Annotated in this window: 98 protein-coding genes, 7 tRNA genes and 1 pseudogene (2 of these 106 cut by a window edge); 79 read left to right on the top strand and 27 right to left on the bottom strand. The window is 68.5% G+C overall.

Annotated elements, in window-relative coordinates; translation table 11 throughout:
* The 3 genes in view from hpnE to hpnC are tightly spaced (each overlapping or abutting the next) and all read right to left on the bottom strand, a layout consistent with a single transcriptional unit that may run on beyond the window.
* Positions 1–1,217, bottom strand: partial view of a hydroxysqualene dehydroxylase HpnE gene (hpnE, locus tag G8A07_RS19830; protein WP_195793701.1) — the 5' portion only. Its footprint begins 61 nt before the window's first position; only the first 1,217 of its 1,278 coding nucleotides appear in the window; its start codon is at positions 1,215–1,217; the stop codon falls past the left edge of the window.
* Complete coding sequence (hpnD, locus tag G8A07_RS19825) at positions 1,214–2,062, bottom strand: presqualene diphosphate synthase HpnD (protein WP_195793700.1); 849 nt, start codon at positions 2,060–2,062, stop codon at positions 1,214–1,216. Before hpnD ends, hpnE begins: the two co-directional genes overlap by 4 nt.
* Positions 2,059–2,916 carry a squalene synthase HpnC gene (gene hpnC / locus G8A07_RS19820; RefSeq protein ID WP_195793699.1) on the bottom strand — a complete coding sequence of 286 codons (858 nt, stop codon included), beginning with the start codon at positions 2,914–2,916 and terminating at the stop codon, positions 2,059–2,061. Before hpnC ends, hpnD begins: the two co-directional genes overlap by 4 nt.
* 177 nt (positions 2,917–3,093) lie before the next feature.
* Between hpnC and G8A07_RS19815 the strand changes: the two genes are divergently transcribed.
* From G8A07_RS19815 to G8A07_RS19755, 13 genes are all read left to right on the top strand, one after another.
* Complete coding sequence (locus G8A07_RS19815; protein WP_249937065.1) at positions 3,094–4,182, top strand: efflux RND transporter periplasmic adaptor subunit; 1,089 nt, start codon at positions 3,094–3,096, stop codon at positions 4,180–4,182.
* Positions 4,183–4,195: 13 nt separating this feature from the next.
* Positions 4,196–7,333 carry an efflux RND transporter permease subunit gene (locus G8A07_RS19810; RefSeq protein WP_195793697.1) on the top strand — a complete coding sequence of 1,046 codons (3,138 nt, stop codon included), beginning with the start codon at positions 4,196–4,198 and terminating at the stop codon, positions 7,331–7,333.
* A gap of 132 nt (positions 7,334–7,465) precedes the next feature.
* Positions 7,466–7,552 (top strand) — tRNA-Leu (locus G8A07_RS19805).
* 23 nt (positions 7,553–7,575) lie between these two features.
* Complete coding sequence (gene tig / locus G8A07_RS19800; protein WP_195793696.1) at positions 7,576–8,889, top strand: trigger factor; 1,314 nt, start codon at positions 7,576–7,578, stop codon at positions 8,887–8,889.
* A gap of 117 nt (positions 8,890–9,006) precedes the next feature.
* Complete coding sequence (gene clpP / locus G8A07_RS19795) at positions 9,007–9,615, top strand: ATP-dependent Clp endopeptidase proteolytic subunit ClpP (RefSeq protein WP_305798623.1); 609 nt, start codon at positions 9,007–9,009, stop codon at positions 9,613–9,615.
* A gap of 115 nt (positions 9,616–9,730) precedes the next feature.
* Complete coding sequence (clpX, locus tag G8A07_RS19790) at positions 9,731–10,999, top strand: ATP-dependent Clp protease ATP-binding subunit ClpX (protein ID WP_195793695.1); 1,269 nt, start codon at positions 9,731–9,733, stop codon at positions 10,997–10,999.
* Positions 11,000–11,085: 86 nt separating this feature from the next.
* Positions 11,086–13,497, top strand: coding sequence for an endopeptidase La (gene lon, locus G8A07_RS19785; protein WP_195793694.1), 2,412 nt, complete (start codon positions 11,086–11,088; stop codon positions 13,495–13,497).
* A gap of 120 nt (positions 13,498–13,617) precedes the next feature.
* A tRNA-Gly gene (locus tag G8A07_RS19780) sits at positions 13,618–13,693 on the top strand.
* A 77-nt stretch (positions 13,694–13,770) separates the two neighbouring features.
* Positions 13,771–13,844 (top strand) — tRNA-Cys (locus tag G8A07_RS19775).
* A 10-nt stretch (positions 13,845–13,854) separates the two neighbouring features.
* A tRNA-Gly gene (locus G8A07_RS19770) sits at positions 13,855–13,930 on the top strand.
* Positions 13,931–13,977: 47 nt separating this feature from the next.
* Positions 13,978–14,053 (top strand) — tRNA-Gly (locus G8A07_RS19765).
* 88 nt (positions 14,054–14,141) lie between these two features.
* Positions 14,142–14,230: transfer RNA gene (locus G8A07_RS19760), tRNA-Leu, on the top strand.
* 36 nt (positions 14,231–14,266) lie between these two features.
* Complete coding sequence (locus G8A07_RS19755; protein ID WP_371816382.1) at positions 14,267–15,574, top strand: MFS transporter; 1,308 nt, start codon at positions 14,267–14,269, stop codon at positions 15,572–15,574.
* Between the two features lie 3 nt (positions 15,575–15,577).
* On the opposite strand, the gene murI is transcribed toward G8A07_RS19755, so the two are convergent.
* Positions 15,578–16,402, bottom strand: coding sequence for a glutamate racemase (murI, locus tag G8A07_RS19750; protein ID WP_195793693.1), 825 nt, complete (start codon positions 16,400–16,402; stop codon positions 15,578–15,580).
* Positions 16,403–16,551: 149 nt separating this feature from the next.
* Here murI and G8A07_RS19745 point away from each other — a divergent pair, with 149 nt between their 5' ends.
* From G8A07_RS19745 to G8A07_RS28295, 5 genes and pseudogenes are all read left to right on the top strand, one after another.
* On the top strand, positions 16,552–17,301 hold the full coding sequence (locus tag G8A07_RS19745; RefSeq protein WP_195793692.1) for an electron transfer flavoprotein subunit beta/FixA family protein: 750 nt from the start codon (positions 16,552–16,554) through the stop codon (positions 17,299–17,301).
* 42 nt (positions 17,302–17,343) lie between these two features.
* Positions 17,344–18,276 carry an electron transfer flavoprotein subunit alpha/FixB family protein gene (locus G8A07_RS19740; protein ID WP_195793691.1) on the top strand — a complete coding sequence of 311 codons (933 nt, stop codon included), beginning with the start codon at positions 17,344–17,346 and terminating at the stop codon, positions 18,274–18,276.
* Positions 18,277–18,351: 75 nt separating this feature from the next.
* A complete protein-coding gene (locus tag G8A07_RS19735) occupies positions 18,352–20,145 on the top strand; it encodes an acyl-CoA dehydrogenase (protein ID WP_195793690.1) in 1,794 nt (597 codons plus the stop codon).
* Between the two features lie 43 nt (positions 20,146–20,188).
* Entirely contained in the window at positions 20,189–21,142 is a 954-nt protein-coding gene (locus tag G8A07_RS19730) for a nitronate monooxygenase family protein (protein WP_249937064.1), read from the top strand.
* A 98-nt stretch (positions 21,143–21,240) separates the two neighbouring features.
* A pseudogene (locus G8A07_RS28295) lies at positions 21,241–22,494 on the top strand (amidohydrolase family protein).
* Between the two features lie 160 nt (positions 22,495–22,654).
* Here the strand turns inward: G8A07_RS28295 and G8A07_RS19720 are convergent.
* A complete protein-coding gene (locus tag G8A07_RS19720; RefSeq protein ID WP_195793688.1) occupies positions 22,655–23,566 on the bottom strand; it encodes a LysR family transcriptional regulator in 912 nt (303 codons plus the stop codon).
* 112 nt (positions 23,567–23,678) lie between these two features.
* On the opposite strand from G8A07_RS19720, the gene G8A07_RS19715 reads away from it, so the two are divergent.
* Positions 23,679–24,896, top strand: a complete 1,218-nt coding sequence (locus G8A07_RS19715) for an MFS transporter (RefSeq protein ID WP_195793687.1) — start codon at positions 23,679–23,681, stop codon at positions 24,894–24,896.
* Positions 24,897–24,942: 46 nt separating this feature from the next.
* On the opposite strand, the gene G8A07_RS19710 is transcribed toward G8A07_RS19715, so the two are convergent.
* From G8A07_RS19710 to G8A07_RS19695, 4 genes are all read right to left on the bottom strand, one after another.
* A complete protein-coding gene (locus G8A07_RS19710; protein WP_195793686.1) occupies positions 24,943–26,529 on the bottom strand; it encodes an ABC transporter substrate-binding protein in 1,587 nt (528 codons plus the stop codon).
* Positions 26,530–26,635: 106 nt separating this feature from the next.
* On the bottom strand, positions 26,636–28,219 hold the full coding sequence (locus G8A07_RS19705) for an ABC transporter substrate-binding protein (RefSeq protein ID WP_195793685.1): 1,584 nt from the start codon (positions 28,217–28,219) through the stop codon (positions 26,636–26,638).
* 101 nt (positions 28,220–28,320) lie between these two features.
* On the bottom strand, positions 28,321–28,662 hold the full coding sequence (locus G8A07_RS19700; protein WP_195793684.1) for a hypothetical protein: 342 nt from the start codon (positions 28,660–28,662) through the stop codon (positions 28,321–28,323).
* A 92-nt stretch (positions 28,663–28,754) separates the two neighbouring features.
* Positions 28,755–29,597: an isopenicillin N synthase family oxygenase gene (locus tag G8A07_RS19695; RefSeq protein WP_195793683.1), complete on the bottom strand. Its 843-nt coding sequence runs from the start codon at positions 29,595–29,597 to the stop codon at positions 28,755–28,757.
* 454 nt (positions 29,598–30,051) lie between these two features.
* Between G8A07_RS19695 and G8A07_RS19690 the strand changes: the two genes are divergently transcribed.
* The 5 genes from G8A07_RS19690 to G8A07_RS19670 all read left to right on the top strand — a co-directional run bounded on the left by G8A07_RS19690 (position 30,052) and on the right by G8A07_RS19670 (position 37,654).
* On the top strand, positions 30,052–32,904 hold the full coding sequence (locus G8A07_RS19690) for a 2-oxoglutarate dehydrogenase E1 component (RefSeq protein WP_195793682.1): 2,853 nt from the start codon (positions 30,052–30,054) through the stop codon (positions 32,902–32,904).
* A gap of 72 nt (positions 32,905–32,976) precedes the next feature.
* Positions 32,977–34,230, top strand: a complete 1,254-nt coding sequence (gene odhB / locus G8A07_RS19685) for a 2-oxoglutarate dehydrogenase complex dihydrolipoyllysine-residue succinyltransferase (RefSeq protein WP_195793681.1) — start codon at positions 32,977–32,979, stop codon at positions 34,228–34,230.
* Positions 34,231–34,388: 158 nt separating this feature from the next.
* Entirely contained in the window at positions 34,389–35,813 is a 1,425-nt protein-coding gene (gene lpdA, locus G8A07_RS19680) for a dihydrolipoyl dehydrogenase (protein WP_195793680.1), read from the top strand.
* 71 nt (positions 35,814–35,884) lie between these two features.
* Positions 35,885–36,985, top strand: a complete 1,101-nt coding sequence (gene zapE / locus G8A07_RS19675) for a cell division protein ZapE (protein ID WP_195793679.1) — start codon at positions 35,885–35,887, stop codon at positions 36,983–36,985.
* 9 nt (positions 36,986–36,994) lie between these two features.
* The gene (locus G8A07_RS19670; protein WP_195793678.1) at positions 36,995–37,654 is read left to right on the top strand and encodes a hypothetical protein; all 660 of its coding nucleotides are present in this window, start codon (positions 36,995–36,997) and stop codon (positions 37,652–37,654) included.
* Here G8A07_RS19670 and G8A07_RS19665 read toward each other — a convergent pair.
* Entirely contained in the window at positions 37,651–38,418 is a 768-nt protein-coding gene (locus tag G8A07_RS19665; protein WP_195793677.1) for a PP2C family serine/threonine-protein phosphatase, read from the bottom strand. The two genes, G8A07_RS19670 and G8A07_RS19665, sit on opposite strands and share 4 nt — an antisense overlap.
* A gap of 79 nt (positions 38,419–38,497) precedes the next feature.
* Here G8A07_RS19665 and G8A07_RS19660 point away from each other — a divergent pair, with 79 nt between their 5' ends.
* A complete protein-coding gene (locus G8A07_RS19660) occupies positions 38,498–38,701 on the top strand; it encodes a YdcH family protein (RefSeq protein ID WP_195793676.1) in 204 nt (67 codons plus the stop codon).
* On the top strand, positions 38,701–40,716 hold the full coding sequence (locus G8A07_RS19655) for an ATP-dependent DNA helicase (RefSeq protein WP_195793675.1): 2,016 nt from the start codon (positions 38,701–38,703) through the stop codon (positions 40,714–40,716). The genes G8A07_RS19660 and G8A07_RS19655 overlap by 1 nt, the downstream gene beginning before the upstream one ends.
* 42 nt (positions 40,717–40,758) lie before the next feature.
* Here G8A07_RS19655 and G8A07_RS19650 read toward each other — a convergent pair whose 3' ends face one another.
* Positions 40,759–41,559, bottom strand: a complete 801-nt coding sequence (locus tag G8A07_RS19650) for an outer membrane protein assembly factor BamD (RefSeq protein WP_249937061.1) — start codon at positions 41,557–41,559, stop codon at positions 40,759–40,761.
* 53 nt (positions 41,560–41,612) lie between these two features.
* On the opposite strand from G8A07_RS19650, the gene G8A07_RS19645 reads away from it, so the two are divergent.
* The 20 genes from G8A07_RS19645 to G8A07_RS19550 all read left to right on the top strand — a co-directional run bounded on the left by G8A07_RS19645 (position 41,613) and on the right by G8A07_RS19550 (position 61,997).
* Positions 41,613–42,626 carry an RluA family pseudouridine synthase gene (locus tag G8A07_RS19645; RefSeq protein ID WP_195793674.1) on the top strand — a complete coding sequence of 338 codons (1,014 nt, stop codon included), beginning with the start codon at positions 41,613–41,615 and terminating at the stop codon, positions 42,624–42,626.
* 215 nt (positions 42,627–42,841) lie between these two features.
* Positions 42,842–43,582 carry an SMC-Scp complex subunit ScpB gene (gene scpB, locus G8A07_RS19640; RefSeq protein ID WP_195793673.1) on the top strand — a complete coding sequence of 247 codons (741 nt, stop codon included), beginning with the start codon at positions 42,842–42,844 and terminating at the stop codon, positions 43,580–43,582.
* Entirely contained in the window at positions 43,579–45,537 is a 1,959-nt protein-coding gene (rluB, locus tag G8A07_RS19635) for a 23S rRNA pseudouridine(2605) synthase RluB (protein ID WP_195793672.1), read from the top strand. Before scpB ends, rluB begins: the two co-directional genes overlap by 4 nt.
* 102 nt (positions 45,538–45,639) lie before the next feature.
* Positions 45,640–46,065 carry a nucleoside-diphosphate kinase gene (gene ndk / locus G8A07_RS19630; protein WP_195793671.1) on the top strand — a complete coding sequence of 142 codons (426 nt, stop codon included), beginning with the start codon at positions 45,640–45,642 and terminating at the stop codon, positions 46,063–46,065.
* Positions 46,066–46,132: 67 nt separating this feature from the next.
* The gene (gene rlmN, locus G8A07_RS19625) at positions 46,133–47,257 is read left to right on the top strand and encodes a 23S rRNA (adenine(2503)-C(2))-methyltransferase RlmN (RefSeq protein WP_195793670.1); all 1,125 of its coding nucleotides are present in this window, start codon (positions 46,133–46,135) and stop codon (positions 47,255–47,257) included.
* A gap of 21 nt (positions 47,258–47,278) precedes the next feature.
* On the top strand, positions 47,279–48,073 hold the full coding sequence (gene pilW, locus G8A07_RS19620; RefSeq protein ID WP_195793669.1) for a type IV pilus biogenesis/stability protein PilW: 795 nt from the start codon (positions 47,279–47,281) through the stop codon (positions 48,071–48,073).
* 10 nt (positions 48,074–48,083) lie between these two features.
* Positions 48,084–48,986, top strand: coding sequence for a RodZ domain-containing protein (locus G8A07_RS19615; RefSeq protein WP_249937060.1), 903 nt, complete (start codon positions 48,084–48,086; stop codon positions 48,984–48,986).
* Positions 48,987–49,021: 35 nt separating this feature from the next.
* Positions 49,022–50,296, top strand: coding sequence for a flavodoxin-dependent (E)-4-hydroxy-3-methylbut-2-enyl-diphosphate synthase (ispG, locus tag G8A07_RS19610; RefSeq protein ID WP_195793668.1), 1,275 nt, complete (start codon positions 49,022–49,024; stop codon positions 50,294–50,296).
* Positions 50,297–50,299: 3 nt separating this feature from the next.
* Positions 50,300–51,610 (top strand): histidine--tRNA ligase, encoded by a 1,311-nt coding sequence (hisS, locus tag G8A07_RS19605; RefSeq protein WP_195793667.1) that lies wholly within the window; start codon positions 50,300–50,302, stop codon positions 51,608–51,610.
* Between the two features lie 45 nt (positions 51,611–51,655).
* Positions 51,656–52,327 carry a tetratricopeptide repeat protein gene (locus G8A07_RS19600; RefSeq protein WP_195793666.1) on the top strand — a complete coding sequence of 224 codons (672 nt, stop codon included), beginning with the start codon at positions 51,656–51,658 and terminating at the stop codon, positions 52,325–52,327.
* Positions 52,324–53,463 (top strand): outer membrane protein assembly factor BamB, encoded by a 1,140-nt coding sequence (gene bamB, locus G8A07_RS19595; RefSeq protein WP_195793665.1) that lies wholly within the window; start codon positions 52,324–52,326, stop codon positions 53,461–53,463. Before G8A07_RS19600 ends, bamB begins: the two co-directional genes overlap by 4 nt.
* A 45-nt stretch (positions 53,464–53,508) precedes the next feature.
* Complete coding sequence (gene der / locus G8A07_RS19590; RefSeq protein ID WP_195793664.1) at positions 53,509–54,846, top strand: ribosome biogenesis GTPase Der; 1,338 nt, start codon at positions 53,509–53,511, stop codon at positions 54,844–54,846.
* An 87-nt stretch (positions 54,847–54,933) separates the two neighbouring features.
* Positions 54,934–55,179, top strand: a complete 246-nt coding sequence (gene hfq / locus G8A07_RS19585; protein ID WP_195793663.1) for an RNA chaperone Hfq — start codon at positions 54,934–54,936, stop codon at positions 55,177–55,179.
* Between the two features lie 103 nt (positions 55,180–55,282).
* Entirely contained in the window at positions 55,283–56,437 is a 1,155-nt protein-coding gene (gene hflX, locus G8A07_RS19580; RefSeq protein WP_195797859.1) for a GTPase HflX, read from the top strand.
* Positions 56,424–57,659 carry an FtsH protease activity modulator HflK gene (gene hflK, locus G8A07_RS19575; RefSeq protein ID WP_249937376.1) on the top strand — a complete coding sequence of 412 codons (1,236 nt, stop codon included), beginning with the start codon at positions 56,424–56,426 and terminating at the stop codon, positions 57,657–57,659. The genes hflX and hflK overlap by 14 nt, the downstream gene beginning before the upstream one ends.
* 23 nt (positions 57,660–57,682) lie before the next feature.
* A complete protein-coding gene (gene hflC, locus G8A07_RS19570) occupies positions 57,683–58,576 on the top strand; it encodes a protease modulator HflC (protein WP_195793661.1) in 894 nt (297 codons plus the stop codon).
* A 17-nt stretch (positions 58,577–58,593) separates the two neighbouring features.
* Entirely contained in the window at positions 58,594–58,782 is a 189-nt protein-coding gene (locus G8A07_RS19565; RefSeq protein ID WP_195793660.1) for a DUF2065 domain-containing protein, read from the top strand.
* A gap of 103 nt (positions 58,783–58,885) precedes the next feature.
* A complete protein-coding gene (locus G8A07_RS19560) occupies positions 58,886–60,061 on the top strand; it encodes an ATP phosphoribosyltransferase regulatory subunit (RefSeq protein WP_195793659.1) in 1,176 nt (391 codons plus the stop codon).
* Between the two features lie 48 nt (positions 60,062–60,109).
* Positions 60,110–61,444, top strand: coding sequence for an adenylosuccinate synthase (locus G8A07_RS19555; RefSeq protein ID WP_195793658.1), 1,335 nt, complete (start codon positions 60,110–60,112; stop codon positions 61,442–61,444).
* A gap of 31 nt (positions 61,445–61,475) precedes the next feature.
* Positions 61,476–61,997 (top strand): phosphoribosyltransferase, encoded by a 522-nt coding sequence (locus tag G8A07_RS19550; protein ID WP_195793657.1) that lies wholly within the window; start codon positions 61,476–61,478, stop codon positions 61,995–61,997.
* Between the two features lie 163 nt (positions 61,998–62,160).
* Here the strand turns inward: G8A07_RS19550 and G8A07_RS19545 are convergent.
* Positions 62,161–62,245: transfer RNA gene (locus G8A07_RS19545), tRNA-Leu, on the bottom strand.
* Positions 62,246–62,317: 72 nt separating this feature from the next.
* Between G8A07_RS19545 and rnr the strand changes: the two genes are divergently transcribed.
* Complete coding sequence (gene rnr / locus G8A07_RS19540; RefSeq protein ID WP_195797858.1) at positions 62,318–64,621, top strand: ribonuclease R; 2,304 nt, start codon at positions 62,318–62,320, stop codon at positions 64,619–64,621.
* Positions 64,622–64,636: 15 nt separating this feature from the next.
* Here the strand turns inward: rnr and G8A07_RS19535 are convergent, their stop codons facing one another.
* Genes G8A07_RS19535 through G8A07_RS19525 form a run of 3 tightly spaced genes read right to left on the bottom strand, consistent with a single transcriptional unit; the run spans position 64,637 to position 68,840 of the window.
* A complete protein-coding gene (locus G8A07_RS19535) occupies positions 64,637–66,157 on the bottom strand; it encodes an NAD(P)H-hydrate dehydratase (RefSeq protein WP_195793656.1) in 1,521 nt (506 codons plus the stop codon).
* Between the two features lie 13 nt (positions 66,158–66,170).
* A complete protein-coding gene (locus G8A07_RS19530; RefSeq protein WP_195793655.1) occupies positions 66,171–67,520 on the bottom strand; it encodes an FAD-dependent oxidoreductase in 1,350 nt (449 codons plus the stop codon).
* Positions 67,521–67,523: 3 nt separating this feature from the next.
* Positions 67,524–68,840, bottom strand: coding sequence for an amidase (locus G8A07_RS19525; protein WP_195793654.1), 1,317 nt, complete (start codon positions 68,838–68,840; stop codon positions 67,524–67,526).
* A 166-nt stretch (positions 68,841–69,006) separates the two neighbouring features.
* On the opposite strand from G8A07_RS19525, the gene rpsB reads away from it, so the two are divergent.
* The 19 genes from rpsB (at position 69,007) to G8A07_RS19430 (ending at position 85,851) form a co-directional block, all read left to right on the top strand.
* On the top strand, positions 69,007–69,753 hold the full coding sequence (gene rpsB, locus G8A07_RS19520) for a 30S ribosomal protein S2 (RefSeq protein WP_195793653.1): 747 nt from the start codon (positions 69,007–69,009) through the stop codon (positions 69,751–69,753).
* Between the two features lie 107 nt (positions 69,754–69,860).
* Positions 69,861–70,775 (top strand): translation elongation factor Ts, encoded by a 915-nt coding sequence (gene tsf, locus G8A07_RS19515; protein ID WP_195793652.1) that lies wholly within the window; start codon positions 69,861–69,863, stop codon positions 70,773–70,775.
* A gap of 114 nt (positions 70,776–70,889) precedes the next feature.
* Entirely contained in the window at positions 70,890–71,600 is a 711-nt protein-coding gene (gene pyrH / locus G8A07_RS19510) for a UMP kinase (protein ID WP_195793651.1), read from the top strand.
* Between the two features lie 45 nt (positions 71,601–71,645).
* Positions 71,646–72,206, top strand: coding sequence for a ribosome recycling factor (gene frr, locus G8A07_RS19505; protein ID WP_195793650.1), 561 nt, complete (start codon positions 71,646–71,648; stop codon positions 72,204–72,206).
* An 8-nt stretch (positions 72,207–72,214) separates the two neighbouring features.
* Positions 72,215–72,949: a polyprenyl diphosphate synthase gene (gene uppS, locus G8A07_RS19500; RefSeq protein ID WP_256441053.1), complete on the top strand. Its 735-nt coding sequence runs from the start codon at positions 72,215–72,217 to the stop codon at positions 72,947–72,949.
* Between the two features lie 22 nt (positions 72,950–72,971).
* A complete protein-coding gene (locus G8A07_RS19495) occupies positions 72,972–73,835 on the top strand; it encodes a phosphatidate cytidylyltransferase (RefSeq protein ID WP_195793649.1) in 864 nt (287 codons plus the stop codon).
* The gene (locus G8A07_RS19490; protein ID WP_195793648.1) at positions 73,832–75,034 is read left to right on the top strand and encodes a 1-deoxy-D-xylulose-5-phosphate reductoisomerase; all 1,203 of its coding nucleotides are present in this window, start codon (positions 73,832–73,834) and stop codon (positions 75,032–75,034) included. The genes G8A07_RS19495 and G8A07_RS19490 overlap by 4 nt, the downstream gene beginning before the upstream one ends.
* A complete protein-coding gene (gene rseP / locus G8A07_RS19485; RefSeq protein WP_195793647.1) occupies positions 75,034–76,410 on the top strand; it encodes an RIP metalloprotease RseP in 1,377 nt (458 codons plus the stop codon). The genes G8A07_RS19490 and rseP overlap by 1 nt, the downstream gene beginning before the upstream one ends.
* 28 nt (positions 76,411–76,438) lie before the next feature.
* Positions 76,439–78,736: an outer membrane protein assembly factor BamA gene (gene bamA / locus G8A07_RS19480; RefSeq protein ID WP_195793646.1), complete on the top strand. Its 2,298-nt coding sequence runs from the start codon at positions 76,439–76,441 to the stop codon at positions 78,734–78,736.
* Positions 78,736–79,245, top strand: coding sequence for an OmpH family outer membrane protein (locus G8A07_RS19475; protein WP_195793645.1), 510 nt, complete (start codon positions 78,736–78,738; stop codon positions 79,243–79,245). Before bamA ends, G8A07_RS19475 begins: the two co-directional genes overlap by 1 nt.
* Position 79,246: 1 nt before the next feature.
* Entirely contained in the window at positions 79,247–80,281 is a 1,035-nt protein-coding gene (lpxD, locus tag G8A07_RS19470) for a UDP-3-O-(3-hydroxymyristoyl)glucosamine N-acyltransferase (protein WP_195793644.1), read from the top strand.
* Positions 80,278–80,736, top strand: coding sequence for a 3-hydroxyacyl-ACP dehydratase FabZ (fabZ, locus tag G8A07_RS19465; RefSeq protein ID WP_195793643.1), 459 nt, complete (start codon positions 80,278–80,280; stop codon positions 80,734–80,736). Before lpxD ends, fabZ begins: the two co-directional genes overlap by 4 nt.
* Positions 80,737–80,762: 26 nt before the next feature.
* The gene (gene lpxA / locus G8A07_RS19460) at positions 80,763–81,548 is read left to right on the top strand and encodes an acyl-ACP--UDP-N-acetylglucosamine O-acyltransferase (RefSeq protein ID WP_195793642.1); all 786 of its coding nucleotides are present in this window, start codon (positions 80,763–80,765) and stop codon (positions 81,546–81,548) included.
* 7 nt (positions 81,549–81,555) lie between these two features.
* Positions 81,556–82,692, top strand: a complete 1,137-nt coding sequence (gene lpxB / locus G8A07_RS19455) for a lipid-A-disaccharide synthase (protein ID WP_195793641.1) — start codon at positions 81,556–81,558, stop codon at positions 82,690–82,692.
* Complete coding sequence (gene rnhB, locus G8A07_RS19450; RefSeq protein ID WP_195793640.1) at positions 82,664–83,290, top strand: ribonuclease HII; 627 nt, start codon at positions 82,664–82,666, stop codon at positions 83,288–83,290. The genes lpxB and rnhB overlap by 29 nt, the downstream gene beginning before the upstream one ends.
* Entirely contained in the window at positions 83,287–84,072 is a 786-nt protein-coding gene (locus G8A07_RS19445) for an RNA methyltransferase (protein WP_195793639.1), read from the top strand. The genes rnhB and G8A07_RS19445 overlap by 4 nt, the downstream gene beginning before the upstream one ends.
* Before the next feature lie 139 nt (positions 84,073–84,211).
* Positions 84,212–84,478, top strand: coding sequence for a hypothetical protein (locus tag G8A07_RS19440; protein ID WP_195793638.1), 267 nt, complete (start codon positions 84,212–84,214; stop codon positions 84,476–84,478).
* Positions 84,479–84,488: 10 nt separating this feature from the next.
* Entirely contained in the window at positions 84,489–85,418 is a 930-nt protein-coding gene (locus G8A07_RS19435) for a DUF692 family multinuclear iron-containing protein (protein WP_195793637.1), read from the top strand.
* On the top strand, positions 85,408–85,851 hold the full coding sequence (locus G8A07_RS19430) for a hypothetical protein (protein ID WP_195793636.1): 444 nt from the start codon (positions 85,408–85,410) through the stop codon (positions 85,849–85,851). Before G8A07_RS19435 ends, G8A07_RS19430 begins: the two co-directional genes overlap by 11 nt.
* Here the strand turns inward: G8A07_RS19430 and G8A07_RS19425 are convergent.
* The gene (locus tag G8A07_RS19425) at positions 85,845–86,666 is read right to left on the bottom strand and encodes a pyruvate, water dikinase regulatory protein (protein ID WP_195793635.1); all 822 of its coding nucleotides are present in this window, start codon (positions 86,664–86,666) and stop codon (positions 85,845–85,847) included. The two genes, G8A07_RS19430 and G8A07_RS19425, sit on opposite strands and share 7 nt — an antisense overlap.
* A 209-nt stretch (positions 86,667–86,875) precedes the next feature.
* Here G8A07_RS19425 and ppsA point away from each other — a divergent pair, with 209 nt between their 5' ends.
* Positions 86,876–89,284: a phosphoenolpyruvate synthase gene (gene ppsA / locus G8A07_RS19420; protein WP_195793634.1), complete on the top strand. Its 2,409-nt coding sequence runs from the start codon at positions 86,876–86,878 to the stop codon at positions 89,282–89,284.
* 83 nt (positions 89,285–89,367) lie between these two features.
* Here the strand turns inward: ppsA and fabR are convergent, their stop codons facing one another.
* Positions 89,368–90,045 carry an HTH-type transcriptional repressor FabR gene (gene fabR / locus G8A07_RS19415; protein ID WP_195793633.1) on the bottom strand — a complete coding sequence of 226 codons (678 nt, stop codon included), beginning with the start codon at positions 90,043–90,045 and terminating at the stop codon, positions 89,368–89,370.
* A gap of 132 nt (positions 90,046–90,177) precedes the next feature.
* Between fabR and G8A07_RS19410 the strand changes: the two genes are divergently transcribed.
* From G8A07_RS19410 to G8A07_RS19370, 9 genes are all read left to right on the top strand, one after another.
* Positions 90,178–91,269 carry a ferredoxin reductase gene (locus G8A07_RS19410; RefSeq protein WP_195793632.1) on the top strand — a complete coding sequence of 364 codons (1,092 nt, stop codon included), beginning with the start codon at positions 90,178–90,180 and terminating at the stop codon, positions 91,267–91,269.
* Positions 91,270–91,277: 8 nt separating this feature from the next.
* Positions 91,278–92,402, top strand: coding sequence for an acyl-CoA desaturase (locus G8A07_RS19405; protein WP_195793631.1), 1,125 nt, complete (start codon positions 91,278–91,280; stop codon positions 92,400–92,402).
* A gap of 91 nt (positions 92,403–92,493) precedes the next feature.
* Entirely contained in the window at positions 92,494–94,602 is a 2,109-nt protein-coding gene (locus G8A07_RS19400; RefSeq protein ID WP_195793630.1) for a sodium:solute symporter family protein, read from the top strand.
* A 146-nt stretch (positions 94,603–94,748) separates the two neighbouring features.
* A complete protein-coding gene (gene rpsF / locus G8A07_RS19395; protein WP_195793629.1) occupies positions 94,749–95,105 on the top strand; it encodes a 30S ribosomal protein S6 in 357 nt (118 codons plus the stop codon).
* Between the two features lie 45 nt (positions 95,106–95,150).
* The gene (gene priB, locus G8A07_RS19390) at positions 95,151–95,456 is read left to right on the top strand and encodes a primosomal replication protein N (protein ID WP_249937059.1); all 306 of its coding nucleotides are present in this window, start codon (positions 95,151–95,153) and stop codon (positions 95,454–95,456) included.
* Between the two features lie 15 nt (positions 95,457–95,471).
* Positions 95,472–95,762 carry a 30S ribosomal protein S18 gene (gene rpsR, locus G8A07_RS19385; RefSeq protein ID WP_195793627.1) on the top strand — a complete coding sequence of 97 codons (291 nt, stop codon included), beginning with the start codon at positions 95,472–95,474 and terminating at the stop codon, positions 95,760–95,762.
* A gap of 13 nt (positions 95,763–95,775) precedes the next feature.
* The gene (rplI, locus tag G8A07_RS19380) at positions 95,776–96,228 is read left to right on the top strand and encodes a 50S ribosomal protein L9 (protein ID WP_195793626.1); all 453 of its coding nucleotides are present in this window, start codon (positions 95,776–95,778) and stop codon (positions 96,226–96,228) included.
* A 172-nt stretch (positions 96,229–96,400) separates the two neighbouring features.
* Complete coding sequence (gene dnaB, locus G8A07_RS19375) at positions 96,401–97,825, top strand: replicative DNA helicase (RefSeq protein ID WP_195793625.1); 1,425 nt, start codon at positions 96,401–96,403, stop codon at positions 97,823–97,825.
* A 66-nt stretch (positions 97,826–97,891) separates the two neighbouring features.
* A complete protein-coding gene (locus G8A07_RS19370; protein WP_195793624.1) occupies positions 97,892–99,046 on the top strand; it encodes a PA0069 family radical SAM protein in 1,155 nt (384 codons plus the stop codon).
* Between the two features lie 141 nt (positions 99,047–99,187).
* On the opposite strand, the gene G8A07_RS19365 is transcribed toward G8A07_RS19370, so the two are convergent.
* The 7 genes from G8A07_RS19365 to G8A07_RS19335 all read right to left on the bottom strand — a co-directional run bounded on the left by G8A07_RS19365 (position 99,188) and on the right by G8A07_RS19335 (position 107,462).
* Positions 99,188–100,888: a phosphoethanolamine transferase gene (locus G8A07_RS19365; protein ID WP_195793623.1), complete on the bottom strand. Its 1,701-nt coding sequence runs from the start codon at positions 100,886–100,888 to the stop codon at positions 99,188–99,190.
* A gap of 122 nt (positions 100,889–101,010) precedes the next feature.
* Entirely contained in the window at positions 101,011–102,153 is a 1,143-nt protein-coding gene (gene dnaJ / locus G8A07_RS19360; RefSeq protein WP_195793622.1) for a molecular chaperone DnaJ, read from the bottom strand.
* 82 nt (positions 102,154–102,235) lie between these two features.
* A complete protein-coding gene (dnaK, locus tag G8A07_RS19355; RefSeq protein WP_195793621.1) occupies positions 102,236–104,203 on the bottom strand; it encodes a molecular chaperone DnaK in 1,968 nt (655 codons plus the stop codon).
* 84 nt (positions 104,204–104,287) lie between these two features.
* The gene (gene grpE / locus G8A07_RS19350) at positions 104,288–104,812 is read right to left on the bottom strand and encodes a nucleotide exchange factor GrpE (RefSeq protein ID WP_195793620.1); all 525 of its coding nucleotides are present in this window, start codon (positions 104,810–104,812) and stop codon (positions 104,288–104,290) included.
* 103 nt (positions 104,813–104,915) lie between these two features.
* Complete coding sequence (locus tag G8A07_RS19345; RefSeq protein ID WP_249937058.1) at positions 104,916–105,341, bottom strand: RNA-binding S4 domain-containing protein; 426 nt, start codon at positions 105,339–105,341, stop codon at positions 104,916–104,918.
* Between the two features lie 10 nt (positions 105,342–105,351).
* A complete protein-coding gene (locus G8A07_RS19340) occupies positions 105,352–106,767 on the bottom strand; it encodes a sensor histidine kinase (protein WP_195793619.1) in 1,416 nt (471 codons plus the stop codon).
* Positions 106,764–107,462: a response regulator transcription factor gene (locus G8A07_RS19335; RefSeq protein WP_195793618.1), complete on the bottom strand. Its 699-nt coding sequence runs from the start codon at positions 107,460–107,462 to the stop codon at positions 106,764–106,766. Before G8A07_RS19335 ends, G8A07_RS19340 begins: the two co-directional genes overlap by 4 nt.
* 148 nt (positions 107,463–107,610) lie before the next feature.
* Here G8A07_RS19335 and G8A07_RS19330 point away from each other — a divergent pair, with 148 nt between their 5' ends.
* From G8A07_RS19330 to G8A07_RS19320, 3 genes are all read left to right on the top strand, one after another.
* Complete coding sequence (locus tag G8A07_RS19330; protein WP_195793617.1) at positions 107,611–108,570, top strand: tripartite tricarboxylate transporter substrate binding protein; 960 nt, start codon at positions 107,611–107,613, stop codon at positions 108,568–108,570.
* 80 nt (positions 108,571–108,650) lie between these two features.
* Entirely contained in the window at positions 108,651–109,181 is a 531-nt protein-coding gene (locus tag G8A07_RS19325) for a tripartite tricarboxylate transporter TctB family protein (RefSeq protein WP_195793616.1), read from the top strand.
* Positions 109,182–109,201: 20 nt separating this feature from the next.
* Positions 109,202–110,686: a tripartite tricarboxylate transporter permease gene (locus G8A07_RS19320; RefSeq protein WP_195793615.1), complete on the top strand. Its 1,485-nt coding sequence runs from the start codon at positions 109,202–109,204 to the stop codon at positions 110,684–110,686.
* Between the two features lie 554 nt (positions 110,687–111,240).
* Here the strand turns inward: G8A07_RS19320 and G8A07_RS19315 are convergent.
* The 3 genes from G8A07_RS19315 to G8A07_RS19305 form a co-directional block, all read right to left on the bottom strand.
* Positions 111,241–111,801 carry a GNAT family N-acetyltransferase gene (locus tag G8A07_RS19315; RefSeq protein ID WP_195793614.1) on the bottom strand — a complete coding sequence of 187 codons (561 nt, stop codon included), beginning with the start codon at positions 111,799–111,801 and terminating at the stop codon, positions 111,241–111,243.
* A 129-nt stretch (positions 111,802–111,930) separates the two neighbouring features.
* Positions 111,931–112,320, bottom strand: a complete 390-nt coding sequence (locus G8A07_RS19310) for a VOC family protein (RefSeq protein WP_195793613.1) — start codon at positions 112,318–112,320, stop codon at positions 111,931–111,933.
* A gap of 101 nt (positions 112,321–112,421) precedes the next feature.
* Positions 112,422–114,188, bottom strand: the end of a protein-coding gene (locus G8A07_RS19305) for a filamentous hemagglutinin N-terminal domain-containing protein (protein ID WP_195793612.1). Its footprint extends 5,277 nt past the window's final position; only the last 1,767 of its 7,044 coding nucleotides appear in the window; the start codon falls outside the window, past its right edge; it ends in the stop codon at positions 112,422–112,424.

Here is a 114,188-nt window from a genome sequence, read left to right as displayed (position 1 = left end):
ACCGCGCCTTCCAGGGTCGCAGGATAGGGGCCGTCGACATAGTCGCCCGCGGCCCACAGGCCCGGCGCGATCACGGCCCCCGGGCGGCGCAGGCCCGGCGTGCAGGCGAAAGTGGCGCGCTTCTCGGCCAAGGTCCGCAGCAGGGTGGGCGGGCTGCGCCAATGCAAGGCCTGCTGCGCCTGGGCCAGCACCGCGGCGCCAGCGGCCTCCAGACCGCGCTCGATCCAGGGCGCGGCGCCGCTGATCACGAAGGCGAAGCGGCCCGGCGCATGGCCCAACTGGCCGAGGTCGAAGACGAACTGCGCCGGCGCCTCCGCGCTCTCGTGCAGCGCCAGCATCGGCGCGGGCAGGGCGCTGCCGGGGCTTTCCAGGTAGACGGTGACGATGGGCTCGAAGCGCAGCGCGCGCGCCTGCGCGGCCCAGTCGGGCGCCAGCGGCGCCGCCAGGCGCGCGGCCTCGGTGGCACTGCAGGCCAGGATCACCGCGTCGAAGTCCTCGCCGTCGACCCGGACCTGGGCATCGATCGCCTCGACGCGCCGGCCCGGCCGCAGCAGGGCGCCACGCGCGCGCAGCCAGGTCTCGGCCGGTTCGGCCAGCAGCTCGCTCAGGGGCTGGCGCGGTAGCAGCAGGTCGGCCGAGCCGGGGCCGCTGAACAGCGCATCGCGCAGCACGCGCAGGAAGACCTGCGCGCTGGCCTCGGCGGCCGGCGTGTTCAGCGCCGCGACGCACAGCGGGTCGATCAGCTCGCGGCGCACCGGCGCGGGCAGGGCGCCGCATAGCGCGTCGACGCTCAGTCGTTCGTCACAACGAAAGCCGGCCAGCGCCCAGCCGAGGCTGGCGCGCAGCAGGGCCAGCCGCGCGGACCAGGGCCAGGCGCGATAGCCCAGCACCGCGCGCGCGAAGGCCGGCAGCGGCGGTCCGGGCGGCAGGCGCAGGCCCTCATGCGCCGGATAGCGCAGGCGCAGCGGCAGGCGCAGCAGCGCGCGCGCGGGATCGACGCCGACCTTGCGCATCAGCGCCAGGCTCTCGGCATAGGCGCCGATCAGGATGTGCTGGCCGTTGTCCAGGCGCGGCCCGACGCCGTCGACGCTGCGCGCGCGGCCGCCGAGCTGCGGCGCCATCTCGAACAGGGCGACCCGATGCCCGGCCTCGGTCGCATGCACCGCGGCCGCCAGGCCGGCCCAACCGCCGCCGATGACGGCCAAGCGCCTGCTCACCGGCCTCGCCAGTTGGTCTTCATCGCGATCCAGAGCTTGCGCAGCGGCGTCAGCGAGATGCGCTGCTGCAGCACCTGGAAGTTCTCGGCCTCGATTTCGCGCAGCAGCGCGCGGTAGATATTGGCCATCATCAGCCCGGGCTTTTGCGCGCGGCGATCCGCCTCGGGCAGCAGCGCCAGGGCTTCGTCGTAGAGCCCATGGGCGCGCGCGGCCTGGAACTGCATCAGCGCCGTGAAGCGCTCGCTGTAGCCCCAAGGCTTCTCGCGTTTGAGGATCTCATGGGCCTTGACGTCGAACTGCTGCAGCTCGGAGACCGGCAGGTAGATGCGGCCGCGGCGCGCGTCGTCGCCGACGTCGCGGATGATGTTGGTCAGCTGCATCGCCTGGCCCAGCTTGTGGGCATAGGCGATGGTCTGCGCATCCGTGCGGCCGAAGATGCCCGAGGCCACCTCGCCGACGACGCCGGCCACCAGATGGCAGTAGCGCTGCAGGCCCGGATAGTCCAGGTAGCGGGTCTGCTCCAGGTCCATCTGGCAGCCGTCGATCACCGCGTTCAGATGCTCGAGCCGGATCTCGTAGGCAGCCGCATGCGGCAGCAGGGCCTTCATCACCGGATGCTGGGGCCGGCCGGCGAAGGCGCTCGCCACCTCCTTGCGCCACCAGGCCAGCTTGGTCGCGGCGACGCCGGGATCGTGGATCTCGTCGACCACATCGTCGACCTCGCGGCAGAAGGCGTAGAAGGCGGTGATCGCGGCGCGGCGTGGCGGCGGCAGGAACAGGAAGGCGTAGTAGAAGCTCGAGCCGCTCTGGACCGCCTTCTCCTGGACATATTGCTCCGGCGTCACGCGCGACCCTCCGCGGCGCGGTGGCGGCCCATGCCGACGGCGCGCGCCAGCAGCAGCGGCAGGTCCAGGGCGGTGATGCGGGGGCGGTGAAGCAGACTGGCGTATTCCATCTGTCTGATTTTCTCAAGAATGCGCAGGCCGCCTTGTACCACCAAGCGCAGCTCCCAGCCCGCGCGGCCCGGAATCCGGAACACCAGCGGCGCACCCTCATGTATCAGCGCCTCGGCCCAGTCGCACAGCTCGCGGATCAGCGCGCGCGCCGCCGGGCCGTCGCGGCCGGCCAGCAGGTCCTCCGGCGCCAGGCCATGGCGTGCCAGGTCTTGCGCGGGCGCATAGACGCGGCCCAGCGGCGCGTCGCGGGTGAAGTCCTGCCAGAAATTGATCAGCTGCAGGCTGGAGCAGATCGCGTCGGAGCGCCGCAGCGAGGCCGCGTCGTCGATGCCATACAGATGCAGCAGCAGGCGCCCGACCGGGTTGGCCGAGCGGCGGCAATAGTCCAGCAGCTCGGCGCGATCGGCGTAGCGGGTCTTGACCAGGTCCTGCTCGAAGGCGTCGAGCAAGGCCTCCAGCAGCGGCAGCGGCAGCGCGTGGCGCTCGATGATCCGCCCCAGCGGCTCGAACACGTGGGCCCAGCGCGGGTCCGCGGTTCGGCTGACCGCCGCCGCATGCAGCTCGGCCCGGTAGGCGCGCAGCGCGGCCAGGCGCTCGGGCGTACTGGCCTCGCCCTCGTCGGCCAGGTCGTCGGCATGGCGGGCGAAATGGTAGATCGCGCCGATCGCCGGCCGCAGCGCGGGCGGGCACAGCCAGGAAGCGACCGGAAAGTTTTCGTAGTGTTCTATGCTCACGGCCGGCATTGTCTTGGGTTTCCCTGTGCGCCCGCCGGATGGCTGTTTGACAGCGGGTAGATCGGCTCATACATTACTGACCAGTCAGTCAGTTGCGGATTCCAGGCGTGGCTTGGCGGTCCGGTCCTATCGAGGTTGTCGTCCATGCCCCATGTCCTATCGCCGGCGCGTTCCGGCCTTCCTCTGTTGGCGGCCGCTGTCGCGGTCCTGGCGCTGCTGTCGGCCTGCGGCAAGAAAGAGCCGGCGCCCGAGCCCGAGCGGGCGGTGCGCACCCTGGTGGTGGCCGGCGACAGCGCCGGCCTGACCCATGAATATGCGGCCGAGCTGCGCGCGCGCACCGAGTCGCGCCTGTCCTTCCGCGTCGGCGGCAAGCTGCTGGAGCGGCGCGCGGGGCTGGGCGATGTGGTCAAGCCGGGCCAACTGCTGGCGCGGCTGGACGGCCAGGACCTGCTGCTGGCGCAGGAAGCGGCCAAGGCCGCGATGAATGCGGCGCGGGTCAACCGCGACCAGTCCGGCGCCGACTACAAGCGCTTCATCGACCTGCACCAGCAGGGCTTCATCAGCTCCGCCGAGCTGGAACGCCGCGACGCCGCCTTCAAGGCCGCGCAGGCCCAGCTGGACCAGGCCAAGGCCCAGGCCAGCGCACAGGGCAACCAGTCCGACTATGCGCAGCTGAAGGCCGACGCGGCCGGCGTGATCACCGCGGTCTATGCCGAGCCCGGCATGGTGGTGGGCGCCGGCACCCAGGTGCTGCAGCTGGCCCATGACGGCCCGCGCGACGTGGTGTTCTCGGTGCCTGAGCACCTGATTGCCAGTCTGCGCGGCGCGGCGGCGCGGCCGGGTGCGCTGAAGGTCAAGCTCTGGGGCAGTGACCAGCCGGCCCAGGCCATCCAGCTGCGCGAGGTGGCGGCCGCGGCCGACCCGACCACGCGCACCTTCCTGGTCAAGGCCGATGCCGGCAAGATCGACGCACGCCTGGGCCAGACGGCGACGGTCAGCCTGGAGCTGCCCAAGCAGGACAAGGTGATCAAGCTGCCGCTGTCTGCGGTGCTGGAGCAGCAGGGCAAGACCTCGGTCTGGGTACTGGACGGCGCCAGCATGACCCTGAAGCTGCAGGCCATCCAGGTCGGCGGCGCCGAGGGCAACGAGGTGGTGGTGGCCGGCGGCCTGACGCCGGGCCAGGAGGTGGTGACCGCCGGCGTGCATGTGCTGACGCCGGGCCAGAAGGTCAAGCGCTATGTCCCGCCCGCGGCCTCGGCCGCCGCCTCGCGCTGAAGGGGGCGGCTCAATGAGCGCAAGCAACACGCCGCACCTGGGCTCCCGCTTCAATGTCTCGCGCTGGGCGCTGGAGCATCCGGCGCTGACCCGCTACCTGATGGTGGTGCTGATGGTGATGGGCTTCGCGGCCTATTTCCAGCTGGGCCAGGACGAGGACCCGCCGTTCACCTTTCGCATCATGGTCGTGCAGGCCTTCTGGCCGGGCGCGACCGCGCAGCAGGTGGCGGAGCAGGTGACCGACAAGATCGAGAAGACGCTGCAGGAGGTGCCGCATGCGGACAAGGTGCGCAGCTTCACCAAGCCGGGCGAGTCGCTGACCCTGTTCCAGCTCAAGGACAGCACGCCGCCGGCCGAGGTCGCGGGCACCTGGTACCTGGTGCGCAAGAAGATCGGCGACATGCGCGCGACCCTGCCGCAGGGCGTGATCGGGCCGTTGTTCAACGACGAGTTCGGCGATGTCTACGGCTCGATCCTGGCGCTGTCGGCCGAGGGCTTCAGCCGCGAGGAGCTGCGCGAGCATGCCGACAAGGTGCGCTCGCAGCTGCTGAAGGTGCCCGACGTGGCCAAGGTGGAGCTGTTCGGCGTGCAGGCCGAGAAGCTGTTCATCGAGGTCTCGCAGAAGCGCCTGGCCGAGCTGGGTCTGGACTTCAGCCAGATCATCAACCAGCTCGGCGCGCAGAACGCGGTCGAGGGCGCCGGCGTGCTGAACGCCGGCAGCGGCAATATCCAGGTGCGCGTCGGTGGCCAGTTCAACTCGGTGCAGGCGCTGAAGGACCTGCCGATCCGCGCGATCAACCCGAACACCGGCCAGGCCAGCAGCCTGCGCCTGTCGGACATCGCCGAGGTGCGGCGCGCCTATTCGGACCCGCCGTCGATCATGGTGCGCCACCAGGGCAAGGACGTGATCGCGCTGGGCATCTCGATGTCCAAGGGCGGCGACATCATCGCCCAGGGCAAGGCGCTGCAGAAGGCCGGCGCGCAGATCCGCAAGGAGCTGCCGGCCGGCATCGAGCTGTCGCAGATCCAGGACCAGCCGCAGGCGGTGGCGCGCTCGGTCAACGAGTTCGTGCAGGTGCTGATCGAGGCGGTGGTGATCGTGCTGGCGGTCAGCTTCATCGCGCTGGGCCTGCATACCCGGCCGCTGCGCATCGACATCTGGCCGGGCCTGGTGGTCGCGATCACGATCCCGCTGGTGCTGGCGATCACCTTCGTCACCATGTTCTATTGGAGCGTGGGCCTGCACAAGATCTCGCTGGGCTCGCTGATCATCGCGCTGGGCCTGCTGGTGGACGACGCGATCATCGCGGTCGAGATGATGGTCCGCAAGCTGGAGGAGGGCTACGACAAGATGCACGCGGCCACCTTCGCCTATGACGCGACCGCGATGCCGATGCTGACCGGCACCCTGATCACCGCGGTCGGCTTCCTGCCGATCGGCCTGGCCAAGTCCGCCACCGGCGAATACACCTTCGCGATCTTCGCGGTGACCGCCGCGGCACTGATCATCTCCTGGGTGGTGTCGGTCTATTTCGTTCCTTACCTCGGCGCGCTGCTGCTGCGCACCCATCCGGCCAAGGAGGGCGAGTCGCACGAGCTGTTCGACACGCCGTTCTACAACCGCTTCCGCGCGATGGTGCGCTGGTGCGTCGAGAACCGCTGGAAGACCATCCTCGCGACCCTGGCGATCTTCCTGCTGGGCCTGGCGGGCATGGGCAAGGTGCAGCAGCAGTTCTTCCCCGACTCCAGCCGACCCGAGATCCTGGTCGACCTGACCCTGCCGGAAGGCTCGACCATCGAGCAGACCCAGGCGATCGCCAAGCGCTTCGAGGCGCGCATGATGCGCGAGTCCAGCGTGGCCTCGGTCAGCACCTGGATCGGCAGCGGCGTGCCGCGCTTCTATCTGCCGCTGGACCAGATCTTCCCGGCGCCCAATGTCAGCCAGGCCATCATCCTGCCCAAGGACCTGAAGGAGCGCGAGGCGCTGCGCAAGCGCCTGCCGGCCCTGGTGGCGACCGAGTTCCCCGAGGTGCGGGCGCGCGTCAAGCTGCTGCCCAACGGGCCGCCGGTGCCTTACCCGGTGCAGTTCCGCGTCGCCGGCGACAACGTGCAGGAGGTGCGCCGCTGGGCCGACCAGGCCAAGGAGATCCTGCGCGCGAACCCGAACATGCGCGGCGTCAACGACAACTGGAACGAATCGGTCAAGGCGCTGAGGCTGGAGATCGACCAGGACAAGGCGCGCGCCCTGGGCGTGACCAGCCAGAGCATCGCCCAGGCCTCGCGCACCCTGCTGTCCGGCACCACGATCGGCCAGTATCGCGAGGGCGACAAGCTGATCGACATCGTGCTGCGCCAGCCGCTGGCCGAGCGCGAGGCGATCACCGACATCGGCAATGCCTATGTGCCGACCGCCAGCGGTCGCAGCATCCCGCTGACCCAGATCGCCAAGGTCGGCTTCACCTGGGAGCCGGGCCTGCTGCAGCGCGAGGGCCGCAACTACGCGGTCACCGTGCAGGGCGATGTCGCCGAGGGCCTGCAGGGCGCCACCGTGACCGCGCAGATCTGGCCCAAGATGCAGGAGCTGCAGGCCAAGATGCCGGCCGGCTATCACATCGAGATCGCCGGCGCGGTGGAGGAGAGCAGCAAGGGCCAGGGCTCGATCGCGGCCGGCGTGCCGATGATGCTGTTCATCACCTTCACCCTGCTGATGCTGCAGTTGCACAGCTTCTCGCGGGCGATGCTGGTGTTCCTGACCGGGCCGCTGGGCATTGCCGGCGTCGCTGCGGCGCTGCTGCTGCTGGATCGGCCCTTCGGCTTCGTCGCGCTCTTGGGCGTGATCGCGCTGATGGGCATGATCATGCGCAACTCGGTGATCCTGATCGATCAGATCGAGCAGGACCGCGCGCGCGGCGTGCCGGCCTGGAGCGCGATCGTCGAGTCGGCGGTGCGGCGTTTCCGCCCGATCGTGCTGACCGCGGCCGCGGCGGTGCTGGCGATGATCCCGCTGTCGCGCTCGGTGTTCTGGGGGCCGATGGCGGTGGCCATCATGGGCGGCCTGATCGTCGCGACCGCGCTGACCCTGCTGGCGCTGCCGGCGATGTACGCGGCCTGGTTCCGGGTTGAACGCCCGGCCTCGGCCTCGCGTTTCTGATCCGCCCCCACGATCGCGGCCCCGGGTTTTCCTTGGGGCCGATTTTCGGTTTTCCGAGCGGCTACAATCTCCGGTTTTCCGAATTACCACAGGGCTGAGATGGTGTCCGCACCATGGCAGCCTTGACCACTCGCGCGGGTGGCGAAATTGGTAGACGCACCAGGTTTAGGTCCTGACGCCTTCACGGGCGTGCCGGTTCGAGTCCGGCCCCGCGCACCATCTCTTTGTTTTCAGAGTCAACTATGGCCGTTACCGTCGAAACCCTCGAAAAGCTCGAACGCCGCATCACGCTCACGCTGGCGGCCGCTGACATCAATAGCGAAGTCGAGAACCGTCTGAAGAAGCTGGCTCGCACCGTCAAGGCCGACGGCTTCCGTCCCGGCAAGGTGCCGATGAGCGTCGTGGCCCAGCGTTACGGCTACTCGGTCCAGTACGAAGTCATGAACGACAAGCTGGGCCAGGCCTTCCAGAGCGCCGCCAACGAGGCCAAGCTGCGCGTCGCCGGCATGCCCCGCATCGCCCAGAAGGACGAGGCCGGCGAGGGCCAGATGGTGTTCGACGCCACCTTCGAGGTCTATCCCGAGGTGAAGATCGGTGATCTGGGCGGCGCCGAGATCGAGCGCGTCACCAGCGAGGTGACCGAAGAGGCGATCGACAAGACCGTCGAGATCCTGCGCAAGCAGCGCCGCACCTTCGCCCAGCGCGCCGCCGCCGAGGCCGCCGCCGACGGCGACCGCGTCAGCATCGACTTCGAAGGCAAGATCGACGGCGAGCCCTTCGCCGGCGGCAAGGCCGAGGCCTTCCAATTCATCCTCGGCGAAGGCCAGATGCTGGAAGCCTTCGAGAAGGCCGTGCGCGGCATGAAGGCGGGCGAGAGCAAGACCTTCCCTCTGGCCTTCCCCGAGGACTACCACGGCAAGGACGTGGCCGGCAAGGAAGCCGACTTCCTGGTGACGGTCAAGAAGATCGAGACCCAGAACCTGCCGGAGGTCAACGAGGTCTTCGCCAAGGGCCTGGGTATCAAGGAAGCCACGGTCGAGGCTCTGCGCGCCGACATCAAGAAGAACCTGGAGCGCGAGGTCAAGTTCCGCGTGCTGGCCCGCAACAAGGGCGCCGTGATGGACGCCCTGGTCGGCGCCGCCGAGCTGGAAGTGCCGAATGCCCTGATCGCCGGCGAGACCGAGCGCATGGTGGCCGGTGCCCGCGAGGACCTGAAGAAGCGCGGCATCAAGGACGCCGACAAGGCCCCGATCCCCGAGGAGCTGTTCAAGCCCCAGGCCGAGAAGCGCGTGCGCCTGGGCCTGGTGGTCGCCGAGCTGGTGCGTGCCAACAATCTGCAGGCCAAGCCCGAGCAGCTGCAGGCCCACATCGAGGAGCTGTCGCAGAGCTACGAGAAGCCCGCCGAGGTGGTGCGCTGGTACCTGAGCGACCGCGAGCGCCTGGCCGAGGTGGAAGCCGTGGTGATCGAGAACAACGTCACCGATTTCGTGCTGGCCAAGGCCAAGATCAGCGACAAGGCCCTGCCGTTCGACGAGCTGATGGCCACCGCCGGCTGATCGATCGGGCTGCCCCCGCCAAGGGCGCCGTGCCGCAAGGCCGGCGCCTTTTTTGTCGCCGGCAAGGGGCTTCGCTCAGGCGACATAATCGGGCTTCATAAGTGCATTGAGGATCTCATGAGCGCGCTGGAAACAAGCAACCTGGGCATGGTGCCCATCGTCATCGAACAATCGGGCCGCGGCGAGCGCGCCTACGACATCTACAGCCGCCTGCTGCGCGAGCGCATCATCTTCCTGGTCGGGCCGGTCAACGATGCGGTGGCCAATCTGGTGGTTGCGCAGATGCTGTTCCTGGAGAGCGAGAACCCCGACAAGGAGATCAATCTCTACATCAACTCTCCCGGCGGCAGCGTCTCGGCCGGCATGTCGATCTTCGACACGATGAACTTCATCAAGCCGGACGTCTCGACCCTGTGCATGGGCATGGCGGCGAGCATGGGCGCCTTCCTGCTGTCGGCCGGCGCCAAGGGCAAGCGTTTCGCGCTGCCCAACTCCAAGATCATGATCCACCAGCCGCTGGGCGGCGCGCAGGGCCAGGCGACCGACATCGAGATCCATGCCCGCGAGATCCTGAAGACCCGCGAGCAGCTGAACCGCATCCTGGCGGAGCGCAGCGGCCAGAGCCTGGAGAAGATCCAGGCCGACACCGAGCGCGACTACTTCATGTCGGCCGACGAGGCGCAGACCTACGGCCTGATCGACCAGGTCGTGGCCAAGCGCGGCTGAGGCGCTTCTCCTCTGTAACTGACCGCCGATCCGGGGCTTTTTTGCACAAAGGCCCCGGTCGGCGTTTGCACTATCATCCTCTTCGGGCATACGCCTGATTCCGTGAAGCAGATCCATGGCCGAGAAAAAAGGCAACTCCAGCGAAAAAGTCCTGTACTGCTCCTTTTGCGGCAAGAGCCAGCATGAGGTGAAGAAGCTCATCGCCGGTCCGTCGGTGTTCATCTGCGACGAGTGCATCGAGTTGTGCAACGACATCATCCGCGATGAGGTGCCCGCGGATGCGCCACAGGCGCGCGCCAGCAAGTCCGACCTGCCGGTGCCTAGCGAGATCAAGGCCAGCCTGGACAACTATGTGATCGGCCAGGATGTCGCCAAGCGCACCCTGTCGGTGGCGGTCTACAACCACTACAAGCGTCTGCGTCACATGGCCGGCGCCAAGGACTCGGTCGAGCTGTCCAAGAGCAACATCCTGCTGATCGGCCCGACCGGCTCCGGCAAGACCCTGCTGGCCCAGACCCTGGCGCGCCTCTTGAACGTGCCCTTCGTGATCGCCGACGCGACCACGCTGACCGAGGCCGGCTATGTGGGCGAGGATGTCGAGAACATCATCCAGAAGCTGCTGCAGAACTGCAATTACGACGTCGAGCGCGCGCAGCGCGGCATCGTTTACATCGACGAGATTGACAAGATCTCGCGCAAGGCCGACAACCCCTCGATCACCCGCGACGTGTCGGGCGAGGGCGTGCAGCAGGCCCTGCTGAAGCTGGTCGAAGGCACGATGGCCAGCGTGCCGCCGCAGGGCGGGCGCAAGCATCCCAACCAGGACTTCCTGCAGATCGACACGACCAACATCCTGTTCATCTGCGGCGGCGCCTTCGACGGCCTGGAGAAGGTGATCCAGAACCGCAGCGAGAAGTCCGGCATCGGCTTTGGCGCCACGGTCAAGAGCAAGAGCGAGAAGCGCGTCGCCGAGCTGTTCCGCGAGGTCGAGCCCGAGGATCTGATCAAGTTCGGTCTGATCCCCGAGCTGGTCGGCCGCCTGCCGGTGGTCGCGACCCTGGGCGAGCTGACCGAGGATGCGCTGGTGCAAATCCTCACCGAGCCCAAGAACGCGCTGGTCAAGCAGTACCAGCAGCTATTCGCGATGGACGGCGTGGAGTTGGAGGTGCGTCCCTCGGCCCTGGGGGCGATCGCCCGCAAGGCGTTGGCGCGCAAGACCGGCGCCCGCGGCCTGCGCTCCATCATGGAGCATTCGCTGATCGACACGATGTTCGAGCTGCCCGCCCTCGACGGCGTGGCCAAGGTGGTGCTGGACGAGCACAACATCGAAGAAGAGGCCAAGCCCCTGCTGGTCTATCGCGAACAGGCCAAGGCCAGCGCATAAGCTGTTTCAATCGACCGATCCCATCCATTCGGCGTCTTGTAATCGCCCGCTCAGGCTCCAGATGGGCCTGAGAAAGAGAGGTTTTCATGTCCGGTCATCCCGTTCTGCCTGCCGAACCCATCACCCTGCCGCTGCTGCCGCTGCGCGATGTGGTGGTGTTCCCGCACATGGTGATCCCGCTGTTCGTGGGACGCCCCAAGTCCATCAAGGCGCTGGAGGCGGCGATGGAAGCCGGCCGCCAGATCATGCTGGTGGCCCAGAAGGCCGCCGGCAAGGATGAGCCCAAGCCCGACGACATGTTCGAGGTGGGCTGCGTCTCCAGCATCCTGCAGATGCTGAAGCTGCCCGACGGCACCGTGAAGGTGCTGGTCGAAGGCCTGCAGCGCGCCACCACGCAGAGCATCACCGATGGCGAGGAGCATTTCACCGCCGAGGTGCTGCCGATCCCGCCCGAGGCCGATCCGAAGCCCGAGGTCGAGGCGCTGCGCCGCGCGGTGACCCAGCAGTTCGACCAGTACGTCAAGCTCAACAAGAAGATCCCGCCCGAGATCCTGACCTCGATCGCCGGGATCGACGATGCCGGCCGTCTGGCCGACACCATCGCCGCGCACCTGCCGCTCAAGCTCGACGCCAAGCAGTCGGTGCTGGACCTGTCCGACGTGGCCAAGCGGCTGGAGAAGCTGCTCGACCTGCTGGAGCATGAGGTCGACATCCTGCAGGTGGAAAAGCGCATCCGCGGGCGCGTCAAGCGCCAGATGGAGAAGAGCCAGCGCGAGTACTACCTGAACGAGCAGGTCAAGGCGATCCAGAAGGAACTCGGCGACGGCGAGGAGGGCGCGGACCTGGAGGATCTGGACAAGAAGATCCAGGCCGCCCGCATGCCCAAGGAAGCGCGCAAGAAGGCCGACAGCGAGCTGAAGAAGCTCAAGCTGATGTCGCCGATGTCCGCCGAAGCGACGGTGGTGCGCAACTACATCGAGACCCTGGTCAACCTGCCCTGGAGCAAGAAGACCAAGATCAAGCATGACCTGGCGAATGCCGAGAACGTGCTGAACGAGGACCACTACGGTCTGGACAAGGTCAAGGAACGCATCCTCGAGTACCTCGCGGTGCAGCAGCGCGTCGACAAGGTCAAGGCGCCGATCCTGTGCCTGGTCGGCCCTCCGGGCGTCGGCAAGACCTCGCTGGGCCAGAGCGTGGCGCGCGCCACCGGCCGCAAGTTCGTGCGCATGGCCCTGGGTGGCGTGCGCGACGAGGCCGAGATCCGTGGCCATCGCCGCACCTATATCGGCTCGATGCCGGGCAAGGTGCTGCAGAGCCTGTCCAAGACCGGCACGCGCAATCCGCTGTTCCTGCTCGACGAGATCGACAAGCTGGGCATGGACTTCCGCGGCGATCCGTCCTCGGCCCTGCTGGAGGTGCTGGACCCGGAGCAGAACCATACCTTCGCCGACCATTACGTTGAGGTCGATTTCGATCTCAGCGACGTGATGTTCGTCGCCACCTCGAACTCGCTGAACATCCCGCCGGCCCTGCTGGACCGGATGGAAGTGATCCGCTTGTCGGGCTATACCGAGGACGAGAAGGTCAACATCGCGCAGCGCTACCTGCTGCCCAAGCAGCGCAAGAACAACGGCGTGCTGGACGAGGAGATGGAGGTCACCGAGGCCGCCATCCGCGGCATCATCCGCTACTACACGCGGGAAGCCGGCGTGCGTTCGCTGGAGCGCGAGATCTCGAAGATCTGCCGCAAGGTGGTCAAGGGCATCCAGCTCAAGACCTACGACGGCAAGGTGCAGATCACCGACGAGAACCTGAACGACTTCCTGGGCGTGCGCAAGTACGACTTCGGCCGCGCCGAGAAGAAGAACCAGGTCGGCCAGGTGGTCGGGCTGGCCTGGACCGAGGTGGGCGGCGATCTGCTGACCATCGAGGCGACGGCCATGCCGGGCAAGGGCAACATCATCCGCACCGGCTCGCTGGGCGACGTGATGAAGGAATCGGTCGAGGCGGCCCGCACCGTGGTGCGCTCGCGCGCCCGCCGCCTGGGCATCAAGGACGAGGTGTTCGAGAAGCGCGACATGCACATCCACCTGCCGGATGGTGCGACGCCGAAGGATGGTCCGAGCGCGGGTGCCGCGATGACGACGGCCTTCGTGTCGACCCTGACCGGCATCCCGGTGCGTGCCGATGTGGCGATGACCGGCGAGATCACCCTGCGCGGCGAGGTGACGGCGATCGGCGGCCTGAAGGAGAAGCTGCTGGCGGCGCACCGCGGCGGCATCAAGACCGTGATGATCCCGGAAGAGAACGTCAAGGACCTGCAGGACATCCCCGAGAACGTCAAGAACCAGCTCGAGATCGTGCCGGTCAAGTGGATCGACCGCGTGCTGGAAGTGGCGCTGGAGTCCATGCCGACCCCTCTGCCCGATGAAGAGCCGGCCGTGGCGGCCAAGGCCGATGCACCGGTGACGGCCTCGGCCACCGCGACGCATTGAAATTTACCTGTGCGGGGCCGCAAGGTCTTGCATAGGTCAAATTTTTCGGTATAGAATAGCTGCTTCAGCGCAGACGGCGCAGGACGATAAAAAGTTCAGCGAGCAGTGTGTTGAAACTATGCGGGTGTAGCTCAGTTGGTAGAGCGCGACCTTGCCAAGGTCGAGGTCACGAGTTCGAGCCTCGTTACCCGCTCCAGGCATACAGATGGGAAGCCCCGGCTTCCCATTTTTATCGGCAGCACCAAATGCCGGTAATTAAAATTTGATTTCTAAGGCGCGGTAGCAAAGCGGTTATGCCCCGGATTGCAAATCCGGTTAGTCCGGTTCGACTCCGGACCGCGCCTCCAAGAATTCAATGCGGGTGTAGCTCAGTTGGTAGAGCGCAACCTTGCCAAGGTTGAGGTCACGAGTTCGAGCCTCGTTACCCGCTCCAAGATCCCGGTTCGCGCCGGTCTTTGGTTCACCAAGCCAGAGAGAAATGCGGGTGTAGCTCAGTTGGTAGAGCGCAACCTTGCCAAGGTTGAGGTCACGAGTTCGAGCCTCGTTACCCGCTCCAAAATCGAAAAGGGAAGTCTGCGGACTTCCCTTTTTCTTTATGTGTTCCGCGCAGGCCAGCGCAGAGATAATGCGCACGCTTCAGCGCCGCCCGGGTGGTGAAATTGGTAGACGCAGCGGACTTAAAATCCGCGGCCCTGAAAGGGGCGTAGGGGTTCGATTCCCCTCCCGGGCACCATCTCGCGCGCTGGCCTAACCATCATTAAGGGTCCGCGTGGGAACGATCAGCCAGGATTTGCTGAACGAGGGCGTGAAAAAGCGCGAGGTGTTCGGCTGGTCGATGTACGACTTCGCCAACTCGGGCTACACCACGGTCGTGCTGACGGCGGTCTACAACGCCTATTTCGTTGGCGTCGTCGCCGAGGGCAGCCCCTTTGCGACCCTGCTGTGGACCGTGCTGATCGCGCTCTCCAGCCTGATCGTGATGCTGACCATGCCCGCGCTCGGCGCCTATGCCGACGCCCATGCGGCCAAGAAGCGCCTGCTGGCGGTCAGCACCCTGGGCTGCGTGATCTCGACCATCGGCCTGGCGCTGGCCGGGCGCGGCGAGATCTGGCCGGCGGCGATCGCCGTCGTGCTGTCCAACACCTTCTACTCCTACGGCGAATCGCTGATCGCGGCCTTCCTGCCGGAGCTGGCTCGGCGCGACGCGCTGGGCCGCGTCTCCGGTTGGGGCTGGGCCTTCGGCTATTGCGGCGGCATGCTGTCGCTGGGCCTGTCGCTGGCCTATGTGCTGCAGGCGCAAGCGCAGGGCATCCCGGCGACCGAGTTCGTGCCGGTGACGATGCTGATCACGGCCGGCCTGTACGCGCTGGCCGCGCTGCCGACCTTTTTGCTGCTGCGTGAGCGCAGCAAGGCGCAGGCAGCGCCGCAGCGCCAGGCGGCCGAACGTGGCGGTGGCGGCCTGCGCCGGCTCTGGGCCTCCTGGCAGCGCGCCCAGGCCTATCCGGACTTCCTGCGCCTGCTGGCCTGCGGCACCAGCTACCAGGCGGGCATCGCGGTCGTGATCGCGCTGGCGGCGGTCTATGCCGAGCAGGCCCTGGGTTTCAAGCAGGCCCAGACCATGGCCCTGGTGTTCCTGGTCAATATCGCGTCGGCGCTGGGCGCCTTCGCCTTCGGCTATTTCGAGGATCGCGTCGGCCACCAGCGCGCGCTGGCCTACACCTTGCTCGGCTGGATCCTGATGGTGCTGCTGGCCTATCTGGCGACCACGCCGACCCTGTTCTGGATTGCCGCGGTGATCGCCGGCCTGTGCATGGGTTCCAGCCAGTCCTGCGGCCGCGCGCTGGCGGGCAGCTTCGCGCCGCCGACCCGCCTGGCCGAGTTCTTCGGTCTGTGGACCTTCGCGACCCGGCTGGCGGCCATCATCGGCCCGCTGACCTATGGCTTCGTGACCTGGGCCTCGGCCGGCAACCACCGCCTGGCCATCCTCAGCACCGGCGTGTTCTTCGTGCTGGGCTGGCTGATCCTGCGCGGCATCGACATGAAGCGCGGCATGGCGGCGGCCCAGGCCGCGGCCTGATCCTCAGAGATCGGGCAGGGCCTCGACCGATAGATCGGTCCAGCCCAGCGCCTCGGCGACGAAGCGCTGCAGCGCGGCCGCGTCGCCGGTGGTGGCCAGATGCAGTGGGGCATTGGCGCCTTCGCTTGTTGGCAGATCGAGCGCCTGCCACAGCCGCACGCTCTGCTGCGCCACCGCGGTCTCGATGTTCAGCAGCTGCACCTGCTCGCCCAGGGCGCGCTGCAGGCGCGGCTGGATCAGCGGGTAATGGGTGCAGCCCAGCAGCACCGTGTCGACGCCCGCCTCGCGCAGCGGCGCGCAGAAGCGTTCGATCAGCGCATCGATCGATGGGGATTGCAGATCGCCCGCCTCGATCAGGTCGACCAGGCCGGGGCAGGGCTGGCTCAGCACCTGGGTGCCGTCGGCATGGCGCGCCAGCAGGTCGCGATAGCGCTCGCTGGCCAGGGTGGCCACGGTGGCCAGCACGGCGATGCGGCCGTTGCGGCTGGCCGCCACCGCGGGCTTGATGCCCGGCTCGGTGCCGACGATCGGCAGCTCGGGCCAGCGCGCGCGCAAGGCGCCGACCGCGTGGGCCGTCGCGGTATTGCAGGCCACCACCAGCAGGCGCGCGCCCTGGGCGATCAGATGCCCGGCCAGGCGCAGGCTGCGCTCGGTGATGTAGTCGCTGCCATGCGAGCCATAGGGCGCATAGGCGGTGTCGGCGATATAGCGCAGCGGCACCGAGGGCAGCTGGCGGCGCAGCTCGCGCAGCACGGTCAGGCCGCCGACGCCGGAATCGAAAACGCCGATGCAGGGGGGCAGCGGCGACAGGGGAGAGTTGCGGTTCATGCGCGGGCGAGTCTAGCCGCTGAAACTTCGTGGTTAAAATAGAACGATCGTGCTTTTTTGAGCCGAAAGCCACCTGGGCGACTCTGGCGCCGTCGGCAGCACCCGTAGAATCTGATTAACGTTAACGTCAATTGCCTCTGGAGACTTCGATGAAGGTTTTGGTCCCTGTCAAACGCGTGGTCGACTACAACGTCAAGGTGCGCGTCAAGAGCGACGGCACCGGCGTGGATATCGCCAACGTCAAGATGTCGATGAACCCCTTTGACGAGATCGCCGTCGAAGAGGCCGTGCGCCTGAAGGAGAAGGGCGTGGTCACCGAGGTGATCGCCGTGTCCTGCGGCGTGACCCAGTGCCAGGAAACCCTGCGTACCGCGATGGCCATCGGCGCCGACCGCGCCATCCTGGTCGAGACCGATGCCGAACTGCAGCCGCTGGCCGTCGCCAAGCTGCTGAAGGCCCTGGTCGACAAGGAGCAGCCGCAGCTGGTGATCCTGGGCAAGCAGGCGATCGACGACGATTGCAACCAGACCGGCCAGATGCTGGCCGCGCTGACCGGCCTGCCGCAGGGCACCTTCGCCTCCAAGGTCGAGATCGTCGACGGCAAGGCGAACGTCACCCGCGAGGTCGATGGCGGCCTGGAGACCGTGTCCCTGAGCCTGCCGGCCGTGGTCACCACCGACCTGCGCCTGAACGAGCCGCGCTACGTGACCCTGCCCAACATCATGAAGGCCAAGAAGAAGCAGCTCGACACCGTCAAGCCGGCCGACCTGGGCGTGGACGTGGCGCCGCGCATCAAGACCCTGAAGGTCGAGGAGCCGCCCAAGCGCAGCGCCGGCATCAAGGTGCCCGATGTCGCGACCCTCGTCTCGAAGCTGAAGAACGAAGCCAAGGTCATCTGAGCCTGGACCGCTGAACTTTTACAAGATTTGGAGATTCGACTCATGACCGCTCTCGTCATCGCTGAACACGACAACGCCTCCATCAAGGGCGCCACCCTCAACACCGTGACCGCGGCCCTGGCCGCCGGTGGCGATGTGCATGTGCTGGTGGCCGGCGCCAACGCCGGTGCCGCCGCCGCCGCCGCCGCGCAGATCGCTGGCGTGGCCAAGGTGCTGCATGCCGACGCCGCCCAGTTGGCCGACGGCCTGGCCGAGAACCTGGCCGCCCAGGTGATCGCCGTGGCCGGCGCCTACAGCCACCTGCTGTTCCCCGCCACCGCCTCGGGCAAGAACGTCGCACCGCGCGTCGCCGCGCTGCTGGATGTGGCCCAGGTCAGCGACATCACCAAGGTGGTGAGCGCCGACACCTTCGAGCGCCCGATCTACGCCGGCAACGCGATCGCCACCGTGCAATCGGCCGACGCCGTCAAGGTCATCACCGTGCGCACGACCGGCTTCGACGCCGCGGCCGCCACCGGTGGTTCCGCCGCCGTCGAGTCCATCGCCGCCGTTGCCGACAGCGGTAAGAGCGGCTTCGTCGGCCGCGAGGTCACGAAGAGCGACCGCCCCGAGCTGACCGCCGCCAAGATCATCGTCTCCGGCGGCCGTGCCCTGGGTTCGAGCGACAAGTTCAACGAGGTGCTGACCCCGCTGGCCGACAAGCTGGGCGCCGCCCTGGGCGCCTCGCGCGCCGCGGTCGACGCCGGCTACGCGCCGAACGACTGGCAGGTCGGCCAGACCGGCAAGATCGTCGCGCCCCAGCTCTATATCGCCGCCGGCATCTCCGGCGCGATCCAGCATCTGGCCGGCATGAAGGATTCCAAGGTGATCGTCGCGATCAACAAGGATCCGGAAGCGCCGATCTTCTCGGTTGCCGACTATGGCCTGGAGGCCGATCTGTTCACGGCCGTGCCCGAGCTGATCAAGGCCCTCTGAGGCGAGCCCACGCCGAAGTCATCGGGCGCCCGACTCCTGGTCGCGGCGCCCTTGTTGTATCTGGAGACAAGCATCATGACCTACCGCGCCCCCGTCAAAGACATGCTGTTCGACATGCAGGAACTGGCCGGCCTGCAGCAGCTGACCGAGCAGATCCCCGCCTTCGCCGACTATGGCCCCGAGACCGCCCAGGCGGTGCTGGAGGAATGCGCCAAGCTCAACGAGGATGTGATCGCGCCGCTGAATGTCGAGGGCGACCGGAACCCGTCCTACTGGAAGGACGGCCAGGTCTTCGCGACGCCCGGCTTCAAGGAGGCCTTCCGCCAGTTCGCCGACGGCGGCTGGCAGGGCCTGCAGCACCCGACCGACTTCGGCGGCCAGGGCTTGCCCAAGACCATCGGCGCCGCCTGCGGCGAGATGATCAACAGCGCCAACCTGAGCTTCGCGCTGTGCCCGCTTTTGACCGACGGCGCGATCGAGGCCCTGCTGACCGCGGGCAGCGACGACCAGAAAGCCATGTTCATCCCCAAGCTGATCGACGGCAGCTGGACCGGCACGATGAACCTGACCGAGCCGCAGGCCGGCTCCGACCTGGCCTTGGTGCGCACCCGCGCGGAGCCGCAGGGTGACGGGACCTACAAGATCTTCGGCACCAAGATCTTCATCACCTGGGGCGAGCACGACATGGCCGAGAACATCGTCCACCTCGTGCTGGCCCGCGTGGCCGGCGCGCCGGAGGGCGTCAAGGGCATCAGCCTGTTCATCGTGCCCAAGTTCCTGGTCAATGCCGACGGCTCGCTGGGCGCGCGCAACGACGCGCATTGCGTCTCGATCGAGCACAAGATGGGCATCAAGGCCAGCCCCACCGCGGTGCTGCAGTTCGGCGACCATGGTGGCGCGATCGGCACCCTGATCGGCGAGGAGAACCGCGGTCTCGAGTACATGTTCATCATGATGAACGCCGCGCGCTTCGGCGTCGGCGTGCAGGGCATCGCGGTGGCTGAGCGCGCCTACCAGAAGGCCGCGCAGTACGCGCGCGACCGCGTGCAGTCGCGCCCGGTGGACGGTTCGATCAAGGCCAGCGCGCCCATCATCCACCACCCGGACGTGCGCCGCATGCTGATGACGATGCGCGCGCTGACCGAGGGCTCGCGCGCGATGTCCATCGTCGCGGCCGCGGCCTATGACGCCGCGCATCACCATCCCGATGCCGAGGCGCGCCAACAGAACCAGGCCTTCTACGAGTTCATGGTGCCGCTGGTGAAGGGCTACAGCACCGAGATGAGCCTGGAGGTCACCGACCTGGGCGTGCAGGTGCATGGCGGCATGGGCTTCATCGAGGAGACCGGTGCGGCCCAGTACTACCGCGACGCCAAGATCCTGACCATCTACGAGGGCACGACCGCGATCCAGGCCAACGACCTGGTGGGCCGCAAGACCACGCGCGACGGCGGAGCGCTGGCGCGCGCGGTGGCCGGCCAGATCGAGGCGACCGAGGCCCTGCTCGGCGCACGCGACAGCGCCGCCGCGCGGTCGGTGCTCAAGCGCCTGCGCGCCGCGCGCCAGGCCTATCTGGACGTGGTGGACTTCATCGTGGCCCAGGCCAAGAGCAACCCGAACGCGGCCTTTGCCGGCTCGGTGCCCTATCTGATGCTGGCCGGCAATCTGGTGGCCGGCTGGCAGCTGGCGCGTGCGCTGCTGGTCGCCGAGGACAAGGTCGTGGCCGGCGTGGATGTCTCCTTCATGACAGCCAAGATCGCCACCGCGCGCTTTTATGCCGAGCACATCCTGAGTCGCGCGGGTGGTCTGCGCGATGCCATCGTCGAGGGCGCCGACAGCGTCACCGCGCTGGCGTTGGACGCCTTCTGATCCCTTCTTCTTTCTGCTCCTCTCTTCGACACGGAGACAACCAGTGCCCCTGCCTCCCATCCTGCAGAACCTGCCGCTGCCCATCATCGGCTCGCCGCTGTTCATCATCAGCAATCCCAAGCTGGTGATCGAGCAGTGCAAGGCCGGCGTCGTCGGCGCGATGCCCGCGCTCAATGCCCGTCCGGCCGAACAGCTGGACGAATGGCTGGCCGAGATCACCGAGACCCTGGCCGCCCACAACAGGGCCCATCCGGACAAGCCGGCCGCGCCCTTCGCGATCAACCAGATCGTGCACAAGAGCAATGACCGGCTCGAGCACGACATGGCCCTGTGCGCCAAGTACAAGGTGCCGATCATCATCACCAGCCTTGGCGCGCGCGAGGACGTCAACGCGGCGGTGCATGGCTGGGGCGGCGTGGTGCTGCACGACATCATCAACAACAAGTTCGCGAAGAAGGCGATCGAGAAGGGCGCCGACGGCCTGATCGCGGTGGCGGCCGGCGCCGGCGGCCATGCGGGCGTCAAGAGCCCGTTCGCGCTGATCCAGGAGATCCGCGAATGGTTCGACGGCCCGCTGGCGCTCTCAGGCTCGATGGCCACCGGCGACGCGGTGCTGGCGGCGCAGGCCATGGGCGCGGACTTCGCCTATATCGGCTCGGCCTTCATCGCCACCGAGGAGGCGCGCGCGACCGAGGCCTACAAGCAGATGATCGTCGCCTCCAACAGCGACGACATCGTCTACAGCAACCTCTTCACCGGCGTGCACGGCAACTACCTGAAGGGCTCGATCGTCGCGGCCGGCATGGACCCGGACCAACTGCCCGAGGGCGATGTCAGCACGATGGACTTCGGCGGCGCCGGCGCCAAGAAGGCCTGGAAGGACATCTGGGGCAGTGGCCAGGGCATCGGCGCGATCCGCGAGGTGGTGCCGGCGCGGGTGCTGGTTGAACGCCTGGCGCGCGAGTACCGGGCCGCGCGCCAGCGCCTGGCGCTCTGAGCGGCACAGCACGCACAGCGAACAAGGCGGGGGCAACCCCGCTTTTTCTTTGGGGCTGGCGGGTTCTAGCATCGGGCGGCAAGCAACCCGGAGAAGCCATGAGCCAGCAGCCCGCCGCGCGCACCGTCATCCACAACGCCACCCTGTTCGACAGCCAGACCCTGGAACTGCTGCCGCACACGACGGTGGTGATCGAGGGCGAGCGCATCGCCGCGCTGAGCCAGCAGGCGCTGCCGGTCGACGACGCGGCCCGGCGCATCGACGCCGGCGGCCGCGTGCTGCTGCCGGGCCTGATCGACGCCCATGTGCATGTGATGGCGGTGACGCATGACGTGCTGAAGCTCAGCAGCATGCCGCCCTCGCTGATCACCGCGTCCAGCAAGCCGGTGCTGGAGGCGCTGCTGGCGCGCGGCTTCACGACGGTGCGCGACGCCGGCGGCGCGGACTTCGGCCTGCAGGAGGCGCTGGCGCGCGGCCTGTTCGCCGGCCCGCGCCTCTTCATCGCCGGTCAGCCGATCACCCAGACCGGCGGCCATGCCGATGCGCGGCCCAAGGGCACGCGCGAGATGTTCTGCACCTGCGCCGGCCTGGGCCTGCCCGGCGCGATCGCCGACGGCGACGCCGAGGTGCGGCGCGCGGTGCGCGAGTAGGTGCGCAACGGCGCCAACCAGATCAAGATCATGGCCGGCGGCGGCGTGGCCAGCCCGACCGACCCGATCGACGGCACGCAGTTTTCGATCGCCGAGCTGGCCGCGATCTGCGAGGAGGCTGAGGCGGCGAATCTCTATGCGATGGCCCATGCCTATTCGTCGCGCTCGATCACGCGCGCGGTGCAGGCCGGCGTGCGCTCGATCGAGCATGGCAATCTGCTGGACCCGGACTCGGCGCGCGCGATGAAGCAGGCCGGCGCCTACCTGGTGCCGACCCTGGCCACCTACGAGGCGCTGGGCGAGGAGGGCGCGCGGCTGGGCTGGTCCGAAGAGATGCTGGCCAAGCTGGCGCGGGTGCGCACGCGCGGCATCGAGGCGATCCGCCTGGCCAAGGCCGAGGGCGTGCCGATCGTCTTCGGCACCGATCTGCTGGGCCATATGCAGGCGCGCCAGGCGCGCGAATATGCGCTGCGCGCGCCGGCGTTGACGCCGCTGGAGATCCTGCAGAGCGCGACCTGGACCGCCGCGCGCATGATGGGCCAGGAGGCATGGCTGGGCCGCGTCCAGCCCGGTGCCTGGGCCGACCTGCTGTTGGTCGAGGGCGACCCGCGCCAGGGCCTGGATATGCTGGCTGCGCCGGAGCGCGGCCTGGCGCTGGTGATGCAGGCCGGGCGCCTGCACAAGAACCTGCTGTCTGCCTGAGTGCCGGCGATGCGCGCCCATGATGCCAGCGCGCCACAAGGTTCAATCAGCACCAAGGGGTCAGCTGATTTTCGGCACTTGGGCATATTCCTCATGCCTGTTGCATCAGGGGCCATATGGGAGCGGTGTGAAGGAGGACTCGGGAGTGATCTGGCTGGTACTAGTCAATTCGCAGCCCGGTAGCCAGCAGTTCCAGAACGGCATCCACCTTGGGCAGCAATTGCCGCCCCAGGGGCCACACGAGGTGGAGCGGCAGGCCGTCGGTTTCCAGTGTCGGCAGCACCTGCACCAGTTCACCGCGTGCGATTTCATCGCTTCCCAGCCAGGTCGCCAGTTGCGCGATGCCGCATCCGGCCTTGACGGCGGCGACCTGCGCCTCGGCGTTGCCGACGATGACGCGGCCCTCCATCGTGCGCCGCTCGACCGCTCCTCCCGCTTCATGCGCGATCAGCCAAGGGCTCGAGCTTCCATCGGCCTTGCCGTACAGCACGGCATCGTGCCGGAACAATTCGGCGCTTGATGCCGGCGTGCCATTGCGGGCCAGATAGTCCGGCGAGGCGCAGAAGATCAGGCGCTCGCTGCCCAGGTAGCGATGCCCGATGGCGGCGGGCCAGTGATCCGGCCCGCCGATGCGCACCGCCACGTCGATGCCTTCGTCCGGCAGATCGACAAAGCGATCGGTGAACGACACATGCGGGCGCAGGTGCGGATGCTGCTGCATCAGTCGCAGCAGCAGCGGCCAGACCCGCAGGCGGCCGAAGGTGGCGGGCATGTCCATGCGCAATCGACCTACCGGCTCGCTGCGCTGCGCGGCCAGCACGGCTTCGGCTTCTGCCAGATCGGCCAGGATACGCACGCAGCTGCGGTAGAACGCGGCCCCTGCATCCGTCAGGGCCAGTCGGCGTGTGGTGCGCTCGAACAGGCGCGTGCCCAGCCGTTCTTCCAGCCGTGCCACGCTCTTGCCGACGGCGGAGCTGGTCAGGTGCAGCCGTTCCGCCGCTGCCGTGAAGCTGCCTTCATCGGCGCTTGCCACGAAGGTTTCGATGCCCTTGAGGCGTTCCGATGGAACCATGCGTCATCCCTATTTGGGAAATTTGGTTTCGAATCATAAGAATATATATCGCATATAGGAAATTCGTTCATCAATAGACTGGCGGCAAACGTCTGTATGCCGGAGTTTTCCCATGTCTTCCCTTGCTGTATCCGGTGACGCCCCAGCGTCCCGTAGCGGCCTGTCCATCGCCATCCTGGCGGTGGCGGCCTTTGTCATCGTCACGACCGAATACCTGATCGTCGGTCTGCTGCCTGCGCTGGCCCGCGATCTCGGGATTTCCATTTCCACCGCCGGGCAGCTCGTCACCCTGTTCGCCTTCACGGTGATGCTGTTCGGCCCGGTGCTGACGGCGCTGCTGTCGCATGTCGAGCGCAAGCGGCTGTTAGTGCTCATCCTGCTGATCTTTGCCGCGTCCAATGCGCTGGCGGCGCTTGCGCCGAATGTCTGGGTGCTGGCTCTGGCCCGGTTCATTCCGGCGCTGGCACTGCCGGTGTTCTGGGGCATGGCCAGCGAGACGGCCGGGCAACTGGCCGGGCCGCAGCGCGCGGGCCGCGCCGTGTCGCAGGTGTACCTGGGTATTTCTGCCGCCTTGTTGTTCGGCATACCGCTGGGGACGCTGGCGGCGGATGCCATCGGCTGGCGTGGCACGTTCTGGATGCTCGCCGGGCTGTCGCTGGCGATGGCATTGGCGCTATCGGTCTTCATGCCGACGGTGGTCCAGCCGCGGCGGCTGCGGCTTGGCGAACAGACCCGCATCCTCAAGGACGCGCGTTTCGTCGCCCATGTCCTGCTGTCCGTGGCGGTGTTCACCGCGATGTTCACCGCCTACACCTATCTGGCCGACATGCTGGAGCGCATCGCCGGTGTGGCTCCGGCCCATGTCGGCTGGTGGCTGATGGGCTTCGGCGCGATTGGCCTTGTGGGCAACTGGCTGGGTGGCCGCTTCGTTGATCGCAGCCCGCTGGGCGCGACGGCCGGGTTCTCGCTGCTGCTGGGCCTTGGCATGGCGGCCAGCGTGCCGCTGGCCGGCTCTCCGGTGTGGCTTGCACTGGCGCTGGCGGCATGGGGCATCGCCTATACGGCCCTGTTTCCCATCTGTCAGGTGCGGGTGATGCAGTCCGCTTCCCATGCGCAAGCGCTGGCGGGCAGCTTGAACGTCTCGGCGGCCAATGCGGGCACAGGGCTGGGCGCGATCATTGGCGGGCTGGTGATTCCGCAGTGGGGATTGGACACCGTCGGCCATGTGGCGGCTGGCATCGCGGCGCTTGCCGTCCTGATGGTGGCTTGGATTGCACGTTGGCTTTCGCGCGGTCCGACGGACGGCGGTACCGGCATCATCGTGAAATGAAAAAGGGCCACCCGAAGGTGGCCCGATGTCGGTGCGCGGGCGCCGCTTACTTGATGTTGGTGAATCGCGCTTCCGGGCGGTCGTCCGAGCGGTGCACGGTCGAGACGCCCTTCTTCATCGCCCAGGGGCGCATCTGGTGGTGGATCGGGATGAACAGATGCTCGTCGCGCATGCGCAGCAGGGCCTCGCGGATCAGGCCGTTGCGCTTGCTGACGTCGGACTCGATCTTCATCGCATCGGTCAGTTGGTCGATCTTGGCGTCGCTGATGCGGAAGTAGTTCCAGTTGCCGTCCGGGCCGGTGGTCTTGGTGCGCACCAGGGACTGGATGGTGTAGAGCGCGTCATAGGTCGGCACGCCCCAGCCGAACAGGAAGAGCTGGTGCTCGAAGCCCTGGATCTTGGGGCTGAAGGTCGACATCGGCTCGGTCTGCAGCTTGGCCTTGATGCCGATCTTGGCCCACATCGAGACCACCGCCTGGCAGATCTCCTCGTCGTTGACGTAGCGGTTGTTCGGGCAGTTCAGCGGCACCTCGAAGCCGTCCGCATAGCCGGCCTCGGCCAGCAGCTTCTTGGCCTTGTCGGCATCGACCTTCAGCGGCGTGTCGATGTCCGGCGTGTTGCCGTTGACGCCCGGGGCCACCATGAGGCCGGCCGGCACCGACAGGCCGCGCATGATGGCGCGCTTGATCGCCTCGCGATCGATCGCCACCGACAGGGCCTCGCGCACCCGCTTGTCCTTCAGCGGGTTCTTGCCCTTGATGTTGGAGCCGCGGATCTCGTCGCTGCCCTGGTCCATCGCGATGAAGATGGTGCGGATCTCGGTGCCTTCCAGCACGGCCAGCTTGGCGTCGTTGCGCAGCTTCTGCACGTCCTGGGTCGGCAGGTCGGTCAGCAGGTCCACCTCGCCGGACAGCAGGGCCGCGACGCGGGTGGCGTCGGACTTGATCGGCGAGTAGGTGACGCTGTCGACATTGCTGGCGTTGGCGGCATCCCACCAGTCCTTGTTGGCCACCATGCTGATCTTCTGGTCGGGCTGCCAGCCGGTGATCTTGTAGGGGCCGGTGCCGTTGGTGTTGCGGGTCGCGAAGGTCTCTTCCTTGACCTTCACGTCCGGCAGGTTGACCGACTTGTTCTTCTCCGCCCAGCTCTTGCTGACCATGCGGAAGTCGACGATGTTGCGCAGCAGGATGGGGTTCGGCGCCGACAGGATGAAGTCCACCGTGTGGCTGTCGATCTTCTTGATCTCGGCGATGCCGTTCACGAAGGCCTGCAGGGTGCCCTGGGGCTGCTTGATGCGGGCCAGCGAGAACACCACGTCGTCGGCGGTGAAGGGCGTGCCGTCATGGAACTTGACACCACGGCGCAGCTCGAAGCGCACCTGGGTCGGGCTGATGTGGGTCCACTTGGTGGCCAGCGCCGGCTCGATCTGGTAGGTCTTGCTGTAGCGGGTCAGGCCCTCGTAGGCATGGGCCAGGATGGCGCTGGTGGTGCCGTGGTTCTGCGAATGCGGATCCAGGGTCAGCACGTCGTTCTGCGCGGCCCAGTGCAGCGGCACGGCTTGCGCGCCGGTGGCGGCCAGCAGTCCTAGCGACAGGGACAGCGCGGCCAGTTTGAACTTGCGACTCGACAACATCTTCTGCTTCCTCCGTGGAATACTGGAAAACGGGCATCCTAGCCCGCCGTCCTCGGGGCAGCTCTAATGGCTTGCCCGGGGCTGGCGCCCCGGGCGGGAGCGGCGCTTATTTGATGTGGGTGAAGCGCGCCTCCGGCCTGTCATCCGAGCGGTGCTCGGTCGTCACATTGGCGCGCATCGCCCAGGGGCGCATCTGGTGGTGCAGCGGCACGAACAGATGCTCGTCGCGCGTGCGCAGCAGGGCCTCGCGGATCATCGCGTTGCGCTTGGGGATGTCGGTCTCGGTCTTCATCGCATCGACCAGCTGATCGATCTTCGCGTCGCTGACCTTGGAGAAGTTGAAGTTGCCGTCCGCGCCGGTGGTCTTGGTGCGCACCAGCGACTGCAGCGCGTACTGTGCGTCATAGGTGGCCACGCCCCAGCCCAGCATGTACAGCGAGGTATCGAACTTCTGGAAGGTCACGCTGTGCTGCGCCATCGGGGTGGCGACCAGGCGGCCCTTGACGCCGATGCGGGCCCACATCGCGACCACCGCCTGGCAGACCTCCTCGTCGTTGACATAGCGGTTGTTCGGGCAGTTCATCTGGATCTCGAAGCCGTCGGGATAGCCGGCCTCGCTCATCAGCCTCTTGGCCTTGTCGACGTCCGGCTTCAGCGCCACGTCGATGTCCGGCGTGTTGCCGTTGACGCCCGGTGCGACCATGATGCCGGCCGGGATCGACAGGCCGCGCATGATGGTGCGCTTGATCGCCTCGCGGTCCACCGCCAGGTTCAGCGCCTCGCGCACGCGCTTGTCCTTGAAGGGGTTCTTGCCCTTGATGTTGGAGCCCTTCAGCTCCTCGCTGCCCTGGTCCAGCGCCAGGAAGATGGTGCGCACCTCGGGGCCCTCGACGACCTTCAGCTTCGGGTCGGCCTTGAGCTTGGCGACGTCCTGGGTCGGCAGGTCGGTCAGCAGGTCGACGTCGCCCGAGAGCAGGGCGGCGACGCGGGTCGGGTCGGACTTGATCGGCAGGTAGCTGAGCTCGGTGATGTTGCTGGCGCGGGCCTTGTCCCACCAGTCGGCGTTCTGCAGCATCGCAATCTTCTGGTCGGGCTGCCAGCCGGTGATCTTGTAGGGGCCGGTGCCCATCACATTGCGCGAGGCGTAGTTGTCCTCCTTGGCCTTGTAGTCCTGGGTGTTGGTGGTCTTGTTCTTCTCCGCCCAGGCCCGGCTCATGATGCGGAAGTCGATGAGATTTCGCAGCAAGATGGGGTGTGGCGCCTCCAGGATCAGATCGATGGTGTGCTCGTCGATCTTCTTGATTTCCTTGATGCCGGTGACATAGGTCTGCATCGTGCCCTGCGGCTGCCTGATGCGGCCGAAGGAGAACACCACGTCGTCGGCGGTGAAGGGCGTGCCGTCGTGGAACTTGACGCCGCGGCGCAGTTCGAAGCGCACCTGGGTCGGGCTGATGAAGGTCCACTTGGTGGCGAGCGCCGGCTCGACCTCGTACTTGTTGTTGTAGCGGGTCAGGCCCTCATAGGCGTGCATCAGCACGGCCAGGGTGGTCGAATGGTTCTGAGAATGCGGATCCATGCTCAGGATGTCGTTCTGCGCGGCCCAGCGCAGCGGGACCGCCTGGACGGCGGCGGTGGCGAGCAGACCCAGGGACAGCGACAGCGCGGCCAGCTTGAACTTGTTGCGGTTCATCTTCGGCTTACTCCAAGAGGCGTGGGGGAGGGGTAGGAAGAATCATCCTAGTCCGCAGCACCGACCGCCGAACTAATGGCTTGCCCGGGGCTGTGGCGTGCTTAGCGATCGTCGATTTCGAGGCTGGCGTCGCAGCCGCTGCCGGCCGAGATCCAGCGCCGCGCCAGGCGTTGCAAGAGCGGCATGCAGCGCCGCGCCAGGCGGCCATGCCAGCCCAGCACCTCCCGCGGCGCGGCCAGCATGCCGCAGACATAGCGCCGCTCCTCGGAGCGCCAGCGCAGCGCGCGGCAGGCGCCCTGGCGCCGGCGACTGATCAGCCTGCCCAGTGGGCAGGGCTCGACCAGGCAGCAGACGCCGCAGCCATTGCAGGGCGCGCCCAGGGCCGGCTTGGCCGGGGCTTCCGGATGGATCTCGATCACGAGCTGACGCGCCTGTTGCCGCATGGGTCCAATGTAGGGCAGCGGTGGCGCCGGCGAAGCCATGAAAAAAGCCGGCGCAGCGGCCGGCTTCTTCCTGCAGCGCGGCGGGGCGCCGGCTACTTCTTGACGCCCAGCTCGCGCAGGCGCTCCTCCAGATAGGTATGGGCGGTGTAGCGGTCCGACAGCACCACATCCTCGCGCGGATGCAGGAACAGCGGCAGCGAGACGCGGCTCTTCTTCGCGCCTTCGCCGCTCGGATTGACGACGCGGTGCTGGGTCGAGGGGTAATAGCCCTGCGAGGCCTCCTGCAGCATGTCGCCGATATTGATGATCAGCATGCCGAAGTCGCCCGGCACATCGACCCAGGCGCCGTCCTTGGCCTGCACCTGCAGGCCCGGCTCGTTGGCCGCGGGCAGGATGGTCAGCAGGTTGATGTCGCCATGCGGCGCGGCGCGCAGCGAGCCGGCGGGCTCATGGCCGGTCAGCGGCGGGTAGCGCAGCACGCGCAGGAGGGTCAGCCGGCTGTCCTGGATCATGTGGGACAGCGGCTCGCGGTAATGCCGGGCGATCTCGGGCGGCGTGTGGCGCTCGACCCAGGACAGCAGCTCGCGCGCCAGGTCGTTGGCCTGCTCGTAATAGCTCAGCGCATCGGCCTTCAGCTGCGGCGGGATGCGGCCCCAGGGATAGACATGGAAGTATTCCTTGATGTCCTTCTGGGTGAAGCCCTTGGCGGTTTCCGAGATCTCGGTGGAGAAATAGCCGTCCTGGGTCTCCTTCGAGAAGGCGTAGTCCTGCTTCTCCTGGCCGTTGAAGAAGGCCAGCCAGTCGGCGTAGATCTTCTCGACCAGGGCCTGCTGGAGCGGGTGGTTGACGAGCACGCCGAAGCCGGTTTCGTGCAGCGAGCGGGTGAACTGCTCGGCCGCGTCCGCGGCCCGGTAGTCAACGACTTTGACTTGCATGGGAACTCTCCTGAATGGTCCCGACGCCGGACCATTCAATCGCGGGGCCCTGGCGCGTGTGCAAGGGCGAGTCTAGGGGATGGGGTGGCGATTCGCAAACGTTTGCAAACGAGCGCTCCGGGCCTTGGGTTTCGGCCGGTTTCGTCCGCGACGGCCCGTTTGTGCGATTGGCGCGCGAAAAATCAGGCCCTCGCGCTTCAGCGCCGGCCCGCTGTTGCCGAGAACCCTCAAGCATGCGCGACAAAAGCACGCCGGCTCATGACAAAGCGCAAGCGGGCACCTAGGGTTAGCCAGCGGTGCTACAGTCCGCCCCGAGACTTTTTTTGGTCCTTCCCGTCCCCTTTTCTGGCAACAGTCAAGGCGGGTCGCAATCCGCCAACCGGTCGAGCCGTGTCGCGGAAGGTTTATTTACCAGCCAGCAGCCTTGGAAACCGGGGCAGAAGGTGAGCGAGAGATGATGCAGCAATACAGGTCGAATTCGTACCTGTTCGGGGGCAATGCGCCTTACGTCGAAGAGATGTATGAGGCCTACCTCGACAACCCGGGTTCCGTGCCCGACAACTGGCGCGCCTATTTCGATGCGCTCCAGCATGTGCCGGCCACCGATGGCAGCGAGGCCCGCGACGTGGCCCATGCCCCCGTGATCGAATCCTTCGCACAGCGCGCCAAGGCCAATGCCTTCGGCAACAAGGCCTCCGGCGCCGACCTGGCCGTGGCCCGCAAGCAGGTCCATGTGCAGTCGCTGATCGCCGCCTACCGCAATGTCGGTTCGCGCTGGGCCGACCTGGATCCGCTCAAGCGCACCGAGCGCCCCAAGATTCCCGAGCTGGAGCCGGCGTTCTACGACCTGAGCGAGTCCGACATGGACATCTCGTTCAGCGCGACGAACACCTATTTCTCCAAGGCCGAGCAGATGACCCTGCGCGAGATCGTGCAGGCCCTGCGTGAGACCTACTGCGGCACGATCGGTGCCGAGTACATGCACATCACCGACCAGGTGGAAAAGCGCTGGTGGCAGGAGCGCCTGGAGTCGGTGCGCTCCAAGCCGTCCTTCAGTGCCGAGAAGAAGCAGCACATCCTCGGCCGCCTGACCGCCGCCGAAGGCCTGGAACGCTATCTGCACACCAAGTACGTCGGCCAGAAGCGCTTCTCGCTGGAAGGCGGCGAGAGCTTCATCGCCTCGATGGACGAACTGGTGCAGCGCGGCGGCCAGATGGGCGTGCAGGAGATCGTGATCGGCATGGCCCACCGCGGCCGCCTGAACGTGCTGGTCAACACCCTGGGCAAGATGCCCAAGGACCTGTTTGCCGAGTTCGAGCACACCGCGCCGGAAGACCTGCCGGCCGGTGACGTCAAGTACCACCAGGGCTTCTCCAGCGACGTGTCCACCCAGGGCGGCCCGGTCCACCTGTCGCTGGCCTTCAACCCCTCCCACCTCGAGATCGTCAACCCGGTCGTCGAGGGCTCGGTCAAGGCCCGCATGGACCGCCGTGGCGACCAGGAAGGCGACCAGGTCCTGCCGGTGCTGGTGCACGGCGATGCGGCCTTCGCCGGCCAGGGCGTCGTGATGGAGACCCTGGCGCTGGCCCAGACCCGCGGCTACTACACCGGCGGCACGGTGCATCTGGTGATCAACAACCAGATCGGCTTCACCACCTCCGACCCGCGCGACACCCGCTCCACCCTGTATTGCTCCGACGTCGTCAAGATGATCGAGGCCCCGGTGCTGCACGTGAATGGCGACGATCCGGAAGCCGTGGTGCTGGCCACCCAGCTGGCGCTGGAATACCGCCAGGAGTTCAACAAGGACGTGGTCGTCGACATCGTCTGCTTCCGCAAGCTGGGCCACAACGAGCAGGACACGCCGGCTCTGACCCAGCCGCTGATGTACAAGAAGATCGCCCAGCACCCGGGCACCCGCAAGCTGTACGGCGAGAAGCTGGTGGCCCAGGGCGTGCTGCCGGCCGACGGCCCCGACGCGATGGCCAAGGCCTTCCGCGCCGCGATGGACGAGGGCCGCCACACGGTGGACCCGGTGCTGACCAACTTCAAGAGCAAGTACGCCACCGACTGGTCGGCCTACCTGGGCAAGAAGTGGACCGACAGCTGCGACACCGCGCTGCCGGTGGCCGAGTTCAAGCGCCTGGCCGAGAAGATCACGACCCTGCCGGGCAACTTCAAGGCGCATCCGCTGGTCGAGAAGGTGATCGCCGACCGCGCCGCGATGGGCCGCGGCGAGATCAACATCGACTGGGGCATGGGCGAGCACATGGCCTTCGCCTCGCTGGTCGCCTCCGGCTACCCGGTGCGCCTGTCCGGCGAGGACTGCGGCCGCGGCACCTTCGTGCACCGCCATGCCGTGCTGCACGACCAGAACCGCGAGAAGTTCGACGAGGGCACCTACATCCCGCTGCAGAACGTCGCGGAAGGCCAGGCCCCGTTCGTCGTGATCGACTCCATCCTGTCCGAAGAGGCGGTGCTGGGCTTCGAGTACGGCTATGCCAGCGCCGACCCGCAGACCCTGACGATCTGGGAAGCCCAGTTCGGTGACTTCGTCAACGGCGCCCAGGTGGTGATCGACCAGTTCATCGCCTCCGGCGAAGTGAAGTGGGGCCGCTCCAACGGCCTGACGATGATGCTGCCGCACGGCTATGAAGGCCAGGGCCCCGAGCACAGCTCGGCCCGCCTGGAGCGCTTCATGCAGCTGGCCGCGGACAACAACATGCAAGTCGTCCAGCCGACGACCGCGTCGCAGATCTTCCATCTGCTGCGCCGTCAGCAACTGCGCATGTTCCGCAAGCCGCTGGTCATCATGACCCCGAAGTCGCTGCTGCGTAACAAGGACGCCACCTCGCCGATCGCCGAGTTCACCAAGGGCGAGTTCCGCACCGTGATCGCCGAGCTGAACGCCGAGATCGATGCGGCCAAGGTCAAGCGCGTGATCGCCTGCTCGGGCAAGGTCTATTACGACCTGGTCAAGGCGCGCGGCGACAAGAAGGACGTGGCCATCATCCGCGTCGAGCAGCTTTATCCCTTCCCGCACAAGGCCTTCGCCGCCGAGCTCAAGAAGTACCCGAACCTGAGCGAGATCGTCTGGTGCCAGGACGAGCCGCAGAACCAGGGTGCCTGGTTCTTCGTGCAGCACTACATCCACGAGAACATGCAGGACGGCCAGAAGCTCGGCTACGCCGGCCGCCCGGCCTCCGCCTCGCCGGCCGTGGGTTACGCCCACCTGCACCAGGAGCAGCAGAAGGCCCTGCTGGAGCAGGCCTTCGCCAAGCTCAAGGGCTTCATCCTGACGAAGTAATCAGCACCCGGAACCCCGTGCCGCCCGAGCGGCGCGGGGTTGCCCGCGTTCAGAACCGAAAGAATTCACATCATGGCAATCGTAGAAGTCAAAGTCCCCCAGCTGTCCGAGTCCGTGTCCGAAGGCACGCTGATCTCCTGGAAGAAGAAGCCCGGTGAGGCCATCGCCATCGACGAGATCCTGATCGAGATCGAGACCGACAAGGTGGTGCTGGAAGTGCCCGCGCCGAGCGCCGGCGTGATGGCCCAGATCGTCAAGAACGACGGCGAGAGCGTGGTCAGCGAGGAAGTCATCGCCCGCATCGACACCGAAGGCTCGGCCCAGGTCAGCCCGCTGGAAGTCAAGGCCGTGGTTCCCGCCGCCGCCGCGCCGGCTGCCGCCGCTCCGGCCGCCGGTGGCGCCAAGGGCGATGTGGCGATGCCCGCCGCCGCCAAGATCCTGGCCGAGAAGGGCCTGCAGCCGACCGACGTCGCCGGTTCCGGCAAGGACGGCCGCGTCACCAAGGGCGATGCCCTGGCCGCCGGCGCCAAGCCCGCCGCCGCCCCGGCCATCGCCGTGCCGGCCGCCCCGGCCGTGGCCAAGCCGCTGCCGGCCGTCGCCGCCCCTGTCGCGCAGAACCTGGGCGACCGCCCGGAACAGCGCGTGCCGATGACCCGTCTGCGCGCCCGCGTCGCCGAGCGTCTGCTGCAGTCGCAATCGACCAACGCCATCCTGACCACGTTCAACGAAGTGAACATGGCTCCGGTGATGGAGATGCGCAAGAAGTTCCAGGAGAAGTTCGAGAAGGAACACGGCGTCAAGCTGGGCTTCATGAGCTTCTTCGTCAAGGCCGCGGTCGCCGCGCTGAAGAAGTTCCCGGTGCTGAACGCCTCGGTCGACGGCAACGACATCGTCTACCACGGCTACTTCGACATCGGCATCGCCGTCGGCTCGCCGCGCGGCCTGGTCGTGCCCATCATCCGCAATGCCGACCAGCTGAGCTTTGCCGACATCGAGAAGACCATCGCCTCCTTCGGCCAGAAGGCCAAGGACGGCAAGCTGTCGATCGAGGAACTCTCGGGCGGCACCTTCTCGATCTCCAACGGCGGCACCTTCGGCTCGATGCTGTCGACCCCGATCATCAACCCGCCGCAGTCGGCCATCCTGGGCGTGCATGCGACCAAGGACCGCGCCGTGGTCGAGAACGGCCAGGTCGTCGTGCGCCCGATCAACTATCTGGCGATGTCCTATGACCACCGCATCATCGACGGCCGCGAGGCCGTGCTGGGTCTGGTGACGATGAAGGAAGCGCTGGAAGATCCCGCCCGCCTCCTGTTTGACATCTGATCTAGGGCTACTGCGCGGGCGCATGGCGTCGTTGCGGGGCCCGATCGGGGAATCCTCACGTAGCGCTGCTACGTTCCGGTTCCCCGACACCCGCGTCTAGCCCTGCATCCCGCTCGCTACGCCCCGCAGCGTCGGGGTATGCGCAAGAAGGAATATTCATGAGCACCAAGAACTTTGACGTCGTCGTGATCGGCGGCGGCCCCGGCGGCTACATCGCGGCGATCCGCGCGGCCCAGCTGGGCTTCAACACCGCCTGCATCGACGAGTGGAAGAACGACAAGGGCGGTCCTGCGCCCGGCGGCACCTGCACCAACGTCGGCTGCATCCCCTCGAAGGCCCTGCTGCAGTCCAGCGAGCATTTCGAGCATGCCACGCACCACTTCGCGGACCACGGCATCTCCACCGGCGAGGTGAAGATGGACGTGGCCAAGATGCTGGCCCGCAAGGACACCGTCGTGAAGCAGAACAACGACGGCATCCTCTACCTGTTCAAGAAGAACAAGGTCACGTTCTTCCACGGCCGCGGCAGCTTCGTTGCCGCCAAGGACGGTCTGTATGAGATCAAGGCCGGCGAAGAGGCGATCACCGCCAAGCATGTGATCCTGGCCACCGGCTCGAACGCCCGCGCGCTGCCCGGCACTCCCTTCGACGAGGAGATGATCCTGTCGAACGACGGCGCGCTGCGCGTCGGCGGCGTGCCGAAGAAGCTGGGCGTGATCGGCTCCGGCGTCATCGGCCTGGAGCTGGGCTCGGTGTGGCGCCGCCTGGGTGCCGAGGTCACCGTGCTGGAGGCCATGCCGGCCTTCCTGCCCGCGGTCGACGAATCGGTCGCCAAGGAAGCCGCCAAGATCTTCAGGAAGCAGGGCCTGAAGATCGAGCTGGGCGTCAAGATCTCCGCCGTCAAGTCGGACGCGAAGAAGGGCGTCAGCGTCTCCTACGCCGATGCCAAGGGCGCCGAGCAGACCCTGGACGTGGACAAGCTGATCGTCTCGATCGGCCGCGTGCCCAACACCATCGGTCTGAACCCCGAGGCCGTGGGCCTGAAGCTCGACGAGCGCGGCGCGATCGTGGTCGACCACGACTGCAAGACCAATCTGCCCAATGTCTGGGCGGTCGGTGACGTCGTGCGCGGCCCGATGCTGGCGCACAAGGCCGAGGAAGAGGGCGTGGCGGTGGCCGAGCGCATCGCCGGCCAGCATGGCCATGTCGACTTCGACATCATCCCCTCGGTGATCTACACCAGCCCCGAGATCGCGCAGGTCGGCAAGACCGAGCAGCAGCTGAAGGCGGAAGGCGTGGCCTACAAGGCCGGCCAGTTCCCCTTCCTGGCCAACGGCCGCGCGCGCGCGCTGGGCGACACGACCGGCTTCGTCAAGTTCCTGGCCGACGCCACCACCGACCAGATCCTGGGCGTGCACATCATCGGCCCGTTCGCGTCGGAGCTGATCTCCGAGGCCGTGGTCGCGATGGCGTTCAAGGCCAGCAGCGAGGACATCGCGCGCATCTGCCACGCGCACCCGTCGCTGAGCGAATCGACCAAGGAAGCCGCGCTGGCGGTCGATAAGCGCACCCTCAACTTCTGATCGCGCTTCACGCGTGTCAAAGTGAAAGGGGCGGCTTCGGTCGCCCCTTTGCCTTGCTGGATTCCCTTCCGATGACCTCTGTCACTGAGCTGTATCAGCAGACCCTCGCCGAACGCGGCTACACAGCCGATGCGGCCCAGCTGCGCGCCATCCAGAGCCTGCAGCGCTGCCAGGACGAATGGGCCGACTACAAGGCGCGCCGCAGTAATGCGGTGACCAAGCTGCTGCGCCATCCGCCGCTGCCGCGCGGCGTCTATATGTACGGCGGGGTGGGGCGCGGCAAGAGCTTCCTGATGGACTGCTTCTTCCAGGCCGTGCCGCTGACGCGCAAGACGCGCCTGCATTTCCACGAGTTCATGCGCGAGGTGCACCGCGAGCTGCAGGATCTGAAGGGCATCGCCGATCCCCTTGAGGAACTGGGCAAGCGCATCGCCAAGCGCTTTCGCCTGATCTGCTTCGACGAGTTCCATGTCGCCGACGTCACCGACGCGATGATCCTGCACCGCCTGCTGGACGCGATGTTCAAGCACCGCGTCTCGATCGTCACCACCTCCAACTTCCAGCCCGACGAGCTCTACCCGAACGGCCTGCACCGCGAGCGCATCCTGCCGGCGATCGCGCTGCTCAACGAGAAACTGGAGGTGATCAATGTCGACGCCGGCACCGACTACCGGCGCCGCTCGCTGGAGCATGTCGAGCTCTACCACCATCCGCTGGATGCGCGCGCCGACGCGGCGCTGACCGAGGCCTTCGAGTCGCTGTCCGAGGCGCGCGACGAGAGCCCGCTGCTGCACATCGAGCACCGCGAGCTGCAGGCGCATCGCCGCGCCGGCGGCGTGGTCTGGTTCGATTTCCAGACCCTGTGTGGCGGCCCGCGCTCGATGAACGACTATCTGGAGCTGGCCAGCCAGTTCCACACCCTGATCCTGTCCAATGTGCCGGAGATGCCGCCGCGCCTGGCCAGCGAGGCGCGCCGCTTCACCTGGCTGGTCGACGTGCTGTACGACCGCCGGGTCAAGCTGATCATCTCGGCCGCGGTGCCGCCGGAGCGGCTCTACACCGAGGGCCCGCTGGCGCACGAGTTTCCGCGCACCGTCTCGCGCTTGCAGGAGATGCAGAGTGCGGAGTACCTTTCGCTGGCCCGCCGCGAGGTGGACACCTCGCTGACCTGAGGCCTGCCGATGAACCCCAAGCCGCTGATGACGATGCTCCTGCTGGCCGCGCTGCCGGCGTTTGCAGCCGAGCCGCTGCCGGACCGCGCCGCCCTGGCGGCGGAGCGCGCGCGCATCAATGCCCGCCATGCCGAGGCCTCGCGCGCATGCGCCGCGCGCTTCAATGTCAATGCCTGCGAGCAGGAGGCGCGCCGCGAGCGCGCCGCCGCGCTGGCACCGGTGGTCGCGCGCGAGCAGGCGCTGGATGCGCAGGCGCGCCTCGCCCGCTCCGAGGCGCAGCGCCAGCGCGTGGCCGAGCGTCAGCGCGCCGCGGCCGAGGACGAGGCCCAGCGCCGCCAGAACCAGGTGCGCGCCGCCGCTGCCGCGCCGCCGCCGGCTCCCGTCGCGCCGGCCGGCCCGCGTGCGACGCCGGAGCGCCCGGACCCGCAGGCCCATGCGCGGGCCGTGCAGCGCGACATCGAGCGCGGCGAACGCAGCGCCGAGCGCCATCGCGTGCTGGCGCGTCAGCGCCAGCAGCTGTCCAACGAGCAGCGCGAGCACGCGCAGCGGCGCGAAAAGGAGCGGGCCGCCCAGCGCAAGCCGGGTATCCAGCTGCCGGTGCCGACGGCCGAGGAGATCAAGGCCCTGCCGGGCGGTCGCGCCGCCTCGGGGCCTGCCGGCAAGCCTTAGCTCAGGGCTTCGATCCGGACGATCGCCAGCGACAGGTTGTCGCCGCCGCCATGGGCGCGCTGGCGCGCCTTCTCGATCAGCAGCTCGGCCGCCTCGCGCGGCGGCAGGCTCTGCAGCACGGTGCCCAGCTCGCGCGGGGTGAAGTAATGCCAGAGCCCGTCGCTGCAGGCCAGCAGGCTGTCGCCCACCTCCAGCCGCTCGGTCTGGGCCAGGCTGGGATCGGGCTCCTGCACCGTGCCCAGGCAGCCGGTCAGCAGATTGGACTGCGGATGCACCGCCGCCTCGGCTTCGGTGATCTGGCCCTCGTCGAGCAGGCGCTGCACGAAGGAATGGTCCATTGAGCGCCTCAGCAGGCCGGTGCCGCGGAAATGGTAGAGGCGCGAATCGCCGGTATGCACCCAGTGGCAGCTGCGGTCCGGCATCACCAGGAAGGCGGCCAGGGTGCTGTGCGGCTCCTCCTCGGTCGCGATCGCGGTCAGCTTGATCATCAGATGCGCTTCCGAGGCCAGCTGGGCCAGGAACTGCTCCGGCGCCTCCTCGCCCGGCACATAGCGCTCGAACAGCTGCTGGGCGGTCAGCACCACCTGGTCGGCGGCCTTGCGGCCCCCGCTCTTGCCGCCCATGCCGTCGGCCAGCACGGCCAGCAGGCAGCCGGCGTGGCGGGGATGGCCGATCACCTCCACCTGGTCCTGCTGGTACATGCGGTCGCCACGATGGGTGCCGGTGGCGGCGGTGAGTCGGAATCCGGGCGGGCTGCGGGTCATGCGGTGGTCATCGGTTGTGCCAAAACTATAATCGGCAAACGGTGGCGGGCGGTCTGTCCACCCACCATTCTTTGGGCTCATGGACGAACAACTGCACTCCCTGTCGCGCCGCTTGATCGAACTGCGCATCGAGCATGCCGATCTGGACGTGATGATCGACCGCCTGGCCCAGCAGCAGCCGCTCGATGAGCTGGCGCTGCAGCGCCTGAAGAAGCGCCGCCTGGCGCTGCGCGACCTGATCGCGCGTCTGGAACAGGCCACCGACCCCGCCGAGCCCGCCTGATGGACGAGGCGCAGCAGGACCAGCCGCCCAGCGAGCTGGAGCAGTGGGTCGTGGCCGCCTTCGATCGGGGCGGACCGCTCGCCCGTGCCGACAGCCATTACATGCCGCGCGAGCCGCAGCTGCGCATGAGCCAGGCCGTGGCCGGGGCGATCGCCCGGCGCGAGGCCCTGGTGGTGGAGGCGGGCACCGGCGTCGGCAAGACCTTCGCCTACCTGGTGCCGGCCCTGCTGTCGGGCGGCCGGGCCCTGATCAGCACCGCCACCAAGAGCCTGCAGGACCAGCTGTTCCTGCGCGACCTGCCGCGCCTGCTCGAGGCCCTGCAGGTGCCGCTGCGCAGCGCGCTGCTGAAGGGTCGCGGCAGCTATCTGTGCCTGCACCGCATGAAGCAGGCGCGCCAGAGCGCCGACCTGCCGGACCGGCGCTCGGTGTTCCTGCTGGCGCGGGTCGAGCAATGGGCGCAGGGCACGGTCAGCGGCGACCTGGCCGAGATGGAGGGGCTGGACGAGCGCTCGCCGCTGATCCCCTTCATCAATAGCACGCGCGACAACTGCCTGGGCACCGACTGCCCCGAATACCGCGCCTGCCATGTGGTGAAGGCGCGGCGCGAGGCGATGGAGGCGGACGTGGTGGTGGTCAACCACCATCTGTTCTTCGCCGACATGGCGCTGCGCGACAGCGGCGTGGCCGAGCTGCTGCCCAGCGTCGACATCGCGATCTTCGACGAGGCGCACCAGCTGCCCGAGGCCGGGCTGCAGTTCCTCGGCACCCTGCTGGGCACCGCCCAGCTGATCGACTTCGCGCGCGACGTGCTGGCCCAGGGCCTGACCGAGGCGCGCGGCCTGCAGGACTGGCAGGGCCTGGCGGCCAAGCTGGAGCGCGCCGCGCGCGAGCTGCGCCTGGCCTGCGCCGGGCCGATGAAGGATGCGCGCGGCATGCTGAAGCTGCGCTGGCAGGAGCGTGCCGGCGGTGAGGGCTTCGCGGCGGCGCTGACGGCGGTGGCCGAGGCGGCCGCGCTGGCCGAGGCGGCGATCCAGACCGTGATCGAGGTCTCGCCCGATTTCGCGCGCCTGCATGAGCGCGCGCAGCAGCTGCAGCAGCTGGCGACCGGCTTTGCCGCCGAGCCCGAGGCCGGCGCGGTACGCTGGATCGACCTGAGCACGCACCAGGCACGCCTGGTCGAATCGCCGCTGGACATCCGCGAGGCGATGCTGGAGCAGCTGGGCGGCCCGCCCAAGGCCTGGATCTTCACCTCGGCGACCCTGGGTGACGACGAGCAGCTGCGCTGGTTCACCGAGCCGGCCGGCCTGGACGATGCGTGCGTGCTGCGCGTCGGCAGCCCCTTCGACTACGCCAGCCATGCGCGGCTCTATGTCCCGCGCGGCTTCCCCAAGCCCAGCGAGCCCAGCCATGCGCCCTCGGTGGCCATCATGGCGGCGCGCTGCGCCCGCGCCCTGGGTGGCCGCACCTTCGTGCTGACCACCACCCTGCGCGCGCTGCAGACCATCGGCGATGCGCTGCGCGAGGATTTCGAGGCCGAGCCGGAGCCCATCCGCGTGCTGGTACAGGGGGCGGCGCCCAAGCGCCTGCTGCTGCAGCAATTCCTGGAGAACCCGCGCGCGGTGCTGGTCGGCTCGGCCAGTTTCTGGGAGGGCATCGACGTGCCGGGCGACGATCTGCAATGTGTGCTGATCGACAAGCTGCCGTTCCCGCCGCCCAACGACCCGCTGGTGGAGGCGCGCGTGCAGCGCCTGGAGTCGCAGGGCCGCAATGCCTTCGCCGAGTTCTTCATCGCCGAGGCCGCGATCGCACTGAAGCAGGGCGGCGGCCGCCTGATCCGCAGCGAGACCGACAAGGGCCTGCTGGTCGTCTGCGACCCGCGCATGGCCGGCATGAACTACGGCCGGCGCCTGCGCGACGCGCTGCCGCCGATGGGCCGGGTCGAGACCGAGGGCGAGGCGCTGGACTGGCTGCGCGGCCTGGCCGCCGAGCGCGAGCGGGCACAAAAAAGCGCGTGACCGGCACGCGCTTTTGTCGCTAGGCGAGGGCGCCCTCGTGTTTCACCAGACCTGCCACCAGGACTTCTTCTTGCCGGCGGTGCCGGCCAGGTAGGCGCTGGCCGGGAAGTTCTTCTGCAGCACGCGTTCGGCGTCGTCGCGCAGCGGCTTCAGGCCCATCTTCTCGTAGCTCTGCATCATCAGGAACAGCGCTTCCTCCGCGGCCGGCGCGCGCTGGAATTCCTGCACCGCCTGCTGGGCGCGGTTCGCCGCGGCCACATAGGCGCCGCGGTTGAAGTAATAGCGCGCCACATGCACCTCGTAGGCGGCCAGGGTGTTGGTGATGTAGTCGACGCGGATGCGCGAGTCCTCGGCGTACTTGGACTCCGGGAACTGCTCGGCCACCTGGGCGAAGGACAGCAGCGCGTCGCGCGAGGCCTGCTGGTCGCGCTCGGAGATGTCCTGGCTGGCCAGCTTGCCGAACAGGCCCAGGTCCTCGTTGAAGTTGGCCAGGCCCTTCAGGTACAGCGCATAGTCCAGCGCGGCGCTGGAGGGGTTGAGCTTGATGAAGCGGTCCAGGGTGGTGACCGCGGCGGCGCGTTCGCCGCTCTTGTACTGGGCCCAGGCCAGGTCCAGCGCGGCCTGCTGGGCCAGCAGGGTGCCGGCGGCGCGGCCCTCGATGCGTTCCAGGGTCTTGATTGCACGCTCATAGCTGCCGGAGGCGATGTCGGCCTTGGCGTCTGCATACAATTTGTCCAGAGCGGCCTGGGAGTTCTGGTCTTCCGGCGCCGTGGAGCAGGCCGCGAGGAGCGCCAGCATGCCGATCGAGAGGAGGCCGCGCAGCCGCGAGCGGTGTTCAGTCATGGTCCCTGCCGGCTGCTGGGCGCCGGCTTTCAACATAAGTGGAGTTTGATTATATGGTTGAGGCCTTGCCCGACCCGTTGGGCGAGAGTGCCGACGAGCAGGAACTGGAACAGCCGGACGAAGCGGCGGAGCTGCGCGGCGCGCGGGTCGAGGCCGAGGGGCATGGCCAGCGCCTGGATCGCTGGCTGGTGGGGCTGGCGCCGGAGTTCTCGCGCAACCATCTGCAGGGCCTGATCGAGCGCGGCTGCGTGCGCGTCAACGGCCAGGTGGCCGGCAGCGCCTCGCGCAAGCTGCAGGCCGGCCAGCAGGTCGAGGTGCAGCTGCTGCCTACCGCCGAGAGCCAGGCCTTCCGCGCCGAGGCGCTGCCGCTGGCCATCGTCTTCGAGGACAAGCACCTGCTGGTGCTGGACAAGGCGGCCGGCATGGTGGTGCATCCGGCGGCCGGCAACTGGTCCGGCACCGTGATGAACGGCCTGCTGGCCCAGCATCCCGGCGCGGCGGCGCTGCCGCGCGCCGGCATCGTGCACCGGCTGGACAAGGACACCTCGGGCCTGATGGTGGTCGGCAAGACCCTGGAGGCGGTGACCGCGCTGACCCGCATGATCGCCGCGCGCGAGGTGCATCGCGAGTACCTGGCGCTGGCCCATGGCCGGGTGCCGGACGAGCTGTTCATCGACGCGCCGCTGCGCCGCGACCCGGTGTCGCGCGTCAAGATGGCGGTGCTGGCCAGCGGCAAGCCCTCGCGCACCGATGTCTATTGCCTGGCGCAGGCCGAGCCGGACGGGCGCAGCGTCAGCGCGGTGCATTGCGTGCTGCACAGCGGCCGCACGCATCAGATCCGCGTGCACCTGGCCAGCCGCGGCCATCCGCTGGTGGCCGATGCGCTGTATGGCGGCGCGGCCGCGCTGGGGCTGGCGCGCCAGGCCCTGCATGCGGCGCGGCTGAGCTTTGCCCATCCGATCGCCGGCACGCCCTTGCGTTTTGATGCATCTCTGCCACAGGATCTGGCCGATAGTTGGGGTGCGGCGGGGCTGCCGCTGCCGGTGCTGCAGGACCGGCCGCTCTGAGGGCGCTACAATGGTGTCCGCTGGGTCAGCCAAGCGCCGCGAAGTGATCAGTTGTTTCCCCTTCGCGAGCGGACGCTCGCTGCCCCGGGGCCATGCCGGCTTAGCCGCAGTCCGTGAGGGCGAGCGACGGCCCGCCGCGGACCTCCAGCCCCTAGACCCGACAGCCCTTTCTCATTAATTGAACCGCCCGGACGGCGGCCCGCTGACAACAGTCCATGAACACACAGGATGCAAAGCGCGTCCTCGAGACCGCGCTGATCTGCGCCCAGCAGCCGCTGACCGTGCGCGAGATGCGGACCCTGTTCGCCGACGAAGTCGGCGCCGATACCCTGCGCGGCCTGCTCGACGAGCTGAGCCGGGACTGGGAGGGTCGCGGCGTCGAGCTGGTGGCGGTGGTCTCGGGCTGGCGCTTCCAGAGCCGGCCGGAGCTGCGCGAGTACCTGGACCGGCTGCATCCGGAAAAGCCGCAGCGCTACTCGCGCGCGGTGATGGAAACCCTGGCCATCATTGCCTACCGCCAGCCGGTGACGCGCGGCGACATCGAGGACATCCGCGGTGTCGTCGTGACCAGCCAGATCGTCAAGCAGCTGGAGGAGCGCGGCTGGATCGAGGTGATCGGGCACCGCGAGGCCCCCGGCCGGCCGGCGCTGTATGCGACGACCCGCCAGTTTCTCGATGACCTGGGCCTGGCCAGCCTGGAGCAGCTGCCGGCCCTGCAGGCCGGCGGTGTGCCCAGCCCCGAACTGAGCCAGCTGCTGGAAGCCCAGCAGCCCTCGCTGCTGGAGTCATCGGCCGAGGCCGAGGCTTCCTCTCCTCCCGACGAACCACAACCAACCAATCCGGCGCCCGAGCCATCCCCCGAGGGCGCATCCGCTGCGGCGGCCCATGGTGACGACGATGAAGTCGCCCCGGCCCCCGCGCCCGACGCTAGCGACAAGGTGCAAGCCGACGCATGAATTCTTCCGACGACAACGAGATCAAGCCGGCCGCCGACGCGGCCACCCCCGGAACCGGCGAGGCGCCGAAGCGCCGCCGTACGACGCGGGCCAAGGTCGAGGCGCCCGGCGCCGAGGCCGTGGCTCCCGCCGAGGCAGCGGTCGAGGCCAAGCCGGTGAAGCCGCGCGCGCCGCGCAAGACGGCCGCCAAGAAGGTCGCCGAAGCGGCGGTCGAGAGCGCCGCGCCGGCCGAGGTGCCGAGCGCCGAGGAAGCGCCGGCCGCTGCGCCCAAGCGTCGCAGCCCGCGCAAGACCGCGGTGGCGGTCGCCGAGGTCGAGGCGCCGGTCGTGGCCGAGGTGGCGCCCGCGCCCGTGGCCGAGCCGGTGATGGCCGAAGCCGCTGTGGCGGCCGAGTCGGGCGGCGAGGAGGCCTCGTCCGATGTCGAGGAGGGCGGTCGCCGTGGCCGCAACCGTCGCCGTGGCCGTCGCCGTGGCGAAGGCTTCGAGGCCGGCGAGGGTGCCGAGGGCGAGGCCGCGGATGCCGACGGTGAGCAGGCCGCGCCGCGCCGCGCCGAGCCCGCGCCGGAGCAGCTGCAGGCCGAGGCCGGCGAGCGTTTCGCCCAGCTGCTGGCCGGCGAGTTCGACGGCAGCGAGGACGAGGCCGCCGCCGAGCCGGCCGCCGAGGGCGAGCACAAGCGCGTGCTGGCCCCCGAGCCGGATGCGCCCAAGCTGCAGAAGGTGCTGGCCCAGGCCGGCGTCGGTTCGCGCCGCGACATCGAGGACATGATCGCCGAGGGCAAGATCGAGGTGAACGGCGAGGTCGCCCATATCGGCCAGCGCATCTCCTTCGGCGATCGCGTGGCCGTCAACGGCAAGCCGATCCGCGTGCGCATCTCGCCGCCGGCGCCGCGCATCCTGGCCTATCACAAGCCCACCGGCGAGGTCGTGACCTTCAACGACCCCGAGGGCCGCCCCACCGTGTTCCGCCATCTGCCCCGCCTGCAGCAGGGCAAGTGGCAATCGGTCGGCCGCCTGGATCTGAACACCGAAGGCCTGCTGCTGTTCACCAATTCCGGCGAACTGGCGAATCAGCTGATGCACCCGCGCTTCGGTGTTGAGCGCGAGTACGCGGTGCGCGTGCTGGGCAGCCTGTCCGACGAGCAGCGTGCCCGCCTGCTGGAAGGGGTGCAGATCGAGGGCCAGGCCGCGGCCTTCAAGAGCATCGAGGATGGCGGCGGCGAGGGTGCCAACCGCTGGTACCGCGTCGTCATCACCGAAGGCCGCAACCGCGAGGTGCGCAAGCTGTTCGAGGCCGTGGGCCTGGTGGTGAGCCGCCTGATCCGCATCCGCTACGGCACCGTGGTGCTGCCGCGCGGCCTCAAGCGCGGCGTCTGGGTCGAGCTGGACGAGGGGGATGTGCGCATCATCCGTCGCCTGGCCGGTGGCCCGCGCCAGGAGCAGCCGCAGCAGCGCGGCGGCCCGCAGCAACAGGCGCGTGAGGATCAGTCGCAGCGCAACAAGCGCAACCGCGGCGGCAAGGGTGGCGGTCCGCGCCCCAGCCGCCCCGAGCCGGCGCCGGACCGTCCGTCGCAGCAGATGGAGCAGCGGCAGCGTCCGGAGCGCTCGCGCGACGAGGATCGCGACGATGACGACTTCATCCCGCACAACATCAACCCGCTGGAGCAGACCTTCGACCGGCGTTTCGCCAGCAGCGGCAAGCGCGGCATCCCGAGCGGTTTCGGTGCGGGCGGCAGTGGTGCCCAGGGCACCGGCGCACCGGGCCGCGGCCAAGGCGGCAACCGGGGCAAGGGCGGCGGCAATGGTCCGCGCGAACCCGATCCGATGCAGACCTCGATGGGCTATATCGGTGCCGACGCCTTCACCCGCCGCAGCGGTCGTGGCGGCGGCGGTGGTGGTGGCAACCGCGGTGGCGGCGGGGGCGGCAACCGCGGCGGCGGCGGCCGTGGACGCCGTTAAGCAGCCATTCCATCCGGGCCCGTGAAGGGGCCTGGATCGTATTTACACAGGCACACAGTACAATCCCGGGTTTTGCTAAGCCCCAGATTTCAGGAGAAAAACATGGCGATCGAACGCACCCTTTCCATCATCAAGCCCGATGCAGTGGCCAAGAACGTGATCGGCCAGATCTACGCTCGCTTCGAAGGCGCCGGCCTGAAGGTCGTGGCGGCCAAGATGGCCCATCTGTCGCGTGGCGAGGCCGAGGCCTTCTACGCCGTGCACAAGGCACGTCCCTTCTTCAATGACCTGGTGAACTTCATGATCTCCGGCCCGGTGATGATCCAGGCGCTGGAAGGCGAAGGCGCGATCCTGAAGAACCGCGACCTGATGGGCGCCACCGATCCGAAGAAGGCCGAGAAGGGCACCATCCGCGCCGACTTCGCCGACAGCATCGACGCCAACGCCGTGCACGGCTCGGACGCTCCCGAGACCGCCGCCCAGGAAGTGGCGTTCTTCTTCCCCGGCATGAATGTCTACAGCCGTTAATTCGGCCCTTAGCCTCTTGCGCTGCTCAGGCCTGGAGGCCTGAGCAAACCAGCGAGAAGCAACACCCATGGACGCCGTCAACCTGCTTGGATTCGATCTGGAAGGACTGGCTGCGTTCTGCGAGCAGCTGGGGGAAAAGCGCTTTCGCGCCACCCAGCTGTTCCGCTGGATTCATCAGAAGGGCGCCGCTGATTTCGATCAGATGAGCGACCTGGCCAAGTCGCTGCGCGAGAAACTGCGCGGCCGGGCCCATATCACGGCGCTGCCCGTGATCTCCGAACACCAATCCGCCGACGGCACGGTCAAGTGGCTGTTCGACGTCGGCGCGGGCAACGCGGTCGAGGCGGTGTTCATCCCCGAGGACGACCGCGGCACCCTGTGCATCTCCAGTCAGGCCGGCTGCGCCGTCGGCTGCCGCTTCTGCTCCACCGGCCACCAGGGCTTCAGCCGCAACCTGGACACGGCCGAGATCATCGCCCAGCTCTGGTTCGCCGAGCACAGTCTGCGCCAGCGCTTCAACAGCAGCGAGCGCGTCATCACCAATGTCGTGATGATGGGCATGGGCGAGCCGCTGCAGAACTACTCGGCCCTGGTGCCGGCGCTGCGCATGATGCTGGACGACCATGGTTACGGCCTGTCGCGCCGCCGCGTGACGGTCTCGACCTCCGGCGTGGTGCCGATGATCGACCGGCTGCGCGACGATGTGCCCGTGGCGCTGGCGGTGTCGCTGCATGCGCCGACCGATCCGCTGCGCGACCAGCTGGTGCCGTTGAACAAGAAGTACCCGATCGCCGAGCTGCTGGAGGCTTGCAATCGCTATCTCGAGAAGGCGCCGCGCGACTTCATCACCTTCGAGTACTGCATGCTGGACGGCGTCAACGACACGCCGGAGCAGGCTGAAGCGCTCGTCAAGCTCTTGCGAGGCCATGTCTCGTGCAAGATCAACCTGATTCCTTTCAACCCCTTCCCGGCCTCGGGCCTGAAGCGCAGCTCGAACGTGCGCGTGCAGGCCTTCGCCGAGGTGTTGATCAAGTCCGGTATCGTCACCACGGTGCGCAAGACCCGTGGCGACGACATCGATGCCGCCTGCGGCCAACTGGCCGGCGAAGTGCAGGACCGTACCCGTGTGCAGCAGCGCATGGTGCGGGCGCCGGTGGTGGTTCATGGTCTCGGGGGGCGCAATCCGCAGTGAAGCACTGATGAATGGGCGCTCATGAACAAGAAAATCCTGCACCTTCCCCTGGTCCTGGCGATGACGCTGGGTCTGCTGGCCTGTGCCAGCACCGGCGGTGGTTCGGACCCGGTGCCGCGCACCGCCTCCGACCAGACCGACACCGACCGCCGCGCCGGCGTGCGCATCGAGCTGGCCTACGGCTATTTCGCGCGCGGCCAGTACAACACCGCGCTGGATGAGCTGAAGCAGGCCCTGGCGGTGCGCCCCAACATGCCCGAGGCCCTGAACCTGCGCGGCCTGGTGTACGCCGCCCTGGGCGAGATCCCGCTGGCGGAGGAGAGCTTTCGCCGCGCGCTGGGTGTGAACGCGCGCGATCCCGACACCCTGCACAACTACGGCTGGTTCCTGTGCCAGCAGGCCCGCTATCCGGAGGCCTTCGTCCAGTTCGACCAGGCCCTGGCCCAGCCCCAGTACCGCGGCGCCTCGCGCTCGCTGCTGGCCAAGGGCGTCTGCGAGGCCTCGGCCGGCCAGCTGTCGCTGGCGGAGAAGACCCTGGCGCGGGCCTTCGAGCTGGACCCGTCGAATCCGGCGATCGCGGTCAATCTGGCCGAGGTGCTGTACCGCAACGGGCAATACGAACGCGCGCGCTTCTACGTCAAGCGCGTCAATGACCAAGCCGAGCAGCTGAACGCGCAGAGCCTGTGGCTGGCGTTGCGCGTCGAGCGCCGCCTGGGTAACACCGCGACGGTGGCCGATCTGGGCCAGCAGCTGCGCCGCCGCTTCCCGCAGTCACCGGAACTGCAGGCGCTGGACAACGGTCGATACGATGAGTGAGGGGGAACGCATGTCCACGATCATGAGCGAGGCCCCGGGCCTGGCCTCGCCACCGGCCGCCGCGCCGCAAACCGCGGGCAGTTGGCTGCGCGCCGCGCGTCAGGCGCAGGGCCTGCACATCGCCGTGCTGGCGGCCCAGCTGAAGGTGCCGCAGGCCAAGCTGGAGGCCCTGGAGGCCGACCGCCACCAGGATCTGCCCGATGCCACCTTCGCCCGCGCGCTGGCCAAGGCCATGTGCCGCGTGCTGAAGGTCGATGCCGCGCCGGTGCTGGAGCTGCTGCCGCGCGGCGGCGAGCCGACGCTGGACCGCGTGTCGCGCGGCCTGAATGAACCCTTCCGCGAGCGCGTGGTGCGCGACGACCAGGTGTCGCTGGACTGGCTCAAGCGCCCGATGATCTGGGCGCCGGCCCTGCTGCTGCTGGCCGCGCTGGCGGTCTACCTGCTGCCCAGCGACTGGTTGCAGCGGCCCGAGGCCGCGGCGCCCGAAGCGAATGCGCCGGTTGCGGTGGAGCCGGCCCCGGCGCCGGCCGAACAGGCCTCCGCGAGCCTGCTTGCGCCGGCACCGGCCGAGCCCGCCTCGGTAGCCGCCGCCGTGACCGCACCGGTCGTGGTCGCACCCGCCGTCGCCAGTGCCGTCGCGCCGGCGCCGGCGGTCCCGGCCGCGCCGCAGCCCGGCCAGGTGCCGCTGCTGGTCAAGGCCTCGGCCGAATCCTGGGTCGAGGTCACCGACGCCCAGGGCCAGGTGCAGCTGTCCAAGCTGCTGCGTCCGGGCGAGCAGGCCCAGCTGAACGTGCTGCCGCCGCTGCGCCTGCGCATCGGCAATGTGGCCGGCACCGAGCTCACTCTGCGCGGTGTCGCCGTGGACCTGGCCTCCCAGTCCCGGGACAACGTCGCACGCCTCGAACTGAAGTAAGTAAGCAACCCAGCTCTGACCGAAGCAGTCCTTCCATGATCGACACCCAAAGCAGCATCGCCGACGCCATTGCGGCCGCCAACCCCGCACCGCGCCGCAGCCGCCAGGCCACCGTGCGCTGGGGCTCGCGGGTCGTGACGATCGGCGGCGACGCGCCGGTGCGCGTGCAGTCGATGACCAACACCGACACGGTGGACGTGATCGAGACCGCGATCCAGATCAAGGAGCTGGCGGTGGCCGGCTCCGAGCTGGTGCGCATCACGGTCAACACACCGGAGGCGGCCGACGCGGTGCCGCATGTGCGCGAGCAGCTGGACCGCATGGGCATCGACGTGCCCCTGGTCGGCGACTTCCACTACAACGGCCACCGCCTGCTGACCGAGCATCCGGCGATGGCCCAGACCCTGTCCAAGTACCGCATCAACCCCGGCAATGTCGGCAAGGGCGACAAGAAGGACCGCCAGTTCGCGATGATGGTCGAGGCCGCGATGAAGTACGACAAGGTCGTGCGCATCGGCGTCAACTGGGGCAGCCTGGACCAGGAGCTGCTCGCCTCGATGATGGACGAGAACGCGAAGCGCGCCGAGCCCTGGGACGGCAAGCAGGTGATGTACCAGGCGCTGATCCAGTCGGCGCTCTCGTCGGCCGAATATGCCCGCGAGCTGGGCATGAACCCGGACAACATCATCATCAGCTGCAAGGTCAGCGGCGTGCAGGACCTGATCTCGGTCTACCGCGCGCTGGCCAAGCGCTGCGACTACGCGCTGCACCTGGGCCTGACCGAGGCCGGCATGGGCACCAAGGGCACGGTGGCCTCCAGCGTCGCCCTGGGCATCCTGGCGCAGGAGGGCATCGGCGACACCATCCGCGTCTCGCTGACGCCGCAGCCCGGCGAGTCGCGCACGCAGGAGGTGGTGGTCGCGCTGGAGATCCTGCAGGCCCTAGGCCTGCGCGCCTTCAACCCGAGCGTCACCGCCTGCCCCGGCTGCGGCCGCACCACCAGCACCACCTTCCAGGAACTGGCCAAGCAGATCGACGACTTCCTGCGCGCGCAGATGCCGATCTGGCGCGACAAGTACCCCGGCGTCGAGAACATGAAGGTGGCCGTGATGGGCTGCATCGTCAACGGCCCCGGCGAGAGCAAGCATGCCGACATCGGCATCAGCCTGCCCGGCACCGGCGAGGCACCGGCGGCGCCCGTCTTCATCGACGGCGAGAAGGCGCTGACCCTGCGCGGCGAGAACATCGCGACCGAGTTCCACGCCCTGGTCGAAAACTATATCGAGAAGCGCTTCGGCGCCACCGCCTGATCCATGACTGAAAAGAAGATGCAGCCCTTGCAAGCCGTCAAGGGCATGAACGACGTGCTGCCGCCGGACTCGGCGCGCTGGGAATGGCTGGAAGAAAAGATGCGCTCGGTGCTGCAGCGCTACGGCTACCAGAACATCCGCACGCCGATCGTCGAGCCGACCGCGCTGTTCGTGCGCGGCCTGGGTGAGGTGACCGATGTGGTCGAGAAGGAGATGTACGCCTTCGAGGACCGCGCCGACAAGCATGGCCAGGCCGAGCATCTGGCGCTGCGCCCGGAGATGACCGCCGGCGTGGTGCGCGCGATGATCGAGCACAACTTCCTGCGCGACTCGGGCCGGCGCCTCTACTACTACGGCCCGATGTTCCGGCGCGAGAAGCCGCAGAAGGGCCGCTACCGCCAGTTCCACCAGATGGGCATCGAGGCGCTGGGCTTCCACGGCCCGGACGTCGATGCCGAGGTGATCCTGCTGGGGCGCCGCCTGCTGGGCGAGCTGGGCCTGAAGGACGGCGAGCATATCCGCCTGGAGCTGAACTGCCTGGGCCAGCCGGCCGAGCGCAGCGCGCATCGCGAGGCCCTGATCGCGCATCTGGAGGCGCACAAGGAGCTGCTGGACGAGGATGGCCAGCGCCGCCTGTACACCAACCCGCTGCGCGTGCTGGACACCAAGAACCCCGCGCTGCAAGAGATGGCCAACGCGGCGCCCAAGCTGCTGGACTTCCTGGGTGAGGATTCGCTGGCGCATTTCAACGGCGTGCGCGCGATCCTCGACGCGGCCGGCGTGAGCTACACGATCAACCCGCGCCTGGTGCGCGGCCTGGACTACTACAACCTGACCGTGTTCGAGTGGATCACCGACAAGCTCGGCTCGCAGGGCACGGTCTGCGGCGGCGGCCGCTACGACGGCCTGATCGAGCAGCTCGGCGGCAAGCCGACGCCGGCGGTCGGCTTCGGCATGGGCCTGGAGCGCCTGCTGCTGCTGCTGGATGAGGTGGGCGTGGCGCCCGCCGCGCCGGTGCCGCAGGCCTATGCGATCGTGCCCTCGGCGACCGGTCTGCCGCAGGTGATGGTGGCGCTGGAGGCGCTGCGTGCCGCCGGCGTGGCCGTGGTGCTGCATCCGGGCCAGAGCAGCATGAAGTCGCAGTTCAAGAAGGCCGATGCCAGCGGCGCGGCCTGGGCGCTGATCTTCGGCGAGGACGAGCTGGCGCGTGGCGAGGTGGCGATCAAGCCGCTGCGCGACGCCGCGGCCGCGCAATACACCCGCACGCTGGCGACGGCGGCCGATTGGGCGGGCGAGCTTCTGCCCAACGCATAATCGCGCATCTTTCGATTGACCCTGACCACCTAGAACAGCTCCGCAATGGCGTCTCATCTCGATCTCGAAGAACAGGAACAGCTGGACCAGCTGAAGGCCTTCTGGAAAAGCTACGGCAACCTGATCACCTGGGTGGTCACCTTGGCCCTGCTTGGTTTCGCCGGCCTGAACGGCTGGAACTACTGGCAACGCGAGCAGGCCGCCAAGGCCGCGGCCATGTATGACGAGCTGGACCGCGCCGCCCAGGCGGGCGAGACCGACAAGGCCGCGCGCGTCTTCGCCGACCTGAAGGAGCGCTTCCCGCGCACCACCTATGCCGGCCAGGGCGCGCTGCTGGCCGCCAAGCTGCAGATGGACAAGGGCCAGGCCGAGCCGGCCCGCGAGGCCCTGAGCTGGGCCGCCGAGCATGCCAGCGAGGACGAGTACCGCGACATCGCGCGCCTGCGCCTGGCCGGCCTGCAGGCCGAGGCCAAGCAGTTCGATGCCGCCGCCAAGACGCTGGACGGTATCAAGGGGGCCGACTTCGCCGCCCTGGTGGCCGATCGCCGCGGCGACCTGGCCCTGCTGCAGAGCAAGCCCGATGTTGCCAAGGAAGAGTTCCTGAAGGCCTACAAGGGCCTGGACAAGACCCTGGACTACCGCCGCCTGGTCGAGGCCAAGCTGGCCAGCCTGGGCGTGGCCGCGCCGGAAGATGCCGCCTCGGGAGTCAAGCCATGAAGGCCGCGACCCGCTTCATTGCCCGCCCGCTGAGCCTCGTGCTGCTGAGCGCGGCGCTGGGTGGCTGCTCGCTGTTCGGCAGCTCCAGCGGCCCGAAGCCGGCGGCGCTGGAGGCCCAGGTCGGCAGCGGCAATGCGCGCCAGCTCTGGCAGACGCGCATCGACGGCGTGCAGTTCCCGCTGTCGGTCGCAACCGCCGGCCAGAGCTTTGTCGTTGCCGGCAATGACGGCGTCGTGCAGGCCCTGTCGGCCGCCGATGGCGCGGTGCTGTGGCGCGGCGAGGCCGGCGCGAAGCTGGTCGCCGGCGTCGGCAGCGATGGGCGCTTCGCCGCGGTCGTGACCCGCGACAACGAGCTGGTGGTGCTGGATGCCGGCAAGCCGGCTTGGCGCAAGCCGCTGAGCTCGACCGTCAGCACCGCGCCGCTGGTCGCCGGCGAGCGCGTGTTCGTGCTGACCGTGGACCGCCAGGTGATGGCCTTCGACGCGGCCGACGGTCGCCGCCTGTGGGACCTGCGCCGCCCCGGCGACCCGCTGACCCTGTCGCAGCCCGGCGTGATCGGCGCCTTCAAGGACACCCTGGTGGTGGGGCAGGGCGCCCGCCTGGCCGGCGTCGACCCGCTGCGCGGCACCCTGCGCTGGGAGGCCAATGTGGCCACGCCGCGCGGCACCAACGAGGTGGAACGCCTGGCCGACCTGGTCGGCCCGATGGCCCGCGTCGGCGACACCCTGTGCGCCCGCGCCTTCCAGTCGGCCGTCGGCTGCGTCAACGCCGAACGCGGCGCCACCCTGTGGAGCCGCAACACCGGCGGCACGCGCGGCGTCGGCGCCGATGCGCAGCAGGTCTATGGCGTGGACGGCTCGGACCGCATCACCGCCTGGAAGCTGGGCAATGGCGACACCGTCTGGAGCGCCGAGCAACTGCTGAACCGCCGCCTGAGCGCGCCGCTGGCCGTCGGCAAGCAGCTGCTGGTCGGCGACTACGAAGGCTATGTGCATCTGCTGGCCGCCGATACCGGCAAGACCCTGGCGCGCCTGCCCACCGACGGTTCGCCGGTGATGGCCGCGCCGGTGCTGCTGGGTGACACCGTGCTGGTGGCCACCCGCAACGGCGGCCTGTTTGCGCTGCGCCCCGAGTAAGCGCCTCTCACCCTCTCTCTTACCCACAAGAACAAGAACATCGCCATGAAACCCGTCATCGCCCTGGTCGGCCGACCCAACGTCGGCAAATCCACGCTGTTCAACCGGATGACCAAGAGCCGCGACGCGATCGTGGCCGACTTCGCCGGGCTGACGCGCGACCGCCACTACGGTGACGGCCGCCTGGGCAACCGCGAGTTCATCGTGGTCGACACCGGCGGCTTCGAGCCCGACAGCACCACCGGCATCGTCAAGGAGATGGCCAAGCAGACCCGCCAGGCCGTGGCCGAGGCGGATGCGGTGGTCTTTGTCGTCGATGTGCGTACCGGCCTGTCGGGCCAGGACCAGGACATCGCGCGCTATCTGCGCCAGGCCAACAAGCGCGTCTTCCTCGCGGTCAACAAGGCCGAGGGCATGAGCGAATCGCCGCTGCTGGCCGAGTTCCACGAGCTGGGCATGGGCGAGCCGCACCCGGTCTCGGCCGCGCATGGCCAGGGCATCCGCAGCCTGCTAGAGGCGGTGCTGGAGCCCTTCGGCCCGGAGAGCGACGAGGAGCCGCCGCCGGAGGACGAGGGCGTGATCCGCCTGGCGGTGGCCGGCCGGCCCAACGTCGGCAAGAGCACCCTGATCAACACCTGGCTCGGCGAGGAGCGCCTGGTCGCCTTCGACATGCCGGGCACGACGCGCGACGCCATCACGGTGGACTTCGAGCGCCATGGCCAGAAGTTCAAGCTGATCGACACCGCCGGTCTGCGCCGCAAGGGCAAGGTGTTCGAGGCGATCGAGAAGTTCTCGGTGGTCAAGACCCTGCAGGCGATCGCCGACGCCCATGTGGTGCTGCTGCTGATCGACGCGACCCAGGGCGTGTCCGACCAGGATGCGCATATCGCCGGCTATGTGCTGGACAGCGGCCGCGCGGTGGTGGTGGCGATCAACAAATGGGATGCGATCGACAGCTACCAGCGCCAGCAGCTGGAGCGCTCGATCGAGCATCGCCTGTCCTTCCTGAAGTTCGCGCCGCTGCACCATATCTCGGCGCTGAAGCGCCAGGGCCTGGGCCCGCTGTGGAACGCGATGGCCGATGCCTACAGCTCGGCCTTCAAGAAGATGACCACACCGGTGCTGACCCGCCTGATCCAGGAAGCGGTCGAGCACCAGACGCCCAAGAAGAGCGGCCATTTCCGGCCCAAGCTGCGCTACGCCCACCAGGGCGGCATGAATCCGCCGATCGTCGTGATCCACGGCAATTCGCTGGAGGGCGTCACCGACGCCTACAAGCGCTACCTGGAAGGGCGTATCCGCACCCACTACAAGCTGGTCGGCACGCCGCTGCGCATCGAGCTGCGCTCGGCCAAGAATCCGTTTGCCGACAAAGAGGCCTGATCCTTCAGGCCATCCGGGCTTTCCCTGTGTTAAGGTGGAAGCCTTCCAACCTCTCCCGTACCCACTCTCTCTAACACGGAGCATATCGTGAGCAACAAAGGACAACTCCTGCAAGACCCCTTCCTGAACCTGCTGCGCAAAGAGCATGTGCCGGTGTCCATCTACCTGGTCAACGGCATCAAGCTGCAAGGGCATATCGAGTCCTTCGACCAGTACGTCGTGTTGCTGCGCAATACCGTGACCCAGATGGTCTACAAGCACGCCATCTCGACGGTGGTGCCGGGCCGTGCGGTGAACTTCCACGCGGCCGAAAACAACGGCGAAAGCGCCTGAGCCAGCGCCTCGGGGGCCTCGCGGCCCCTCGTACGCCTTGACCACTACTTCCACTTCCTCTTCACAGAGCCCCGCGTCGCCGCCCTCCGAGGCGGCGCGCGCCATTCTCGTGGGCGTCGAGATCGGCCGTTCCGGCCACTTCGATCCCACCCTCGACGAACTGGCCCTGCTGGCCGAATCGGCCGGCGACACCCCGGTGGCCAAGGTCATCGCGCGCCGCCAGGCGCCGGACGCCGCGCTGTTCGTCGGCTCCGGCAAGGCCGACGAGATCAAGCTGCTGGTGCAGGCGCACCAGGCCCACACCGTGCTGTTCGACCAGGCGATCTCGCCGGCCCAGCAGCGCAATCTGGAGCGCGTGCTGGGCGTGCCGGTGGCCGACCGCACCGCGCTGATCCTCGAGATCTTCGCCGCCCGCGCCAAGAGCCATGAGGGCAAGCTGCAGGTCGAGCTGGCGCGGCTGCAATACCTGGCCACGCGCCTGGTGCGGCGCTGGAGCCACCTGGAGCGCCAGAGCGGCGGCATCGGCATGCGCGGCGGCCCCGGCGAGGCCCAGATCGAGCTGGACCGCCGCATGATCGACGACCGCATCAAGGTCACCAAGGAGCGCCTGAAGAAGGTGCAGCGCCAGCGCGGCACCCAGCGACGCGCGCGCGAGCGCAACCAGGTCTTCAAGGTCTCGCTGGTCGGCTATACCAACGCTGGCAAGTCGACCCTGTTCAACGCGCTGGTGAAGGCCCGCAGCTACGCGGCCAACCAGCTGTTCGCGACGCTGGATACGACCACCCGCTCGATGTACCTCGAGGCGGCCGGCTCCAGCGTGTCGCTGTCCGACACCGTGGGTTTCATCCGCGACCTGCCGCACAAGCTGGTCGAGGCCTTCCAGGCCACCCTGCAGGAGGCCGCCGAGGCCGATCTGCTGCTGCATGTGGTCGATGCCGCCAGCCCGGCGCTGGACGAGCAGATGGTCGAGGTCGAGCGCGTGCTCGGCGAGATCGGCGCCGCCGGCATCCCGCAGATCCTGGTCTACAACAAGCTCGATATGCTGGAGGACAACCAGCGTCCGCGCGCCACTCTGGACTGGCTGGAGCGCGACGGGATCCGCGTGCCGCGCGTCTTCGTCAGCGCCCTGACCGGCGAGGGCCTGGATGTGCTGCGCGAGGAGATTGTGCGGGCCATGCAGTCCGGAGGCTTGAACGGGCAAGACCCGGCCCCATCTGCCCAAAAATTGAATGACAGGCATGAGCATGAACAAATCTGAGTCCGCGCGACCCTGGCACCGCCTGGCCGGCCGTCTGCTGAGCAACGGCCGCAACGATGGACCGCCCGACCTGGATGAGTTGTGGCGCGACTTCAACCGCAAGCTGTCCGGCCTGTTCGGCGGCAAGGGCGGTGGTCAGCAGCCGCCGCAAGGCGGCAATGGCGGTGGTGGCAACAACTTCCAGCCCGACATGAAGAGCGCCGGCATCGGCGTCGGCCTGATCGCCGGCGTGGTGGCGCTGGGCTGGCTGGGCAGCGGCTTCTACATCGTGCAGGAAGGCCACCAGGCGGTCGTGACCTCCTTCGGCAAGTTCAGCAAGACGGTGGACGCCGGCTTCCAGTGGCGCCTGCCTTACCCCTTCCAGGCCAACGAGATCGTGCCGGTGACGCAGCTGCGCTCGGTCGAGGTCGGCCGCAATTCGGTGGTGCAGGCCACCGGTCTGCGCGACTCCTCGATGCTCACGCTGGACGAGAACATCGTCGACATCCGCTTCACCGTGCAGTACCGGCTGAAGGATGCGCGCGACTACCTGTTCGAGAATCGCAGCCCGGACGAGGCGGTGATCCAGGCCGCCGAATCGGCGGTGCGTGAGATCGTCGGCCGCAGCAAGATGGACTCGGTGCTGTACGAGCAGCGCGACGCGATCGCGGCCGATCTGGTGAAGTCGGTGCAGGTCCAGCTGGATCGCCTGAAGGCCGGCATCCTGATCGCCAACGTCAATGTGCAGAACGTGCAGGCGCCCGAGCAGGTGCAGGCGGCCTTCGACGATGCCTTCAAGGCCGGCGCCGACCGCGAGCGCCTGAAGAACGAGGGCCAGGCCTATGCCAACGAGGTGATCCCGAAGGCGCAGGGCACGGCCGCGCGCCTGCGCGAGGAGGCCGAGGGCTACAAGTCGCGTGTCGAGGCGACCGCCGAGGGTGATGCGCAACGCTTCAAGAGCGTGCTGGCCGAGTACCAGAAGGCGCCGGGCGTGACCCGCGACCGCCTCTACATCGACACGATGCAGCAGGTCTACAGCAATGTCAGCAAGGTGATGGTGGAGAGCCGCAGCGGTTCGAACCTGCTGTATTTGCCGCTGGACAAGCTGCTGCAGCAAAGCGGCAGCACCGTGACCGCCGGCCCGCCGGTGCCGACCACCTTGCCCGAGGCGACCCCGTCCGGCAGCGCCGCCGACATCCGCTCGCGCGATGGCCTGCGCGGCCGCGATCGCGAGAGCCGTTGAGGCGAGCCCAGGAGAACAAGAACATGAACCGTATTGCCTCCATCGTCATCGGTGCGCTGATCGCCTTCATGGTGGCCAGCTCGACGCTGTTCATCGTCGACCAGCGCCAGTTCGCCGTGGTCTACGCGCTGGGTGAGATCAAGGAAGTGGTCACCGAGCCGGGCCTGAAGTTCAAGCTGCCGCCGCCGTTCCAGAACGTCGTGTTCCTGGACCGCCGCATGCAGACCCTGGACAGCCCCGAGTCGCGCGCCATCTTCACCGCCGAGAAGAAGAGTCTGGTGATCGACTGGCTGGTCAAGTGGCGTGTCGCCGAGCCGCGTCAGTTCATCCGCAACAGCGGCACCGACATGCGCAATGTCGAGACCCGTCTGAGCCCGATCGTGCAGGCCGCCTTCAACGAGGAAGTCACCAAGCGCACCGTGCTGTCCGTGCTGGCGACCGAGCGCGAGAAGGTGATGAACGACGTGCGCAAACGCCTGGAAGACGAGGCCAAGCAGTTCGGCATCGAAGTGGTGGACGTGCGCATCAAGCGCGTTGACTTCTCGGCCAACATCACCGACTCGGTCTACCGCCGCATGGAGTCCGAGCGCAAGCGCGTGGCCGCCGAGGCCCGCTCCACCGGTTCGGCCGAGAGCGAGAAGATCCGCGCCGATGCCGACCGCCAGCGCGAGGTGATCGTCGCCGAGGCCTACCGCGACGCGCAGAAGGTCAAGGGTGAGGGCGATGCCAAGGCCTCGGCCCTGTACGCCGAAGCCTTCGGCCGCGACCCGCAGTTTGCCCAGTTCTACCGCTCGCTCGAGGCCTACCGCACGACCTGGCGCAGCAAGTCGGACGTGATGGTGGTCGACCCCAGCAGCGACTTCTTCAAGGCCATGCGCGGCTCCGGCGGCGCGGCGGCCCCGGCCAAGGGCAAGTAAGTCCGGGCGCGGCGGGCATGGGCGAGACCCTGCTGGGCGCGCTGGCCCTGATGCTGGTCATCGAGGGACTGATGCCCCTGCTCAACCCCAGGGGCTGGCGCCAAGTCTTTGCCCGGGTGTTGGCGATGAGCGACGGCCAGATCCGCTTCATCGGCCTGGCCAGTCTGCTGGCCGGGCTGGCCCTGCTGTTCGCCCTCTGGGGGTGACCGGGTCCGTCCCCGACTTAAACGGGCTGTCCCGCTCGGGCATTTGCCCGGGCCGTCGCGCGGGACCGGTACAATGCCGTTTTTAACCGCCCCCGTACGCCCCATGTCCTCTGCTTGGCTGCTGCCCGAGCATATTGCCGACGTTCTGCCGTCCCAGGCGCGCCGCATCGAAGAACTGCGCCGCGACATGCTGGACATGGCGCGCACCTATGGCTGCGAGCTGGTGATGCCGCCGCTGCTGGAGCATCTGGACTCGCTGCTGTCCGGCACCGGCCGCGCGCTGGACCTCAAGACCTTCAAGCTGGTGGATCAGCTCTCGGGCCGCTCGCTGGGGCTGCGCGCCGACACCACGCCGCAGGTGGCGCGCATCGACGCGCATCTGCTGAACCGCGCAGGCGTGACCCGGCTGTGCTACTGCGGCCCGGTGCTGCATACCCGCCCGGACGGCCTGAACGCGACCCGCGAGCCGCTGCAGTTCGGCGTCGAGATCTACGGCCATGCCGGCCTGGAGGCGGACCTGGAGGTGCAGGAGCTGGCGCTGGATGCGCTGCGTCGCGCGGGGCTTTCCGACATCGCGATCGACCTGGGCGACGCCCGCCTGGTGCAGGGCATCCTGGGTGATCTGAAAATCGCGCCGACGCTGCTGGCCGAGATCGCCGGCGCGCTGGCGTCCAAGGACGGCGCCGCGCTGGCGGGCCTGACCGGCGAGCTGCCGGCCACGGCCGCGGCGGGGCTGCAGGCCCTGCTGTCGCTGTATGGCGGCATCGAGGTGCTGGCCGAGGCGCGCGCGCGCCTGCCGAAGACGCCCGCGGTCAGCGCCGCGCTGGACGATCTGCAGTGGCTGGCCACGCATCTGCGCCAGACCCATCCGGAGGTGGCGCTGGGCTTCGACCTGGCCGACCTGCGCGGCTATGCCTACTACAGCGGCGTACGCTTCGCCGTCTACGCGGCCGGCTCCAGCGATGCCGTGCTGCGCGGCGGCCGCTACGACGAGGTCGGGGCGGTGTTCGGCCGGCGTCGTCCGGCCGTGGGTTTCAGCCTGGACCTGAAGGCCCTGGTGCAGCTGAGCCCGGCTCAGCCGCTGCGGGCCGCGGTGCGCGCGCCCTGGAGCGGCGGGGAGCCGGGCGACGAAGGCCTGCGCGCGGCGATCCGCCGTCTGCGCGAGCTGGGCGAGACCGTGGTGTGCGTGCTGCCCGGGCACGAGCACGAAGGCGACGAATTCGATTGCGACCGCGAACTGGTGCGCATCGAGTCCCAATGGGTGGTGCGCGCGCTCTGAAGCGCGCCGCGTCGCCAACAATCTTTCAACGAATCGAGCGAATTCATCATGCAAAGCGAAATTGCGCGCGGCCGGAATGTGGTGGTGGTCGGCACCCAGTGGGGTGACGAGGGCAAGGGCAAGGTGGTCGACTGGATGACGCCGCACGCCCAGGGCGTGGTGCGCTTCCAGGGTGGCCACAACGCCGGCCACACCCTGGTGATCAAGGGCGTGAAGACCGCGCTGCAGCTGATCCCCTCGGGCATCATGCGCGACGGCGTGGCCTGCTACATCGGCAACGGCGTGGTGCTGGACCCGACCCATCTGCTGGGCGAGATCGAGCGCCTGGAGAGGGCCGGCGTCGAGGTGCGTTCGCGCCTGTACATCTCCGAGTCCTGCCCGCTGATCCTGCCCTTCCACGTCGCCGTGGACAAGGCGCGCGAGGCGCTGCGCGAGAACAGCGGCAGCGGCAAGATCGGCACCACCGGCAAGGGCATCGGCCCGGCCTATGAGGACAAGGTGGCGCGCCGCGCGCTGCGCGTGCAGGATCTGAAGCATCCCGAGCGCTTCGCCAAGAAGCTCAAGGAGCTGCTGGAGCTGCACAACTTTGCGCTGTGCGGCTATTTGAAGTGCGGCGAGCTGGAGTTCCAGCCGATCTTCGATCAGGCCATGAAGATGGCCGAGCAGATCAAGCCGATGATGGCCGACGTCGGCTACATGCTGCACAAGGCGCACCAGGCCGGCCAGAACATCCTGTTCGAGGGCGCCCAGGGTACGCTGCTGGACATCGACCATGGCACCTACCCCTATGTGACCTCGAGCAACTGCGTGGCCGGCAATGCCGCCGCCGGTGCCGGCGTGGGCCCGCAGATGCTGCACTACATGCTGGGCATCACCAAGGCCTACACCACCCGCGTCGGCTCGGGGCCGTTCCCGACCGAGCTGGAGTGGGAGAAGGAAGGCACGGTGGGCTACCACCTGTCGACCGTCGGCCAGGAGAAGGGCACCGTGACCGGCCGCGCGCGCCGCTGCGGCTGGCTGGACGCTGCCGCGCTGAAGCGCTCCATCATCATCAACGGCATCACCGGCCTGTGCATGACCAAGCTGGATGTGCTGGATGGCCTGGCCGAGGTGCAGATGTGCGTCGGCTACGAACTGAACGGCCAGCACATCGACATCCTGCCGCTGGATGCGGACGAGATCATCGCCTGCAAGCCGGTCTACGAGACCTTCCCGGGCTGGACCGAGACCACCGCCGGCATCACCGAATGGGACAAGCTGCCGCTGAATGCGCGCCGCTACCTGGAGCGCGTGCAGCAGGTCGCCGGCACGCCGATCGCGATGGTCTCGACCGGTCCGGACCGCGAACACACCATTGTCCTGAAGCATCCCTTCCAGGCCTGACCCAAGCCATTCCAACGAGGAGCCCCACCCCATGCTGACCGACGACGGCAAACATCTGTACGTCTCCTGGGACGAATACCACATGCTGATCGAGCGCCTGGCCCTGAAGGTGCATGCCTCGGGCTGGCAGTTCGACCAGATCCTGTGCCTGGCCCGCGGCGGCATGCGCCCGGGCGACGTGCTGTCGCGCGTGTTCGACAAGCCGCTGGGCATCATGTCCACCAGCAGTTACCGCGCCGAGGCCGGCACGATCCAGGGGCGCCTGGACATCGCCAAGTACATCACCATGCCCAAGGGCGAGCTGGCCGGCCGCGTGCTGCTGGTTGATGACCTGGCGGATTCGGGGGTCACCCTGAAGGCGGTGGTGGAGCGCCTGCGCGGCATGCCTTCGATCAGCGAGCTGCGCTCGGCGGTGATCTGGACCAAGGGTGTCTCGACCTACACGCCGGACTACTATGTCGAGATGCTGGAGACCAGTCCCTGGATCCACCAGCCTTTCGAAGAGTACGACGACATGCGGCCGGACGCGCTGGCCAAGAAGTTCGTCGTCTGAGCCGCGACTCGATGACCACTCGCAGCGAAGCCGGTTCCGCCTTGTGCCGAACCGGCTTTGTTGTTTGTGGCGTTGTTGTATCCGCGCCAGCCTGGTGTGCCCGCATGCCGCGGGAGGCTTGGCGAAATGAAAAAGGCCAGCACAATGTGCTGGCCTTCGTATTTGGTGCCCAGGAGAGGACTCGAACCTCCACGGAGTTACCCGCTAGTACCTGAAACTAGTGCGTCTACCAATTCCGCCACCTGGGCTTTCAGGAAAGATGGGATTCTATCATCAAAAATTTTAAGTCTGCAAGCACCACGCCGAATGCCGGCGCCTTGCTGAGCGAAGTCGAAGGCCAGGTGCAGGGGCACCGCGATGGCCATGGTTTCCTGCTGCCCGATGCGGGCGGCGCCGATGTCTACCTCTCCGCGCAGGAGATGCATGCGGTGATGCATGGCGACCGCCTGCGGGTGCGCGTCACGCGCTTCGACAAGCGCGGCCGGCCCGAGGGCAAGGTGCTCGAGATCCTGGACCGCAAGAAGCGCCCGATCATCGGCCGGCTGCTGCTGGAGTCGGGCATCTGGCTGGTCGCGCCGGAAGACAAGCGCATGGGCCAGGACATCCTGATCCCGAAGAACGGCATCGCCAACGCGACCGCGGGCCAGGTGGTGGCGGTCGAGCTGACCGAGCCGCCGTCGCTCTACTCGCAGCCGGTGGGTCGCGTGGTCGAGGTGCTGGGCGAGATCGACGATCCCGGCATGGAGATCGAGATCGCGGTGCGCAAGTACGAGGTGCCGCACCGCTTCAGCGCCGAGACCCTGGCGCAGAGCGCCAAGCTGCCCGACCGCCTGCGCGCCGCCGACCTCAAGCACCGCATCGACCTGCGCGACGTGGCACTGGTGACGATCGACGGCGAGGATGCGCGTGACTTCGACGATGCGGTCTACTGCGAGCCGCACAAGCAGGGCCGCGGCAAGAGCGCCTTCACCGGCTGGCGTCTGATCGTCGCGATCGCCGACGTCAGCCATTACGTCAAGCCCGGCGAGCCGCTCGATGCCGATGCCTACGAGCGTGCCACCTCCGTCTACTTCCCGCGCCGGGTGATCCCGATGCTGCCGGAGAAGCTGTCTAACGGCCTGTGCTCGCTGAACCCGGAGCAGGACCGGCTGTCGATGGTCTGCGACATGCTGATCGACGCCGAGGGCGAGACGCGCGCCTACCAGTTCTATCCGGCGGTGATCTGCTCGCATGCGCGCCTGACCTATACCGAGGTCGCCGCGGTGCTGGGCAACACCCATGGCCCGGAGGCCGCCAAGCGCCGCGAGCTGGTGCCGCATCTGCTGCATCTGCACGGGGTCTATCGCGCGCTGCTGGGCCAGCGCGCCAAGCGCGGCGCGGTCGATTTCGAGACCACTGAGACCCAGATCGTCTGCGACGACAACGGCCGCATCGAGAAGATCGTGCCGCGCACCCGCAACGAGGCGCACCGACTGATCGAGGAGGCGATGCTGGCCGCCAATGTCTGCGCGGCCGACTTCATCGCCGGCGCCAAGCAGCATGCGTTGTTCCGCGTCCACGAGGGCCCGACGCCCGAGAAGCGCGCCACCCTGCAGGCCTATCTGCGCGCGCTGGGTCTGGGCCTCGGGATCAGCGACGACCCGACGCCGGGCGAGTTCCAGGCCGTCGCCGCGGCCACCAAGGACCGGCCGGACGCGCAGCAGATCCACGCCATGCTGCTGCGCTCGATGCAGCAGGCGATCTACACCGGCGCGAACTCCGGCCACTTCGGCCTGGCCTATCCGGCCTACACCCATTTCACCAGCCCGATCCGGCGCTATCCGGACCTGCTGGTGCATCGCGTGATCAAGGCCATGCTGGGTGGCAAGCGCTACCAGCTCGACGCGGCCAAGATGGATGTGCCCGAGCCGCCGAAGCGGCCCGGCAAGGCCAAGCCGATCAACCCCGCCAGCGCCTCGACCGATGCCGAGCGCTGGGAGGTGGTGGGCGCGCATTGCAGTGCCAACGAGCGCCGCGCCGACGAGGCCTCGCGCGATGTCGAGGCCTGGCTCAAGTGCCGCTACATGCGCGAGCATCTGGGCGAGGAGTTCAGTGGCACCGTCAGCGCGGTAACGAGCTTCGGCCTGTTCGTGCAGCTCGACGCGCTCTATGTCGAGGGCCTGATCCACATCACCGAGCTGGGTGGCGAGTACTACCGCTTCGACGAGGTGCGCCAGGAGCTGCGTGGCGAGCGCACCGGCATGCGCTATGCCACCGGCGCGCGCGTGCAGGTGCAGGTCAGCCGCGTCGACCTGGACGGCCGCAAGATCGACTTCCGCCTGGTGCGCGACAGCGACGAGGCGCGCCTGGTGGCGCGCGCGCTGCGCGACAAGATGGGTGGTGGTGGTGGCGAGGCGTCGCGCCGCGCCGCGCCGGTCATCGAGCCGGCCTCGGCGGTGGAGGCGCTGGAGCAGGTGCGGCGCCAGGACCGCGAGCTGAAGGCCGGCCGCCGCGCCACCGGCAAGAAGCCGGCCGGCAAGGCCGCGCCGAAATCGGCCGCGACCCATCCGGTGAAGGCGGCGCGCGCGCGCGCCAAGGCCGGCAAATCGGCGGAGGCGGCCGCGCCGCGCGGCAAGAAGCGCTGAGCGGCGCCCGGCCGCTCAGGCCGTGCCGGGCGCGGCGTGCAGCGCGTGCATCGCCTCGATCAGCTCGGCCGCGCGCAGCGGCCCGCCGCCCGGGGCGGCCTCGGCCGCCGCGCCATGCCAGTAGACGGCCGCGCGGGCCAGCGCCTGGGTGGTAGCTGTCGTGTCGGCGCCCGCCTGTTGCGCCCACAGGCCGCCGATCCAGCCCGCCAGCACATCGCCGCTGCCGGCGGTGGCCAAGCGGCCATTGCCGCTGCGGTTGATCGCGCAGGCTCCGTCGGGGCCGGCGATCACCGAGCCCGAGCCCTTCAGCACCACGCAGCAGTCCAGCGCCCGGGCCAGCGCCCGGGCCGCGCCCAGGCGGTCGGCCTGCACCGCGGCGGTGTCGCAGCCCAGCAGGCGCGCCGCCTCCAGTGGATGCGGCGTCAGGATGCTGGGCTGGCCGCGGCCGCCGCGCACGCGCAGGCGTTCGCGCAGTCCCGCATCGGTGGCGACGGCATTCAGGCCATCGGCGTCCAGCACCAGGCGCCGGGCCCGCTCAAGCACCGCCGGCAACGCGGCGCCGATGCTTGCGCCGCCGCCGCAGCCGGCCACCAGCACATGGCGCCGCCAGCTGTCCGGATGGGCCAGCAGGGCCTCGGGCCAGTGCATCAGCTCGGGGCGGGGCAGGGCGGGCTCGGTCGCGGCGTCCAGGCAGCAGGCATGCACCCGGCCCGCGCCGGCGGCCAGCGCGGCCTGGGCCGCCAGCATCACCGCGCCGCGCATGCCCGGCGCGCCGCCCAGCACCAGCACATCGCCGAAGCTGCCCTTGTGGCTGGCATGGCCGCGCGGACCGCTGACGCGGCGCCAGTCGGCCAGCGCCTGCGGGCCCAGCAGCCAGGTCTCGGCGGGGGCGGGGCAGGGCATGCCCAGCTCGTCCCACCAGATCTCGCCGGCCAGCGCGCGGCCCTGCGCGGTGAACAGGCCCGGCTTCAGGGTCAGCAGGCTCAGGGTGTGGCTGGCGTTCACCACCGCGCCGGCGGCGTGGCCGTGGTCGCCATGCAGGCCGCTGGGCAGGTCGATCGCCAGCACCGGCGCGCTCTGCCGGTTGGTCAGCTCGATCGCCGCGGCGACCCAGCCCTCGGGCGCGCGGTTCGCACCCAGGCCCAGCAGGCCGTCGATCACCAGATCGGCCTGCAGCTGCGCGGGCAGTTCGGTGCAGGGTATCAGGCCGGCCTGCTGCGCCTGCTGCAGTGCCCAGGCGCTGTCGGGCGGCGGCGGGCGCTGGTCCGCGGGGCGCCACAACGCCACCTGCTTGCCGGCCGCGGCCAGCGCGCAGGCGGCGACCAGCGCGTCGCCGCCGTTGTTGCCGGGGCCGCACAGCAGCGCGATGCGGCGCGCCTCGGGGCGCAGCGCCAAGGCCAGCTTGGCGACGGCCAGGCCGGCGCGCTGCATCAGGGCCTGCGGCGCGCTGCGCGCCAGTGCCTGATGCTCCCAGCCGCGGCTGGCGTTCACCCCATGCAGGGGCAGGTGGGCGGGATCGTGCAGGACGCGGCGCATGCCCGCAGCCTAACTAGCGCAGGCGGCTCACGTCCAGGCCTTCGACATCGACCGCTGTTGCGCGGCCGGCCAGCTGGTCGGCCAGCACGCGGGCCGAGCCGCAGGACAGGGCCCAGCCGCTGCTGCCATGGCCGAGGTTCAGCCAGATGCCGGCGGCGCCGCTGGCGCCCAGCACCGGCGGGCCGTCGGGCAGCATCGGGCGCGCGCCCTTCCAGCGCTGCAACTGGCCGTTCAGGGTTGCGCCGGGGAACCAGTCGTGCAGCACCTTGTGCAGGGTGGCGAGCGGCTTGGGCCGGAAAGTCTCGGGTCTGCCGCCCAGCTCGGCGCAGCCGGCCACGCGCACGCGCTGGCCGATGCGGCTGATCGCGACCTTGAAGCGTTCGTCCATCAGCGCGGCGCGCGGTCCCAGGTCCGGATGCGCCTCCAGCTGGCGCAGCGGCGCGGTAATCGAATAGCCATAGACCGGTAGCAGCGGCAGCTTCAGGCCCAGCGGCTCGAGCAGCACGCCCGAATCGACCGCGGCGCAGACCACGATCGCATCGAAATGCTCCCGCTGCGGCTCGGGCATCTGCGGCACGGTGGCCGGGCCGTCGGCGGAGTCATGGTCCAGGAAGCGGGTGTTGGCCGCGGCCTGGCTTTCCTCGGGCGGCGTGTACTCGTGCACCAGGCCGGGCCGGCTGCCCGGCTCGAGGCGGCGCACCGTGGTGTGGAAGCGGAAGCGCACGCCGGCGCGCTGCGCCTCGCTGCGCAGCGCCTGCGCGAACTGGCGGCAGTTGCCCACCTCGTCCTGTGCCAGGTGGATGCCGGCCTCCAGCGCGACCTCGGCGTTCAGGCCGGGCTCGGCGGCCAGGCATTGCTGCGCGTCCAGCAGGCGGTGCGCGACGCCCAGCTCGTCCAGCAGGCGCAGGCTGTGCTGGGCCGCGGCCAGCTCGCGCTTGCCACGCAGCAGCACCAGCAGGCCCTCGGCGCGCTCGTAGTCCAGCTGCAGCTGCTGGCGCAGCAGGTTCAGGCGCTGCTGGCTGTAGGCCGCCAGGCGATGCATGCGCTGGCGGTTCAGCGCATGCGGCACGGGCTTGCCGCTGCGCCACCAGCGCCACAGCCAGCCGAGCTCGCGCGGGCCGGGCAGGCCGTCGATGCGCATCGCGGCATGGGCGCCGAAGCTCTGGCGCAGCAGCTTGGCCGCCATGCCCGGGCCGGACCAGGGGCCGACATAGCCGGGTGCGACCACGCCGGCATTGGCGAAGCTGCCTTCGGCGGCGACGCCGCCGCTGCGCTCGAACACGGTGACCTCATGGCCGTCGGCGGCCAGCTCATACGCGGTGGTGACGCCGATGATGCCGGCGCCCACGATGGCAACACGCATGGCTCAGGCCTCCCCGTTGGCCAGGGCGGCCTCGGCCTGCAGGGCCAGGCTCAGCAGCGCGTCGTCATGCATCGCCGGGGCCCACAGCATCAGGCCGGTGGGCAGCTCGCCCGGGGCATGGCAGGGCAGGGAGATCGCGCAGCCGTCCAGCAAATTGACGACCGAGGTGTTGCGCAGCATCAGCAGATTGGTGGTGAAGAAATGTTCGTCGTCCGCCAGCAGCGGCGCCAGTTCGGGCGCAACGCGGGGCACGGTCGGGCTGAGCAGGGCATCGAAGCCCTGCAGCGCCGCCTCCATGCGGGCGATCCAGGCGCGGCGCGCCTGCAGCAGGTCGATGTAGTCGGCGGCGCTCAGCGCCGCGCCGCGTTTGATGCGCAGCGCGACGCGCGGATCGTAGTCGCTTTCGCGTGCGGCCAGACGCAGCCGGTGCCAGGCCCAGCTTTCGGCGGCGGCCAGGCCGCCTTGCAGCTGCAGCGCGCCGAAGTCGCGCAGCGGCTCGGGATCGATGGTTTCGATGCGCGCGCCGGCGGCCGAGAGGCGGGCGAGCGCGCGCTCGAAGTCGCGCGCGACCTGGCTGTCCAGTCCTTCCAGCATCGCGCGCGGCACGCCCAGGCGCCGTGCGGACCAGGGCCTGGCCTGCAGTGCAACGCGGCGCGCGGCCAGGATCTCGTGCAGCAGCACCGCGTCGCGCACCGAGCGCGTGATCGCGCAGGTGGTGTCCAGGCTGGTCGCCAGCGGGATGCCGCCCTCGGCAGGCGTCAGCCGCGCGGTGTTCTTGAAGCCGACCAGGCCGCACAGCGCGGCCGGGATGCGGATCGAGCCGCCGGTGTCCGAGCCCAGCGCGGCCCAGGCCGCGCCGGCCGCGACGCTGACCGCGCCGCCCGAGGTCGAGCCGCCGGGAATGCGCGCCAGGCCGTCGATCGCTCGAGTCGCCGGGTTGAGCGGCGTGCCGTGGTGGGGGTTCAGCCCCAGGCCGGAAAAGGCGAACTCGCTCAGGTTGGTGTGGCCGATCAGCGCGGCGCCGGCACCGCGCAGCCGCGCCACCGCGGGGCTGTCGGCCGCGGCCGGTGCGGCGTCGGCGAGCGAGCGCGAGGCGGCCGTCGTCGGCTGGCTGGCGACGTCGAACAGGTCCTTGATGCTTATGGCCAGGCCGCCCAGCGGGGTGTTGGGTTCTGCGACGGCGGGCGCTGGAAAGAGGCGCACGAAGGCGTGCCGGCAGGCCTCGCCGCGGGCCGCGTCCAGGCTGCGCTGCAGCAGTTCGGCGGCTTGCAGCCGGCCGTTGCGCAGGCCGTCGAGGGCGCTGCTCAGGTCATGGGGCATGAATCGTGTATACTCTTTGGGTTTTGCTGCTGGCTGCGCCTCGTTCGAGGCGCGGTGACGGCGGAATAAATCGCAAACCCGGCCACTTCAAGGTGTTGCAGCTGCTTTCGTTTCTTTCAGCAGCGCAATTCGGGCCGGATTTTAGACACAACCTTCGGAGTTACTTATGTCCGTGACGATGCGCGAGATGCTGGAAGCCGGCGTCCATTTTGGCCACCAAACCCGCTTCTGGAATCCCAAGATGGCCCCGTTCATTTACGGCCATCGCAACAAGATTCACATCATCAACCTCGAAAAGACCCTGCCCAAGTTCGAGGAAGCGATGAAGTTCGTGCGCCAGCTGGCTGCCAAGCGCGGCACCGTGCTGATGATCGGCACGAAGCGCCAGGCCCGCGAGGTCGTGGCCCTGGAAGCCCAGCGCGCCGGCATGCCCTATGTCGACAACCGTTGGCTGGGCGGCATGATGACCAACTTCAAGACGGTCAAGGGGTCGCTGAAGAACCTGAAGGACATGCAGGCCCAGATCGAAGCCGGCACCCAGCCCGCGATCAAGAAGGAAGCCCTGCTGTTCCAGCGCGACATCGCCAAGCTGGAAAAGAACATCGGCGGTATCCAGGACATGACCGCGCTGCCGGACGCCATCTTCGTGATCGACGTCGGCTACCACAAGATTGCCGTCGCCGAAGCCAAGAAGCTGGGCATTCCCGTGATCGGCGTGGTTGACACCAACCACTCGCCCGAAGGCATCGACTACATCATCCCGGGCAACGACGACTCGGCCAAGGCCGTCGCTCTGTACGCCAAGGCTGTCGCCGACGCCGTGCTGGAAGGCCGTGCCAACGCCGGCAACGAGCTGGTGCAGGCCGTCGCCGCCGATGGCGACGAGTTCGTGGAAGTCAACGAAGGCGCTTGATCTCCTCGATCGCCTAGGCAAGAGGGGCTGATTCAGCCCCTTTTTTTCAACGAAGAATTTTCTGGGGTGGCCCGTGTGGGCGGCCCCGCTGCAAAACGGAGATTGATATGGCTGCAATTACCGCAAGCATGGTGGCCGAGCTGCGCGCCCGCACCGACGCCCCGATGATGGAATGCAAGAAGGCGCTGACCGAGGCCGAGGGTGATCTGGTCCGCGCCGAGGAAATCCTGCGCGTCAAGCTGGGCAACAAGGCCGGCAAGGCCGCCTCGCGCGTCACCGCCGAAGGCGTGGTCGCGACCGCCGTGGTCGGCGGCGCCGGCGCCCTGATCGAGGTCAACTGCGAAACCGACTTCGTCTCCAAGAACGACGCCTTCCTGGCCTTCGTCAGCGCGCTGGCCGGCCTGGTGGCCGAGAAGAACCCGGCCGACATCGACGCCCTGTCCGCCCTGCCGCTGTCGCAGGAAGGCTTCGGCCCGACGGTCGAGGACGTGCGCAAGGGCCTGATCGGCAAGATCGGCGAGAACATGTCGATCCGCCGCTTCAAGCGCTACGCCGGTGGCGCCAAGCTGGCCTCCTACCTGCACGGCACCCGCATCGGCGTGGTGGTCGAGTTCGACGGCGACGATGTGGCCGCCAAGGACGTCGCGATGCATGTCGCCGCGATGAAGCCTGCCGCCCTGTCGTCGGCCGAAGTGCCGGCCGAGCTGGTCGAGAAGGAGCGCAAGATCGCCGCCGAGAAGGCCGCCGAGTCCGGCAAGCCAGCCGACATCGTCGCCAAGATGGTCGAGGGTTCGGTGCAGAAGTTCCTGAAGGAAGTCTCGCTGCTGGATCAGGTCTTCGTGAAGGCCGCCGATGGCAAGCAGACCGTTGCCGCGATGCTGAAGGAAAAGGCCACCAGCGTGAAGGGCTTCACCCTGTACGTGGTCGGCGAAGGCATCGAGAAGAAGGTGGACGACTTCGCGGCCGAAGTGGCTGCCCAGAAGGCGGCCGCCGAGGCAGCCGCCGCTGCCAAGAACGCCTAAGGCGCTCGACGGAAACAAAGGGCGCCACGGGCGCCCTTTACACTTGTGCCCGCGGCTTCCCCGGCAAGGTCTGGAAGAATCGCGGCACGCCAGCACAGCATTGACGAGGTACGAATGCCCGCACACAAACGCATCCTGCTCAAACTCTCCGGCGAGGCCCTGATGGGTGACGACGCCTTCGGCATCAACCGCGCGACCATCGTGCGCATGGTGCGCGAGATCCAGGAGGTCACTCAGCTGGGCTGCGAGGTGGCGGTCGTGATCGGCGGCGGCAATATCTTCCGCGGCGTCGCCGGCGGCTCGGTCGGCATGGACCGCGCCACCGCCGACTACATGGGCATGCTGGCCACCGTGATGAACTCGCTGGCCCTGGCCGATACGATGCGCCAGGAGGGCATGACCGCCCGCGTGATGTCCGCGATCGCGATCGAGCAGGTGGTCGAGCCCTATGTCCGCCCCAAGGCCTTGCAGTACCTCGAAGAGGGCAAGGTGGTGATCTTCGCCGCCGGCACCGGCAACCCCTTCTTCACGACCGACACCGCCGCCGCGCTGCGCGGTGCCGAGATCGGCGCCGAGATCGTGCTGAAGGCCACCAAGGTCGACGGCGTCTACACCGCCGACCCCAAGAAGGACCCGACCGCAACGCGCTATGCGCGCATCAGCTTCGACGAGGCGATCACCAAGAACCTGCAGGTGCTGGACGCCACCGCCTTCGCGCTGTGCCGCGACCAGAAGCTGCCGATCAAGGTGTTTTCCATCTTCAAGCCCGGCGCGCTGAAGCGCGTGGTGATGGGCGAGGACGAGGGCACGCTGGTCCACGTCTGAACCCGCGGCCGCCGACCCTAGAGACTTGAGAGCAAAGAGACGATCATGAGTACTGCCGACATCAAGAAGACGGCCGAGGCCAAGATGGCCAAGTCGGTCGAGTCGTTCAAGAGCGAACTGCAGAAGATCCGCACCGGTCGCGCCCATCCGGGCATCCTGGACCAGGTCAGCGTCGATTACTACGGTTCGATGGTGCCGATCTCCCAGGTGGCCAACGTCAGCCTGCTGGACGCCCGCACCATCAGCGTGCAGCCCTGGGAAAAGGGCTTCGCCGCCAAGATCGAGAAGGCGATCCGCGAGTCGGACCTGGGCCTGAACCCGTCCAGCCAGGGCGACCTGATCCGCGTGCCGATGCCGCCGCTGTCGGAGGAGCGCCGCCGCGACCTGACCAAGGTGGTCAAGAACGCCGGCGAGGATGCCAAGGTGGCGGTGCGCAATGTGCGCCGCGATGCCAACGAGCAGGCCAAGAAGCTGCTGAAGGACAAGGCCATCAGCGAGGACGATGAGCGCCGCAGCGCCGACGAGGTGCAGAAGCTGACCGACCGCGTGATCGTCGAGATCGACAAGCTGGTCGCGGCCAAGGAACAAGAGATCCTGGCGGTCTGAGTCGCGTGGTGAGCGAGACGAACGGCAAGGCGGTTGTGCCCCGCCATGTGGCCATCGTGATGGATGGCAACGGCCGCTGGGCCAAGAAGCGCTTCCTCCCGCGCTTCTTCGGCCACAAGCAGGGCGTCGACGCCCTGGTGCGCATCGTGCAGGCCTGCATCGACCGCGAGATCGAGTACCTCACGGTGTTCGCCTTCTCCAGCGAGAACTGGAAGCGCCCCAGCGACGAGGTCTCGGGCCTGATGGGTCTGGTGCTGGCCGCGGTGTCGCGCTACCTGGCGCGCATGGGCGCGATGGGCGTGCGCATCCGCATCGTCGGCGACCGCGAGGCGGTCTCCGACAAGCTGCGCAATGCCTGGAACGAGGCCGAGGCCGCGACCGCGCACAACAGCAAGCTGACCCTCAACGTCGCCTTCAACTACGGCGGCCGCTGGGACATCGTGCAGGCCACCAAGGCGGCGATCAAGGCCGGCGTGGCGCCCGAGGCGCTGACCGAGGCCAAGCTGAGCGAGTTCATGGCGATGAGCTATGCGCCCGATCCGGACCTCTTCATTCGCACCGGCGGCGAGGTGCGCATCAGCAACTTCATGCTCTGGCAGGTGGCGTACACCGAGTTCGTGTTCTCCGACTGCCTGTGGCCGGAGTTCGGCGAGGCGCAGCTGGATGCCGCGATCGAGGCCTTCCGCGAGCGCGACCGGCGCTTTGGCGGCGTCAAGGAAACCCCGGCCCTGGCCGGCGCCTGAGCGGCGCGTCCTCCTCCCCATCATGCTCAAACAACGCGTGATCACGGCCCTGCTGCTGCTGGCCGTGTTGCTGCCGGCCATCGCGGCGGCCTCGCCCTGGCCCTTCGCGCTGCTGACCCTCCTGATGATCGGCGCGGCCGGCTGGGAATGGTCCCGCCTGAACGGCGCGCCGGGCCTGCCGGCCCTGCTGTTCGGCGTCGGCCTGGCCGCGGCCTGCGGCGCCACCCTGGCAATGCTGGGTCGGGATGGCCAGCTGCGTGCGCCGCCGCCCTGGTGCTGGTGGCTGGCGGGCGCGATCTGGGTGCTGGGCGGCGCTTATGCGCTGCGCGGCGGCCCGCCGGCCTGGCCCAAGGTCTCGCGCCTGCTGCGCCTGGTGCTGGGCGGCCTGGCGCTGTGGGCGGCCTGGTTGGCGATCGCGCTGGCCAAGGCCCAGGGCATCAATTTCCTGCTGTCGATCTTCTGCCTGGTTTGGGCGGCCGATGTGTTCGCCTATTTCGGCGGCCGCAGCTTCGGCCGGCGCAAGCTGGCGCCCGCGATCAGCCCCGGCAAGAGCTGGGAGGGTGTCTGGACCGGCATGGCCGGCGTGCTGCTGCTGGCCCTGGTCTGGGCCTATCTGATCGATGCGCGCATGCCGGTCGATTCGCCCAGCCTCTACGGCCTGCTGCTGCAGGGCCTGGGCCTGCCGACGGCGCTGCTGGCCCTGCTGTTCCTGTGCGGCATGAGCGTGGTCGGCGACCTGTTCGAGTCCCTGATCAAGCGCGCGGTCGGTGCCAAAGACAGCAGCCAGCTGCTGCCCGGCCATGGCGGCGTGCTGGATCGCGTCGATGCGCTGCTGCCGGTGTTTCCGCTGGCACTGGCGCTCAGTTCCCTGGCGGCCTTGAAATGAGTTCCTCTTCCTCTCGCCAGCGCATCTGCGTCCTTGGCTCCACCGGCTCGGTCGGCACCAGCACCCTGGATGTGCTGGCCCGTCATCCCGAGCGCTACGAGGTGTTCGCGCTCAGCGCGATGAGCCGTGTCGAGGAGCTCGCCGCGCAATGCCTGCGCTACCGCCCGCGCTACGCGGTGCTGCCCGAGGCCGGCCTGGCCGCGCGGCTGCGCGGCCTGCTGCGCGAGCAAAAAGGCTGCGCCACCGAGGTGCTGGAGGGCGCGGCCGCGCTGTCCGAGATCGCGACCCATCCCGAGGTTGATGCGGTGATGGCCGCCATCGTCGGCGCCGCGGGCCTGGCGCCCTGCCTGGCGGCGGCGCGCGCCGGCAAGAAGCTGATGCTGGCCAACAAGGAGGCCATCGTCGTCGGCGGCGCGCTGTTCATGCAGGCGGTGGAGCAGGGGGGGGCGACCCTGCTGCCGGTCGATTCCGAGCATTCGGCGATCTTCCAATGCCTGCCGGAGGACCGCGCCAGCTGGCATGAGCGCATCGACCATATCGTGCTGACCGCCTCCGGCGGCCCGTTCCGCCAGCGCGACCCCGCGACCCTGGCCGACGTGACCCTGGAGCAGGCGGTCGCGCATCCGAACTGGGTGATGGGCCGCAAGATCTCGATCGACTCCGCGACCATGATGAACAAGGCGCTTGAGGTGATCGAGGCGCGCTGGCTGTTCAATCTGGCGCCGGAGCAGCTCAAGGTGGTGATCCACCCGCAGAGCATCATCCATTCGATGGTGGTGTGCCGCGACCGTTCGGTGCTGGCCCAGCTGGGCACGCCGGACATGCGGGTGCCGATCGCCTATGCGCTGTCCTTCCCGGAGCGCATCGAGTCGGGCGCCGAGCCGCTGGATTTCCTGGCCAAGCCGACCCTGAGCTTCGAGGAGGCCGACGCGCGACGCTTCCCGGGCCTGTTCCTGTCCTGGCAGGCGCTGCGCGCGGCCGAAGGCGCGACCGCGGTGCTGAACGCGGCCAACGAGGAGGCGGTGGCCGCCTTCGCGGAACGGCGCCTGCGCTTCGATCACATCTGCCGCGTCAACCGGCAGACCCTGGAGGAGCTGCATCCCGAGGCCGGTGAATGCGCCAGCGTCGAGGGCCTGCTGAATCTGGATGCGCGCGCGCGGCGGCATGCGCTGCGCCTGATCGAAGGGCTGGCCGGCTGATGCTGATGACCCTGCTGGCCTTCATTGTGACCCTGGGCGTGCTGATCGTCGTGCACGAATGGGGGCATTACCGCGTGGCCAAGGCCTGCGGCGTCAAGGTGCTGCGCTTCTCGGTCGGCTTCGGCCGCGTGATCCTGCGGCGCCAGCGCGGCGAGACCGAGTTCACCCTGGCGGCTCTGCCGCTGGGCGGCTATGTGCGCATGCTGGATGAGCGCGAGGGCCCGGTGCATCCGGCCGAGCGCGAGCGCGCCTTCAACAACCGCCCGCTGCTGCAGCGAGCCGCGATCGTCGCGGCCGGGCCGGCGGCCAACTTCGTGCTGGCGATCCTGCTATTTGCGCTGGTGAGCCTGATGGGCGTCGAGGAGCCCAAGCCGGTGCTGGGCTCGCCGCTGGCGGGCAGCCTGGCCGAGCGCGCCGGCCTGCGCGCTGGGGATTGGGTGCGCGCCACCTCGACCGATGGCGAGGATTGGACCGAGCTGCAATCGCTGCCCGAGCTGCGCTGGCAGCTGACCCAGGCGGTGTCCGACGGCCGCAAGCTCTACCTCTCGGTCAGCGACGCGCAGGGGCATGCCCAGCGCCGCCTGAGCCTGGACACCGACAGCCTTGAAAAACGCGAGCTCGATGCGCAGCTGCTGCGCCGCATCGGCCTGGGCGGACCTTTTGCGGAGCCGCTGATCGGCGAGCTGTCGGCCGGCGGTGCCGGTGCCGAGGCCGGGCTGCGCGCTGGCGACCGGGTGCTGAGCATCGATGGCCGCGCGGTCGTCGACGCGGCCTCGCTGCGCGAGCGCATCCGCGCCGCGGGGCAGGGCGGGGTCGAGGGGCAGCGCGCCGCGCCGATGGCCTGGCAGGTGGAGCGCGCGGGTCAGGTCTTGAGCCTGGAGGTCCGGCCCAAGATCGTGCGCGATGGCGAGCAGCTGCTGGGTCGCATCGAGGCCCAGGTCGGCGCGCCGCCGGAGCTGGTGACGGTCAGCCACGGGCCGCTGGAATCGCTGTGGCAGGGTACGCGCCGCACCTGGGAGGTATCGGCGCTGACCCTGAGCACCTTCGGCCGCATGCTGACAGGTGAAGCTTCCCTGAAGAACCTGAGCGGCCCGATCACGATCGCCGACTACGCCGGACAGTCCGCACGCCTGGGATTGACGCAGTATCTGAGCTTTCTGGCCCTGGTCAGCGTGAGCCTGGGCGTGCTGAACCTGCTGCCGTTGCCGATGCTCGATGGCGGACACCTGATGTATTATCTTTTCGAGGGTCTGAGCGGCCGCCCCGTCTCGGATTGGTGGCTCAAGCAGCTGCAGCGCGTCGGTGTGCTGATCATGCTGCTGATGATGACCTTGGCCCTTTCCAACGACATGGCCCGCTTGCTGGGCCTGCATTGATCTCACCCGCATGTCCGTATCACGCCCCATGTCCGCGCGCCTGCGCCCGTCTGTCCTGAGTCTGGCGCTGGTCGCCGCGCTGCAAACGGGGTCCGCCTGGGCGGTCGATCCCTTCGTGCTGAAGGACATCCGTGTCGAAGGCCTGCAGCGCACCGACCCCGGCACGGTGTTCGCGTCGCTGCCCTTCCGCATCGGCGACACCTACAACGATGAGAAGGGCGCCGCCGCGCTGCGCGCGCTGTTCGCCACCGGCCTGTTCAAGGACGTGCGCATCCAGATCGATGGCGACTCCGCGGTCGTCGTGATCGAGGAGCGGCCGATCATCGCCAACGTCAGCTTCGTCGGCCTGAAGGAGTTCGACACCGAGGCGCTGACCAAGTCGCTGAAGGATGTCGGCATCGGCGAGGGCAAGCCCTTCGACAAGGCGCTGGCCGACCGCGCCGAGCAGGAACTGAAGCGGCAATACCTGACCCGCAGCCTGTACGGCGCCGAGGTCAGCACCACCATCACGCCGCTGGAGCGCAACCGCGTCAACGTCAGCTTCGCGGTGACCGAGGGCGAGCCCGCCAAGATCGGCGAGATCCGCATCCTGGGCAGCAAGGTGTTCTCCGAGGGCACGCTGACCGGCCTGCTGGAGCAGACCACCAGCGGCTGGCTGACCTGGTACACCAAGACCGACCGCTACTCGCGCGCCAAGCTCAATGCCGACCTGGAGACCCTGCGCTCCTACTACCTGAACCGCGGCTATCTGGAGTTCGCCGTCACCTCGACCCAGGTGACGATCTCGCCAGACAAGCAGAGCATCAATATCGCGATCACGGTCAGCGAGGGCCAGCCCTACACCGTCACCGGCGTGAAGCTGGAGGGCGAGTTCATGGGCCGCGAGGAGGACTTCAAGAGCCTGGTGCGCCTGAAGCCGGGCGAGCCTTATCGCGGCGAATCGGTGGCCGAGACCACCCGCGCCTTTACCGATCTTTACGGTACCTTCGGCTACGCGTTCGCGCGCGTCGACAGCCGCCCCGAGATCGACCGCGCCACCGGCCAGGTGGTCGTCACCTTCGTGGCCGAGCCGCAGCGCCGCGTCTATGTGCGCCGCGTGATCGTCTCCGGCAACACGCGCACCCGCGACGAGGTGATCCGCCGCGAGTTCCGCCAGTTCGAATCGGCCTGGTACGACGGCGCCCGCATCAAGGCCTCGCGTGATCGCGTCGAGCGCCTGGGCTACTTCAAGGACGTCAACATCGACACCGCCGAGGTGCCGGGGGCGCCCGACCAGGTGGACGTGACCCTGACCGTCACCGAACGCCCGACCGGTAACATCATGGTCGGCGCCGGCTACTCCAGCCAGCAGAAGCTGTCGCTGTCGGGCTCGATCAAGCAGGACAATGTGTTCGGCTCCGGCAACTACCTGGGCATCGAGGTCAACACCGCCAAGACCGGCCGTGCGCTGGTGCTGTCGACGGTGGATCCGTACTTCACGGTCGATGGCGTGTCGCGCGCGATCGACCTGTTCTACCGCACCACCAAGCCGCTGAACACGCTGGGTGAGGAATACGAACTGGTCAGCTATGGCGGCGCGCTGCGCTTCGGCGTGCCCTTCTCCGAGGTCGACACGGTGTTCTTCGGCATCGGCTACGAGCTGACCAAGATCACGACGACCAGCGGCGTGCCCGAGGCCTATCTGCGCTTCTTCCGCGACCATGGCGGCACCAATGTCAACTCGATCCCGCTGACGATCGGTTGGCAGCGCGACGACCGCGACAGCATCATCTCGCCGACGCGCGGCAAGTACCAGCGCGTCAACCTCGAGCTGAGCCCGGCCGGCGATTCGCGCTATATGCGCGCGAACCTGCAGTACCAGCATTACATCCCGCTGTGGAGCAGCAAGTTCACCCTGGGCCTGAACGGCGAGTTCGGCTGGGGCCAGGGCCTGGGTGGCAAGCCCTATCCGATCTTCAAGAACTTCTATGCCGGTGGCCTGGGTTCGGTGCGGGTGTTCGAGGGCAACTCGCTGGGCCCGGTCGACATTACCGGCTCCTATTCGGGTGGCAATCGCCGCGTCAATGTCAACGCCGAGCTGTATGTGCCCGTTCCAGGGGCGGGCAATGACAAGACCTTCCGGCTGTTCGGCTTCTTTGACGCGGGTGCCGTCTGGCATTCGGCGATCAAGCGGCGCGACGACGAGTTCATCCGCGCCTCGGCCGGTATCGGTCTGTCGTGGTTGTCTCCCATGGGCCCCCTGAAGATGAGCTACGGCTCGCCGGTCCGTAAAAAGCCTACGGATAGAATCGAGAAATTCCAATTCCAGATCGGGACTGCATTCTGATGAAGAGCAAGCTGTTGAAATCGGTGGCCGTGGCCGCCATGCTGTGCGCCTCGGCCGCGGGCCTGCAAGCACAGGAAATCAAGATCGGCTATGTCAACAGCGAGCGCGTGATGCGCGAGGCCAACCTGGCCAAGGTCGCACAGGCCAAGCTGGAAGCCGAATTCGGCAAGCGCGAGAAAGAGCTGAAGGATCTGGAAACCAAGCTGCGCGGCGCCGCCGACAAGCTGGAGAAGGATGCCCCGACGCTCAGCGAGGCCGAGAAGAACCGCCGCCAGCGCGATCTGGTCGAGGCCGACCGCGATCTGCAGCGCAAGCGCCGCGAGTGGCAGGAAGACCTGACCCAGCGCAAGAACGAGGAACTCTCGGTGCTGGTGGATCGCGCCAACAAGGTCATCAAGCAGATCTTCGACGCCGACAAGTACGACCTGATCGTGCAGGACGCGCTGCACGCCAGCAACCGCATCGACATCACCAAGAAGGTGATCGACGCGCTCAACACGCAGAAGTAAGTTGCTCAAGCCGGTCAAGGTCGCCGAACTGATCGCCGCCTTGGGCGGCGATCTTCTTGGTGCGCCCGATACCGCGATCGAGCGCATCGGGCCGCTGGACGGCGCCGACGCGGCGACGATCGCCTTCCTGGCGAACCCGCGCTACCAGCAGCAACTGGCCGGCAGCGGTGCCGGCTGCGTGATCCTGGCTCCGGCGCTGCGCGAGCTGGCGCTGGCGCGCGGCGGCAGCTACATCCTCACGCCCGATCCCTATCTCTACTTCGCGCGCCTGACCCGGTGGTGGGCGGCGCGGGTGCGTCCGGCGCAGCCGCCGCGCATCCATCCGAGCGCGGTGATCGATCCGACGGCCGAGATCGGCGCGGGCGTCGACATCGGCCCGCTGGCCGTGGTCGAGGCCGGCGCGCGCATCGGCGCCGGTGCGCGCATCGGCGCACATTGCGTGATCGAGCGCGGCGCCACGGTGGGCGAGGGCAGCCGGCTGTCCGCCCGCGTGACCCTGGGTTTCGACTGCCGCATCGGCGCGCGCTGCATCCTGCACAGCGGCGTGGTGATCGGCGCGGACGGCTTCGGCTTCGCGCCGACCGAGGGTCGCTGGGAAAAGATCGAGCAGCTCGGCGCGGTGCGCATCGGTGACGATGTCGAGATTGGCGCCAACAGCTGCATCGACCGCGGCGCGCTGGACGACACGGTGCTGGAGGACGGCGTCAAGCTGGACAACCTGGTGCAGATCGGCCACAACGTCAAGGTCGGCGCCCATACCGCGATGGCCGGCTGCGCCGGCGTGGCGGGCAGCGCGACCATCGGCCGCGGCTGCACGGTCGGCGGCGGTGCGATCGTGCTGGGGCACCTGAGCTTGGCCGACGGCGTGCATGTCTCGGCCGCCACGGTCGTGACCCGCAGCATCGCCAAGCCCGGGCAGTACAGTGGCGTGTTTCCGTTCGACGAGAACGCCAGTTGGGAAAAGAACGCGGCGACGCTGCGCCAGCTGCACGCCTTGAGAGAGCGCCTCAGAGCGCTGGAGAAGAAGACATCATGAGCACAACGACGTTGGACATCCACCAGATCCTGAAGAAGATCCCGCATCGCTATCCGATCCTGCTGATCGACCGCGTGCTGGAGCTGGACAAGGGCAAGCGCATCCGCGCGCTGAAGAACGTCAGCATCAACGAGCCGCATTTCCTCGGCCATTTCCCGCATCGCCCGGTGATGCCTGGCGTGCTGATGCTGGAGGCGATGGCGCAGGCCGCGACCGTGCTGACCCTGGTGAGCCTGGACACCGAGCTGGACGACAACACGGTCTGCTATTTCGCCGGCATCGACGGCGCGCGCTTCAAGCGCCCGGTCGAGCCGGGCGACCAGCTGACCCTGGACGTCACGCTGGATCGCGCCAAGGCCGGCATCTTCAAGTACACCGGCAAGGCCTATGTCGGCGCGGACATCGCCTGCGAGGCCGAGCTGATGTGCACGATGCGCCGCATCACGCCCTGCTGAGCGCCGCGAGAAGAGAGGGCTGTGCCATGACGATCCATTCGACCGCCATCGTCGATCCCAAGGCCGAGCTGGACAGCTCGGTCACGGTGGGCCCCTACACGGTGATCGGTGCCGGCGTGAAGATCGGTGCCGGCACCTCGGTGGGCCCGCATTGCGTGATCGAGGGGCCGACCACGATCGGCCGCGACAACAAGATCTTCCAGTTCGCCTCGCTGGGCGCCGCGCCGCAGGACAAGAAGTACGCCGGCGAGCCGACGCAGCTGATCGTCGGCGACCGCAACATGATCCGCGAGTTCTGCACCTTCAATCGCGGCACGGTGCAGGACGACGGCATCACGCGCCTGGGCGACGACAACTGGATCATGGCCTATGTGCACCTGGCCCATGACTGCAAGGTCGGCAGCAAGGTCATCATGGCCAACAACGCGCAGCTGGCCGGCCATGTGCAGGTCGGCGACTGGGCCATCCTGGGCGGCTTCACCGCGGTGCACCAGTTCGTGCACATCGGCGCGCACAGCATGACCGGCCTGGGCTCGGTGCTGTTCCAGGACCTGCCGCCCTACATCATGGCCGCCGGCAATATCGCCGAGGCGCGCAGCTTCAACCAGGAAGGCCTGAAGCGCCGCGGCTTCACGCCCGAGCAGATCAATGCGGTCAAGCAGATGTACCGCCTGCTCTACCGCCGCGGCCTGACCGTGGACCAGGCGCAGATCGAGATGGCCGGCCTGCAGGCCTTGCATCCCGAGGCGCGCGACACCATCCAGCTGATGATGGATTTCCTCAAGACCGCCATGCGCGGCATCATCCGCTGACGACACCATGAGCGATACCGCGCCCCGCTTTGGCATGGTGGCCGGCGAGGCCTCCGGTGACCTGCTCGGCGGCCTGCTGCTGGCCGGGCTGCATCAGCGCTGGCCGGGCCTGGTCGCGCAGGGCATCGGCGGCCCGCGCATGGACAAGGCCGGCTTCGAGGTCTGGTGGCCGCACCACAAGCTCTCGGTGTTCGGCTATGTCGACGCGCTGCTGCACATCCGCGAGATCCTCGGCATCCGCAAGCAGCTGACCGAGCGCCTGCTGGCCGACAAGCCGCAGGCCTTCATCGGCATCGATGCGCCGGACTTCAACTTCGCGCTGGAGGCGCGGCTGAAGGCCGAGGGCATCAAGGCCATCCATTTCGTCTGCCCCTCGATCTGGGCCTGGCGCGGCGACCGGGTGGAGAAGATCCGCCGCTCGGTCGACCATGTGCTGTGCCTGTTCCCCTTCGAGCCGGCGCTGCTGCGCGAGGCCGGCATCGCCGCGACCTATGTGGGCCATCCGCTGGCCGACGCGATTCCGCTGGAGCCGCCCAAGGCCGCCAGCCGCGCCGCGCTGGGTCTCGGCGAGGGCGATGCGGTCGTGGCCCTGCTGCCGGGCAGTCGCAAGAGCGAGATCCGCTACATCGCCGCGCCGCTGCTGCAGGCCGCGCTGCTGATGCAGCGCGCGCGGCCCGAGCTGCGCTTGATCATGCCGGTGGCGCCGGGCCTGCGTGCGCTGATCGAGCCGCTGCTGCCGCCGGGCCTGGAGATCGAACTGCTGGACGGGCGCTCGCACGAGGCGCTGGCGGCCTGCGACCTGACCCTGGTGGCCAGCGGCACCGCGACCCTGGAGGCGGCGCTTTTCAAGCGCCCGATGGTGATCGCCTACCGCATGCACTGGCTCAACTGGCGCCGCATCCAGGGCCAGCGCTACCAGCCCTGGGTCGGACTGCCGAACGTGCTGGCGCGCGACTTCCTGGTGCCGGAGCTGCTGCAGGACGACTGCACGCCCGAGGCCCTGGCCCGTGAGGGTCTGGCCTGGCTGGACGATCCGGCGCGCTGCGCCCGGGTGCAGACGCGCTTCGCCGAACAACATGAGATCCTGCGGCGCAATACGGCGCAGGTGGCCACCGATGCGATCGCGCAAGTCCTCGGTCGCTGAGCCGCCGCAGCAGCTGGGCCTGTCCTGGGACGCGCCGGGCCTGATCGCCGGAGTCGACGAGGCAGGCCGCGGCCCGCTGGCCGGCCCGGTGGTGGCGGCCGCGGTGATCCTGGACGAGCTGAACCCGATCGCCGGCCTGGCCGACTCCAAGGTGCTGACCGAGAAGAAGCGCGAGCGCCTCTTTGACGAGATCCGCGCCAAGGCGCTGTGCTGCTGCATCGCCGAGGCCAGCGTCGAGGAGATCGACCGGCTCAACATCCTGCACGCGACGATGCTGGCGATGCGCCGCGCGGTCGAGGGCCTGCGCCTGAAGCCGGCCAAGGTGCTGGTCGACGGCAACCGCCTGCCGGTGCTGAAAGTGCCGGCCGAGGCCATCGTCAAGGGCGATGCCAAGGTGCAGGCGATCTCGGCCGCCTCCATCCTGGCCAAGGTGACGCGCGACCGCCAATGCATCGCGATGCATGCGGCCCATCCCGAGTACGGCTTCGCGACGCACAAGGGCTACCCGACCGCGGACCATATCGCCGCGCTGCGCGAGCATGGCGCCAGCGCCTGGCACCGGCGCAGCTTCGGCCCGGTGCAGGAGACCCTGAAATGACTTCCCCCAAGGTGCTGCACATCACGGCACGCGACAACCCGGCGCTGCAGCGCCTGCGCAAGCTGAGCCAGGACGGTGGTGCCTACCGCAAGCTGGGCGCCGTCTGGCTGGAGGGCGACCATCTGGCGCGCGCCAGCCTGCAGCGCGGCCTGGTGCCGGGCCTGGCGGTCGTCACCGAAGGCGGCTACAGCGAGCCGACGCTGCGCGCGCTGGCCGACGCGGCGCCCCGGGTGCTGGTTGTGCCCGAGGCGCTGTTCGCCGGCATCAGCGGCCTGGAGTCACCGGCCCGGATCGGCTTCGAGCTGCCGCACCAGGCCGGGCTCGGGCCGCAGCCGGGCCTGAATTCGGTGGTGCTGGACCGGCTGCAGGATGCCGGCAATGTCGGCACCATCCTGCGCAGCGCCGCGGCCTTTGGCTTTGGCCAGGTGCTGGCGCTGAAGGGCACGGCGGCGCTGTGGTCGCCCAAGGTGCTGCGCGCCGGCATGGGCGCGCATTTCGGCCTGCGCCTGGTCGAGGGACTGGCACCGGAGGATCTCGACGGCCTGGGTCTGCCGCTGGTCGCGACCAGCTCGCATGCCGAGGTGCAGCTGCACCGGGTTGCGCTGCCCAGCCCCTGCGCCTGGGTGATGGGCCATGAGGGGCAGGGCGTGCAGCCGGCTTTGCTGCAACGCTGTGCCCTGAGCGTCGGCATCCCGCAGCCGGGTGGCGAGGAATCGCTGAACGTCGGCAGCGCCGCGGCGATCTGCCTGTACGAATCGGCGCGGCAGCGGCTGGCCGGTTGATCGGCGCCGCCTCCTTCCTTTCTCCCCTAACTTGCCGGAGTGGCTGCCGGTGCAAAGCGGCCCACACTCTCGCCACCCGGCGGGCTGTGCAGGCCACCGGGACTCTGTCTGTCACCTGCAGTCAAGGAAGGAGAGTCTCATGGCCACCAAGAACCCCACGGCCGCCGGCCGCATCGCCACGCTCCAGCTGAAGCCGGGCGCCGACCTGCCCGTGCTCACCGCCTCGTTGCCGCCCGACTTCAGCCGCGCCGATGTCGGCCGCGTGTCGGCCCATGCCTTCGATCTGATCTCCAAGCTGACCGGCCATCCCTGCCTGTCGGGGCGCTTTCGCTTCGAGATCGAGGACGTGTTCGTCAACCGCGCGATCAGCGTCGATCTGGCGGCCGACAAGCTGATCCTCGGCTGAGGCCGCGCCCATGCCCGCGCGGCCGCAGCGCCCGCGGGTCGGTCTGCTCTACAACCCGAGCACGCCGGCCCTGCTGGCCCATGCGCCGGCCCTGGTCGAGCATCTGTCGGCGATGCCGGACCGGCTCTGGTTCGACTTCGGCCAGGAGGCCGCCGGTCCCCGGCGCTTCCACCGCCTGCATCCGGCCATCGCCGAGCTGGCCGCGGACGCGCGCGGGCGCAGCCTGGCCGGCCATGGCCTGGGCCTGTCCCTGCCCAGCGCGATGCCGCTGGACGAGGCCATGCTCGGGGCGGTGGGCGAAGTGAGCAGCGCGCTGGGCGGCTTCGACTGGTACAGCGAGCATCTAAGCGTGTTCGTCACGCCCCAGGCCCGCGTGCCCAATGCCCAGGCGGGACTCGGCCTGCCGGTCGCCTATGACGAAGAGATGCTCGAGCTGCTCGCGCCGAAGCTGCGGCGCCTGTCCGGCGCGCTGGGCTGCCGCGTGCTGCTGGAGAACCCGGCCCTGTTCACGCCGGTGCCGGAGATGGACTTCAGCGAGCCCGAGTTCCTGAACCGTCTGCATCGCGACGGCGCCTGCGGTACCCTGCTGGACCTGCACAACCTGCTGGTTTGCGCGCGCAATGGCGCGGCCGATCCGCGGGCCTATCTGGAGGCGCTGGACCCGGACGCGGTGGAGGAGGTGCATCTGGCCGGCGGCGACGAGTTCGGCGGCTTCTACATGGACAGCCATGCCGCGCTGACGCCGCCCGAGGTCTGGGACTGGGCCCACGCCTTCCTGCCGCGCTGCCGTCGCCTGCGTGCGATCAGCTTCGAATACCAGGAGTCCTATTTCGAGCTGCTGGGGCTGCCGGCCCTGACGCGCGAGCTGGAGCGCATGCATGAGCTGGCGCAATGCTGCTGCATCCTGCCGGCCGCGGAGGCCGCCTGCCATGCTGGCTGACTTCCAGCAGGCCCTGGCCGATCTGGTGGCCTCGCCGCCGCTGTGCAACGAGGTGCGCGCCGATGCGGCCTGCCTGGCGCGCCGCTACCGCCTGGATGCGCGCGAGCAGCGGCGGCTGGTGGCGATCGCGCGCCATGCCGGCATGCAGGCCGCCTGCTCGGTCTACCGCATGAACCGCATCACGCCGCTGATGATGAACCTGCGTGCGACCCTGCGCGCGCTGGGCGAGCGCCTACCAGCGACCCTGACGCGCTACTGGACCGAGCATGCCAGCGGCCACACCCATTTCTATCTGGAGTCGGACCGCTTCTGCGCCTGGCTGGCGCCGCAGCTGGCGGCCGATGATCCGGCCGCCGACCTGCTGGCGCGCGAATGGGAGGTGGTGCAGCAGGCCTTGGCGGCCAGCCTGACCGAGGCGGGGTCGCCTCAGTAGATCAGCCGGTCCGGCCGGATGTCGCGCAGGATGGTGGTGGCGATCTCCTCGATCGACTTGTGGGTCGAGGAGAGCCAGGAGATGCCCTCGCGCTTCATCATCTTCTCGGCCTCGTTGACCTCGTAGCGGCAGTTCACCAGGTCGGCGTATTTGCTGCCGGGGCGGCGCTCGTTGCGTACCTGGGCCAGGCGGTCCGGGTCGATGGTCAGGCCGAAGCACTTGGCCTTGTGCGGCGCCAGCGAGGCGGGGATCTTGTTGCGCTCGAAGTCCTCGGGGATCAGCGGGTAGTTGGCGGCCTTGATGCCATGCTGCATCGCCAGGTACAGCGAGGTGGGCGTCTTGCCGCAGCGGCTCACGCCGACCAGGATCACATCGGCCGAGGCCAGGTTCTTGGCCGACTGGCCGTCGTCATGGGCCAGCGAGAAGTTGATCGCCTCGATGCGGTCGTGGTACTCCTGGCTGCGCGCGACATCGGAGAAGCGGCCGACGCGGTGGTTGCTCTTGACGCCGAACTCGTCCTCCAGCGGCTCGATGAAGGTGGCGAACATGTCGATCACGCGGCCGGTGCAATGGTCGCGCACGATCTTCAGCACCTCGCGGTCGACCAGGGTGGCGAAGACGATGGCGCGCTGGCCCTCGCGCTCGCCGATCTCATTGATCTCGCGCACCACCGCATAGGCCTTCTCGGCGGTGTCGACGAAGGGTCGGCGCACATGGCGCGGCTTCAGCGGAAACTGGGCCAGGATCGAGTTGCCGAAGGTCTCGGCGGTGATCCCGGTGCCGTCCGAGACGAAATACACGGTGCGATTGGCCATGGATGAGGGGTGCGGATACGCTGAGATACGGTCGCTTGCCATCATAAAGAAGCTTGCCCGTAGAATCTGGCGCAAATCTTCGCGACGCCCATGCAGACCGACCGCCTCCTACAAGAATCCAGCAATGGCGGTCTGGCCTCGTGCGTCCACCCCGTGCCCGCGGTTGGCGCGGCGGGAGCCCCGGTTTTTCAACATCACGGAGTCCTCCCATGTCCTCTCGCTTCGCAGCGACCGCCCTGGTCGTTCCCTTTGAGAATCTGAGAATGACCGACGTCGAGGTGGTTGGCGGCAAGAACGCCAGCCTCGGCGAAATGATCTCGCAACTGGCCGCCTCGGGCGTGCGGGTGCCGGGCGGCTTTGCCACCACGGCCCATGCCTTCCGGGAGTTCCTCAAGCATGAGGGACTGGACCAGCGAATCCAGGCGCGCCTGGCGACCCTGAACACCGACGATGTGCGCGCGCTGGCCGAGGCCGGCGCCGAGATCCGCGGCTGGATGGAGGCGCAGCCCTTTCCGGCCGATCTGGAGGCGCAGATCCGCACCTCCTTTGCCCAGCTGACGGCCGACAATCCCGGCGTGTCCTTCGCCGTGCGCTCCTCCGCCACCGCGGAAGACCTGCCCGATGCCTCCTTCGCCGGCCAGCAGGAGACCTTCCTGAACGTCGTCGGCATCGAGGAGGTGCTGCACAAGATGAAGGAGGTGTTCGCCTCCCTCTACAACGACCGCGCGATCAGCTACCGCGTGCACAAGGGCTTCGCGCACAGCGATGTGGCCCTGTCGGCCGGCGTGCAGCGCATGGTGCGCTCCGACCTGGGCTCGGCCGGCGTGATGTTCACGATCGACACCGAGAGCGGCTTCAAGGACGTGGTCTTCATCACCTCCAGCTACGGCCTGGGCGAGACGGTGGTGCAGGGCGCGGTGAACCCGGACGAGTTCTATGTGCACAAGCCGGCGCTGAGGAACGGCAAGCTGCCCATCATCCGCCGCAACCTGGGCTCCAAGCTGCTGCGCATGGAGTTCGCGACGCCGGAGGAGAAGGCCGCGTCGGGCAAGCTGGTGAAGACCGTGGACACCGTGCCCGAGGCGCGCAACCGCTATTCGCTGGCCGATGCCGAGGTGGTCGAGCTGGCCCAGTACGCACTGATCATCGAGCAGCATTACGCCCGTCCGATGGACATCGAGTGGGGCCGCGACGGCGTCGACGGCAAGCTCTACATCCTGCAGGCCCGCCCCGAGACGGTGAAGAGCCAGGCCGAGGGCCAGGTCGAGATGAGCTACAAGCTCAAGGGCCAGAGCGCGGTGCTGGCCGAGGGCCGCGCGATCGGCCAGAAGATCGGCACCGGCCCGGTGCGCCTGGTCGAGAGCGTGGCCGAGATGGAGCGCGTGCAGCCCGGCGACGTGCTGGTCACCGACATGACCGACCCGAACTGGGAGCCGGTGATGAAGCGCGCCAGCGCCATCGTCACCAACCGCGGCGGCCGCACCTGCCACGCGGCGATCATCGCGCGCGAGCTGGGCATCCCGGCCGTGGTCGGCTGCGGCGACGCGACCGAGAAGCTGAAGGACGGCCAGCTGGTCACCGTGGCCTGCTCCGAGGGCGACACCGGCTACATCTACGACGGCCTCTTGGAGACCGAGGTCAACGAGGTGCATCGCGGCGAGCTGCCGTACTGCCCGATCAAGATCATGATGAACGTCGGCAATCCGCAGCTGGCCTTCAACTTCGCGCAGTTGCCCTCGGCCGGCGTCGGCCTGGCCCGCCTCGAGTTCATCATCAACAACAATATCGGCGTCCACCCGAAGGCCATCCTCGATTATCCGAACATCGATGCCGACCTGAAGAAGGCGGTCGAGTCGGTGGCGCGCGGCCATGCCTCGCCGCGCGCCTTCTATGTCGACAAGCTGGTCGAGGGCGTGGCCACCATCGCCGCCGCCTTCTACCCGCGGCCGGTGATCGTGCGCCTGTCCGACTTCAAGAGCAACGAGTACAAGAAGCTGATCGGCGGCTCGCGCTACGAGCCGGACGAGGAAAACCCGATGCTGGGCTTCCGCGGCGCCTCGCGCTACATCAGCGGCGAGTTCAGCGATGCCTTCGCGATGGAATGCGAGGCGCTCAAGCGCGTGCGCAACGAGATGGGCCTGACCAACGTCGAGCTGATGGTGCCCTTCGTGCGCACGGTCAAGCAGGCCGAGCGGGTGGTCGCGATGCTGGCCGAGCGCGGCCTCAAGCGCGCCGCCGCCGGCGGCCAGGATGGCCTGCGCATCATCATGATGTGCGAGGTGCCCAGCAACGCGATCCTGGCCGAGCAGTTCCTGGAGCATTTCGACGGCATGTCGATCGGCTCCAACGATCTGACCCAGCTGACCCTGGGCCTGGACCGCGACTCCGGCCTGGAACTGCTGGCCGGCGACTTCGACGAGCGCGACCCGGCCGTCAAGGCGATGATCTCGCGCGCGATCACCGCCTGCCGCGCCACCGGCAAGTACATCGGCATCTGCGGCCAGGGCCCCAGCGACCACCCGGACTTCGCCGACTGGCTGGCCGGGGAGGGCATCGTCTCGATCTCGCTGAACCCGGACTCGGTGATCGAGACCTGGCAGCGTCTCGCGCAGCGCTAAGGGCGCCGACGGCCCGCCCGCGAGGGCGAGGCCATGAAACGAAAAGCCCGCAGCTGCGGGCTTTTTGCTTTCTGGCTGTCGGTTCAGTGATCCGGCGATCCGGTCACGGCCAGGGTCTGGGTGCCGGTGATGATCAAGCGCACCATCACGATCAGCTGCTCGGTCAGCTCGGGCAGCTTGTCGTGCGGCATGTCCATCGCGGTGGCGCCCATCGCGAACACCAGGCGGGTGATGGCCTTGGCGGTCAGTGCCGGCTCGTAGAGCCCGGTCTGGTTGACCTCGGCCAGGCGGATCAGGTCGACGCGCAGCTCTTCCTCGAAGAACAGCAGCTGGCGGTCCACCGCATGCTTGAAGGCGTCCGAGCCCACCGTGCCCTCGCGCAGCAGGATGTGCAGCAGCCGGTCGTCCGAGCGCAGCTGCTCCATGAAGGCCTGCACCGCGCTGCGCACCACGCTGTTGCCGTTGCTGGCGCGCAGGCGCGCCTCGCCGATGATCTCGCGCAGCGACTTGCCGGCCATGTCGATCAGGGTCACGGCCAGCTCGTCCATGTCGCGGAACTGGCGGTAGAAGCTGTTCGGTGCGATGCCGGCCTCGCGGGCCACCTCGCGCAGACTCAGGGTCGAGACGCTGCGGTGCGGGCCGACCAGCTTGAGCGCGGCCTGCACGATGTCCTCGCGCGAGATCACCGCCTTGCGGCCCGGGGCGGCCGGGGCAAGCGGGATGGCGGCGGTGTCCGCCTCGGGCAGTAGAAGGCTTGTCATGTGCTTGTGCGAGAGTGCGCATCATACCGAAGCTGATTTGATATACATCTGTATAGACGAATGTGCGTGTGACCGTATACTGCGCGCCGGCCCGATCCGGATTCCTGCTGATCGGCGTCGAACGGAGTATTTGTGTCCTCTCTTGCTTCTGAGCGCGGCGGTCTGCTGCGCCGTCTGGTCGGTCCCCTGGTGGATCCGGCCCTTGTCGACTTCTGGTTGGGTCATCTGAACCGCAGCTGGACCTGGGCGCGCCCGCTGGCGCGCGTGGTCGAGCGGCGCGCCGAGGCGTCCGACGCGGTGACCCTGGTGCTGAAGCCGAACCGGCATTGGCGCGGCTTCCGCCCGGGTCAGCATCTGAACATCGGTGCCGAGATCGACGGCCGGCGCGTCACCCGCAGCTACAGCCTGAGCGACCGGCCGCGCCGCGACGGCCGCCTCGCGATCACCGTCAAGCGGGTCGAAGGCGGCCGGCTGTCCGGCCATCTGTGCGATCAGGTCCGGGTCGGCGATCTGCTGTCGCTGGAGCAGGCCTATGGCGAGCTGGAGTTGCCCAAGCAGGGGGCGCAATCGCTGCTGCTGGCCGCCGGCAGCGGCATCACGCCGCTGATGAGCCTGACGCGCGCCTGGGCCGCGGCCGGCGCGCCGGGCGATCTGACCCTGGTCTACTGGGCCCGCAGCGCCGAGCAGCTGTGCTTCGCGCAGGAGCTGCGTGCGCTGGCCGAGGCTCAGCCGCGCTTTCGCCTGCACCTGCTGCTGACCCAGGACCCGACCGCGCCGGCGGCCCGCATCAACGCGGACCAGTTGGGCGAGCTGCTGGGCCCCAGCGAACAATGGCAGGACCTGCAAGTGCTGGCCTGCGGCCCCGGCGGTTTCGTCGAGACGGCGCGCCGGCTGCTGGCCCCGCGCGTGCAGGGCTTCCAGGCCGAGGCCTTCTCGCCAGCCGCGCCGATCCCGCTCGGCGAGGTGCGCCCGGTGACGGTGGAGCTGCGCCGCAGCGGCCGCAGCCTGACGCTCAGTTCGGGTGACAGCCTGCTGAGCGCGCTGGAGGCGCAGGGCCTGCGTCCGCCCTCGGGTTGCCGCATGGGCATCTGCCACAGCTGCGTCTGCACCAAGCATGAAGGCCAGGTGCAGAACCTGCACACCGGCGAACAAGAGGCCGAACCCGGCAGCCAGCTGCGCCTGTGCGTCAGCCGCGCCTGTGGTGACCTCAGTCTGGATCTTTGAGAACAAGCATGAGCAAGAAGCCCCTGACCCGTCAACTCTCCAACGAGGAGCTGGAGAAGTTCGGTGCCGAGATCGAGGCCCTGCGCGCCAAGACCGTGGCCGACCTGGGCGCGCGCGACGCGCGCTATATCCGCAACATCTACAAGCTGGTGCGCTGGAGCGAGCTGATCGGCCGCGCGCTGCTGATGGTCGGCGCCTTCCTGCCGACGCCCTGGCTGATCGGCTGCTGGCTGCTGGGCACCCTGAGCCTGGCGCTGTCGAAGATCGTCGACAACATGGAGCTGGGCCACAACATCATCCACGGCCAGTACGACTGGATGGGCGACCCGCACTTCAAGGGCAAGCAGTTCGAGTGGGACATCGTCGCGACCAGCGACAACTGGCGCAAGACCCACAACTTCCGCCACCACACCTACACCAACATCCACGGCCTGGACGACGACATCGGCTACGGCGTGCTGCGCCTGTTCCCCGAGCAGCGCTGGACGCCGGCGGCGCTGCTGCAGCCGCTGTATGCGCTGATCTTTGCCGCGATGTTCCAGTGGGGCGTCGCGATCCAGGACCTGCGCCTGGGCCAGCTGTTCGGTGAGCGCCGCAAGGCCGCGCGCGCCGAGCTGCGTCGCAACGGCGTGCCGGTGCTGAAGAAGGTCGGGCGCCAGCTGATCAAGGACTATCTGGTGTTCCCGCTGCTGGCGGGCCCCGGCTTCCTGGTGGTGTTCACCGGCAACCTGGTCGCCAACGGCCTGCGCAACCTCTGGACCTACACCATCATCTTCTGCGGCCACTTCACCACCGATGTCGAGACCTTCCCGAAGGGCGTGCTGAAGAACGAGACCCGCGCGCATTGGTACTGGCGCCAGATCCGCGGCTCGTCCAATCTGTCGGGCGGCTTCCTGCTGAACACCCTGTCGGGCAACCTGAGCCACCAGATCGAGCACCATCTGTTCCCCGATGTGCCGGCGAACCGCTATGTCGAGATGGCGCCGGTGGTGCGCGACATCTGCAAGCGCTATGGCGTGCACTACAACACCGGGTCGCTGCCGGTGCAGTTCGGCCAGGTGATCTGGCGCATCCTGCGCCACGCGCTGCCGAGCCGGCCGCGCGCCAGCCGCCTGGCCAGCGCCCGCGGCTGAGGGCCGCTGGCACGCCGACCCGGGTTCCCGCTATGGCCCGGGCGGCCGCTTGCCCGCATGATCCGGGCTCCGAACCGAGAGCTTGTCGCGCGTGCCTTTCCCCTTCGCCCATGCCGGGTCGCGCTCGTCCCCGGCGCTGAAAGTCCGGCTGAACCGCATCTACGCCTGGTACACCCTCGGGTTTGCCGGCTTCGTGCTGCTGCTGGCGCTGCTGGAGCGCCTGGGCCTGTCGAAGAGCTGGATCGGCTTTTCCTTCCTGTTCGCCACCGTCGGCGTCTATGCCGGCATCGGCATCCTGAGCCGCACCACCGACCCGGACGAGTACTACGTGGCGGGCCGGCGCGTGCCGGCCTTCTACAACGGCATGGCCACCGGCGCCGACTGGATGAGCGCCGCCTCCTTCATCGGCATGGCCGGCACGCTCTACCTGAGCGGCTATGGCGGCCTGGCCTTCGTGCTGGGCTGGACCGGTGGCTTCTGCCTGGTCGCGCTCGGGCTGGCGCCCTATCTGCGCCAGTTCGGCAAGTACACGGTGCCGGACTTCCTGGGCGATCGCTACGGCAGCAACGCGGTGCGCCTGATCGCGGCGCTGGCGGCGATCGGCGTGTCCTTCATCTATGTGGTGGCGCAGATCTACGGCGTCGGCCTGATCACCGCGCGGCTCTCGGGCCTGACCTTCGAGATCGGCGTCTTCGTCGGCCTGGGCGGGGTGCTGGTCTGCTCCTTCCTGGGCGGCATGCGGGCGGTCACCTGGACCCAGGTGGCGCAGTACATCATCCTGATCGTGGCCTATCTGGTGCCGGTGGTCTGGCTCTCGGTCAAGCAGACCGGCTCGCCGCTGCCGCAGGCGGTCTACGGCTACCAGGTGCAGAAGATCAGCGAGCGCGAGCGCGAGCTGAGCGCGGATCCCGGCGAGCAGCAGGTGATCCAGGTGCTGCGCGAACGCGCCGCCGAGCGCGCGCAGATGCTGCGCGACGTGCCCGCCGCGCTGGCCCGCGAGCGCGCGACGGCCTCGCGCGAGGTGGCGCGGCTGAAGGCCGAGGACGCACCGCTGGCGCAGATCCAGGTGGCCGAGAAGCGCCTGGCGGTGCTGCCCAAGACGCCGGCCGAGGCGCGCGAGCTCTGGACGCGCCAGCTCGCCGCGCTGGAGACGCGCGCGCGGCCGCTGGGCGGCATGCCGCCGCATGCGCAGGCCTACGCCGGCAATCCGCGGGGCGGGGCGCCGGAGCAGCGCCTGTTCGATGAGTCGCGGCGCAACTTCCTGGCCCTGGTGTTCTGCCTGGTGGTCGGCACGGCCGGGCTGCCGCATATCCTGAACCGCTGCTACACCACGCCCTCGGTGCGCGAGGCGCGCGAATCGGTCGGCTGGTCGCTGCTCTTCATCGGCCTGCTGTACTTCACCGCGCCGGCGCTGGCGGTGATGGTCAAGTTCGAGGTCTTCGACACCCTGGTCGGCACGCCCTTCGCGCAACTGCCGGGCTGGATCTCGCAGTGGGCCAAGGTGGATCCGGGCCTGCTGTCGGTGTCGGACATCAACCGCGACGGCCTGCTGCAGCTCGGCGAGATGCAGATCGGCGGCGACATCGTGATGCTGGTGACGCCCGAGCTGGCCGGACTGCCCTATGTGGTGTCCGGCATGGTGGCGGCCGGCGGGCTGGCGGCCGCGCTGTCCACCGCCGACGGGCTGCTGCTGACCATCTCCAGCGCGTTGGCGCACGACATCTACCACCGCGTGCTGAACCCGCGCGCCTCGGCCGCCAAGCGGGTGATGGTGTCCAAGACCCTGCTGCTGCTGACCGCGCTGGCCGCGGCCGCGGTGGCGGCGCAGAAGCCGGCCGACATCCTGCTGCTGGTCTCGGCCGCCTTTTCCTTCGCCGGCGCGGCCTTCGTGCCGGCGCTGCTGCTGGGGGTGTTCTGGAAGCGCGCCAATGCCTGGGGCGCGATGGCCGGCATGCTGGTCGGGCTGGGCGTGACGGTCTACTACATGGTGACCGCCCATCCCTGGCTGCGCGCCGCGCTGAAGCTGGCCGGACCGCCCGAGCTCTGGTGGGGCATCCAGCCGATCTCGGCCGGGGTGTTCGGCATCCCGGCGGGCCTCGCCGCCGCGGTGCTGGTCAGCCTGCTGACGCCGGCGCCGACGCGCGGCCTGGCGGAGCTGGTGGACGGGCTGCGCCGGCCGGCCCGGCCCTCGGAGCCCTGAGAAGGCCGGGTGTCTTGCCGACGGGTGGTTTGCGCGCTACAATCGCGGGCTTTCCCTTGCCGTACCCATGACTTTGACGCTGTGGGGCGGCTTCCACGGTCCAACCGGTCCTTTGCCGGGCGGGCTGGAATCCACAAGGAGTGTTTATGCGTCACTATGAGATCGTTCTGCTGATCCATCCGGATCAAAGCGAACAAGTTCCGGCCATGCTGGAGCGCTACAAGGGCCTGATCACCGCCGGCGGCGGTGCCGTGCATCGCGTCGAGGACTGGGGTCGCCGTCAACTGGCCTACCTGATCCAGAAGCTGGCCAAGGCCCACTACCTGTGCCTGAACATCGAGTGCAGCAAGGAAGTGCTGGCTGAGCTCGAGACCGGCTTCCGCTTCAACGACGCCGTGCTGCGCCACATGACCGTGGTGAAGAGCAAGGCCGAGACCACGCCTTCGGTGATGATGAAGGCCGTGGAGCGCGAAGAGGCCCGCAAGGCGCCTCAGGAAGCCTAAAGAGCTGGTGTTGACAGCGCTCGCGCGGCAGTGAATCGGCTTGTTTTGCAAGCACAGCTGCTCGAGCTGGGACTGATCAGATACACCCCCGCCGGCCAGACGGCCCTGGACTTCAGCCTGAAGCATGAGTCCCAGGTGACGGAAGCCGGCAGAGCCCGCCGGGTCTCGATGGAAATCAAGGCCGTGGCGATCGGGAGTGAGATCTGCAAGCGCGTTCAGGCGCTTGGTGTCGGGGGTGATGCCTGTTTCACGGGCTTCCTCGCCGCCATGCGCAGCGGTCGTGGAACGGTGTTCCACATCACCGAACTGGCGCCCGGCCCCGCTGCACCGCATTGTTCGAATCCGGATTGAATTAAGAGGTCTACTATGCCCCCGCCACGTGGTAAAGGTCGCTTCTCCAAAGACAAGAAGCCCAAGCGTAACCAACAATCGCTGCTGTTCCGCCGCAAGCGTTTCTGCCGCTTCACCGTCACCGGTGTTGAGTCGATCGACTACAAGGACATCGACACGCTGCGCGATTTCGTCGGCGAAAACGGCAAGATCACGCCCGCTCGCCTGACCGGCACGCGCGCCTTCTTCCAGCGCCAGCTGACCGTCGCCATCAAGCGTGCCCGCTTCCTGGCCATGCTGCCGTACAGCGACCAGCACAAGGTCTGAGGAGTCACCCGTCATGCAAATCATCCTGCTTGAAAAAGTTGCCAACCTGGGCAACCTGGGCGACGTCGTCAAGGTCAAGGACGGCTATGCCCGTAACTTCCTGATCCCGACCCGCCAGGCCCGTCGTGCCACCGCGGCCGCGATCAAGGAATTCGAAGCCAAGCGCGCCGAACTGGAAAAGGCCGCCGCCGAGAAGCTGGCCGCCGCCCAAGCCCTGGGCGAAAGCCTGAGCGGCAAGACCGTGCGCATCAGCCAGAAGGCTGGCGTGGACGGCCGTCTGTTCGGCTCGGTCACCAATGCCGACATCGCCGAAGCGATCGGCAAGCTGGGCTTCAACGTCGCCAAGTCGCAGGTCCGCCTGCCGCTGGGCCCGCTGAAGGCCGTCGGCGAGTTCTCCGTCAACGTCGCGCCGCACACCGATGTGGTCGTCGAAGTGACGGTGCAAGTCGTCGCCGAAGTCGAGTAAGCCCTAATGGTCAGCAGCCTTGATGGCTGCTCAGATCAAAGAAGCCGATGACTACCCAGTCGTCGGCTTTTTGTCTTCTGGGGCGGCAGTTATCCCGCTGTAACCCCAGATCGTGAACATCTTTTCCACAGCTTTCTGCACAGGGGCTGTGGATAGTCGTCTCGCCCAGCCAATGTCCGCGATCTTCTCCGCTCCCAGTTCTTCCAACGGTCAGGACGACGAAGTCGCCCGCCTGCGCGTGCCGCCGCATTCGGTCGAGGCCGAGCAGAGCGTGCTCGGCGGCCTGCTGATCGACAACAGCGCCTGGGACCGCGCCGGCGACCTGCTGACCGACACCGATTTCTACCGCTACGAGCACAAGCAAATCTTTGCCTCGGTGGGCAAGCTGATCAACGGCGGCAAGCCGGCCGACGTGGTGACGGTGTTCGAGGAGCTGACCTCGCTGGGCAAGGCCGAGGAATGCGGCGGCCTGGCCTACCTGAACGCGCTGGCGCAGAGCGTGCCCAGCGCCGCCAACCTGCGCCGCTATGCGGAGATCGTGCGTGAGCGCGCGGTGCTGCGCAAACTGGTGCAGACCTCGGACGAGATCGCCACCGCCGCGCTGAACCCGCAGGGCCGCGCCGCCAAGGAGATCGTCGACGAGGCCGAGGGCAAGATCTTCCGCATCAACGAGGAAGGCAACAAGGGCGGCCAGGGCTTCCACAGCATGGACCGCCTGGTGGTGGACCTGATCGACCGCGTCAACGAACTGGCCGAGATGGGCGCCGAGGACGTGACCGGCGTGCGCACCGGCTTCTACGACCTGGACCGCATGACCGCCGGCCTGCAGCCGGGCGACCTGATCATCCTGGCCGCGCGCCCCTCGATGGGCAAGACCGCCTTCGCGATCAATATCGGCGAGAACGTCGCGATCGACGAGGGCCTGCCGGTCGTCATCTACTCGATGGAAATGGGTGCGGCCCAGCTGGCGCTGCGTATGGTCGGCTCGATCGGCCGCATCGACCAGGGCCATCTGCGCACCGGCCGCCTGACCGACGACGAATGGGGCCGCCTCTCGGAGGCGGTCGACAAGCTCGGCAAGTCCAGCATCTACATCGACGAGAGCCCGGGCCTGAGCCCCTCCGAGGTGCGCGCCCGTGCGCGCCGCCAGGCCCGTATCAGCGGCCAACTGGGCCTGATCATCATCGACTACCTGCAGCTGATGAGCGGCAACGGCGGCAGCAGCGACGAGAACCGCGCCGCCATCGTGGGCGAGATCTCGCGCGGCCTGAAGGCCCTGGCCAAGGAGCTGAAATGCCCGGTGATCGCGCTGTCGCAGCTGAACCGCTCGGTGGAGACGCGGCCCGACAAGCGGCCGATGATGTCCGACCTGCGCGAATCGGGCGCTATCGAGCAGGATGCGGACATCATCATGTTCATCTACCGCGACGAGTACTACACCAAGGATCAGTGCCAGGAGCCCGGCGTCGCGGAGATCATCATCGCCAAGCAGCGTAACGGCCCGGTCGGCACCGTGAAGCTGGCCTTCCAGCGCATGCACACCAAGTTCGAGAACCTGGCGCCCGGCTACGTCGGCCCCGGTGGCGACGAGTACTGATTCGGGGCGGCAGCAGCCGCACCGCCGGCGCTGGCGGAAATGGCAAATACTGTATAAATTAACAGTATGTCATTCGACCCCAGCACCAACCGCAAGCCCGCCCAGGCCCAGCCGCTGTACCTGAAGCCCGAGGTGTTGAAGGGCCGCGGCAGCGCCTGGGCGATCGCGCATCGCTACCAGTCGGAGCTGCGCGAGCAGTACGACGACGGCTGGGGCTCGCTGGACCAGCACGCGGCCGAGGAGCATCTGCCACCCGAGACCGAGATCATCGAGGAGCAGGCGCGCAGCATCATCTCCAGCAACCAGTCGCCGGACATCACCTTCGACCGCTCGATCAATCCCTACCGGGGCTGCGAGCATGGCTGCATCTACTGCTTCGCGCGCCCGACCCACAGCTATCTGAACCTGTCGCCGGGCCTGGACTTCGAGACCAAGATCGTCGCCAAGATGAATGCGGCCGCGCTGCTGCGTCAGTCCCTGGCCAAGCCCAGCTACCGACCGCTGTCGCTGGTGCTGGGTACCGCGACCGACGCCTACCAGCCGGTGGAGCGGCAGCTGCGCATCACGCGCGGCATCGTCGAGGTGCTGGCCGCCTGCGACCATCCCTTCTCGCTGGTCACCAAGTCGGCCGGCGTCGAGCGCGACCTGGACCTGATCGCGCCGATGGCGGCGCGCGGCCTGGTGTCGGTCTATCTCTCGATCACCACCCTGGACCCGGCGCTGGCGCGCATCCTGGAGCCGCGCGCGGCCGCGCCGCACCGGCGCCTGCGCACGATCCGCACCCTGGCCGAGGCCGGCGTGCCGGTCGGCGTCAGTGTCTCGCCGCTGATCCCCTTCCTGAACGAGCCGGAGCTGGAGCAGGTGCTGGAGGCCGCGGCCGAGGCCGGCGCCAGCAGCGCCTTCAGCATCCCGCTGCGCCTGCCCTGGGAGGTGAACCCGCTGTTCCAGGACTGGCTGCAGCAGCATTTCCCGGACCGCGCCGCGCGCGTGATGGCGCGGCTGCGCGACATGCGCGGCGGGCGTGACAACGATGCGCGCTTCGGCAGCCGCATGACCGGCGAGGGCCTGTGGGCCGAGCTGATGCAGCAGCGCCTGCGCAAGGCCAGCGACCGGCTGGGCCTGTCGCGCGAGCGCCGTTTCGTGAACCTGGACCTGTTCCGCCCGCCGGTGCCCGAGCCGGCGCCGCCATCCCCCGATTCGCGTCAGGGCGAGCTGTTCTGAGGGCCCTCAGGCGGGGAGTTTCTCGTCGCGAGCCGCTGCCAGGCTGGGCGGACGGAGCGCAGGGGCCGGAACGTACTTCCTGTACGTGAGGATCCCGAGCATCGTCCAACGACGCATGGCAGTGACGCAGTAGAGAAACTCTCAGCCCCGGCAGGGTTGGAGTAGATCCCATTCGGGGCGATAAAGCTTGCTGGTGACGCCGCTATAGCCCATCACCGTGTGTGCCAGCAGGTCATGCGTCAGCGGCTGATCCAGGCGGCCGGCCAGGCAGCCCGGCTTGACGCCCTGCGCCGCGGCGGTCTCCGGCGGCAGCCACAGGATTGCCGGCACATGGGTCTGCTCGTGCGGCGCCATCGCATAGGGCATGCCGTGCAGATAGACATTGTTCTCGCCCAGCGATTCGCCATGGTCCGAGACGTACAGCATCGCCGGCGCATAGTCATGCTGCCGGGTGCGCAGCCAGTCGATCGCGCCGGACAGCACCCGGTCGGTATAGGCGATCGTGTTGTCGTAGCCGTTCACGACCTGCTCGCGCGGGCATTGCTGCAGCGCGGTGCTGCGGCATTCGGGCTGGAAGGGCTTCAGCTCGGCCGGCGAGCGCTTGTAGTAGGCCGGGCCATGGCTGCCCATCTGGTGCATCACCAGCACGACGCCCTTGGCCGCGCGCGCCGGATCGAGCTCCGCGAGGCGCTGGTCCAGCCCATGCAGCAGCGCGCCGTCCAGGCATTCGCCGTCCCGGCACAGGCCCTCGGGCAGCGGTGCTGCGCCGGGCGCGGCCGTCTCGGCAAACAGGGTCGGCACGCGGTTGCAGACCTCCTTGCAGCCGGCCTGGTTGTCCAGCCACAGCACGGCCAGGCCGGCGCGCTGCAGCATGTCCAGCAGGTTCTCCTGCGGCTGCTTCTGGGCCAGGAAGGCGTCGCGGCCCAGCGGCGAGAACATGCAGGGCAGGGAGGCCGCGGTGCTGGTGCCGCAGGCGCTGACATCGCGAAAGCTCAGCAGATCGCTTTGCCGCGCCAGCAGCGGGTTGGTGGGGCGGGCATAGCCGTTCAGCGAGAAGTTGGCCGAGCGCGCGGTCTCGCCGACCACCAGCAGCAACAGCGGCGGTTTGCCGGGGCGCTGCAGCCAGCGCGCATCCTCGCCCAGCGGCTGCAGCGGGCCCGGCGGGCTGCCGGTCTGGGCATGCAGGCCATGGCCCACCGCGTAGAGCGCGTTCAGCGGGTTGACCATGTAGCGCAGCGACTTGTGGCTGCGCATCGTCGAGACCAGATCGCCGAAGGTCAGTGACGCGGCCAGCAGCGCCAAGGCCAGGCCTAGCGCGGCGGCCAGCAGGTTCAGGCCGGCGCGGCGCCAGAAGGGCGCGGCCGTCAGCGGCCGGCCCAGCATCCAGATCAGCGGCAGGCCGGCCAGCAGCAGCAGGCTCAGCAGCAGGCGCGGGCCGAGCAGGTCGCGCGCCTCGTTCACATCGGTCTGCAGCAGATTGGTCAGCATGCCGCCGTCCATCACGATGCCGTAGCTGCCCATGAAGTGGGCCAGCGGCGCGGCCGTCAGCATCAGCACCAGCAGCACCGGCTTGATGCAGCGGCGCCATGCCAGCAGGCTCAGCAGCATGCCCAGCAGCGCGGTGACCATCACCGCGAAGGCGGCGAGGAAGAGCTTGCCCTGCGGGCTGGCCAGCTCGGGCAGCTGGTGCAGGCGCTGCCACAGCGGCCAGTTGCACAGCAGGCCCAGCCACAGCGCGCCCAGCCAGGCCAGGGTCAGCGGAGATGTGGGCTTGGGGCTTGCGGCAGACGCCGTCGGGTGGCGGGCGCCGGAGAGGAAGGGCAGGGTAACGGGCAGGCGCATGGGCGGGGCGAAATCCGGCCGGGGATCCGGCCACGGCGCGCATTCTGGCCAGCCCGCCTTTGGGATTTCTTAACGGCCCCGCCCGGGGCCCGCGGCGCGCGCTGGCGCGCGCCGGATGAGGCTTACTTGAACAGGTCCTTGACCCGGTCGGTCCAGCTCTTGGCGTTCGGCGAATGGCGCTCGCCGCCGTCCTTCAGCGACTTGTCCAGGTCCTTCAGCAGCTTGCGCTGGTACTCGGTCAGCTTGACCGGCGTTTCGATGCTGATGTGGCAGTACAGGTCGCCCGGGTAGCTGGAGCGCACGCCCTTGATGCCCTTGCCGCGCAGGCGGAAGGTCTTGCCATGCTGGGTGCCCTCGGGCAGCTCGATCTCGGCCTTGCCGCCCAGGGTCGGCACCTCGATCGACCCGCCCAGCGCCGCGGTGGTCATCGCCACCGGCATCGTGCAATGCAGGTCGTCGCCGTCGCGCTCGAAGATCTCGTGCTGCTTGATGCGGATCTCGATGTAGAGATCGCCGGCCGGACCACCGTTGACGCCCGGCTCGCCATTGCCGGCCGAGCGGATGCGCATGCCCTCGTTGATGCCGGCGGGGATCTTGACCTCGAGCGTCTTGCTCTTCTTCACCTTGCCCTGGCCGTTGCAGGCGGTGCAGGGGTCGGGAATGATCTTGCCGCTGCCGTGGCAATGCGGGCAGGTCTGCTGGATCGAGAAGAAGCCCTGGCGCATATGCACCGTGCCGGAGCCGTTGCAGGCGCCGCAGCTCTTGGCGCTGGTGCCGGGCTTGGCGCCGCTGCCCTTGCAGGTCTCGCAGCCTTCCCAGCTCGGGATGCGGATCTGGGTTTCCTTGCCGCGCGCGGCTTCCTCCAGCGAGATCTCCATCGCGTAGCTGAGGTCGCTGCCGCGGTAGACCTGCTGGCCGCCGCCGCCACGGCGCTGCCCGCCCTGGCCGCCGAAGATGTCGCCGAAGATGTCGCCGAAGGCCTCGGCGAAACCGCCGAAGCCTTCGGGGCCGCCGCGGAAGCCGCCCGCGTTCGGGTCGACGCCAGCATGGCCGTACTGGTCGTAGGCCGCGCGCTTCTGGCCGTCGGTGAGCATCTCGTAGGCCTCCTTGGCCTCCTTGAACTTCTCCTCGGCGGCCTTGGCCCCGTCACCCTGATTGCGGTCGGGGTGATGCTTCATGGCCAGCTTGCGGTAGGCCTTCTTGATGTCCTCCTCGCTCGCGTTCTTCGCGACGCCGAGGACTTCGTAGTAATCACGCTTTGCCATTGATGTTCCTGGGCATTGGAAGCGATGAAGCCGCGCGGCCCGATGCAGGCACGGCGCGGCTCATGGACGGACCTCTACGGTCTTACTTCTGGTCCTTCACTTCCTTGAACTCGGCGTCGACGACGTTGTCGTCGGCCGGCTTGGCGGAAGCCTGCTGCTGCGCGGCCTGGGGCTGCTCGGCCGAGCCACCACCAGCGGCGGCCGCGCCCGCGGCGGCTTGCGCGGCCTGGCTTTCGGCGTAGACCTTCTCGCCCAGCTTCTGGCTGGCCGTCATCAGGGCCTCGGTCTTGGCTTCGATCACGGCCTTGTCGTCGCCCTTGATGGCTTCTTCCAGCTCCTTGATCGCGGCCTCGATCTTTTCCTTGTCACCGGCTTCCAGCTTGTCGCCATGCTCGGAAAGCGACTTCTGCACCGAGTGCACCATGCCGTCGGCCTGGTTCTTGGCCTGCACCAGCTCGACCTTCTTCTTGTCCTCGGCCGCGTTGGCCTCGGCGTCCTTCACCATCTTCTCGATCTCGGCCTCGGACAGGCCCGAGTTCGCCTTGATGGTGATCTTGTTTTCCTTGCCGGTGCCCTTGTCCTTGGCGCCGACATGCAGGATGCCGTTGGCGTCGATGTCGAAGGAGACCTCGATCTGCGGCGTGCCGCGCGGTGCCGGTGGGATGCCTTCCAGATTGAACTCGCCCAGGCTCTTGTTGGCCTGCGCCAGCTCGCGCTCGCCCTGGAACACCTTGATCGTCACGGCCGGCTGGTTGTCGTCGGCGGTCGAGAAGGTCTGGCTGAACTTGGTCGGAATGGTCGTGTTCTTCGCGATCATCTTGGTCATCACGCCGCCCAGGGTCTCGATGCCCAGCGAGAGCGGGGTGACGTCCAGCAGCAGCACGTCCTTGCGCTCGCCGCCCAAGACCTGGCCCTGGATCGCGGCGCCGACGGCCACGGCCTCATCGGGGTTGACGTCCTTGCGCGGGTCTTTGCCGAAGAACTCCTTGACCTTCTCCTGCACCTTGGGCATGCGGCTCATGCCGCCGACCAGGATCACGTCGTCGATTGCGGACACGGCCACGCCGGCGTCCTTGATCGCGGTGCGGCAGGGGGCGATGGTGCGTTCGATCAGCTCCTCCACCAGCGACTCCAGCTTGGCACGCGTGAGTTTGATATTGAGATGCTTCGGGCCGGTGGCGTCGGCGGTGATGTAGGGCAGGTTGACGTCGGTCTGCGCGCTGTTGGACAGCTCGATCTTGGCCTTCTCGGCGGCTTCCTTCAGGCGCTGCAGGGCCAGCACGTCCTTGGTCAGGTCGACGCCCTGTTCCTTTTTGAACTCGCCGATGATGTAGTCGATGATGCGCTGGTCGAAGTCCTCGCCGCCCAGGAAGGTGTCGCCGTTGGTCGACAACACCTCGAACTGCATCTCGCCGTCGACATCGGCGATCTCGATGATCGAGATGTCGAAGGTGCCGCCGCCCAGGTCATAGACGGCGATCTTGCGGTCGCCCTTGCCATGCTTGTCCAGGCCGAAGGCCAGGGCCGCGGCGGTGGGCTCGTTGATGATGCGCTTGACGTCCAGGCCGGCGATGCGGCCGGCGTCCTTGGTGGCCTGGCGCTGGGCGTCATTGAAATAGGCCGGCACCGTGATCACGGCCTCGGTCACTTCCTCGCCGAGGTAGTCCTCGGCGGTCTTCTTCATCTTGCGCAGCACCTCGGCCGAGACCTGGGGCGGCGCGAACTTCTTGCCGCGCACTTCGACCCAGGCGTCGCCATTGTCGGCGGCGGCGATGGTGTAGGGCATCAGGTCGATGTCCTTCTGCACTTCCTTCTCGGAGAACTTGCGGCCGATCAGGCGCTTCACCGCGTACAGCGTGTTCTTCGGGTTGGTGACCGACTGGCGCTTGGCCGAGGCACCGACCAGGATCTCGCCATCTTCCTGATACGCGATGATCGATGGCGTGGTGCGGGCGCCTTCCGCGTTCTCGATGACGCGGGTGGTGTTGCCTTCCATCACGGCCACGCACGAGTTCGTGGTGCCGAGGTCAATGCCGATGATCTTTCCCATTGTGAGACTCCTGAAACTGAAGCTTGTTGGCTTGTTTTCGATATGTGGATAAGTCGCTGCTTTTCAAGCGGCAGCGGCTGTGAATTACTTCGGCGCGGCCACCGTCACCAGGGCCGGGCGCAGCACGCGGTCGGCGATCAGATAGCCCTTTTGCAGCACCATCACGACGCTGTTGGCCTCCTGCTCGGCCGGCACCATGCTGATGGCCTGGTGCTGGTGCGGGTCGAACTTCGCGCCCTGGGCCGGGTTGATCTCCAGCACCTTGTTGCGCTCCAGCGCGGCGGCCAGCTGGCGGCGCGTGGCGTGCACGCCCTCCAGCACCGCCTCAACCTTGGCGTCGGGCATGGCGATGGCGGCTTCCATGCTGTCCATCACCGGCAGCATCGCCTCGGCGAAGCCTTCGACGGCGAATTTGCGTGCCTTGGACATCTCCTCCTCGGAGCGGCGGCGGATGTTCTCGGCCTCGGCCTTGGCGCGCAGATAGGCGTCCGACATCTCGGCCAGGCGGCCTTCCAGTTCGGCGATCTTGGCCTCGGGGGCGAGCGCCTCGGCCGGCGCGGCCGGGTCGGCGGAGGCGTCTTGCGGGGTGGGTTGGTTGTCTGTCGTCATGGTGCGAAGAAAGGCAATCGCGCCCAGTTGGGCGCGATGTCCGGAAATTCAAGAGGGGGATTTTGGCATCCGGCTACGGAAAAACCCGCGTCGGGGTAGCGGATTACTCGATTTCTGCCGACCAGCGGTCCCATTCTGCCAGCCGGCGCCGGTCCTGCTTGGTCGGCCGGCCCTGGCGGCCATCGGCGATGGTCTGGGCCGGTTCCGGCGCCAGGCGCCGGGCCTCGGCGGCGCGCTCGCGCGCGGCCCGGCTCTCGGGCGTCTCCTCGTACAGGGCCTGGGCCACCGGCGCCGGCCCGCGCACATGGGACAGTCCCAGCACCTTGACCTCGCGCTCCACCGGCCCCTGGCGCAGCCGCAGCAGGTCGCCGAGCCGGACCTCGCGCGAGGGCTTGGCGTCCTGGCCGTTGACCTGCACCCGGCCCTTGCCGATCTCGTCGACCGCCAGCGCGCGGGTCTTGTAGAAGCGCGCCGCCCATAGCCATTTGTCCAGGCGAACCCCGCCCGCCGACACCATGTCCTGCTTCATGGCCGCAATTTTACGGGCGGGCCAGCGGCAGCACGACGCGCGCGTCCAGGCCGGGGCCGTCGTCGCTGCGGTTGTTCAGCTCGATGCTGCCGGACAGCGACTGCACGATGCCGTGGCAGATCGCCAGCCCCAGGCCCGAGCCGCCGCCCGGATGGCCGGCCGCGAAGGGCAGGAACAGGCGCGCGCGCTGCGCCGCGCTCAGGCCCGGGCCGGAATCGGAGATGGTCAGCACCGCGACCCGTTCGTCCACCTGCAGCCGGATCTGCAGGCGCCGGTCGGTGTGCTGGATCGCGTTGTGCATCAGGTTGCGGGTCAGCTCGCGCAGCGCCCATTCATGGCTGCGGATCGGCGCCGGCGCGGTCTCGATGTCGAAGTCCAGCTGCGCCTCGGCGATCAGCGGCGCCAGGTCCAGTGCCACCGCGCGCGTCACCTCGGCCCAGTCCAGCACCGGCAGCGCGGCGGCGTCCTCGCTGACATCGGCCTGCTGGCGCAGCTGCTCCACCTTGGCCAGCGCCAGCATCTGGTTCGCGACCTGGGTGGCGCGCGCGACGGTGACGTCGATCTCGGCCAGCGCCTGCATCGGCTCGACATCGCCCTGGCGCGCGCTCTGCACCTGGGTCTTCAGCACCGCCAGCGGCGTCTTCAGCTGGTGCGAGGCATCGCGCACGAAGCGCTTCTGGTGCTCCAGCAACTGCGACAGGCGCTCGACCACCTGGTTGGTGGCCTCGACCAGCGGCCGCCATTCGCGCGGCGCGTCCGGCGCGTCGACCGGCGAGAGGTCGCCCTCGGGGCGCTCGCGCAACTGGGCCGAGAGCCGCCGCACCGGGCCGGTGGCGCGCTGCACCACCACCATCACCACGATCACGATCACCAGGATCAGCAGGGCCTGGCGCCACAGGGTCTCGATCAGGATCTGGCGCGCCAGCGTGTGGCGCAGCTCCAGGGTCTCGGCCACCTGGATCGTCGCCATGCCCTGGCCGGCCTGGCTGGAGACCGGCTGCAGCAGCACCGCGACGCGCACCGGCTCGTCGCGGTAATGGTCGTCGTAGAAGGCCACCAGGGCCGCATAGGGGCTCTTGTCGGGCAGCTTGCCCTGCCAGCCGGGCAGGTCGGGGAAGCCCGAGACCATCTCGCCGTCGAAGCCGCTGACCTTGTAGAAGATGCGGCTGCGGTTGTCGGCCTCGAAGGGCTCCAGCGCCGAATACAGCACGGTTGAGCGCAGGTAGACGCGCTCGCCGTCGCGGCGCACCTCCAGCAGCTCGCCGATCGACTTGGCCGAGGCCAGCAGGGTGCGGTCGTAGGCGGTGTCGGCCGCGCGCAGCGCCTGGTGGTACAGGCTCCAGGTGTTGAACGCAATCACCGCCACCACCGGCAGCAGGATGCCCAGCGCCAGGCGCCGGCGCAACGAGCTGGGCCGGCGGCTCAAGCGGCGGCCTTCTTCAGCAGATAGCCCAGGCCGCGCAGGGTGACCAGCTGCGCGCCGGTGTGGGCGATGCGCTTGCGCAGCCGGTAGGCCACCACCTCGATCGCCTCCAGCTGCACCTCCAGCTCGCCGGGGAAGACCAGCTCGAACAGGCGCTCCTTGGCGATCGCATGGCCGGGCCGCGCCAGCAGCGCGCGCAGCAGCGCGGCCTCGCGCGGCGCCAGCTCCAGCACCTGGGCCTCGAAGTAGATCGCGCCGCTGTCCTCGTCGACCCGCATGCCGCAGAAGTCGACGGCCGGTGGCGCGGCCAGGCGCGCATCCAGGCCTTGCGCCGCCACGCCGGCGCGCCGGCCCAGGGCCTGGATGCGGGCCATCAGCTCGTCCAGGTCGAAGGGCTTGGGCAGATAGTCGTCGGCGCCGACGTTCAGGCCGAGGATGCGATCGCCGACGGTGCCGCGCGCGGTCAGGATCAGCACCGGGGTCTTGAGCCCGGCGGCGCGCGCGCGCGCCAGCACCTCCAGCCCGTCCAGGCCGGGCAGCGACAGGTCCAGCACCACCACATCGGGCCGCGCCTGCGGCCAGCGCTCCAGCGCCGCGGGGCCGTCACCGACGGCCTGTACATTCAGGCCGCGGCGCTCGAAGCTGCGCGTCAGGCTCAGCCGCATCGCGGGGTCGTCTTCCACCAGGAGCAGGTTCATGGGGCGGCAGTCTAGGGCCTGAAATAGGCGGGGCACGAGGGCCGTGTTTACCCTAGGTTCACGGACAGCCGACTGACAGCCAGAACGACGACGATAGGCGCCGTTGTTCCGATCATTAATCAATCAATAAGCCTAGGAGACAAGCATCATGCGTCGTGACGAGTTCCTGAAGTCGCTGGCCGCGCTGGCCGCCGTCGGTGCGCTGCCCCTGTCGGCGCAGGCCGCTGCCAACCTGAAGATCATGGTGCCCGCCAATCCGGGCGGTGGCTGGGACACGACCGGCCGCGCGCTGGGCAAGGCCCTGCAGGACGCCGGTGTGGCCGGTTCGGTGACCTTCGAGAACAAGGGCGGCGCGGCCGGCGCGATCGGCCTGGCCCAGTTCGTCAATGCCAGCAAGGGCGACCCGAATGCGCTGATGGTGATGGGCGCGGTGATGCTGGGCGGCATCATCACCGGCAAGCCGCCGGTGAGCCTGACCCAGGCCACGCCGATCGCGCGCCTGACCAGCGAATACAACGTCTTCGTGCTGCCGGCCAACTCGCCGCTGAAGAGCATGAAGGACGTGGTCGACATGATGAAGAAGGACCCGGCCTCGGTGAAGTGGGGCGGCGGTTCGCGCGGCGCCACCGAGCACATCGCCGCCGCGATGCTGGCGCGCGAGGTCGGCGTCGACGCGGCCAAGATCAACTACGTGCCCTTCCGTGGCGGCGGCGAGGCCACCGCGGCCATCCTGGGCGGCAACGTCACGATCGGCGGCAGCGGCTACAGCGAGTTCCAGCAGTACATCGAAAGCGGCAAGATGCGCGCAATCGCCGTCACCTCGTCGCAGCGCCTGAAGGGCCTGGACATCCCGACGATGAAGGAGCTGGGCTACAACGTCGAGATCGGCAACTGGCGCGGCGTCTACGCGCCCCCGGGCATCAGCGCCGACCAGCGCAAGGCCCTGACCGAGATGGTCGTCAAGGCCACCAAGAGCAAGGCCTGGGCCGAGGCCCTGGAGAAGAACGGCTGGACCCCGGCCGTGATGACCGGCAAGGACTTCGACGAGTTCGTCGACCGCGAATTCGCCGGCCTGCGTGCGATCATGGTCAAGTCCGGCATGATCTGACCCCGGCGCCCAGCGTCCACGAGCCGGCTGCCGTCCACAGCCGGCTTTTTTTGAGCCTCACATACCTAATGGAGCGGCCGATGTCCGAGCCCAGCACTCCTGCCTCCTCGATTCCCTCCGTGCTGCACCAGACCCTGGTCGGTGCCGGCACCCTGGTCATCGGCCTGGTGATGGCCTATGGCGCGACGGCGATCCCCTCCGATGCGGGCTACGCCGGCGTCGGCCCGAACGCCTTGCCCTGGCTGGTCTCGGTCGCGCTGCTGCTGTGCGGCGCCTGGCTGATCTGGGAGGCCCGGACCGGCGGTTACCGCCAGATGGAGGCGCCGTCCGGCGCCGCCAGGGCCGACTGGCGTTCGGCCGCCTGGGTGGTGGCCGCGGTGCTGGTCAATGCCACGCTGATCACGGTGATCGGCTTCGTGCTGGCCTGCACCCTGTGCTTCGCGCTGGCCGTGCGCGGCATGCGCATGGCCGAGGGCAAGCCGGGTGGCGGGGCCAGGACCCTGCTGCTGGACCTGGCGACCGGCATCATGATCGCCGCGCCGGTGTTCTGGCTGTTCAACAAGCTCCTGAGCCTGAACCTGCCGGCGATCAGCGCCGGCGGCTGGATCTGAGCAAGGGGAGGTAGAGGACCATGACCGATCTCTGGACCCAACTGCTGGGTGGCTTCGCGACCGCCGGCACCCCGATCAACCTGCTGTGGGCCTTCGTCGGCTGCGCCCTGGGCACCGCCATCGGCGTGCTGCCGGGCCTGGGCCCGGCGGTGACGGTGGCGATGCTGCTGCCGATCACCGCGCAGGTCGACCCGACCGCGTCGATGATCTTCTTCGCCGGCATCTACTACGGCGCGATGTACGGCGGCTCGACCACCTCCATCCTGCTGAACACCCCCGGTGAGACGGGCACCATGGTGACGGCGCTGGAGGGCTTCAAGATGGCCAAGAGCGGCCGCGCCGGTGCGGCGCTGGCCACCGCGGCGATCGGCTCCTTCGTGGCCGGCACCATCGCGACGGTGCTCGTGACCCTGTTCGCGCCGGTGCTGGCCGACTTCGCGGTGACCCTAGGCCCGCCGGAGTACTTCTGCCTGATGCTGCTGGCCTTCACGACCGTCAGCGCGGTGCTGGGGCAGAGCACCCTGCGCGGCCTGACCTCGCTCTTCATCGGCCTGGCGATGGGCCTGATCGGCCTGGACCAGATCACGGCCCAGGTGCGCTACACCGCCGGCATCCCCGAGTTCATGGACGGCATCGAGACCGTGCTGGTCGCGGTGGGCCTGTTCGCGGTCGGCGAGACGCTCTACATGGCGCTCTACGAGGGCCGCAGCGCGCAGAGCCTGAACAAGATGAGCCGCGTGCACATGAGCAAGAGCGAGTGGAAGCGCTCGATCCCGGCCTGGCTGCGCGGCACCTTCATCGGCTTCCCCTTCGGCACCATCCCGGCCGGCGGCTCCGAGATCCCGACCTTCCTGAGCTATGCCACCGAGCGCAAGCTCTCCAAGCACAAGGAAGAGTTCGGCACCACCGGCGCGATCGAAGGCGTGGCCGGCCCCGAGGCGGCCAACAACTCGGCGGTGACCGCGACCCTGGTGCCGCTGCTGACCCTGGGCATCCCGACCTCGGTGACCGCGGCCATCCTCTTGAGCGCGCTGCAGAACTACGGCATCCAGGCCGGTCCGCAGCTGTTCCAGACCTCGTCGACCCTGGTCTGGGCGCTGATCGCCTCGCTCTACATCGGCAATGTGATGCTCTTGGTGCTGAACCTGCCGCTGGTGGGCCTGTGGGTGAAGCTCCTGAAGATCCCGAAGGCGCAGCTCTACGCGGGCATCCTGATCTTCGCGACGGTGGGCGTCTACGGCATGCGCCAGAGCGCCTTCGACCTGTACCTGATGCTGGCGATCGGCCTCTTGGGCGTGGTGATGCGGCGCTTCGACTTCCCGACCGCGCCGGTCGTGGTGGGCATGATCCTGGGCCCGCTGGCCGAGGCGCAGATGCGCAATGCGGTGTCGATCGGCGGCGGCCAATGGAGCGTGTTCTGGGAGCGCCCGATGTCGCTGGGCCTCCTGATCATCGTGGCCCTGGTGCTGGTGCTGCCGCGTATCCTGAAGATGCGTCGCGGCTAGCCGACAGGAAGCAGCACGAACAGAAAAGGGCCTCACGGCCCTTTTCTTTTTGACTCTTTGCGCGTTGATTGATGACGCTGTGATGGTGAAGGTCTGGGCGCAGGAGGGCGGGCAGGCCTGCTGCTACCTGCCAGGGCCTTGCGGCCCTGGCTTTCGCCAGGCACCAGAAGTCCATCGGACTTCTGGTGCCCGGGCTCAATCCCCCGGCCGCTTCGCGGCCTCCTCCTTGACCTCCGCATCAAGCCTGCCCACCCTCCCGCTTGGCGCTGCGTTGGGCTTTCTCCGCGAACACTTGGCGGTGGAGAAGCCGGGATGCGGGTATGCGCAATTGCGCAGGTCAAGGAGGAGGACCGCAAGGCGGCCCGGGGGACTGAGCCCAGACACAAGTAGTCCTGAGGACTGCTTGTGCCTGGCGAAGGATCGAGCCTCAGGCCCGAGCACGGAGCAATTGCGCATGCCCGTGTCCCGGCGCCACCCGGCTCTTTGCAGGGGCCATCCAAACCACACCAGGAGTATCACAAGTCAATGAACAAAGAGTCTTCTTTTTCTTGACCTCAGGTCTGCGGCCGCCAGTCGCGGCGCAGCAGCCCGTACAGGGCCGAGTCCGAGACCTCGTCGCCGACGATCCAGCGCTCGCGCAGCAGGCCCTCCTGCACGAAGCCCAGCCGCTCCAGCGTGCGCGCCGAACCCTGGTTGCGCGGGTCGATGTCGGCCTCGATGCGCTTGAGGCCCAGGGCTTCCGAAAAGCCGAAGTCCAGCAGCGCCTGCAGCGCTTCCTGCATATAGGCCTGGCCCCAGGCGCGCCGCGCCATGCCGTAGCCCAGCTCCGCGCGACGGCATTGCATCGAGATCGAGAACAGGCTGCAGGTCCCGATCAGCGCGCGATCCTCGCGGCGCTCCAGGCCGAGCCGCAGCGCCTCGCCGGCGGCTATCGCCTGACGATCCTGTTCGATCGAGGCCTGCGCCTGCTCCAGCGCGCTCCAGGGCGGTGTGCTCCAGTAGCGCATCACCGCTGGGTCCGAGAAGATCGCGAACAACGCGCGCGCATCGGTGTCGCGCAGCGGGCGCAGCAGCAGGCGAGGGGTGGTGAGGGTGAGGTCGGAGAAAGAGGGCATCGATGGTGGAGAGGGGCTAGCCGGGCCGGCGTTCGAGCCGCCCGGCGGTCCGCGGTGCGGCCGCTCCGAAGATGGTGCTGGGATGCGGGAAATCAAGCGCCGCTGGCCGCGGCCTGAGAGGGGCGCCGATCAGGCCTCGTGCGGCGCCACCACTTCCACCTTGATGCGATCCGGGTCCTCGCAGAACAGCGCGTAATGCCCGGAGCCGCCGGCATGGGGATAGCGGTCCTCGTACAGCAGCCGGTGCCCGGCCGCCCTGAGCCAGGCGGCCAGCTCGTCGACCTGCTGGCGCGAGCCGGCGTGGAACGCGAGATGGTTCAGTCCCACCCGCTTGCGGTGATAGCCGGCCGCCAGATGCTCGGCCGGCGCCTGCAGAAAGCACAGATAGGTGTGGCCCTGTCCGCAGTTGATCCCGCCCGACCAGCGCTCGGACTCGTACTGCAGGCGTTCCATCAGCGGCGACCAGAAGGCGATCGAGCGTTCGAGGTCGCTGACGTAGATCTCGATGTGGTGCAGCATCGTGTGGGTCTTTCCTGTCGGACCCGGAGAATAAATCAAGGATGCAGGAATGAAGAAAGGGCCCGAAGGCCCTTTCCGCAAACGGTCGATCGAGGCAGCCGTTACTGTTGCTTCGGCACGAAGTCCAGCTCGAAGGCTTTGGGCGCCGCGCCCGGCGCGCTGCGCAGTAGCACGCGCACGCGGATCGGTTTGGCCAGGTCGGGCGGCACCAAGCCGGCGAACTGGCGGCTGCCGGCGTCATAGCTCAGCCAGGCGGGCAGGGCGCCGCCATCGGCCAGGCGCGCGGCTTCGGTCTCGACCGTGGCTTGCTCCTCGGCCGGCGCACCCAGCAGCTCCTGCAAGGGGCTGACGAAACGCTCGCCGGGGCGCAGGTCCACGGCCCAGTCCGCGCCCTCCAGGCTCAGCCCGGCGGCACCCTGTTGCTGGCGTTGCCCGGCATCGGCATCGCGCTGCCACAGGGCCGGCTTGAGGCCGGCGCGGGCCACGCGCGAACCCTGGGCATGGGTGGCCAGGTTGCCGGAGTTCTCGGCCGCGGCCGCGCCGCCGACCAGGCGGGCGAACTGCTCGGGCACCGGCGGCACGCCGGTCGTGATGTAGCCGGACCCTTGCTGCTGCACCCGATCCGGCGGCAGGGCCGCGTAGACGGTGCCGGTCTGCAGGAAGCCCAGCTTCAGGCCTCCCAGGCGCGACAGGTCCAGGAAGGGGTTGTCGTCGTAGATCAGCCAGCGGCCGGACGGGGCCGCGACCGCGTCCGCGCCGGCCTGGTTGCGGAAGGCCTGGCCGGCCGCCAGCACCACGGCCTGACGCGAGCTCGAGGCGCTGCTGACCTTGCCGCCCTCCTGCAGGCTCAGGTCGGCGCTGGCGCGCACGAAGACCGCGCCGCCAGCCGTGATGCCGCGGCTGGCGCCGACCTGGCCGATCACCAGGCTGCCCTGGTTCTCCAGCGCGACGCCGCCCGCGCTCTGCGCGGCGAAGCGCTCGATGCGGTTGCCCGCCTGGCGCAGCGTCACCTCGGCCACGCTGCCGGCGCTACGCGCCTCCAGCGCCGCGGCTTGCAGGCTGCCGGCGGTCTGACGGATACCGCCCTGCGCCGAGACCATGCCGATCTGGCCGCCCTTGACGTCGGCCGCCAGGGTGATCGCACCGGCGCTGGACAGAGTCTGCTGACGCGTGCCGGTGTCGATGCCGGCCAGCGTGCGGTGCTTGTCCTCACCGCCCCGCTCGCGCCGCACACTGCCGAGTGTCAGCGCGGCTTCGCTGTGCAGGGCCAGGCCGCCCTCGCTCAGCTGTGCGGCCACCTGGCCGATGCGGTTGCCCTGGCGCTGCAGGCTCACATCGCCGCCGGCCAGCAGGCGCAGCGCGTCGGCGTCCAGGATGCCGCCGCTCTGCTGGATGCCGCCCTTGGCCTCCAGGCTGACGGTGGCGGCACCGGCTCGCAGGCTGTCGCTCAGAGTGATGGCGCCGCCGGCGCGGATCAGCTGCTCGCGGTCGCGGGTGCCGAGGGCTTCCAGGGTCAGGGCGCCGGCATTGTTGTAGGCCAGCGTGCCCTGGGCCACCTCGGCGCCGAGGCGCTGGACCTGGTTGCCGGCCTGCTGCAGTTCGACCGCACCCACGCCGCCGGCCTTGATGCGCAGCGCCGCGGCCGTGACCGCGCCAACGCTCTGGCGCACGCCGCCGTCGGCCACGTCCAGCGCGATGCTGCCCTGGCCGGCCTTCAGCTGCTGCGCCAGCTGCAGCGCGCCACCGCTCTTCAGGCTCTGCGCGCCGTTGCCGGCCGCGGTATCCAGACCGTCGAGGCCGCGCTCGGCGCTGTTGCCGCCCAGGCCACGCGCCAGGCTGGTGACGTTCAGCGGGCCCTGGGTCTGCAG

This window comes from Roseateles sp. DAIF2 (genome assembly GCF_015624425.1).
Taxonomy (GTDB): domain Bacteria; phylum Pseudomonadota; class Gammaproteobacteria; order Burkholderiales; family Burkholderiaceae_C; genus Kinneretia.
Note: the sequence above shows the minus strand (reverse complement) of the source record. Positions and strands in the feature narration are given on the sequence as shown.

Bases quoted from the DNA above. Each gene is read 5' to 3' on its own strand.
- lpxA (WP_195793642.1), top strand. From the start codon at position 80,763: ATGACGATCCATTCGACCGCCATCGTCGATCCCAAGGCCGAGCTGGAC.
- hisS (WP_195793667.1), top strand. From the start codon at position 50,300: ATGACTGAAAAGAAGATGCAGCCCTTGCAAGCCGTCAAGGGCATGAAC.
- G8A07_RS19445 (WP_195793639.1), top strand. From the start codon at position 83,287: ATGACTTCCCCCAAGGTGCTGCACATCACGGCACGCGACAACCCGGCG.
- G8A07_RS19720 (WP_195793688.1), bottom strand. From the start codon at position 23,566: ATGGTTCCATCGGAACGCCTCAAGGGCATCGAAACCTTCGTGGCAAGC.
- fabZ (WP_195793643.1), top strand. From the start codon at position 80,278: ATGAGCACAACGACGTTGGACATCCACCAGATCCTGAAGAAGATCCCG.
- G8A07_RS19700 (WP_195793684.1), bottom strand. From the start codon at position 28,662: ATGCGGCAACAGGCGCGTCAGCTCGTGATCGAGATCCATCCGGAAGCC.
- frr (WP_195793650.1), top strand. From the start codon at position 71,646: ATGAGTACTGCCGACATCAAGAAGACGGCCGAGGCCAAGATGGCCAAG.
- hpnC (WP_195793699.1), bottom strand. From the start codon at position 2,916: ATGCCGGCCGTGAGCATAGAACACTACGAAAACTTTCCGGTCGCTTCC.
- G8A07_RS19690 (WP_195793682.1), top strand. From the start codon at position 30,052: ATGATGCAGCAATACAGGTCGAATTCGTACCTGTTCGGGGGCAATGCG.
- G8A07_RS19660 (WP_195793676.1), top strand. From the start codon at position 38,498: ATGGACGAACAACTGCACTCCCTGTCGCGCCGCTTGATCGAACTGCGC.
- G8A07_RS19705 (WP_195793685.1), bottom strand. From the start codon at position 28,219: ATGAACCGCAACAAGTTCAAGCTGGCCGCGCTGTCGCTGTCCCTGGGT.
- G8A07_RS19615 (WP_249937060.1), top strand. From the start codon at position 48,084: ATGTCCACGATCATGAGCGAGGCCCCGGGCCTGGCCTCGCCACCGGCC.
- scpB (WP_195793673.1), top strand. From the start codon at position 42,842: ATGAACACACAGGATGCAAAGCGCGTCCTCGAGACCGCGCTGATCTGC.
- lpdA (WP_195793680.1), top strand. From the start codon at position 34,389: ATGAGCACCAAGAACTTTGACGTCGTCGTGATCGGCGGCGGCCCCGGC.
- G8A07_RS19335 (WP_195793618.1), bottom strand. From the start codon at position 107,462: ATGAACCTGCTCCTGGTGGAAGACGACCCCGCGATGCGGCTGAGCCTG.
- ispG (WP_195793668.1), top strand. From the start codon at position 49,022: ATGATCGACACCCAAAGCAGCATCGCCGACGCCATTGCGGCCGCCAAC.
- G8A07_RS19695 (WP_195793683.1), bottom strand. From the start codon at position 29,597: ATGCAAGTCAAAGTCGTTGACTACCGGGCCGCGGACGCGGCCGAGCAG.
- G8A07_RS19565 (WP_195793660.1), top strand. From the start codon at position 58,594: ATGGGCGAGACCCTGCTGGGCGCGCTGGCCCTGATGCTGGTCATCGAG.
- rpsR (WP_195793627.1), top strand. From the start codon at position 95,472: ATGCCCCCGCCACGTGGTAAAGGTCGCTTCTCCAAAGACAAGAAGCCC.
- G8A07_RS19670 (WP_195793678.1), top strand. From the start codon at position 36,995: ATGAACCCCAAGCCGCTGATGACGATGCTCCTGCTGGCCGCGCTGCCG.
- G8A07_RS19440 (WP_195793638.1), top strand. From the start codon at position 84,212: ATGGCCACCAAGAACCCCACGGCCGCCGGCCGCATCGCCACGCTCCAG.
- murI (WP_195793693.1), bottom strand. From the start codon at position 16,402: ATGAACCGCAACTCTCCCCTGTCGCCGCTGCCCCCCTGCATCGGCGTT.
- G8A07_RS19490 (WP_195793648.1), top strand. From the start codon at position 73,832: ATGAGTTCCTCTTCCTCTCGCCAGCGCATCTGCGTCCTTGGCTCCACC.
- dnaK (WP_195793621.1), bottom strand. From the start codon at position 104,203: ATGGGAAAGATCATCGGCATTGACCTCGGCACCACGAACTCGTGCGTG.
- G8A07_RS19430 (WP_195793636.1), top strand. From the start codon at position 85,408: ATGCTGGCTGACTTCCAGCAGGCCCTGGCCGATCTGGTGGCCTCGCCG.
- G8A07_RS19710 (WP_195793686.1), bottom strand. From the start codon at position 26,529: ATGTTGTCGAGTCGCAAGTTCAAACTGGCCGCGCTGTCCCTGTCGCTA.
- ndk (WP_195793671.1), top strand. From the start codon at position 45,640: ATGGCGATCGAACGCACCCTTTCCATCATCAAGCCCGATGCAGTGGCC.
- G8A07_RS19405 (WP_195793631.1), top strand. From the start codon at position 91,278: ATGAGCAAGAAGCCCCTGACCCGTCAACTCTCCAACGAGGAGCTGGAG.
- zapE (WP_195793679.1), top strand. From the start codon at position 35,885: ATGACCTCTGTCACTGAGCTGTATCAGCAGACCCTCGCCGAACGCGGC.
- hflC (WP_195793661.1), top strand. From the start codon at position 57,683: ATGAACCGTATTGCCTCCATCGTCATCGGTGCGCTGATCGCCTTCATG.
- G8A07_RS19315 (WP_195793614.1), bottom strand. From the start codon at position 111,801: ATGCCCTCTTTCTCCGACCTCACCCTCACCACCCCTCGCCTGCTGCTG.
- clpP (WP_305798623.1), top strand. From the start codon at position 9,007: ATGAGCGCGCTGGAAACAAGCAACCTGGGCATGGTGCCCATCGTCATC.
- G8A07_RS19525 (WP_195793654.1), bottom strand. From the start codon at position 68,840: ATGCCCCATGACCTGAGCAGCGCCCTCGACGGCCTGCGCAACGGCCGG.
- G8A07_RS19325 (WP_195793616.1), top strand. From the start codon at position 108,651: ATGTCCGAGCCCAGCACTCCTGCCTCCTCGATTCCCTCCGTGCTGCAC.
- G8A07_RS19560 (WP_195793659.1), top strand. From the start codon at position 58,886: ATGTCCTCTGCTTGGCTGCTGCCCGAGCATATTGCCGACGTTCTGCCG.
- G8A07_RS19495 (WP_195793649.1), top strand. From the start codon at position 72,972: ATGCTCAAACAACGCGTGATCACGGCCCTGCTGCTGCTGGCCGTGTTG.
- G8A07_RS19475 (WP_195793645.1), top strand. From the start codon at position 78,736: ATGAAGAGCAAGCTGTTGAAATCGGTGGCCGTGGCCGCCATGCTGTGC.
- rnhB (WP_195793640.1), top strand. From the start codon at position 82,664: ATGCGATCGCGCAAGTCCTCGGTCGCTGAGCCGCCGCAGCAGCTGGGC.
- G8A07_RS19740 (WP_195793691.1), top strand. From the start codon at position 17,344: ATGACCGCTCTCGTCATCGCTGAACACGACAACGCCTCCATCAAGGGC.
- dnaB (WP_195793625.1), top strand. From the start codon at position 96,401: ATGTCCGCGATCTTCTCCGCTCCCAGTTCTTCCAACGGTCAGGACGAC.
- tig (WP_195793696.1), top strand. From the start codon at position 7,576: ATGGCCGTTACCGTCGAAACCCTCGAAAAGCTCGAACGCCGCATCACG.
- der (WP_195793664.1), top strand. From the start codon at position 53,509: ATGAAACCCGTCATCGCCCTGGTCGGCCGACCCAACGTCGGCAAATCC.
- rplI (WP_195793626.1), top strand. From the start codon at position 95,776: ATGCAAATCATCCTGCTTGAAAAAGTTGCCAACCTGGGCAACCTGGGC.
- G8A07_RS19365 (WP_195793623.1), bottom strand. From the start codon at position 100,888: ATGCGCCTGCCCGTTACCCTGCCCTTCCTCTCCGGCGCCCGCCACCCG.
- ppsA (WP_195793634.1), top strand. From the start codon at position 86,876: ATGTCCTCTCGCTTCGCAGCGACCGCCCTGGTCGTTCCCTTTGAGAAT.
- G8A07_RS19555 (WP_195793658.1), top strand. From the start codon at position 60,110: ATGCAAAGCGAAATTGCGCGCGGCCGGAATGTGGTGGTGGTCGGCACC.
- G8A07_RS19435 (WP_195793637.1), top strand. From the start codon at position 84,489: ATGCCCGCGCGGCCGCAGCGCCCGCGGGTCGGTCTGCTCTACAACCCG.
- G8A07_RS19650 (WP_249937061.1), bottom strand. From the start codon at position 41,559: ATGACTGAACACCGCTCGCGGCTGCGCGGCCTCCTCTCGATCGGCATG.
- G8A07_RS19645 (WP_195793674.1), top strand. From the start codon at position 41,613: ATGGTTGAGGCCTTGCCCGACCCGTTGGGCGAGAGTGCCGACGAGCAG.
- pilW (WP_195793669.1), top strand. From the start codon at position 47,279: ATGAACAAGAAAATCCTGCACCTTCCCCTGGTCCTGGCGATGACGCTG.
- lpxB (WP_195793641.1), top strand. From the start codon at position 81,556: ATGAGCGATACCGCGCCCCGCTTTGGCATGGTGGCCGGCGAGGCCTCC.
- tsf (WP_195793652.1), top strand. From the start codon at position 69,861: ATGGCTGCAATTACCGCAAGCATGGTGGCCGAGCTGCGCGCCCGCACC.
- G8A07_RS19715 (WP_195793687.1), top strand. From the start codon at position 23,679: ATGTCTTCCCTTGCTGTATCCGGTGACGCCCCAGCGTCCCGTAGCGGC.
- rluB (WP_195793672.1), top strand. From the start codon at position 43,579: ATGAATTCTTCCGACGACAACGAGATCAAGCCGGCCGCCGACGCGGCC.
- bamB (WP_195793665.1), top strand. From the start codon at position 52,324: ATGAAGGCCGCGACCCGCTTCATTGCCCGCCCGCTGAGCCTCGTGCTG.
- G8A07_RS19550 (WP_195793657.1), top strand. From the start codon at position 61,476: ATGCTGACCGACGACGGCAAACATCTGTACGTCTCCTGGGACGAATAC.
- G8A07_RS19535 (WP_195793656.1), bottom strand. From the start codon at position 66,157: ATGCGCCGCGTCCTGCACGATCCCGCCCACCTGCCCCTGCATGGGGTG.
- rpsB (WP_195793653.1), top strand. From the start codon at position 69,007: ATGTCCGTGACGATGCGCGAGATGCTGGAAGCCGGCGTCCATTTTGGC.
- G8A07_RS19330 (WP_195793617.1), top strand. From the start codon at position 107,611: ATGCGTCGTGACGAGTTCCTGAAGTCGCTGGCCGCGCTGGCCGCCGTC.
- hflK (WP_249937376.1), top strand. From the start codon at position 56,424: ATGAACAAATCTGAGTCCGCGCGACCCTGGCACCGCCTGGCCGGCCGT.
- G8A07_RS19735 (WP_195793690.1), top strand. From the start codon at position 18,352: ATGACCTACCGCGCCCCCGTCAAAGACATGCTGTTCGACATGCAGGAA.
- G8A07_RS19370 (WP_195793624.1), top strand. From the start codon at position 97,892: ATGTCATTCGACCCCAGCACCAACCGCAAGCCCGCCCAGGCCCAGCCG.
- G8A07_RS19310 (WP_195793613.1), bottom strand. From the start codon at position 112,320: ATGCTGCACCACATCGAGATCTACGTCAGCGACCTCGAACGCTCGATC.
- clpX (WP_195793695.1), top strand. From the start codon at position 9,731: ATGGCCGAGAAAAAAGGCAACTCCAGCGAAAAAGTCCTGTACTGCTCC.
- fabR (WP_195793633.1), bottom strand. From the start codon at position 90,045: ATGACAAGCCTTCTACTGCCCGAGGCGGACACCGCCGCCATCCCGCTT.
- G8A07_RS19345 (WP_249937058.1), bottom strand. From the start codon at position 105,341: ATGAAGCAGGACATGGTGTCGGCGGGCGGGGTTCGCCTGGACAAATGG.
- G8A07_RS19600 (WP_195793666.1), top strand. From the start codon at position 51,656: ATGGCGTCTCATCTCGATCTCGAAGAACAGGAACAGCTGGACCAGCTG.
- G8A07_RS19665 (WP_195793677.1), bottom strand. From the start codon at position 38,418: ATGACCCGCAGCCCGCCCGGATTCCGACTCACCGCCGCCACCGGCACC.
- rpsF (WP_195793629.1), top strand. From the start codon at position 94,749: ATGCGTCACTATGAGATCGTTCTGCTGATCCATCCGGATCAAAGCGAA.
- G8A07_RS19530 (WP_195793655.1), bottom strand. From the start codon at position 67,520: ATGCGTGTTGCCATCGTGGGCGCCGGCATCATCGGCGTCACCACCGCG.
- dnaJ (WP_195793622.1), bottom strand. From the start codon at position 102,153: ATGGCAAAGCGTGATTACTACGAAGTCCTCGGCGTCGCGAAGAACGCG.
- G8A07_RS19425 (WP_195793635.1), bottom strand. From the start codon at position 86,666: ATGGCCAATCGCACCGTGTATTTCGTCTCGGACGGCACCGGGATCACC.
- pyrH (WP_195793651.1), top strand. From the start codon at position 70,890: ATGCCCGCACACAAACGCATCCTGCTCAAACTCTCCGGCGAGGCCCTG.
- grpE (WP_195793620.1), bottom strand. From the start codon at position 104,812: ATGACGACAGACAACCAACCCACCCCGCAAGACGCCTCCGCCGACCCG.
- lon (WP_195793694.1), top strand. From the start codon at position 11,086: ATGTCCGGTCATCCCGTTCTGCCTGCCGAACCCATCACCCTGCCGCTG.
- G8A07_RS19810 (WP_195793697.1), top strand. From the start codon at position 4,196: ATGAGCGCAAGCAACACGCCGCACCTGGGCTCCCGCTTCAATGTCTCG.
- G8A07_RS19655 (WP_195793675.1), top strand. From the start codon at position 38,701: ATGGACGAGGCGCAGCAGGACCAGCCGCCCAGCGAGCTGGAGCAGTGG.
- rseP (WP_195793647.1), top strand. From the start codon at position 75,034: ATGCTGATGACCCTGCTGGCCTTCATTGTGACCCTGGGCGTGCTGATC.
- bamA (WP_195793646.1), top strand. From the start codon at position 76,439: ATGTCCGCGCGCCTGCGCCCGTCTGTCCTGAGTCTGGCGCTGGTCGCC.
- odhB (WP_195793681.1), top strand. From the start codon at position 32,977: ATGGCAATCGTAGAAGTCAAAGTCCCCCAGCTGTCCGAGTCCGTGTCC.
- G8A07_RS19320 (WP_195793615.1), top strand. From the start codon at position 109,202: ATGACCGATCTCTGGACCCAACTGCTGGGTGGCTTCGCGACCGCCGGC.
- G8A07_RS19745 (WP_195793692.1), top strand. From the start codon at position 16,552: ATGAAGGTTTTGGTCCCTGTCAAACGCGTGGTCGACTACAACGTCAAG.
- rlmN (WP_195793670.1), top strand. From the start codon at position 46,133: ATGGACGCCGTCAACCTGCTTGGATTCGATCTGGAAGGACTGGCTGCG.